Source organism: Pseudacidovorax sp. RU35E (assembly GCF_900156165.1).
Taxonomy (GTDB): Bacteria; Pseudomonadota; Gammaproteobacteria; order Burkholderiales; family Burkholderiaceae_C; genus Xenophilus.
Genome location: NZ_FTMY01000001.1, coordinates 114,365 through 225,888 on the forward strand (window position 1 = coordinate 114,365; position 111,524 = coordinate 225,888).

102 protein-coding genes and 2 tRNA genes (2 of these 104 running past the window's edge) are annotated in these 111,524 nt (G+C 69.9%); 65 read left to right on the plus strand and 39 right to left on the minus strand.

Annotated elements, in window-relative coordinates; translation table 11 throughout:
• Positions 1-1,097, minus strand: the 5' portion of a protein-coding gene (locus BXA03_RS00345; RefSeq protein ID WP_076503215.1) for a helicase HerA-like domain-containing protein. Its footprint begins 493 nt before the window's first position; 1,097 of the gene's 1,590 nt are visible here — the first part of the coding sequence; its start codon is at positions 1,095-1,097; the stop codon falls past the left edge of the window.
• A 178-nt stretch (positions 1,098-1,275) separates the two neighbouring features.
• Here BXA03_RS00345 and BXA03_RS00350 point away from each other — a divergent pair, with 178 nt between their 5' ends.
• From BXA03_RS00350 to fabG, 10 genes are all read left to right on the plus strand, one after another.
• Positions 1,276-1,557 (plus strand): phosphopantetheine-binding protein, encoded by a 282-nt coding sequence (locus BXA03_RS00350; RefSeq protein ID WP_076503216.1) that lies wholly within the window; start codon positions 1,276-1,278, stop codon positions 1,555-1,557.
• Positions 1,558-1,562: 5 nt separating this feature from the next.
• Positions 1,563-2,186, plus strand: coding sequence for a COG4648 family protein (locus BXA03_RS00355; RefSeq protein WP_076503217.1), 624 nt, complete (start codon positions 1,563-1,565; stop codon positions 2,184-2,186).
• Positions 2,183-3,907: an ApeI family dehydratase gene (locus BXA03_RS00360; protein ID WP_076503218.1), complete on the plus strand. Its 1,725-nt coding sequence runs from the start codon at positions 2,183-2,185 to the stop codon at positions 3,905-3,907. The genes BXA03_RS00355 and BXA03_RS00360 overlap by 4 nt, the downstream gene beginning before the upstream one ends.
• Before the next feature lie 58 nt (positions 3,908-3,965).
• Positions 3,966-4,994 carry an acyl-CoA synthetase gene (locus BXA03_RS00365; RefSeq protein WP_076503219.1) on the plus strand — a complete coding sequence of 343 codons (1,029 nt, stop codon included), beginning with the start codon at positions 3,966-3,968 and terminating at the stop codon, positions 4,992-4,994.
• Positions 4,960-5,583 (plus strand): LolA-related protein, encoded by a 624-nt coding sequence (locus BXA03_RS00370; protein ID WP_076503220.1) that lies wholly within the window; start codon positions 4,960-4,962, stop codon positions 5,581-5,583. The genes BXA03_RS00365 and BXA03_RS00370 overlap by 35 nt, the downstream gene beginning before the upstream one ends.
• Entirely contained in the window at positions 5,580-7,982 is a 2,403-nt protein-coding gene (locus BXA03_RS00375) for an MMPL family transporter (RefSeq protein WP_076503221.1), read from the plus strand. The genes BXA03_RS00370 and BXA03_RS00375 overlap by 4 nt, the downstream gene beginning before the upstream one ends.
• Complete coding sequence (locus BXA03_RS00380) at positions 7,979-8,794, plus strand: polysaccharide deacetylase family protein (RefSeq protein ID WP_076503222.1); 816 nt, start codon at positions 7,979-7,981, stop codon at positions 8,792-8,794. Before BXA03_RS00375 ends, BXA03_RS00380 begins: the two co-directional genes overlap by 4 nt.
• Before the next feature lie 78 nt (positions 8,795-8,872).
• Positions 8,873-9,637 (plus strand): class I SAM-dependent methyltransferase, encoded by a 765-nt coding sequence (locus BXA03_RS00385; RefSeq protein WP_076503223.1) that lies wholly within the window; start codon positions 8,873-8,875, stop codon positions 9,635-9,637.
• Positions 9,634-10,098, plus strand: a complete 465-nt coding sequence (locus BXA03_RS00390) for a hotdog family protein (RefSeq protein ID WP_076503224.1) — start codon at positions 9,634-9,636, stop codon at positions 10,096-10,098. The genes BXA03_RS00385 and BXA03_RS00390 overlap by 4 nt, the downstream gene beginning before the upstream one ends.
• A gap of 61 nt (positions 10,099-10,159) precedes the next feature.
• The gene (gene fabG / locus BXA03_RS00395; RefSeq protein ID WP_076503225.1) at positions 10,160-10,891 is read left to right on the plus strand and encodes a 3-oxoacyl-ACP reductase FabG; all 732 of its coding nucleotides are present in this window, start codon (positions 10,160-10,162) and stop codon (positions 10,889-10,891) included.
• 44 nt (positions 10,892-10,935) lie between these two features.
• Here the strand turns inward: fabG and BXA03_RS00400 are convergent, their stop codons facing one another.
• The 11 genes from BXA03_RS00400 to BXA03_RS00450 form a co-directional block, all read right to left on the minus strand.
• A complete protein-coding gene (locus tag BXA03_RS00400) occupies positions 10,936-11,277 on the minus strand; it encodes a type II toxin-antitoxin system RelE/ParE family toxin (protein ID WP_076503226.1) in 342 nt (113 codons plus the stop codon).
• The gene (locus BXA03_RS00405) at positions 11,274-11,552 is read right to left on the minus strand and encodes a type II toxin-antitoxin system Phd/YefM family antitoxin (RefSeq protein ID WP_076503227.1); all 279 of its coding nucleotides are present in this window, start codon (positions 11,550-11,552) and stop codon (positions 11,274-11,276) included. The genes BXA03_RS00400 and BXA03_RS00405 overlap by 4 nt, the downstream gene beginning before the upstream one ends.
• Before the next feature lie 61 nt (positions 11,553-11,613).
• A complete protein-coding gene (locus BXA03_RS00410; protein WP_076503228.1) occupies positions 11,614-11,928 on the minus strand; it encodes a copper-binding protein in 315 nt (104 codons plus the stop codon).
• 57 nt (positions 11,929-11,985) lie between these two features.
• Positions 11,986-12,474: a DUF411 domain-containing protein gene (locus BXA03_RS00415; protein ID WP_083715775.1), complete on the minus strand. Its 489-nt coding sequence runs from the start codon at positions 12,472-12,474 to the stop codon at positions 11,986-11,988.
• A gap of 52 nt (positions 12,475-12,526) precedes the next feature.
• Entirely contained in the window at positions 12,527-13,924 is a 1,398-nt protein-coding gene (locus BXA03_RS00420; protein WP_076503229.1) for a multicopper oxidase family protein, read from the minus strand.
• The gene (locus BXA03_RS00425) at positions 13,924-15,480 is read right to left on the minus strand and encodes a TolC family protein (RefSeq protein ID WP_234983549.1); all 1,557 of its coding nucleotides are present in this window, start codon (positions 15,478-15,480) and stop codon (positions 13,924-13,926) included. The genes BXA03_RS00420 and BXA03_RS00425 overlap by 1 nt, the downstream gene beginning before the upstream one ends.
• A 79-nt stretch (positions 15,481-15,559) precedes the next feature.
• Positions 15,560-16,030 carry a hypothetical protein gene (locus BXA03_RS00430; RefSeq protein WP_143476175.1) on the minus strand — a complete coding sequence of 157 codons (471 nt, stop codon included), beginning with the start codon at positions 16,028-16,030 and terminating at the stop codon, positions 15,560-15,562.
• A gap of 95 nt (positions 16,031-16,125) precedes the next feature.
• Positions 16,126-16,911, minus strand: a complete 786-nt coding sequence (locus BXA03_RS00435) for an enoyl-CoA hydratase/isomerase family protein (RefSeq protein ID WP_076503231.1) — start codon at positions 16,909-16,911, stop codon at positions 16,126-16,128.
• 34 nt (positions 16,912-16,945) lie between these two features.
• Positions 16,946-17,902 carry a Bug family tripartite tricarboxylate transporter substrate binding protein gene (locus tag BXA03_RS00440; RefSeq protein ID WP_076503232.1) on the minus strand — a complete coding sequence of 319 codons (957 nt, stop codon included), beginning with the start codon at positions 17,900-17,902 and terminating at the stop codon, positions 16,946-16,948.
• Between the two features lie 40 nt (positions 17,903-17,942).
• A complete protein-coding gene (locus BXA03_RS00445; protein WP_076503233.1) occupies positions 17,943-19,112 on the minus strand; it encodes a CaiB/BaiF CoA transferase family protein in 1,170 nt (389 codons plus the stop codon).
• Between the two features lie 13 nt (positions 19,113-19,125).
• The gene (locus tag BXA03_RS00450; RefSeq protein WP_076503234.1) at positions 19,126-19,950 is read right to left on the minus strand and encodes an enoyl-CoA hydratase-related protein; all 825 of its coding nucleotides are present in this window, start codon (positions 19,948-19,950) and stop codon (positions 19,126-19,128) included.
• A 91-nt stretch (positions 19,951-20,041) separates the two neighbouring features.
• Here BXA03_RS00450 and BXA03_RS00455 point away from each other — a divergent pair, with 91 nt between their 5' ends.
• A complete protein-coding gene (locus tag BXA03_RS00455) occupies positions 20,042-20,860 on the plus strand; it encodes an IclR family transcriptional regulator (protein ID WP_083715778.1) in 819 nt (272 codons plus the stop codon).
• Between the two features lie 153 nt (positions 20,861-21,013).
• A complete protein-coding gene (locus tag BXA03_RS00460) occupies positions 21,014-21,343 on the plus strand; it encodes a four-helix bundle copper-binding protein (RefSeq protein ID WP_076503236.1) in 330 nt (109 codons plus the stop codon).
• Between the two features lie 11 nt (positions 21,344-21,354).
• On the opposite strand, the gene BXA03_RS00465 is transcribed toward BXA03_RS00460, so the two are convergent.
• Complete coding sequence (locus BXA03_RS00465) at positions 21,355-23,523, minus strand: heavy metal translocating P-type ATPase (protein WP_083715831.1); 2,169 nt, start codon at positions 23,521-23,523, stop codon at positions 21,355-21,357.
• Positions 23,524-23,579: 56 nt separating this feature from the next.
• On the opposite strand from BXA03_RS00465, the gene BXA03_RS00470 reads away from it, so the two are divergent.
• Positions 23,580-24,044 carry a MerR family transcriptional regulator gene (locus BXA03_RS00470; RefSeq protein ID WP_076503238.1) on the plus strand — a complete coding sequence of 155 codons (465 nt, stop codon included), beginning with the start codon at positions 23,580-23,582 and terminating at the stop codon, positions 24,042-24,044.
• Between the two features lie 73 nt (positions 24,045-24,117).
• Here BXA03_RS00470 and BXA03_RS00475 read toward each other — a convergent pair whose 3' ends face one another.
• The 4 genes from BXA03_RS00475 to BXA03_RS00490 form a co-directional block, all read right to left on the minus strand.
• Positions 24,118-24,408 (minus strand): hypothetical protein, encoded by a 291-nt coding sequence (locus tag BXA03_RS00475; RefSeq protein ID WP_143476176.1) that lies wholly within the window; start codon positions 24,406-24,408, stop codon positions 24,118-24,120.
• A gap of 194 nt (positions 24,409-24,602) precedes the next feature.
• Positions 24,603-24,854, minus strand: a complete 252-nt coding sequence (locus tag BXA03_RS00480) for an SWIB/MDM2 domain-containing protein (protein ID WP_076503240.1) — start codon at positions 24,852-24,854, stop codon at positions 24,603-24,605.
• A gap of 74 nt (positions 24,855-24,928) precedes the next feature.
• A complete protein-coding gene (locus BXA03_RS00485; RefSeq protein ID WP_076503241.1) occupies positions 24,929-25,507 on the minus strand; it encodes a DoxX family protein in 579 nt (192 codons plus the stop codon).
• Positions 25,508-25,677: 170 nt separating this feature from the next.
• Positions 25,678-26,601, minus strand: a complete 924-nt coding sequence (locus BXA03_RS00490) for a LysR family transcriptional regulator (RefSeq protein WP_076503242.1) — start codon at positions 26,599-26,601, stop codon at positions 25,678-25,680.
• Between the two features lie 134 nt (positions 26,602-26,735).
• Here BXA03_RS00490 and BXA03_RS00495 point away from each other — a divergent pair, with 134 nt between their 5' ends.
• The 4 genes from BXA03_RS00495 (at position 26,736) to BXA03_RS00510 (ending at position 32,090) form a co-directional block, all read left to right on the plus strand.
• Positions 26,736-28,253 (plus strand): MBL fold metallo-hydrolase, encoded by a 1,518-nt coding sequence (locus tag BXA03_RS00495; RefSeq protein ID WP_159444687.1) that lies wholly within the window; start codon positions 26,736-26,738, stop codon positions 28,251-28,253.
• Between the two features lie 89 nt (positions 28,254-28,342).
• A complete protein-coding gene (locus tag BXA03_RS00500) occupies positions 28,343-29,776 on the plus strand; it encodes an FAD-binding oxidoreductase (protein ID WP_076503244.1) in 1,434 nt (477 codons plus the stop codon).
• Positions 29,764-30,846, plus strand: a complete 1,083-nt coding sequence (locus BXA03_RS26435) for a hypothetical protein (RefSeq protein ID WP_143476177.1) — start codon at positions 29,764-29,766, stop codon at positions 30,844-30,846. Before BXA03_RS00500 ends, BXA03_RS26435 begins: the two co-directional genes overlap by 13 nt.
• Before the next feature lie 122 nt (positions 30,847-30,968).
• Entirely contained in the window at positions 30,969-32,090 is a 1,122-nt protein-coding gene (locus BXA03_RS00510) for an ABC transporter substrate-binding protein (RefSeq protein ID WP_143476178.1), read from the plus strand.
• A 28-nt stretch (positions 32,091-32,118) separates the two neighbouring features.
• Here BXA03_RS00510 and BXA03_RS00515 read toward each other — a convergent pair whose 3' ends face one another.
• Both BXA03_RS00515 and BXA03_RS00520 read right to left on the minus strand, forming a co-directional pair.
• Positions 32,119-34,047, minus strand: a complete 1,929-nt coding sequence (locus tag BXA03_RS00515) for an arylsulfatase (RefSeq protein ID WP_083715781.1) — start codon at positions 34,045-34,047, stop codon at positions 32,119-32,121.
• 77 nt (positions 34,048-34,124) lie between these two features.
• Positions 34,125-35,156: a formylglycine-generating enzyme family protein gene (locus tag BXA03_RS00520; RefSeq protein WP_076503246.1), complete on the minus strand. Its 1,032-nt coding sequence runs from the start codon at positions 35,154-35,156 to the stop codon at positions 34,125-34,127.
• Positions 35,157-35,427: 271 nt separating this feature from the next.
• Here BXA03_RS00520 and BXA03_RS00525 point away from each other — a divergent pair, with 271 nt between their 5' ends.
• The 3 genes from BXA03_RS00525 (at position 35,428) to BXA03_RS00535 (ending at position 39,169) form a co-directional block, all read left to right on the plus strand.
• Positions 35,428-35,886, plus strand: coding sequence for a MarR family transcriptional regulator (locus BXA03_RS00525; protein ID WP_159444688.1), 459 nt, complete (start codon positions 35,428-35,430; stop codon positions 35,884-35,886).
• A 98-nt stretch (positions 35,887-35,984) separates the two neighbouring features.
• The gene (locus BXA03_RS00530; protein WP_159444689.1) at positions 35,985-38,171 is read left to right on the plus strand and encodes a tannase/feruloyl esterase family alpha/beta hydrolase; all 2,187 of its coding nucleotides are present in this window, start codon (positions 35,985-35,987) and stop codon (positions 38,169-38,171) included.
• A 20-nt stretch (positions 38,172-38,191) separates the two neighbouring features.
• Positions 38,192-39,169, plus strand: coding sequence for a Bug family tripartite tricarboxylate transporter substrate binding protein (locus BXA03_RS00535; RefSeq protein ID WP_083715783.1), 978 nt, complete (start codon positions 38,192-38,194; stop codon positions 39,167-39,169).
• 130 nt (positions 39,170-39,299) lie between these two features.
• Here BXA03_RS00535 and BXA03_RS00540 read toward each other — a convergent pair whose 3' ends face one another.
• Complete coding sequence (locus tag BXA03_RS00540) at positions 39,300-40,202, minus strand: MBL fold metallo-hydrolase (RefSeq protein WP_076503250.1); 903 nt, start codon at positions 40,200-40,202, stop codon at positions 39,300-39,302.
• Between the two features lie 34 nt (positions 40,203-40,236).
• On the minus strand, positions 40,237-40,878 hold the full coding sequence (locus BXA03_RS00545; protein ID WP_076503251.1) for a DsbA family protein: 642 nt from the start codon (positions 40,876-40,878) through the stop codon (positions 40,237-40,239).
• Between the two features lie 79 nt (positions 40,879-40,957).
• On the opposite strand from BXA03_RS00545, the gene BXA03_RS00550 reads away from it, so the two are divergent.
• Both BXA03_RS00550 and BXA03_RS00555 read left to right on the plus strand, forming a co-directional pair.
• On the plus strand, positions 40,958-41,911 hold the full coding sequence (locus BXA03_RS00550) for a LysR family transcriptional regulator (protein WP_076503252.1): 954 nt from the start codon (positions 40,958-40,960) through the stop codon (positions 41,909-41,911).
• Positions 41,912-42,054: 143 nt separating this feature from the next.
• On the plus strand, positions 42,055-42,315 hold the full coding sequence (locus tag BXA03_RS00555) for a hypothetical protein (protein ID WP_076503253.1): 261 nt from the start codon (positions 42,055-42,057) through the stop codon (positions 42,313-42,315).
• 66 nt (positions 42,316-42,381) lie between these two features.
• On the opposite strand, the gene BXA03_RS00560 is transcribed toward BXA03_RS00555, so the two are convergent.
• From BXA03_RS00560 to BXA03_RS00570, 3 genes are all read right to left on the minus strand, one after another.
• A complete protein-coding gene (locus tag BXA03_RS00560) occupies positions 42,382-43,365 on the minus strand; it encodes a Bug family tripartite tricarboxylate transporter substrate binding protein (protein WP_076503254.1) in 984 nt (327 codons plus the stop codon).
• Positions 43,366-43,409: 44 nt separating this feature from the next.
• Complete coding sequence (locus tag BXA03_RS00565) at positions 43,410-44,819, minus strand: FAD-dependent oxidoreductase (protein WP_076503255.1); 1,410 nt, start codon at positions 44,817-44,819, stop codon at positions 43,410-43,412.
• Positions 44,820-44,934: 115 nt separating this feature from the next.
• Entirely contained in the window at positions 44,935-45,957 is a 1,023-nt protein-coding gene (locus tag BXA03_RS00570) for a tripartite tricarboxylate transporter substrate-binding protein (protein WP_076503256.1), read from the minus strand.
• A gap of 89 nt (positions 45,958-46,046) precedes the next feature.
• Between BXA03_RS00570 and BXA03_RS00575 the strand changes: the two genes are divergently transcribed.
• Entirely contained in the window at positions 46,047-46,898 is an 852-nt protein-coding gene (locus tag BXA03_RS00575) for a helix-turn-helix domain-containing protein (protein WP_076503257.1), read from the plus strand.
• Between the two features lie 38 nt (positions 46,899-46,936).
• Here the strand turns inward: BXA03_RS00575 and BXA03_RS00580 are convergent, their stop codons facing one another.
• Complete coding sequence (locus BXA03_RS00580) at positions 46,937-47,878, minus strand: LysR family transcriptional regulator (RefSeq protein ID WP_076503258.1); 942 nt, start codon at positions 47,876-47,878, stop codon at positions 46,937-46,939.
• Between the two features lie 108 nt (positions 47,879-47,986).
• Between BXA03_RS00580 and BXA03_RS00585 the strand changes: the two genes are divergently transcribed.
• The 15 genes from BXA03_RS00585 (at position 47,987) to BXA03_RS00655 (ending at position 63,886) form a co-directional block, all read left to right on the plus strand.
• Positions 47,987-48,991, plus strand: a complete 1,005-nt coding sequence (locus BXA03_RS00585; RefSeq protein ID WP_076503259.1) for a Bug family tripartite tricarboxylate transporter substrate binding protein — start codon at positions 47,987-47,989, stop codon at positions 48,989-48,991.
• A gap of 16 nt (positions 48,992-49,007) precedes the next feature.
• Positions 49,008-49,694, plus strand: a complete 687-nt coding sequence (locus tag BXA03_RS00590) for a nuclear transport factor 2 family protein (protein WP_076503260.1) — start codon at positions 49,008-49,010, stop codon at positions 49,692-49,694.
• Between the two features lie 300 nt (positions 49,695-49,994).
• On the plus strand, positions 49,995-50,774 hold the full coding sequence (locus tag BXA03_RS00595) for a GntR family transcriptional regulator (RefSeq protein ID WP_076503261.1): 780 nt from the start codon (positions 49,995-49,997) through the stop codon (positions 50,772-50,774).
• Between the two features lie 24 nt (positions 50,775-50,798).
• Positions 50,799-52,013 carry an ABC transporter substrate-binding protein gene (locus BXA03_RS00600; RefSeq protein ID WP_076503262.1) on the plus strand — a complete coding sequence of 405 codons (1,215 nt, stop codon included), beginning with the start codon at positions 50,799-50,801 and terminating at the stop codon, positions 52,011-52,013.
• A gap of 27 nt (positions 52,014-52,040) precedes the next feature.
• Entirely contained in the window at positions 52,041-52,913 is an 873-nt protein-coding gene (locus tag BXA03_RS00605) for a branched-chain amino acid ABC transporter permease (protein WP_076503263.1), read from the plus strand.
• The gene (locus BXA03_RS00610; protein ID WP_076503264.1) at positions 52,910-53,872 is read left to right on the plus strand and encodes a branched-chain amino acid ABC transporter permease; all 963 of its coding nucleotides are present in this window, start codon (positions 52,910-52,912) and stop codon (positions 53,870-53,872) included. The genes BXA03_RS00605 and BXA03_RS00610 overlap by 4 nt, the downstream gene beginning before the upstream one ends.
• Positions 53,865-54,635, plus strand: coding sequence for an ABC transporter ATP-binding protein (locus BXA03_RS00615; protein ID WP_076503265.1), 771 nt, complete (start codon positions 53,865-53,867; stop codon positions 54,633-54,635). The genes BXA03_RS00610 and BXA03_RS00615 overlap by 8 nt, the downstream gene beginning before the upstream one ends.
• Positions 54,632-55,396, plus strand: a complete 765-nt coding sequence (locus BXA03_RS00620; RefSeq protein ID WP_083715786.1) for an ABC transporter ATP-binding protein — start codon at positions 54,632-54,634, stop codon at positions 55,394-55,396. The genes BXA03_RS00615 and BXA03_RS00620 overlap by 4 nt, the downstream gene beginning before the upstream one ends.
• A 1-nt stretch (position 55,397) precedes the next feature.
• Positions 55,398-56,717 (plus strand): 3-isopropylmalate dehydratase large subunit, encoded by a 1,320-nt coding sequence (locus tag BXA03_RS00625; protein ID WP_076503266.1) that lies wholly within the window; start codon positions 55,398-55,400, stop codon positions 56,715-56,717.
• Positions 56,714-57,253, plus strand: coding sequence for a LeuD/DmdB family oxidoreductase small subunit (locus tag BXA03_RS00630; RefSeq protein WP_076503267.1), 540 nt, complete (start codon positions 56,714-56,716; stop codon positions 57,251-57,253). Before BXA03_RS00625 ends, BXA03_RS00630 begins: the two co-directional genes overlap by 4 nt.
• Positions 57,246-58,931 (plus strand): hydantoinase B/oxoprolinase family protein, encoded by a 1,686-nt coding sequence (locus BXA03_RS00635; protein ID WP_076503268.1) that lies wholly within the window; start codon positions 57,246-57,248, stop codon positions 58,929-58,931. Before BXA03_RS00630 ends, BXA03_RS00635 begins: the two co-directional genes overlap by 8 nt.
• Complete coding sequence (locus BXA03_RS00640) at positions 58,928-60,973, plus strand: hydantoinase/oxoprolinase family protein (protein ID WP_076503269.1); 2,046 nt, start codon at positions 58,928-58,930, stop codon at positions 60,971-60,973. The genes BXA03_RS00635 and BXA03_RS00640 overlap by 4 nt, the downstream gene beginning before the upstream one ends.
• A complete protein-coding gene (locus BXA03_RS00645; protein WP_076503270.1) occupies positions 60,970-61,560 on the plus strand; it encodes a cysteine hydrolase family protein in 591 nt (196 codons plus the stop codon). The genes BXA03_RS00640 and BXA03_RS00645 overlap by 4 nt, the downstream gene beginning before the upstream one ends.
• Positions 61,557-62,993, plus strand: a complete 1,437-nt coding sequence (locus BXA03_RS00650) for an FAD-dependent oxidoreductase (protein ID WP_083715787.1) — start codon at positions 61,557-61,559, stop codon at positions 62,991-62,993. Before BXA03_RS00645 ends, BXA03_RS00650 begins: the two co-directional genes overlap by 4 nt.
• On the plus strand, positions 62,990-63,886 hold the full coding sequence (locus BXA03_RS00655) for an isocitrate lyase/PEP mutase family protein (protein WP_076503271.1): 897 nt from the start codon (positions 62,990-62,992) through the stop codon (positions 63,884-63,886). The genes BXA03_RS00650 and BXA03_RS00655 overlap by 4 nt, the downstream gene beginning before the upstream one ends.
• Positions 63,887-63,970: 84 nt before the next feature.
• On the opposite strand, the gene BXA03_RS00660 is transcribed toward BXA03_RS00655, so the two are convergent.
• Positions 63,971-64,047: transfer RNA gene (locus BXA03_RS00660), tRNA-Arg, on the minus strand.
• Between the two features lie 480 nt (positions 64,048-64,527).
• Entirely contained in the window at positions 64,528-65,520 is a 993-nt protein-coding gene (locus BXA03_RS00665; protein WP_076503272.1) for a LysR substrate-binding domain-containing protein, read from the minus strand.
• Between the two features lie 58 nt (positions 65,521-65,578).
• On the opposite strand from BXA03_RS00665, the gene BXA03_RS00670 reads away from it, so the two are divergent.
• Genes BXA03_RS00670 through BXA03_RS00685 form a run of 4 tightly spaced genes read left to right on the plus strand, consistent with a single transcriptional unit; the run spans position 65,579 to position 70,916 of the window.
• Positions 65,579-66,814 (plus strand): CaiB/BaiF CoA transferase family protein, encoded by a 1,236-nt coding sequence (locus BXA03_RS00670; protein WP_234983550.1) that lies wholly within the window; start codon positions 65,579-65,581, stop codon positions 66,812-66,814.
• 35 nt (positions 66,815-66,849) lie between these two features.
• Positions 66,850-68,118 carry a DUF1254 domain-containing protein gene (locus BXA03_RS00675; protein WP_076503273.1) on the plus strand — a complete coding sequence of 423 codons (1,269 nt, stop codon included), beginning with the start codon at positions 66,850-66,852 and terminating at the stop codon, positions 68,116-68,118.
• Positions 68,119-68,154: 36 nt separating this feature from the next.
• Positions 68,155-69,144: a Bug family tripartite tricarboxylate transporter substrate binding protein gene (locus BXA03_RS00680; protein WP_076503274.1), complete on the plus strand. Its 990-nt coding sequence runs from the start codon at positions 68,155-68,157 to the stop codon at positions 69,142-69,144.
• Entirely contained in the window at positions 69,141-70,916 is a 1,776-nt protein-coding gene (locus BXA03_RS00685) for a carboxylesterase/lipase family protein (RefSeq protein WP_076503275.1), read from the plus strand. Before BXA03_RS00680 ends, BXA03_RS00685 begins: the two co-directional genes overlap by 4 nt.
• 34 nt (positions 70,917-70,950) lie before the next feature.
• Here BXA03_RS00685 and BXA03_RS00690 read toward each other — a convergent pair whose 3' ends face one another.
• Positions 70,951-72,090: a CoA transferase gene (locus BXA03_RS00690; RefSeq protein WP_234983551.1), complete on the minus strand. Its 1,140-nt coding sequence runs from the start codon at positions 72,088-72,090 to the stop codon at positions 70,951-70,953.
• Positions 72,087-73,091 carry a tripartite tricarboxylate transporter substrate-binding protein gene (locus tag BXA03_RS00695; protein ID WP_076503276.1) on the minus strand — a complete coding sequence of 335 codons (1,005 nt, stop codon included), beginning with the start codon at positions 73,089-73,091 and terminating at the stop codon, positions 72,087-72,089. The genes BXA03_RS00690 and BXA03_RS00695 overlap by 4 nt, the downstream gene beginning before the upstream one ends.
• 94 nt (positions 73,092-73,185) lie before the next feature.
• On the opposite strand from BXA03_RS00695, the gene BXA03_RS00700 reads away from it, so the two are divergent.
• Together BXA03_RS00700 and BXA03_RS00705 are read left to right on the plus strand one after the other, a co-directional pair.
• Positions 73,186-74,169, plus strand: coding sequence for a LysR substrate-binding domain-containing protein (locus BXA03_RS00700; protein ID WP_076503277.1), 984 nt, complete (start codon positions 73,186-73,188; stop codon positions 74,167-74,169).
• Positions 74,170-74,215: 46 nt separating this feature from the next.
• Positions 74,216-75,223 (plus strand): metal-dependent hydrolase, encoded by a 1,008-nt coding sequence (locus BXA03_RS00705; RefSeq protein WP_076503278.1) that lies wholly within the window; start codon positions 74,216-74,218, stop codon positions 75,221-75,223.
• Between the two features lie 47 nt (positions 75,224-75,270).
• Here the strand turns inward: BXA03_RS00705 and BXA03_RS00710 are convergent, their stop codons facing one another.
• The gene (locus BXA03_RS00710) at positions 75,271-76,221 is read right to left on the minus strand and encodes a LysR family transcriptional regulator (protein ID WP_076503279.1); all 951 of its coding nucleotides are present in this window, start codon (positions 76,219-76,221) and stop codon (positions 75,271-75,273) included.
• 133 nt (positions 76,222-76,354) lie between these two features.
• On the opposite strand from BXA03_RS00710, the gene BXA03_RS00715 reads away from it, so the two are divergent.
• The 3 genes from BXA03_RS00715 to BXA03_RS00725 are packed head-to-tail and all read left to right on the plus strand — an operon-like array spanning position 76,355 to position 78,891.
• Positions 76,355-77,320, plus strand: a complete 966-nt coding sequence (locus BXA03_RS00715) for a Bug family tripartite tricarboxylate transporter substrate binding protein (RefSeq protein ID WP_076503280.1) — start codon at positions 76,355-76,357, stop codon at positions 77,318-77,320.
• A 3-nt stretch (positions 77,321-77,323) separates the two neighbouring features.
• A complete protein-coding gene (locus tag BXA03_RS00720) occupies positions 77,324-78,514 on the plus strand; it encodes an FAD-dependent monooxygenase (protein ID WP_076503281.1) in 1,191 nt (396 codons plus the stop codon).
• Between the two features lie 38 nt (positions 78,515-78,552).
• Complete coding sequence (locus tag BXA03_RS00725; RefSeq protein ID WP_076503282.1) at positions 78,553-78,891, plus strand: YnfA family protein; 339 nt, start codon at positions 78,553-78,555, stop codon at positions 78,889-78,891.
• On the opposite strand, the gene BXA03_RS00730 is transcribed toward BXA03_RS00725, so the two are convergent.
• Positions 78,869-80,692 (minus strand): acyclic terpene utilization AtuA family protein, encoded by a 1,824-nt coding sequence (locus BXA03_RS00730; protein WP_076503283.1) that lies wholly within the window; start codon positions 80,690-80,692, stop codon positions 78,869-78,871. The two genes, BXA03_RS00725 and BXA03_RS00730, sit on opposite strands and share 23 nt — an antisense overlap.
• Before the next feature lie 170 nt (positions 80,693-80,862).
• Here BXA03_RS00730 and BXA03_RS00735 point away from each other — a divergent pair, with 170 nt between their 5' ends.
• The 11 genes from BXA03_RS00735 (at position 80,863) to BXA03_RS00785 (ending at position 95,369) form a co-directional block, all read left to right on the plus strand.
• Positions 80,863-82,038 carry an acyl-CoA dehydrogenase family protein gene (locus BXA03_RS00735; protein ID WP_076503284.1) on the plus strand — a complete coding sequence of 392 codons (1,176 nt, stop codon included), beginning with the start codon at positions 80,863-80,865 and terminating at the stop codon, positions 82,036-82,038.
• A 26-nt stretch (positions 82,039-82,064) separates the two neighbouring features.
• Entirely contained in the window at positions 82,065-82,895 is an 831-nt protein-coding gene (locus tag BXA03_RS00740) for a TIGR03084 family metal-binding protein (protein WP_076503285.1), read from the plus strand.
• The gene (locus tag BXA03_RS00745; protein WP_076503286.1) at positions 82,892-83,761 is read left to right on the plus strand and encodes a DUF2156 domain-containing protein; all 870 of its coding nucleotides are present in this window, start codon (positions 82,892-82,894) and stop codon (positions 83,759-83,761) included. Before BXA03_RS00740 ends, BXA03_RS00745 begins: the two co-directional genes overlap by 4 nt.
• Before the next feature lie 707 nt (positions 83,762-84,468).
• On the plus strand, positions 84,469-86,091 hold the full coding sequence (locus BXA03_RS00750) for an acyl-CoA carboxylase subunit beta (RefSeq protein WP_076503652.1): 1,623 nt from the start codon (positions 84,469-84,471) through the stop codon (positions 86,089-86,091).
• 29 nt (positions 86,092-86,120) lie between these two features.
• Entirely contained in the window at positions 86,121-88,118 is a 1,998-nt protein-coding gene (locus tag BXA03_RS00755) for an acetyl/propionyl/methylcrotonyl-CoA carboxylase subunit alpha (RefSeq protein ID WP_083715792.1), read from the plus strand.
• 108 nt (positions 88,119-88,226) lie between these two features.
• Positions 88,227-89,789 (plus strand): long-chain-fatty-acid--CoA ligase, encoded by a 1,563-nt coding sequence (locus tag BXA03_RS00760; RefSeq protein WP_076503288.1) that lies wholly within the window; start codon positions 88,227-88,229, stop codon positions 89,787-89,789.
• Positions 89,790-90,028: 239 nt separating this feature from the next.
• Entirely contained in the window at positions 90,029-91,108 is a 1,080-nt protein-coding gene (locus tag BXA03_RS00765) for a GGDEF domain-containing protein (RefSeq protein WP_076503289.1), read from the plus strand.
• Between the two features lie 343 nt (positions 91,109-91,451).
• Positions 91,452-93,779, plus strand: coding sequence for a TonB-dependent receptor (locus BXA03_RS00770; RefSeq protein ID WP_076503290.1), 2,328 nt, complete (start codon positions 91,452-91,454; stop codon positions 93,777-93,779).
• 18 nt (positions 93,780-93,797) lie between these two features.
• The gene (locus BXA03_RS00775) at positions 93,798-94,484 is read left to right on the plus strand and encodes a Fe2+-dependent dioxygenase (RefSeq protein ID WP_076503291.1); all 687 of its coding nucleotides are present in this window, start codon (positions 93,798-93,800) and stop codon (positions 94,482-94,484) included.
• Positions 94,485-94,509: 25 nt separating this feature from the next.
• Positions 94,510-94,815, plus strand: a complete 306-nt coding sequence (locus tag BXA03_RS00780) for a PepSY domain-containing protein (protein WP_076503292.1) — start codon at positions 94,510-94,512, stop codon at positions 94,813-94,815.
• 8 nt (positions 94,816-94,823) lie between these two features.
• Entirely contained in the window at positions 94,824-95,369 is a 546-nt protein-coding gene (locus BXA03_RS00785) for a cytochrome b/b6 domain-containing protein (RefSeq protein ID WP_076503293.1), read from the plus strand.
• A 241-nt stretch (positions 95,370-95,610) separates the two neighbouring features.
• Here BXA03_RS00785 and BXA03_RS00790 read toward each other — a convergent pair whose 3' ends face one another.
• Entirely contained in the window at positions 95,611-95,970 is a 360-nt protein-coding gene (locus BXA03_RS00790; RefSeq protein ID WP_076503294.1) for a response regulator, read from the minus strand.
• Positions 95,971-95,997: 27 nt separating this feature from the next.
• Here BXA03_RS00790 and BXA03_RS00795 point away from each other — a divergent pair, with 27 nt between their 5' ends.
• A complete protein-coding gene (locus BXA03_RS00795; protein ID WP_076503295.1) occupies positions 95,998-97,101 on the plus strand; it encodes a sensor histidine kinase in 1,104 nt (367 codons plus the stop codon).
• Between the two features lie 77 nt (positions 97,102-97,178).
• Here the strand turns inward: BXA03_RS00795 and BXA03_RS00800 are convergent.
• From BXA03_RS00800 to BXA03_RS00810, 3 genes are all read right to left on the minus strand, one after another.
• A tRNA-Ala gene (locus tag BXA03_RS00800) sits at positions 97,179-97,254 on the minus strand.
• A 34-nt stretch (positions 97,255-97,288) separates the two neighbouring features.
• Positions 97,289-98,266 (minus strand): GMP reductase, encoded by a 978-nt coding sequence (locus BXA03_RS00805; protein ID WP_058641074.1) that lies wholly within the window; start codon positions 98,264-98,266, stop codon positions 97,289-97,291.
• Between the two features lie 223 nt (positions 98,267-98,489).
• Entirely contained in the window at positions 98,490-99,152 is a 663-nt protein-coding gene (locus BXA03_RS00810) for an OmpW/AlkL family protein (protein ID WP_076503296.1), read from the minus strand.
• A gap of 212 nt (positions 99,153-99,364) precedes the next feature.
• Here BXA03_RS00810 and azu point away from each other — a divergent pair, with 212 nt between their 5' ends.
• On the plus strand, positions 99,365-99,817 hold the full coding sequence (gene azu / locus BXA03_RS00815) for an azurin (protein WP_076503297.1): 453 nt from the start codon (positions 99,365-99,367) through the stop codon (positions 99,815-99,817).
• A 48-nt stretch (positions 99,818-99,865) separates the two neighbouring features.
• The gene (locus BXA03_RS00820) at positions 99,866-102,283 is read left to right on the plus strand and encodes a UvrD-helicase domain-containing protein (RefSeq protein WP_076503298.1); all 2,418 of its coding nucleotides are present in this window, start codon (positions 99,866-99,868) and stop codon (positions 102,281-102,283) included.
• Positions 102,284-102,307: 24 nt separating this feature from the next.
• On the opposite strand, the gene BXA03_RS00825 is transcribed toward BXA03_RS00820, so the two are convergent.
• From BXA03_RS00825 to BXA03_RS00835, 3 genes are read right to left on the minus strand one after another with little or no spacing between them, the layout of a single operon-like run.
• Complete coding sequence (locus BXA03_RS00825; protein WP_076503299.1) at positions 102,308-103,108, minus strand: BPSS1780 family membrane protein; 801 nt, start codon at positions 103,106-103,108, stop codon at positions 102,308-102,310.
• A 41-nt stretch (positions 103,109-103,149) separates the two neighbouring features.
• Positions 103,150-104,202, minus strand: coding sequence for a homoserine kinase (locus tag BXA03_RS00830; RefSeq protein ID WP_076503300.1), 1,053 nt, complete (start codon positions 104,200-104,202; stop codon positions 103,150-103,152).
• A gap of 7 nt (positions 104,203-104,209) precedes the next feature.
• A complete protein-coding gene (locus BXA03_RS00835) occupies positions 104,210-104,578 on the minus strand; it encodes a hypothetical protein (protein WP_234983552.1) in 369 nt (122 codons plus the stop codon).
• 122 nt (positions 104,579-104,700) lie between these two features.
• On the opposite strand from BXA03_RS00835, the gene polA reads away from it, so the two are divergent.
• The 4 genes from polA to BXA03_RS00855 all read left to right on the plus strand — a co-directional run bounded on the left by polA (position 104,701) and on the right by BXA03_RS00855 (position 110,961).
• Positions 104,701-107,490 (plus strand): DNA polymerase I, encoded by a 2,790-nt coding sequence (gene polA / locus BXA03_RS00840; RefSeq protein ID WP_076503301.1) that lies wholly within the window; start codon positions 104,701-104,703, stop codon positions 107,488-107,490.
• Between the two features lie 61 nt (positions 107,491-107,551).
• On the plus strand, positions 107,552-108,856 hold the full coding sequence (locus BXA03_RS00845; protein ID WP_076503302.1) for a M20/M25/M40 family metallo-hydrolase: 1,305 nt from the start codon (positions 107,552-107,554) through the stop codon (positions 108,854-108,856).
• A 166-nt stretch (positions 108,857-109,022) separates the two neighbouring features.
• Positions 109,023-109,919, plus strand: a complete 897-nt coding sequence (locus BXA03_RS00850; protein WP_076503303.1) for a dienelactone hydrolase family protein — start codon at positions 109,023-109,025, stop codon at positions 109,917-109,919.
• A 115-nt stretch (positions 109,920-110,034) separates the two neighbouring features.
• The gene (locus BXA03_RS00855; RefSeq protein ID WP_076503304.1) at positions 110,035-110,961 is read left to right on the plus strand and encodes a ZIP family metal transporter; all 927 of its coding nucleotides are present in this window, start codon (positions 110,035-110,037) and stop codon (positions 110,959-110,961) included.
• Between the two features lie 45 nt (positions 110,962-111,006).
• On the opposite strand, the gene BXA03_RS00860 is transcribed toward BXA03_RS00855, so the two are convergent.
• Positions 111,007-111,524, minus strand: partial view of a DUF3300 domain-containing protein gene (locus tag BXA03_RS00860; protein ID WP_076503305.1) — the 3' end only. The gene runs 1,549 nt beyond the window's last position; the window shows 518 of its 2,067 coding nt (coding positions 1,550-2,067); its start codon lies off the right edge, out of view; the stop codon is at positions 111,007-111,009.

Here is a 111,524-nt window from a genome sequence, read left to right on the forward strand (position 1 = left end):
TCGAGCAGGCTCACCAGCGCCTCGCCCACGGCGAGTTCGGTGATGGCCTGACCGATGTCCAGGCCGGGCTTGGGGCGCATGGTGCTGGCCGCCGACTGCACCGCCTTCTGGTCGCGCGGCGTGAACGCGCGCAGGGCATGCTGGACCCGGTTGCCCAACTGGGCGAGCACCGAGTCGGGAATGTCCAGTGGGTTCTGCGTCACGAAGTACACGCCCACGCCCTTGGAACGCACCAGGCGCACCACCAGCTCGATGCGTTCGACGAGCGCCTTGGGTGCATCCTTGAACAGCAGGTGCGCCTCGTCGAAGAAGAAGGCCAGCTTGGGCTTGTCCAGGTCGCCCACCTCGGGCAGTTGCTCGAACAGCTCCGACAGCATCCACAGCAGGAAGGTGGCGTACAGGCGCGGCGAGTTCATCAGCTTGTCGGCCGCCAGGATGTTGACCACGCCCCGGCCGTCCACCGTCTGCATGAAGTCCTGGATGTCCAGCATCGGCTCGCCGAAGAAACGGTCGCCGCCCTGCGACTCGACCGTCAGCAGTCCGCGCTGGATCGCCCCCACGCTGGCCGCGCTGACGTTGCCGTAGCTCGTGGTGTATTGCTTGGCGTTCTCGCCCACGTGGGCCAGCATGGCCCGAAGGTCCTTCAGGTCCAGCAGCAGCAGGCCGCTGTCGTCGGCGATCTTGAACACCAGGTTGAGCACGCCGGCCTGGGTGTCGTTGAGGTCGAGCATGCGGCCCAGCAGCAGGGGGCCCATGTCGGAGATGGTGGCGCGCACCGGATGGCCCTGCTCGCCGAACACGTCCCACAGCGTCACCGGGCAGGCCTGCGGCGCAGGCAACTCGATGCCGCGCTCCTTGAGCGTCGCGGCCATGCGCTCGCCGATGCGGCCGGGCTGGCTGATGCCACCCAGGTCCCCCTTCACGTCGGCCATGAAGACCGGCACACCGATGCCGGACAGGCGCTCGGCCAGGGTCTGCAGCGTGACGGTCTTGCCGGTGCCGGTGGCCCCGGTGATCAGCCCGTGCCGGTTGGCCAGGGCAGGCAGCAGAAAGCATTCGGTGGCGCCTTGGCGGGCCAGCAGCAGAGGATCGGCCATGGGACTCCCAGTCGAGGGCGAAAAAGACGGCGGCAGTCTACCGAAGGGCCGCCCCGGGGCAGGGCCGTGCGGCTCGGGCGACAGGAGGCCGTGGCCGCGGGGGCGACTCCTATAATTTTTCCCTTTGCCGCGGGGTCATCGACCCGCGGTTCATTTCCTTTACCCCCGGGAGCCCTTCTTGCCTTCGACCGCCTCCTTTGAACGCACTCCGCTCGAGAACGAACTGGCCGAACTGCTGGTGAGCGCCCTCAACCTCGAGGTGGCGCCCGATTCCATCGACCCGGAGGCGCCGCTCTATGGCGACGGACTGGGCCTGGATTCCATCGACATCCTCGAAGTGGCCCTCGAGATCTCGCGCCGCTACGGCTTCCAGCTGCGCTCGGACGATGAGCGCAACCAGCAGATCTTCGCCTCGCTGCGCGCGCTGGCGGCCCACGTCGACGCCCACAAGGCTGGGTAAGGCGCATGCCCGCCTGGCGCATTGCGCTGATGCTGCTGGCGGGCGTGGCCTATGCCGGCGCTTCGCACTGGATGATGCTCTACCACGCCGCCGAGCCCTGGGCCGTGGTGGTGCTGCTGGTGCCGCTGTGGCTCACCGGTCTGGGGCTGGCGGGCCAGCACCTCGGCCGTGCCGGGCTGGCGCTGGTGGCGGTGCTGGGCGTGGCCGGCCTGGGCCTGGTGATGAGCGGCCACGCCGGTGATCCCAATCCGCTCTATGTGCTGCAGCACGTGGGCATCAATGCGCTGCTGGCCGGCTGGTTCGGTGGCACGTTGCGTGCGGGGCAGCTCTCGCTGATCGGGCAGTTCGCGCAGCGCATCCACACGCTCACGCCCGACATGCGGCGCTACACGGCCCGAGTGACCGCGGTGTGGACCGTCTACTTCTGCGTGGTCTGCGCGCTGTCGCTGGGCGTGTACCTGCTGCGCCCCTTCGAGGACTGGTCGCTGTTCTCCAACGTGGTCACGCCGGTGGGTGTCGGCGCCCTGTTCGTGGGCGAATACCTGCTGCGTTACCGCCTGCATCCCGAATTCGAGCGCGTGCGGCTGATCGATGCCGTGCGCGCCTTCTACGCGCCTGCCAAGCAATGAGCGTGTCCTTTCTGCTCGGCCCGCGCGACCTGCGCGCGCCGCTGGCCTGGCGTCATGGCCGGCCGATCAGTGCCCTGGCCTGGCTCGCCGATGTCGAGGCCGTCGCCGCAACGCTTCCGGCCGAGGGGCCGGCCGTCAACCTCTGCGGTGATCGCTACCGCTTCAGCGTGGGCCTGGCGGCGGCGCTGCTGCGCGGCCACGCCAGCCTGCTGCCGCCCGATGCGCGTGAGGACACACTGGCCCGCGTCTGCGCCGAGCATCCCGCAGCCTTCGCGCTGATCGATCCGGGCGAGCCGCACGGCGCCCATCTGGCGCAGCGCGTCGCCGTCGACGCCCAGGGCGAGCGCACGCCCCTCGACGCCATGCCCGACTGGGCCGCCATTGCCCTGGACCGCCATGCCGCGAGCCTGCTCACCTCGGGCTCCACCGGTGTGCCGCAGCCGCATGCCAAGCGCTGGGGCACGCTGGTCGGCGACGTGGCCGCCGCCGTGCCGCGGCTGTGCGCGCTGCTCGGCCTGTCCACGTTGGACGGTCTGACGCTGGTGGCCACGGTGCCGGTGCAGCACAGCTATGGCCTCGAGTCCTCGGCGCTGCTGGCCATGCTGGGCGGGCCGGCCTTCGAGGCCGGGCGTCCGTTCTATCCGGCCGACATCGTGCAGGCGCTGGAATCTGTGCCGCGGCCGCGCGCGCTGGTCACCACACCCTTCCACCTCAAGACGCTGCTGCAGTCCGGGCTGACCGTGCCGCCGGTGGACATGGTGCTCTCGGCCACCGCGCCGCTGTCGCCGCAACTGGCCGCCCAGGCCGAGCGCGCCACGGGCGGTGTGATGGTCGAGATCTACGGCAGCACCGAGACCGGCCAGGTCGCCACCCGCTGCCCCGTGCGCAGCGAGGTGTGGGAGGTGATGGGCGACATCCGCGTGCAGGCCGAGACAGGGCCCGATGGGGGCGAGCGCTTCGTCTTCTCGGGCGACTTCATTCCCGCGCCCACGCCCATGGCGGACCTGCTGGAACTGCTGGGCGATGGCCGCTTCCGCCTTCTCGGCCGGGCCAACGACCTGGTGCACGTGGCGGGCCGGCGGACGTCGCTGGGCCACCTCGACTTCCACCTCAACAGCATCCCCGGCGTGGAGGACGGCGCCTTCTGGCTGCCCGACGACGTCGCCGATGGCGTGGTGCGGCCGGTGGCCTTCGTGGTGGCGCCCTCGGTGGATGCCGCGACGGTCATCGCCGGCCTGCGCGAGCGCATCGAGCCGGTGTTCGTGCCGCGCCGCGTGGTGCATGTGCAGGCGCTGCCGCGGGTGGGCACCGGCAAGTTGACGCGGCGCGAACTGCGCGAGTTCGCGCTCTCCCAGTTGGCGGCGGACGGCAGCCCGGTGCGGCTGTCGCACCGCGTGCCCGAGGACCATCCCGCCTTCGCCGGCCATTTCCCCGGCCAGCCACTGTTGCCGGGCGCCTTGTTGCTGGCCGAGTTGCTGGAGGCGATGCGCGCCGTGCCCTCGCTGCGCGCGCGCCTGGGCGACGCGCCGATGCTGGCGGCGGCCAAGTTCCTGGCGCCGGTGCGTCCGGGCGCCGACCTCGTCTTCGACCTTCAGCCCGAGGCGGGGGCCGCGGCCGGCGTGCGCTTCGAGGTGCGAATGGGCGACACCGTGGCCGCCAGCGGACGCTGGCTGCCGGGCGATGGCGCCCGCACCGCAGGCGGAGCCGGAGGTCGCCCGTGAGCGCCCGCCCGGCCGTTCCGAAGGGCGCTCGCACCGCAGGCGAAGCCGGAGGTTCTCAATGAGCGCCCTGGGCGACGACCTGCGCCCCGGCACCGACTGGGCCCGCGCGCCCGAGCGCAGCAACATCCTGGCGCTGCGCTTCATCTGCTGGATGGCGCTGCGCTGCGGCCGGCCGCTCACGCGGCTGATCCTGCATCCGATCACGCTGTACTTCCTGCTCTTCTCGCCCACGCCGCGCCGCCATGTCCGCCGCTACCTGACGCGGTCCATCGGCCCGAAGGCGGGGTGGCGCGACGGCTACCGGCTGCTGCACAACTTTGCCTCGACGGTGCTCGACCGCGTGTATTTCCTGCGCGGGCACATGTCGCTCTTCGACGTGCAGGTGCAGGGCGGCCTGGCCGTGGAGGCCGACGTGCGCGCGGGCCGGGGCGCCTTCCTCGTCGGCGCCCACATCGGCAGCTTCGAGGCGCTGTCGGCCTGCCGCCAGCAGGCCGAGGAGCCGGTCGACCTGCGACTCGCCATGCTGATGTACCCCGACAACGCGCGGCGCATCAACGCCGTGCTCGAGGCCATCAGCCTGCCCGAATACCGTCCGCACATCATCGCCCTGGGCCGGCCCGCCGCCATGCTGGAGCTGCGCGACTGGCTGAACAGCGGCCGCATGGCCGGCATGCTCGGCGACCGCACCCTGGCCGTGGGAGAGGACGACGGCGGCCAGCGCGGCAACCGCGTGCAGATCGACTTCCTGGGCCAGCCGGCCTGGTTCAACGACGGGCCCTTCCGGCTCGCCGAGCTGCTGCGCCGGCCGGCCGTGTTCATGGCGGGCCTGTACCTGGGCGGAAACCGCTACCGCGTGGTGTTCGAGCCTCTGGCCGATTTCTCGGCACCGGCAGTGGAAAGCGGCGCCACCGTGCCCGGCGCACCGCCGCCGCGGCGTGCCCGCGGGCTCGATCCCGCCGAGCGGGAACGCCGAATCCGCGAAGCCCTCGAAGCCTATGTGCGGCGCCTGGAAGACCTGTGCCGCGCCAATCCCCACAACTGGTTCAATTTCCATGACTTCTGGCTCGAAGATTCGCCGCGTGCGTGAGGCCCTGGCCGGCGTGCGCCGCCTGCGCGCCGCGCTGCTGCTGGCCCTGGCCGGGCTGCTCGCGGCGCCCGCATGGGCGCTCGACCTCAACGAGCTGATGGCCCTGCTGGCCCAGCGCCGCAGCGGCGAGGCGCGCTTCACCGAGCAGCGCTACGTGCGCGGCCTGGACGGCCCGCTCGACTCGGCCGGCGTGCTCAGCTTCACCGCGCCCGACAAGCTGGTGCGCCGCACGCTCACGCCGCGGCCGGAGTCGATGGAGGTGCAGGGCAACGTTCTGATCCTCTCGCGCGGCGGCCGCACCCGCACCCTGAGCCTGGACGCCATGCCCGAGCTGCAGGGCATGATGGAAGCCATGCGCGGCACCCTGAGCGGCAACGCGCCTGCGCTGCTGCGCTACTTCAAGGCCGACGTGAAGGGCGATGCCAAGGCCTGGACGCTCGACCTGGTGCCCACACTGCCCGCACTGGCCGCCCAGGTGCGCAGCCTGCGCCTGTCCGGCATCGGCAGCGACGTGCGCGGCATCGAGATGGAGTTCATCGGCGGCGACCGCTCGGTGATGAACATCGTGCCCGGGCCCGCCGGTTCATGAGCCGCCGTCCTCCTGTCGCGCCGGCCCATGACGCCGGCCTCTCGCCCGCGCGCCGGCTGGCCGTGGTGCTGGTGTGGCTGCTGGTCCTCGCGGCCGGTGTGGGCGTGATCGCCCGCTCCCGGGTCGACGCCGACCTCTCGGCCTTCCTGCCTGCCCACCCCGACGCACGCCAGCGCATGCTGATCGAGCAGATCCAGACCGGCGTGGCCTCGCGCACGCTGTTCATCGGCATCGAGGGCGGGCGCGACGAGGCGCAGCGCGCGGCCGTCTCGCGCGAGCTGGGCCAGCGCCTGCGCAAGAGCGGCCTGTTCGACCAGGTGCAGAACGGCGACCAGAGCGAGTGGCGCGATGCTGGCACCTGGGTCTTCGACCGACGCTACCAGCTCTCGCCCGCGGTCACGCCCGAGCACTTCACGGTCGAGGGGCTGCGCAACGCCATCCTCGACACCCTCTCGTTGCTGGGCACGCCGGGCGGCAATGCCTTCAAGCCGCTGCTGGAGCGCGACCCCACCGGCGAATCCGCCCGCATGGCCGAGACGCTGATCCCGGCCACCGCGCCGCGCAGCGTCGAAGGCGTGTGGGCCGCGCGCGAGGCGCCGCGCGCGCTGCTGCTGGCCAGCACCCGCGCTGCCGGCGGCGACCTGGACGCCCAGGCCCAGGCCATCGCCACCATCCAGGCCGACTTCGCCCAGGCGGCCGCGCAGGTCGGCGCCAGCGACACCCGCCTGCTGATGAGCGGCACGGCCGTTTTCTCGGTGCAGAGCCGCGACAGCATCAAGCGCGAGGCCGTCCACCTGGCGGTGGTGGGTGCCATCGTGGTCAGCGGTTTGCTGCTGCTGGCGTTCGGCGCGCTGCGGGCGCTGGCGATCGCCATGCTGCCCGTCGCCACGGGCGTGGTGGTGGGCACGGCCGCGGTGAGCCTGGTCTTCGGCGGCGTGCATGGCCTGACGCTGGGCTTCGGCAGCACGCTGATCGGCGAGACGGTGGACTACGCCATCTACTACCTGATCCAGGCCCGCCAGGTGGCGGGCGAGGGCCCCGCGCAGGCCGGCTGGCAGCGCTGGCGCGACCTGCACTGGCCCACGGTGCGGCTGGGCCTGCTGACCTCGGTGGCGGGCTTCGCGGCGCTGGTGTTCTCGGGCTTTCCGGGTCTGGCGCAGCTGGGCGTGTTCTCCATCGCCGGCCTGGTGGCCGCGGCCGTGGCCACGCGCTTCCTGCTGCCGGTGCTGGCGCCGCAGGGTGCCTCGGGCCGCGGCCTGCGCCGCTACATGGCGCACGCGGCCGGCGCACTCGTGCGCGGGCTGCCGCGCCTGCGGCTGCCGCTGATGGCCCTGGCCATCGCCGGCTTCGTGCTCGTGCTGTGGCAGGGCGACCAGCTCTGGCGCGCCGGCCTCAGCTCGATGAGCCCGGTCTCGCGCGAATCGCAGGCGCTGGACGAGCAACTGCGCGGCGACATCGGCGCCAGCGACGGCGCCACGCTGGTGGTGGCCTATGGCGACACCGTCGAGGCGGCCCTGCGCCAGGCCGAGGTGGCCGGCGCGCGGCTCGACCCGCTGGTCGATCGCGGCGTGCTGCTGGGCTACGACAGCGTGGCCCGCATCCTGCCCAGCCAGGCCCTGCAGATGCAGCGGCGCGAAGCCTTGCCCGACGCCACCACGCTGCGCGCCCGGCTGGAGGAGGCCACGGCGGGCCTGCCGATCGCGGCAGACCGCCTGACACCTTTCGTGACCCAGGTCGAGGCGGCGCGCGCCGCGTCGCTGATCGGACGCGAAGACGCGCGCCAGGGCCCGCTCGGCGCCGTGGTCGACGCGCTGCTCTTCGAGCGGCCGGGTGGCGGCTGGGCCGCCATGGTCTCGCTGCACCCCGGCCCCCAGTTCAAGCATGCGGACGTCGTCGCCGCCCTGCAGGGTCTGCCGGGCGTGTCGGTGGCCGAGGTCGGGGAGGAGCTGAGTGCGCTCTACAAGCGCTACCTGCACGAGGCCTTCGTGCAGGTGGGCCTGGGCGCGCTGGCCGTGGTGCTGCTGCTGGGCGCCTGGCTGCGCTCGGGGCGGCGCCTGCTGGCCGTGTGCCAGCCGCTCGCTGCCGCCGTGGCGCTGACGCTGGGGGCGATGGCGGCCATGGGCATGGCGCTGTCCATCCTGCATCTGGTGGGCCTGCTGCTGGTGGTGGCCGTGGGCTCCAACTACGCGCTCTTCTTCGACCAACTGCGCGAGACCGGCCATGCCGACGAGGACACGCTGGCCTCGCTGATGCTGGCCAACCTGACCACGGTGATCTCATTCACGCTCATCGCCATCTCCGACATTCCGTCATTGGCCTCCATCGGCCAGGTGGTGGCACCCGGTGCGTTGCTGGCGCTGCTGCTGTCGGCGGCCTTTGCAAGGACGGCACGGGCATGAGTGGCGCGGCCGGCCGCTGGCAGCCCACGCCCTTCCTCAAGGGCAGTGCGGTGCTGCATGCCGGCGCAGTGGGCGTCAGCATGGCCGTGCCAGGCGCCTGGCCCTTTGCATTGGGCGCGGTCGTGCTCAACCATGCCGCGATCACCGCCATCGGCCTCACGCCGCGCAGCCACTGGCTGGGCCAGAACACGCTGCGCCTGCCCGCCGCCGCCGAAGCGCGGAACGAAGTGGCGCTGACCATCGACGACGGGCCGGAGCCCGCGGTGACCCCGGCTGTGCTCGACCTCCTCGACGCCCAAGGCCAGAAGGCCACCTTCTTCTGCATTGCTGAGCGGGTGCAGGCGCATCCGGCCCTGGCGCGCGAGATCGTGGGCCGTGGCCACAGCATCCAGAACCATACGGCGCAGCACCGGCACAACTTCTCGGTGCTCGGCCCGCGCGGTTTCCATGCCGAGATCGAACGCGCGCAACAGATGATCGAGGCCGTCGTCGGCCAGCGGCCAAGCTGCTTCCGCGCGCCCGCCGGCCTGCGCAATCCCTTCCTCGCCCCGGTGCTGCATCGCCTGGGGCTGGAGCTGGTGAGCTGGACCCGCCGTGGCTTCGACACCCGCGAGCGCGACCCCGCCCGCGTGCTGGCACGCCTGACCCGCGGCCTGCGCGCCGGCGACATCCTGCTGCTGCACGATGGCCACGCGGCGCTGGCATCCAGCGGCCGGCCGGTGATCCTGGACGTGCTGCCGCCGCTGCTCGACCAGTTCTCGCGCCAGGGCCTGCGCGCCGTGACCTTGCCCCATGCGCTCGGCCATGCGTGAACCGCTCGGCGCACCAGACCTTCTCCGCCTGTGCACCTCTCCAGCAAACGGAGAGGGCGCCATGACCCCAACGCATCCGTGACCTCGACCCCGCCTTCCTCCGACGCCGCGTGGCGCGAACTCCACGCCCGCGCCACCGAGCCCTACCGCCAGGGCGGCAACTTCGCCTGGCATTTCGCACGCGGCAAGCTCGGCCATGACCCGGTGTTCCGCGGCATCGTCGAGCGTGGCCTGATCGGCGAGGGCCGGCCCCGCATGCTCGACATCGGCTCGGGCCAGAGCCTGTTCGCCAACGTGCTGCACACAGCCCAGGCGATGCGCGCCGAAGGCCGCTGGCCCGCCGCCTGGGCGCGGCTGCCGGCCGATGCCCGCTACACCGGCATCGAGCTGATGCCCCGCGATGTGGAGCGCGCGCAGCGCTCGGTCGGCCACATCCGGCCCATGCCCACCATCATCTGCGGCAACATGTGCGAGGCCGACTTTCCGGCCTGCGACGTGGTCGTGATCCTCGACGTGCTGCACTACGTGGACCATGCCGCACAGGAAGGCGTGCTCGTGCGGGTGCGCGATGCGCTGGCCGGCGGCGCCGCGGAGCGTGACGGCGTGCCCGGCCGCCTGCTGCTGCGCGTGGGCGATGCCGCCAGCCGCCGCGGCTTCGCCATCAGCCAGTGGGTCGACCGCACGGTGACGCGCATCCGCGGCCACAAGGTCTCGCCCACCTGGGGCCGCACGCTCGACGAGTGGATCGCCCTGCTGCAGCGCCTGGGCTTCGCGGTGCAGCCCATGCCCATGAGCCAGGGCACGCCCTTTGCCAATGTGCTGCTGATCTCGGACCTGCCATGACCGCGCCCGCCACCCTCGACCGAAGCGGCATCGCCGCGCGCATTCCCCACGCGGGCAGCATGTGCCTGCTCGACCGGCTCGAAGCCTGGGATGCGCAGTCCATCCACTGCACGACCGCCACGCATGCCGACCCCGCCAACCCGATGCGCACCTCCTCGGGCCTGCTCGCCCCCTGCGCCATCGAGTTCGCGGCGCAGGCCATGGCGCTGCATGGTGGCCTGCTGAGCACAGTTGACGGCCCGCCTGCGGCCGGCTACCTGGCCAGCACGCGCAACGTGCGGCTGCACCGTGCCCGCTTCGACGACGCCCCTGCGCCGCTGCACCTGCATGCCGAGCGCCTGTCGGGCGACGCGCAGCAGGTGCTCTATGCCTTCCGCGTGCTCGATGCCGACGGCCAGCCTGTCGCGGACGGGCGGGCGGTGGTGGTTCTCAACACGCCCTTGCCGGATTCCGCGCCCTGAGCGCCTGCCCGGCCATCACGACCGGTGTCCGTGACACCGGCAACGACGGAGGTACTTTTCCATGACCCTTCAGAACAAGCGCGCCCTCGTCACCGGGGCCAGCGGCGCACTGGGCAGTGCCATCGCCGAGCGCCTGGCGCGCGACGGCGCCACCGTGCTGTTGCATGCCAACGGTCGGCGCGAGGCCATCGAGGCGCTGGCCGCGCGCATCGCCGCGGCCGGCGGCCAAGCCGAGTGCCATGTCTTCGACCTGACCGACGACGAAGCCACGGCGGCCGCTTGCGCCCGCATGCTGGAGGGCGGGCCGGTGCAGGTGCTGGTCAACAACGCGGGCATCCATGACGACGCCGTGATGCCCGGCATGCGGCCCGATCAGTGGCACCGCGTCATCGATGTGTCGCTCAACGGTTTCTTCCGCGTCACCCAGCCGCTGCTGCTGCCCATGCTGCGCACGCGCTGGGGCCGCATCCTGAACATCTCGTCGGTGGCCGCCATCATGGGCAACCGCGGCCAGGTCAACTATGCCGCGGCCAAGGGCGCGCTCAATAGCGCGACCAAGGCGCTGTCGATGGAAGTCGCCTCGCGCGGCGTGACCGTCAACGCCATCGCGCCGGGCATCATCGCCTCGCCCATGGCCGATGCCGCCTTCGACCCGTCCATGGTCAAGCAGATGGTGCCCGTCCAGCGCGCCGGCACACCCGAAGAGGTTGCCGCCTTGGCCGGCTTCCTGGCCAGCGCGGAGGCGGGGTACATCACGGGGCAGGTGATCTCGGTGAATGGCGGGATGGCCTGAGAGCCATTCGGCTCGGCGGAAAACAAAGCCGATCAGTCGCGCTATCACCGACCCAGCAGCCGGCGTGCGAGCAGGGTCTGCATGTCCCGCCGCCCGTCGGCGATCAGGTGGACCACGACCCGGTGGTCCAGCACTTGGTACACGATGCGATAGGGCTTGAACAGGGCCTGCCGGTGGGCCTTGATGCCCAGGCTCAGCAGTTCTCTGGGGTGACTTCCTCGCTCCGGCATATGGGCCAGGCCATCGAGGGTCGCTGTGATGCGGTCGAGCAGGCGACGGGCGTTGGCGACGCTGTCGGCTTCGGCAAGGTAGTCGTAGAGCGATTCCAGGTCCTGCTCCGCACCGCGGGTCAGCAGGACCTGAAAGTCTTTCGGCTTGCGCGTCATTCGGTGCCGGAATGCTTGCTGTGAAGCCGCTGCACCACATCGGCCAGCGGCTTGAGGTGCCCGGCCTCCACATCCTGCTGGCCCAGGGCCAGCAGCTTGAGCAGGGCCAGGGTCTCCTGGGTCTCTTCGAAGGAAGCCACGTCCTGGATCACGGCGCGGGCCTCGCCGTTCTGAGTGATGACCAGAGGCTCGCGCCGTTGCGCGAGCGTGTCCAGCACTTCAGCCGCGTTGGCCTTGAGGTAGCTGATCGGTTTGACTTGCGTCGAATAGCGCATTCGCGGCTCCCGGGAAAGAGGACTGAATATAGACTTTTTCCAGTCCTTTCCAATCGGCCGCTCAGTGCGCAACCGTGAGCGACATCACGGTCAGTTGCCCGTCGACCATCTGCGCCGTGAAGCGCACCTTGTCGCCCGCCTTCACATCCTTCAGCAGCGCCGGGTCGCGGACGCGAAAGACCATGGTCATCGCGCCCATGTCGAGGTTGGGGATGTCGCCGTGGCGCAAGGTGATGCGGCCCTGGGCGGCATCGACCCGGCGGATTTCGGCGTCCACCTCGGGCAGGGGCTGCCTGGCCTGTGCGAGTGCGGCCGGGGCGAGGACTGCAGCGGCGGCGGCCTGAAGCAGGCGGGCGAGGAAATTTCTCTTGTTCATGGTTCGGATGTCGGTCGAGGAAAGGCGAAGGATCGGAAGTCCGCAAACGGCACGCTTTCAGCGGTACCGCGCGAACACCCGCGTGCCGCCCGCGGCCAGCACCAGCAGCACGTCGTAGGGATCGCGCCGGTCGCCGTAGGCGGGGCCGTCCATGCCGGGCGAGCCGATGGGCATGCCCGGCACAGCCAGGCCGATGGCGCCGGCGGGCTTCTCGTGCAGCAGGCGGTGGATGTCTCGGGCAGGCACATGGCCTTCGATGGCGTAGCCGCCGACGCGTGCCGTGTGGCAGGAGCCCAGCGTCGGCGGAATACCCGCCTCCTGGCGCACGCGGGCGTTGCCCTCTTCATGTACACGGGTGGCAAAGCCGTTCGCGTTCAGGTGCTTCACCCAGTCCACGCAGCAGCCGCAGTTCGGGTCTTTCCAGACATCCACCCAGGGCGCGGCCGCGAACGCCGGGCCGGCGATGGGGAAAGCCGTGAGGGGCAAGACTGCCAGGAGCAGACGGCGACGGGGAGACGCGATGGCGGAGAAGCAAGCAGTTTGCATGGTCGTGACTTTCGATGGCTGGGTGGTTTGCGGTTCAGGGCCGCCAGCTGCTTCAGTGGTGGTCATGGCCGGCGGGCTTGCGCACAGAGGCGGGGGCGGCATCGCTCGTGCCGGAGGCTGAAGCGCCCGCCTCAACGCTTCGGCTCACCGCCGCAGGCGCCTGACCCGCATCGACCTCATGCGCCACGCTGCCGGCCGGATGCCTGAACCAGCCCGGGTCACGGAAGTCCCCCGGCGCCTGGTCGCGCCGCACCTTCAGCAGCGTGAACATGCCGCCCATCTCGGCCGGGCCGAAGGGGCCGCGGCCGGTCATCATGGGCAGGGTGTTGTCGGGCAGGGGCATCTCCATCGATCCCATCTCGGCCATGCCCTTGTCGCCCATCACCATGTAGTCGGGCACCAGCCGGCGGATGGTGTCGGCGACGCCGCGGTGGTCCACGCCGATCATGGTGGGCACGTCGTGGCCCATCGGGCCCATGGTGTGGTGGCTCTTGTGGCAGTGCAGGGCCCAGTCGCCTTCCTCGTCGGCGATGAACTCGATCTGGCGCATCTGACCGACGGCGACATCGGTGGTCACCTCGGGCCAGCGTGCGCTGCGTGGCACGGCGCCGCCATCGGTGCCGGTGACCTCGAATTCGTGGCCATGCACATGGATCGGATGGTTGGTCATGGTGAGGTTGCCCACGCGGATGCGCACCCGGTCGCCGCGCCGCACGCACAGCGGGTCGATGCCCGGGAAGACCCGGCTGTTGAAGGCCCAGGTGTTGAAGTCGGTCATGGTGTTGACCTTGGGCGTGGCGCCGCCGGGCTCGACGTCGAAGCTGCCGAGCAGAAAGCAGAAGTCGCGCTGCACGCGCGCGATCTGCGGATGGTTGCGCACCTTGGGATGCGTCACCCAGAGGCCCATCATGCCCATGGCCATCTGCACCATCTCGTCCGCATGCGGGTGGTACATGAAGGTGCCAGGCCGGCGCGCGGTGAATTCGTAGACGAAGGTCTTGCCCGGTGGGATGTGTGGCTGCGTGATGCCGCCGACGCCATCCATGCCATTGGGTACCCGCTGTCCATGCCAATGGACCGTGGTGTGTTCGGGCAGCCGGTTGGTGACGAAGATGCGCACCCGGTCGCCCTCGACCACCTCGATGGTGGGCCCGGGCGACTGGCCGTTGTAGCCCCACATGTTGACCTTGAAGCCCGGCGCCATCTCGCGCACCACGGGCTCGGCGATGAGGTGGAATTCCTTGACGCCGTCCTTCATTCGCCAGGGCAAGCTCCAGCCGTTGAGCGTGACGACCGGGTCGTAGGGCCGGCCGTCGGGCGGCAGGAGCGGTGGCGCAGTGGCGGGGCCGGTCTGTTGCGCGGCCTCGGGCACGGCGGCCAGGGCCACCCGACTGACGGCACCGGCGGCGGCGCCGGCCAGCATGCCGGAGAAGAAATGTCGGCGGTCCATCAGTGGCCTCCTTCGTTGGTCGTGCTGGCGAGGGCTGCGCCGGATCCTCCGGCGCGTAGAGCCGAAAGGCCGGCGGGCGAGCTGCCGGTCAGCGCCATCTGCAGGTCCACCTCCGCGAGCCAGAAGTCGCGCTGGGCCTGCATGGCCGCATCCACCGTTCGCGCACTGACGCGGGCTTCGGCCAGCAACTGCCAGACGCTGGCGCCCATGGCGTTGTAGCGCAGCACCATCTCGTCGTTGATCTGGCGCTGCAGCGGCAGCACCTCGGCCTGGTAGCGATGCGCGATCTGCCAGGCGTGCCGGCGGGCGGCCTCGGCTTCGCGCACTTCGCTCACGGCGGTCAGCGCCACGCCACGCACGCGGGCAGCCGCCTGCAGGTAACGCGCCTCGGCCTGCGCGCTGCGGGCCTGGCCGAAGTCGAAGAGCGGGATCGGCAGGCCGATCTCCCAGCCGCGCTGCGTGCTGCGGCTGCGGTCGGCGTCGTTGGCGAACGTGGTGTTGCGGGCCACGCCAAGTTCCATCGCGTCGACGAAACGGGTGGCGCGCGTCAGGCCCTGGGCCTCGGCGGTGGCCGCGGCGTCGGCGCGCGCGGCGCGCAGGTCCAGGCGGTCGCGCAGGGCCTGGGCCTGCAGGTCGGCCTCGGCGGGCAGCGAGGTGGGCAGCTCGGGCAGGCGGTCAGGCAGCGTGAGCCGCGCAGCTTGTGCGCCATCGAGCCCGAGCAGGCGGACCAGGGCCTCGCGGCTGGCGGTGGCAGCCTGCTCGGCGCGGCTCAGCTGCGCCTGCGCCTCGGCCTGCTGCAACTGTTCACGCCCCGCCTGCAGCACGGACCAGTTGCCCGCCTTCTGCATGCGCTGGGCCAGCGTCGCGCCGGCTTCGGCGGCATCGCGCACGTCGCGCAGGTAGACGGCGCTCTGCCGGTCGGCGACGGCGCGCAGCCAGGCGCGACGCGTGTCGGCTGCCAGCTGCAGCACCGCCTGCGCCGCATCCAGCCGGGCGGCTTCCTGCCGCTGGTCGGCCCAGCGGGCGCGCCAGGGCAGGCTGAGCAGTCCCACCACGTTGAAGCTGATCAGGCGGTCGAGCTCCAGCTCGCGGCCCTCGCGCAGGCGGCTGAAGGAGAACACAGGGTTGGGCAGCGAGGCCGCTTCCGCCCGCTCGGCATCGGACAGTTGCAGGGTCGCGAAAGCGGCCTGCATGCGCGGCCCCTGCGCCAGGGCGATGCGCACGGCTGCTTCCTGGTCGAGCGGGCCATGCAGCAGCGCATCGGCCTGTGCCGCAGCGTCGGCATCGGGCTGGCGCCGGGGCTGGGCCTCGCCCACGAGTGGCCGCCCCTGCACCAGTGAAAGAACCTGGGGTGCATCGCCGTCGGGCGACAGGCTGGCGCAGCCGGCCAGCAGCAGGGCGATGCCGGCCAGCGCGGCGCGCGATCCCGCGCGCGATCCCGCGCGCGACGAGGGCGGCAGCATGGACGCGGGTCGATGAGAAAGAGGCCGGGCTGCATCGTCGTGATGCAGCGGCGGCAGCCGGCGCGCGCCGCGCCGGACCAGAAGGATGGACAAGAGAACTCTCCTCGGAAGCAATGCATCGGCGCCGCGGCGCGTCAGGACGGCTGCGGCGGACGGACTACGGGCAGGGAGTTCAGGAAATGGGCGGCTTGTCGGCCTGGGCGAGCAGGGCGCTCGCGAAGTGCGGGGCGTGGCCCTGTGGCTGGACGCGCGCGGGCGGCGCCGGCAGGGCCGCCTGCATGGCGTCGGTCATGGCGACGGAATGACAGATCTGACAGAGGCCGCAGTAGCCATGGTCGTGCGCGGTGCCGCTGTCGTCGCCGTGATGCCCTGGGGCTGGGGACTCGACGTCGTGGGCATGCGCGCCATGGGCATCGCCGCCCACCGATGCGGCCTGCGACTCATGGCAGTGCGCCGACGCTTCAGCGGCTTCGGTGGTCATTGCAACCGCCGGCTGGACTGGCAAGGAAAAAGCGTCTGCCTCGTGGGCATGCCCCGGTGCGGACATGGCCGCCGCCGTCGTCACCTCGACCGCCATCGCACCTTCGAGCCAGCCGCGCAAAGGCAGCAGGACGAGGGCGAGGACGAGGATGAACAGGCGCACGGGCGGCATTCTAGGAGTCGCCCGGGCGGGCATTGCCTCCCAACCCCCCCTTGCCTTGATGGGCGTCAAGGGCGGCCGGTGGCGCTTTTTCCGCCTCAGCGCCCGCTGAACCGCGGCGTGCGACGGTCGGCCATGGCCGCCACGCCTTCGCGGAAGTCGTCCATGGCGAAATGCCCACGCTGCAGTTCGCGCTCATGCCGGTTGAGGGCGCGCACCGCGTCGGCCAGCCCGCGCCGCACGGTGGCGCGGGTGGACTGCACGGCCGCAGGCGCCGACTCGGCGATCTCGGCCGCCAGGTCCAGCGCCTGCTGTCGTACCTGCTCGGCCGGGGCCAGCACGTCGGCCAGGCCGATGCGTACCGCCTCGTCGCCGCCGATGCGCCGGCCGGTATAGAAGAGCAGGGCGGCCGCCTGCTCGCCGACGAGGCGCGGCAGCGTCGCGCTCAGGCCGAAGCCCGGGTGGAAGCCGAGCCGGTTGAAGTTGGCACTGAAGCGCGCCTCGGCGCGGGTGACGCGGAAGTCGGCCGCCACCGCCAGCCCCAGCCCCGCGCCCACCGCCGCGCCGTGGACGGCCGCGACTACCGGCTTGCGGGTGTCGAAGAGGCGCATGGCATGGGTGTAGAGCTCGCCGGGGTCGCGTGTGCTGTCGGCATCGGCCGCGCTGTGGAAGTCGGCCCCGGCGCAGAAGGCGCGGCCCTCGGCGGCCAGCACCACTGCGCGGCAATCGGGATCGTCGTCCAGGCGCTCCAGCGTGTCCGCCAGGGTGCGCATCAACGGCACGTCCACATGGTTGTAGGGCGGGCGCTGCAGCACCAGCAGGGCGACGTGCGGGTGGCCGGAGTCGCGCTGGGCGAGTCCGTGGGGCGTGTCGGTCGGCGTCATGGCTGAGGTGGTTTCCAGGGGGTCGCGGGCGCGGTCATTGCACTTCGATCTGGGCGATCTCGACGTAGCCCTTCCATTTCTCGCGCTCCTCGCGCTCGAAGTCGGCCAGCTGCTTCAGGCTCACGCGGGCGGGTGCGAAGGCGAAACCCTCCAGCCGACTGCGGATCGGGTCGGTGGTCACGGCCTCGTTGATCAGCGCGTTGAGCCGCTGCTGCACGTCCACCGGCGTGGCGGCTGGCACCGCGATGCCGAGGAAGCCGCCGCGGATGGTGAAGTTGGGGTAGGTCTCGGCAATCAGTGGCACATCGGGATAGCGCTTGAGCCGCGTGTCCGAATGCGCAGCCAGCGCACGCAGCTGGTTGGCCGCCACGAAGGAGTCGCCCGCGACCGTATCCGTGAACACCACCTGCGTCTGCCCGGCGATGAGTTCGGTCATGGCCTGGCTGACCTGCTTGTAGGGAATGGCGGCCAGCTCGATGCCGGCTTCGTGCGCGAACAGCGCCGCCGTGACCTTGGACGTGGCGTTGAAGTGGCCGTAGTTGATGCGACCGGGCGCGGCCTTGGCCGCGGCCACGAAGTCCTTCAGCGTCTTCCAGGGCGCGTCGGGCCGCACCAGCATGTAGGTGGAGCCGGGCCCGAAGGAACCGACGAGCCGGAAGTCGCGCGCCGGGTCGTAGGGCAGCTTGCGGAACAGGCTGGGGTTCGCCAGGTGCGTCGACGTGGTGGCCAGCAGCAGCACCGAACCGTCGGCCGGCGCAATGCGCGCCGCTTCCACGCCGATGATGCCGTTGCCGCCGGCGCGGTTGTCCACCACCACGTTCCGGCCGGTCTTCCTGGTGATGAATTCGGCCAGCATGCGGGCCGAGATGTCGCCCGAGCCGCCGGGGCCGAAGGGCACGATGATCTGGATCGGCTTGCTGTCCTGCGCCCAGGCTGGCACGGCGGCAAAGGGCAGGGCGGCCGCCGCACTGAGAAGGCTGCGTCGTTTCATGGCTGTGTTGTCTCCGGTTGTTGTCGTGGAAGCTGGCCGTTCAGGGCGCAAGCCCTGGGCAGTAGTCATGGGTGTGCTCGCCGATGGCCGGCGCGCGGTGGCGCACAGCGGGCCGTTCGCCGTCGAAGGACAGCGGCAGGCCGACGATGCGCAGCTCTTCCTGCGGCACCGTCTGCAGGATGCCCAGGGCCTCCGTGTGCGGATCGGCCAGCACCTGGGCAAAGTCCTGGATCGGCGCGCAGGGAATGCCCGCGGCTTCCAGGGCGTCGATCCAGTGCTGGCTGGGCTGGCCGCGGAAGACGGTCTCCAGTTCGGGCAACAACTCGGCCTTGTGCTGCACGCGCAGCGCGTTGCTGGCGTAGCGTGCGTCGGTGGCCCATTCCGGATGGCCCGCCACGCGGGCCAGCTTGGCGAAGAGCCGGTCGTTGGCCGCCGCCACCACCACCTCGCCGTCGGCGGTGGGCAGCGCCTGGAACACCACCACATTGGGGTTGCCGCTGCGATGGCGCGCCGGCTGCCGGCCCGTGGCGTGGTAGCCGGCCATCATCACCTGCAGCCAGCCGAGGGCCGTCTCGAACAGCGAGGCGTCCACGGTGCAGCCTTCGCCCGTCGACTGGCGCCGCATCAGGGCGGCGAGGCAACCCAGGGCTGCCCACAGTCCGGTGCCCAGGTCCAGCACCTGCATGCCCACCCGCGAGGGTGGCGCCGACTCGGGCCCATTGATGCTGAAGATGCCGGAGAAGGCCTGCACCATGGGCTCGTAGCCGGGCGCCAAGCTGCGCGGACCCTTGTGGCCGAAGGCCCAGAGCGAGCAATAGACGAGGCGCGGGTTGAGCGCCCGCATGGCTTCGGCACCGAGGCCCAGGGCCTCCAGTGCGCCGGGGCGCATGTTCTGCACCAGCACATCGGCCTCGCGCACCAGCCCTTCGAGCACGGCGACGTGCTCGGGGTCCTTGAGGTCCAGGGCCAGGCTCTTCTTGCCGTGGTTCATGGCCTGGAAGGTGGTCGCGGTGCCGCGCCAGAAGGGCGGGCCCCAGCCGCGGGCATCGTCGCCGGTGCCGGGGCGCTCGATCTTGAGCACCTCGGCGCCGAGGGTCGAAAGGATCTCGCTGGCGTAGGGGCCGGCGATGTTCTGGCCGATCTCGATCACCTTGATGCCGGCCAGCGGCGCGGTGGCGGAAAGGCTGTGCAATGCAGCGTTGGATGTCATGGGCTGGTCGGGCCTAGCGGCCGGTGAATCGGGGGGCGCGCTTCTCGACGAAGTGCCGCACGCCCTCCTGGAAATCCTCGGTGCCGCGGCAGGCGGCGATCTCGCGGTCGGCGATGCGCGTGGCTTCGCCCAGCGTCTGGTAGCGCGCCTCGCGCAGCTGCTGCTTGATGAGGCGCACTGCGCGCGGTGAGGTGGCGGCCGCGATCTCGCGGGCCCGCGTAAGCACGTCGGACATGAAGTCCTCGGCCGGCAGGCATTGCGCCAGGCCCATGCGCTCGGCCTCATCGCCGGTGAACGTGCGACCCGTGATCAGCAGCTCGGCCGCCTGCATGGGTCCGATGAGCCGGGGCAGCAGCCATGCGGTGCCGTGTTCGGCCACCAGGCCGCGGCGCGCATAGGGAAAGCTCAGCTTGGCGCCAGGCACCACATAGCGCAGGTCGCAGTGCAGCGTGAGGCACAGCCCCACGCCTGACGCGGCACCGTTGATGGCGGCGATAAGGGGCTTGTCCACGTAGCCGAGGTAGCCGTAGCGTTGTGCGGCATCGGCATCGGCATCGCTCGGGTCGCCGGCATCGGCCCCGACCGCAGCGCCTTGGGCGTCTGCGCTGCGCGCCTGCAGGACGGCCATGTCCATGCCGGCGCAGAAGGCGCGGCCGGCGCCGGTCAGGACGATGCAGCGCACCTGGACATCCGCCTCGGCCTGCGCGATGCGCTGGCGCAGCTGCGTCTCCAGCTGCGGTGTCCACGCATTCATGCGGTCCGGGCGGTGGATCGTGAGCACGGCGACGCCGTCGGCCACCGCATAGCCCAGCTCGTCGCTGTCGGGTTCTGTCTGCAAGGGATCTGTCTCCTGCCCGTCGCATCGGGCTGCCGCCAGTATTCAGCCGATACGCTGTGCTGCCCAGCCTAAAATTTCGGTCACCGAAATCATGACCAAGGCCGACCCTTCTCGCCCATCCTCCACCCGCGCGTTGACGCAGGCGCGTCAGACCTTCGTGCGCAGCACGGCAGGCAGTCAGTCGCTGGAGAGGGGATTGGCGTTGCTGCGTGCTTTCCGCCACGGCACCGCCTTGCTGACCAATGCCGAACTGGCCGACCGCGCCGGACTGCCGCGGCCGACGGTCAGCCGTCTCACACGTTCGCTGGTGGATGCAGGCTTCCTGCACTACGACGTGGCCCTCAAGGGCTACCGGCTGGCGCCCGCCTGCCTGAGCCTGGCGCTCGCCTACCGCAGCAGCGAGCCGGTGCTCGAGCGTGCGCTGCCGCTCATGCGCGAGCTGGCCGAAGGGCGCCGCGTCAACGTAGGGCTGGCCGTGGCGGACCAATCGGAGATGGTCTACCTCGACTCGGTGCGCTTCAGCCGGCTCGGCATCTTCCGGCGGTTGATGCCTGGCTCCCGCATCCCCATCGCGCCGACCTCCCTCGGCTGCGCCTGGCTGGCGGGGCTGCCGGCGCAGCCGCAGCGGGCATTGTTGGCGCGTCTGAAGACGGAGCATGGCAAGGCCTGGCCTGCGCTGCAGCGTCAGGTGATGCAGTGTCTGCAGGACGTTCGATCGCTCGGCTTCTGCCATGCACAGTGGGCGGCTGGAATGGCCGCCGTGGCCGCGCCGTTACGGCCTCACGGCGGGGCACTCTATGCATTGAATGTGAGCTTCCCGGTCACGGGAAATGAGGACGCACAGGCAGTGACGGTACACGCCGAGCTGCTGCTGTCGCTGCGCCGGGCCCTGCTCTTGGCACTCGACTGAGAGTTGACGCGAACGGGCGCCCGGGCCGAGCGAGGAGCGGACTTCCAAGGCCATGGGCGCCCGTCCGACAACGGCCTGCTCGCACAGGCGCAGCCTTGGAAGGCCCCGCCTGCCAACGTCTGGCAGGTGCTTCAGCCCAGAAGGAAAGCTTCCATGACCGATCTTCAATACAGGGATTGCATCGACGCGTGCAACGCGTGTGCCGTGGCCTGCAGCCACTGCGCCGCCGCCTGTCTGCAGGAGTCCGATCCCGGCGCCATGGCTGGCTGCATCCGTCTTGACATGGATTGCGCGGCCGTGTGTCAACTGGCAGCGGCAGCGCTCGCCCGCGGCAGCGACCATGCCGGTGCCATCTGCGACCTGTGCGCACGCATCTGCGAGGCCTGTGCGGCCGAGTGCGCGCAGCACGACATGGCCCACTGCCAAGCCTGCGCGAAGGCCTGCCGCGACTGTGCCCAGGCCTGCCAGTCCATGGCGGCCTGAGGCATCACGCGTCAGCGGCGCGGCAGACCGCGAAGCATGCGCAGCCCGTTGGCCACCACCAGCAGGCTTGCGCCCATGTCGGCGAACACGGCCATCCACATGGTGGCCTGGCCTGTGATGGCCAGGGCGAAGAACACCGCCTTGATGCCCAGCGCCAGCGTGATGTTCTGCCACAGCAGCGCGTGAGTGCGGCGCGACAGCGCCACGGTGTCGGCGATGCGGCCCAGGTCGTCGTTCATGATGACGACGTCGGCCGTCTCCATGGCGACGTCCGTACCGGCGGCGCCCATGGCGAAGCCGATGTCGGACTGGGCCATCGCGGGCGCGTCGTTGATGCCGTCGCCCGCCATGGCCGTGGCGCCATGGCGCTGCTGCAGGTCGCGGATGGCGGCCAGCTTGTCCTGCGGCAGCAGTCCGCCGCGCGCGTCCGTGATGCCGACCTGATCGGCCACGGCCCGGGCAGTGCTGGGGTTGTCGCCGGTCAGCATGACGGGGGTCACGCCCAGCCGCTGCAGGCGTGCGACGGCCTCTTGCGAGCCGGTCTTGAGCGTGTCGGCCACTGCAAAGATGCCGAGCACCGCATGTGCGTCGGCCAGCAGCGTCAGCGTGCGGCCCTGGGCCTCATGCTCGGCCAACAGCGATTCCAGTGCGGGACTGCACAGCCCCTGCTCCTCGATCAGGCGATGGTTCGCCAGCACCAGGGCCTGTCCTTCGACCGTGCCACGGACACCGCGGCCTGCGAGGGCTTCGAAGTCCCGTACATCCGGCGCCTCCGTGTGCGCCACCAAGCCCTTCGCGATGGCCAGCGAGACCGGGTGGTCTGATCGGCCCGCGAGCGCGGCGGCAGCGCGCTCGACGCGGTCCGGCTCCGCATCGCCCCAGGCCTGCCAGTGCACCAGCACGGGCTTGCCCTGGGTGAGGGTGCCGGTCTTGTCCAGCGCAATGGCCTTGAGCCGCCGCGCGCCTTCGAGGTGCGTGCCGCCCTTGATGAGGATGCCGCGGCGCGCGGCCGCCGTCAGGCCGCTGACCACCGTCACCGGCGTGGAGATGACCAGTGCGCACGGGCAGGCGATGACCAGCAGCACCAGTGCCTTGTAGATCGCATCCAACCAGGCCCAGTCCAGCAGCAGCGGCGGCAGCATGGCCACGGCCACGGCGGCGATGAACACTGCGGGCGTGTAGATGGTCGCGAAGCGTTCGACGAAGCGCTGCGTGGGTGCGCGCGACTCCTGCGCCTTTTCCACCGCGTCGATGATCCGGTCCAGCGTGGTCTGCCCTGCCACCGCGGTCACACGCACCTGCAACTCGCCACCCTGGTTGACGGTGGCGGCGTACACCGGGTCGCCCACGGTCTTGTCGACCGGGATGCTTTCACCGGTCACGCTTGCCTGGTCGACGGTGCTGCGGCCGGCGCTCACCCTGCCGTCCAGCGGCACCCGTTCGCCGGGGCGGATACGCACGATGGCGTCCAGGGCCACGCTCGAGGCGGGCACCCGCTGCCAGCTGCCATCGGCAGCCTGTACCTCGGCCTCGTCGGGCGCCAGGGCCATGAGGCCCGAGATGGCGTTGCGCGCGCGGTCCGCCGCCTTGTGCTCGATCAGCTCAGCCAGTGCATACAGGGCCATCACCATGGCCGCCTCGGGCCACTGGCCGATGAGGAAGGCGCCCGTCACGGCCACGGCCATGAGCGTGTCGATGCCCAGACGCCCCCGCATCAGGGCGCGCATGCCGCTCAGGTAGATGCCGGTTCCGGCCAGTGCGATGGCCACCGCTGCCAGCGCCATGCCGACTGCCCGCCAGGCCAGGGCGTCGGGCAGCAGCAGGTGGCTCAGTTCGGCCGCGATGGCGACGCCCAGGGCGGCGGCGATGCGGGCAGGACCGGGCAGCGGGCCGTGGTCATGCCCGTCGGCGGCTTCGTGCGCGTGCGCGTGCCCGCCCTCACCGCCGTTGTCGTGCGCATGGCCATCGCCGTGCCCGTGATCGGCGTGGCCGTGGGCCGGGGATGCTGTGGCAACCGCAGGCGTGGAGGTGCTGCAGCCGCAGCCGGTACCGCAGCCCGTGGCGACGCGCAGTGTGCGCGGCGCCAAAGCGTGGGCGGCCGGCTTGCTGGCGTGGCTGTGGGGCGTGTCGTGGCGGTGTGCCTGCTCGGCGGCGACGGAGGGGGAAGGGCGGCTCGTCATCAGGTTTTCGCTTTCGTGCCAGCATTGAAAACCTTCAAGCCACTTCAAGGTCAAGCATGCCTTCCGCAAGCCCCCACCTGCGCATCGGCGAAGCTGCCGGCCGTTCGGGCGTCAGTGCCGCCAACATCCGCTACTACGAGAAGGAAGGCCTGCTCGGCACGGAGCAGCGGGCCGAGAACGGCTACCGCCTGTACAGCGCGGACGATGTGCACCGACTGCGCTTCATCCGCATGTGCCGGGCCATGGACATGTCACTGGACGAGGTACGGGGCCTGCTGTCGCTCGACCTGCGCAGCAAGGCCGACTGCAGTGCGGCCTGCGACGTGCTCAACGCGCACTTGGGCCATGTGCGTGAACGCATCGCGGAGCTTCGCGTGCTGGAGCGGGACCTGCAGACGCTGCGTGACCGCTGCGACGGGCAGGACAGTTACTGCCACACCATCGAGGCCCTGCATGCGCGGGCGGACGAACAAGCCGCCGACGCGGTCAGTCCGGGTGGCGCGCCGCGTCGCCATGTGTGACGAGCAGGCCCGTAAGGCGGCCGGGACCGAAGCGCCGTCAGGGCCGGCGCCGCGCGGCCGGCCGAATCGCTGCTCAGTGCTTGTAGCCCACGCTCGACACGCTGGAAGCGGCCCGGGCGAAGGGCAGTCGCGTCAGTTCCGGTTCGACCCGCGCATCGACACGGGCGATGGTCGGCTCCGTGCGGCACAGTTCCGCCAGGCGACGGTCGGCCTCACGGCGGAGCGCCGAGATGCGGGCCATCGCCTCGGCCTTGGCCACCCGTCGCCCGCCCTGCGTGCTCTGCTGAAGCTGATGGATCGCCTCGTACGAGTCGCGCTCCGCCTTCATCCAGGCAGCAAATCGGGGATCGGGGGTGTCGTTCATGGTGGCTCGGGTTCCTCGGCGGCGCACGTCGTCGTGCAACATCGGCGCGCAGTCTGAGGGCGGGCTGCGCCGGGCCACGTAGGACAAGCCTTGGGGCGGGGGTAGGCCGACGCAGGGCGATGCGGCGCACTGCGCTTCGCCCGTGGGAGCGGGGGGCCAAGGGCCGAGCACCTCGGCGCATCCCCCGCGGGGGTTCAGCTGAGGTGCTTGCCCACCAGGCCGGTCATCTCGAACATGGTGACCTCGTCCTTGCCCATGACCGCCTTCAGCTTGGCATCGCACAGGATGTTTCGCTTGTTGGCGGGGTTCTGCAGGTTGTGGGCCTTGATGTAGTCCCAGACCAATTTGGTCACCTGGGTGCGCGGCTGCGGCGTCGAGCCGATGATCGCGGCCAGTTCGGCGCTGGGGGTCATGGGACGTGCAAAGCCGCTCTTCGTTTCTGCCATTGGATTCCTTTGGAAAAGCGCAGAGTCTACGCAAGCCGGCTTGGGCAGCCCCTTGTGGGGCCGACCCGTGCGCTTCAGAAGGCCTTGCCGAGGCGGCGGTCGACCGACCAGGCCCCCCCGCCGAAAGCCGCGAAGAACAGGCAGCCGAAGGCCCAGATGCTGGACAGCTGCACGGCCTTGCCTTGCAGCAGGTCGGTGAAGCCGACCCCAGCGTCCATGAGCCGCTTCGCGCCGTTGGGCGTGAGGAATTCGGGGTGGGCCTGGATCGCCTCGAGGCCGGCAGCGCTGAGCAGCGGCTGGGCGTTGTACGGAAAGTGGAAGTGGAACCACACGGTCACGAAGAGCATCACCGCATTGGCCAGGGCGAAGGGCCGCGTGAGGAAGCCCAGCATGAGGGCCGCGCCGCCAATCACCTGCATGACAGCCAGCAGTGGCGAGAACAGCCAGCCCGGATGAAAGCCGATCATCTCGACGAACTTCACCTGGCCCATGGGGTCGAGGATCTTGGGCCAGCCCTCGTGCAGCAGCCAGCCGCCCACGGCCAGCCGCAGCAGCAGCCATCCCAGGGGCTGCGCAAACTTCTCGTAGACGGGAGCGAGTGACGGCACGAACAGACTGTCGCGGGGAACGTTGAAATCGAAGGGGGAACGCATGGGAGCCTTGCAAGGTGCGTGGTGGAATGCCGCCGCGTGCGACGCGCGTCACGCGGAGTGCAGACGATCTTCCCAGCCGGACGCCGAAGGTTTTTGATGCAGGTCATGGGCAGCCCACCGGACTGTCGAGAGCGTGTCGACCTGGACGGGCACCGGGGTCACCCCGGCTTTCAATCGGCGCGCTGGTGGCTGGATTCCGGCCGCGCCGTGACCAGCTTTTTCTGCAGGTAGTCTGCGAAGGCCACGGCCGCTGGCGACGGATGTCGATCGGCCGGCAGATAGAGTGACATCTCGCGGGTCGGCATCGGGTCTTCGATGTCTCTGCGCACCAGCCCCAGGGGCCGGGCCAGCGATTCGACATAGGCCGGCGACAGCGTGAAGCACAGGCCGGCTGCCGCCATGCCCAGGGCGGTCGAGATGTTGTCGACCACATGCTGGGGCATCACGCGGCTGCCTTCGAGCATCTGCTGGCGCATGCTCGCCAGGTGGATCTCGTGATCGCGGCCCGCCGTCACCAACTCGAACTTCGCCAGGTCGGACCACCGGATGCGCTTCATCCGGGCCAGTCGATGGCCGGGTGCACACCAGACCACCCACGGGCTGGGAAAGAGCGCGATGCGCAGGACTTCGGGGCCCACGGGCCGGTCGGGGCCCAGCGACAGGTCGGCCTGGCGCGAGGCGACCTTTTCGACCAAGTCTTCCACCGCGCAATCGAGCGGCCGCACGATCGACTTCGGGTGACGCCTTCTGAAGCCCGCCAGCAGGCGGGGCAGCACGGTGCTGGCGATGACCAGCGGCGCGGCGATCCGCACCAGACCGGCTGCCTGGTCCCGGATGTCGGTGGCCACCATGCGTGTGGTGTCCATCTGGCGCAGCAGATCGCGTACCGAGGGCAGGAAGGTCCGGCCCGCTGCAGACAGGGCGACCTTGCGCGTGCTGCGATCGAACAGCCGGTAACCGAGCAGCGACTCCAGTTCGATGATGAGCTGGCTCACGGCAGACGGTGACAGGCTGAGGTACTCGGCTGCCTGCGTGAAGCTGCCGGTGCTGGCCACGGCCAGGAAGGCCTGGAGTTGTCGAAGCGTGAAGTGCATGGCGCGGAGGGTGCCGGGATTATGAAGATCGGCTCATGAATCATGAAGAAAAAGTCGAAGCTCGATCGACCCTGGCTCGCCAGAATCGGTGCGCAGGCTCTCAGAAGCCAAGCAAGAGACAACACGGAGACACCATGACGCACAGCGACAGAACGGCACCCGGCCGTATTCCCCACTTTCCCCTCCTGGCCGCATCGGCTGCCGCCCTGACCCTTCTGGGTTGCGGCGGCGGTGGCAATGGAACCAGTTTCGTGCCCGTGCCTGCCGCCACCAACGCGCCAGCGCCAGCCCCTGCGCCGAGCAGCGGCGGGACGACGACCGTCGACACCACGCCGCAGCCCACCATCGCCAAGCCCGCCGGCCCCCTGGCGCTCGTCCCCGACTCGTCCGCTGCCTTCAGCCCGCCCGATGCCTCGGCCACCCAGTACCAGAAGCACCTGAGCATTGCCACGGCGAACGCGGGCGCAGGCACCTTCGCCACGCCTGCGGCACCGGGCAGTGCGGCCTACTACAACGCGGCGGCCTTGCGGCGGCAGTGGTGCTACACGGCCGAGAACGCCAGCAGCCCCCCCGAGCTGCAGGACCGGGCGGTCCTGCCGCCGATCCAGATGTTCGACAACGTCTGGGCATTCGGTCCGCGCTGGGTGCTGCAGTACGGCTTCCTCACGGGCACCGGCAAATCCTTCCTGCTGGATGCACTGAACAACACCGCCGAGGCACAGGCCATCACCGAGCCGGGCCTCGTGGCGATGGGCACCACTGGCGCGCAGCTGGCCGCCATCATGCCCACGCACGGGCACGGCGATCACTACGGCGGCGCCGGTTACCTGCAGCAGAAGTACGGCACCCCCGTCTACCTGGGCAGTGCCGATGCGGCGGTGGGCGCGCGCGGCGTGCCTCCGTTCACGGTCACGCAGTTCGATTCCGCCAACCTGCAGCCGGTAGACGTGGACTTCGGCGGCCTGAAGGCGACCGTGCTGTCGACGCCCGGTCACACGGCCGGCACCATGTCGGGCGTCCTGCCGGTCAAGCTGGCCGGCAAGGATTACAAGCTGGTGTTCTGGGGTGGCACCGGCATGCCCAACACGCTGGCGCTGGCGCAGCAGTACCTGGATGGGGCGGAGCGGCTCTATCGCCTGGCTGCGGCGCAGAAGGTGGATGGCACGCTGCACACGCACCCCTTCGTCGACGGCTCCCTGTCCAAGCTCGATGCCTTGCTCGCCACGCCCGCCCTGCGCAGCAATTCGAATCCTTTCCTGGTCGGCACCAGCCTGGCTCTGCGCTCGCTGTCCATCCTGCGCGAATGCTCGGCCGCGAAGGTCGCGCAGCTCGATGCCACGGCCGTGATCCCTGCATGGCACACCACCACGACCGACCTGAGCGTGACGGCAGCGGGGCAGGACCAGAAGGGCCTGCGACTGACCGCCACGGTGCGCAACCCCTACGGCGCGTTGCGTGATGCCGTGGTCAAGTTCAGTGTGGCGCCGCAGGGTGCCACCTGCACCGCCGCAACGGATGCGAAGGGCCAGGCGTCCTGCCTGCTGCCCGCGGTGAGCGGCGTGGTCGCGTCGGTCAATGCCAGCTTCGACGACGCCGCACTGGCGGACGGGAGCCTGCAACTGGGCAGCACTGCTGCGCTCGCGCTGCGCTGAACCTCGGCGTCGTCGGCCTTTGCGCGTTGCTGGCCGCGGTATGGGGCCGCGGCGCGCGAGGCCGGGTGTCGACGCCTTCTCTTCATTTCATGACCATCACAGACACCACCTGCGCGCAGCGCGTGCTCTCACCGGCCCTGATCCAGGACCTTGAAACTGCCGTCGGCCCCGACAACCTCTGGTCGGGCGTACGACTCGCCGAACGCCCATGGCACGACTGGAGCGGCGCCCCGAGCGTCATGCCGCTGGCCGTGCTGCTGCCGCGCACGCCTCAGGCGGTGGCCCGGGCCCTGCGGGTCTGCCATCTGCACGCCACGCCCATCGCGGTGCAAGGGGGCCTGACGGGACTCGCGGGCGGTGCCAACCCCCAGGGCGGCGAAGTGGTGCTCTCGCTGGGTCGGCTCGACGCGATCGAGCTGCTGGACGCGCAGGGCGCCACGGCGGTGGTGCAGGCGGGCGTCACGCTCCAGGCCCTGCAGGAGGCCGCGCAGGTGCATGGCTTGTCCTTTCCTCTGGACCTGGGCGCACGGGGCAGCTGCCAACTTGGCGGCAACGCCGCCACCAACGCGGGCGGCAACCGCGTGCTGCGCTTCGGGATGATGCGCAACCTGGTGCTGGGGCTGGAGGTAGCGTTGCCCGATGGCCGTCTTCTGACCATGCTCGACCGCGTCATCAAGAACAACGCGGGCTATGACCTCAAGCACCTGTTCATCGGCAGCGAGGGAACGCTGGGTGTCATCACCCGCCTGTCGCTCGGCCTGGTGCCGCAGCCCAGCTGGACGGGCACGGCGATGTGTGCCGTACCGGACTTTCCCGCCGCGTTGTCGTTGCTGCGCATGGCCAGGGCGACGATGCCCGGCCTCACCGCCTTCGAGCTCATGTGGCGCGGCTTCTTCGATGCCGGCGCCAAGGCCATCGGGGCCGCGTCGCCCTTTGCCGGGCCGGCACCGCTCTACGTGCTGTTGGAGTCCGTGGCCGGCTCCGAGGAGCAGGGCCAGGCCGCCTTCGAGCATGCGCTGGAGCGGGCGATGGACGAGGGCCTGGTGCAGGACGCCGTGATTGCGCAGTCGCAGGCCCAGGCGGCGCAGCTGTGGGCCTTCCGCGAAGGCGTGAGCGAGCTGCTTTCCGCACACAAGCCGTGCGCAGCCTTCGACGTGAGCGTGCCCATCGAGCGCATGGATGCGCTGGTGCAGGAACTGAGCACCCGGCTCGAATCGGCGTATCCGGCCCAATCGCACCTGTTCTTCGGCCACCTGGGCGATGGCAATCTGCATCTGATCAGCGGTCCCTTCACCTCGCACGAGGAACTGGCGCAGGCGGAAGCCGTCGTCTATGCCTGTGTGGGCCGTTTCGAAGGCAGCATTTCCGCCGAGCACGGCATCGGCATGGTCAAGCGCGACTTCCTGGGCCACAGCCGCGACGACGCGCAGGTCGGGCTGATGCGACAGCTCAAGGGCCTGCTCGACCCGCACGGCATCCTGAACCCTGGGCGCATCTTCGAGGCGGCGGCGTGCGTTCGATGAGCGTCCGGGGCTTTGGTGCAGCCTTCGTCCTGCTCGGGCTGGTCGCATCGATGCCGCCGGCCTGGGCACAGGCGGCGCGTGCGCCTTCCGCGGTGGCCTGCGCGCTCGGCGAGGCGAGGGCGCAGAAGGACACGGCCCTGCTGCATGTCGGCGGCGCCCGCGCGGTGCTGGCGCTGCTCGATGCGGCGGCGGATCCGGCTGCGCTGGTCGGCGCGGCCAATGCTGCGGGTGCGAACCTGGTCCTGGCCTTCGACTGGCCCGAACCTGCGCTGAAGCAGGCCCGCGAGGCCCTTGCCATGCCGCTGGGCGCACTGCGCACCCGGCCCGCTGTGCCTTCGCGCCTGCTGAGCGCGGGGCCCGAAGGCCTGCGCACCAGCAGCTTCCAGGTAGGCGAACGCGACGTCGTCGTACTGCTGCAGCAGGGTGCCCATGGCCTGGTGCGCGTATCCGCCTCGGTGGTGGCCGACGATGTCGCCGGCCATCGCCGCACGGTGCGGTGGCACGCGGGTGGCGATGACAGTGCTGCAGGGGCGCGGGCCGACCTGGCCACGCTCGAACAGTTGTATCGCCTGGTGCTCGAACAGTCGCCCGAAGACCGCTTCGTGCTGCACCTGGGCAGCATGCGGGCACGTCCCGCCATGGGCTATGCCGATGCGCTCGCGGCACTGGCGCAGGCGCGTGAATGCGCGGCGGGGCGTGTGCGCGCCGCCGCGTCCGGCCCGCAGCCCCTGGCCTGGCAAAGCGTTCGCGTCACGTTGGCGAAGGCCTCGGCCGCCCAGCCGCTCGCCGTGGCCGCGCGTGCGCTCGACACCGCCGGACGTCCGGTCGCCGACGCGCAGATCTCGTTCGCCCGGGGCGAGCACTTCGTGTGTTCGGCACCGACCGATGCGCAGGGCTGGGCCCGCTGCACGCTGTGGGACCCACATGGCCATGTGCTCGAGGACGACGGCCGCGACTCCACCCTGGTGACCTTCGGCGGCCAGTGGCAGGAGGCGCGCCTGCTGCTGCCAACTACCGCTGTGTTCAGGGCCCGCTTCGTCGGCAGTCGGTCGGCGCGACACGTCCACTGAGCAGCCCGCGAGTGCGGCATGCGCCGCCGTGGCGCGAAAACCTGCGGCGGGATGTGCGCCAGCGCACATCCTTTGGGGAAGGGGAAGCCTACGCTGCAGGCCTCTCTCCACCCGAGCCGATCATGAAGCTGCTTCCCTCCTTCCGAATGACCTTCCTGGCTGCTGCCCTGGCTGTCAGCACCCTGGGCCTTGCCGCCCATGCCCAGCAGGCGCCTGCGGCGTCGCCGGCCACGACCGCAGCAGTGGAGCGCGATGGCAGCGGCCAGAGCCTGAACGACCTGTACCAGGCAGCGCTGAAGGAAGGCGGCGCACTCACCGTCTACGCCGGCGGCGACGAGGTCACCCAGGGCTTCGGCATCAAGGCCGGTTTCGAGCGCCAGTTCCCTGGCATGAAGCTCAACCTGATCGTCGACCTGAGCAAGTACCACGACGCCCGCATCGAGGAAGAGCTGCTGCGCAAGGACCTTCAGGTGGACCTGGCGCACCTGCAGACACTGCACGACTTCGACAACTGGGCGGCCCGCGGCCTGCTGCTGCCCTACAAGCCGATCGGCTGGGATCAGATCCCCACGGCCTACAAGGACCCGGCGGGCCGCTTCACCGGCCTGTTCATGCTGACCTTCGCCAACAGCTACAACAAGAACTACGTCTCGGCCGACAACGCGCCGCGCGACTATGCCGACTTCCTGAAGCCGGAGTTCAAGAACCGCATCGTCATCGCCTATCCCAACGACGACGACGCCGTGCTGTACGTGTTCGACAAGATCATCCACAAGTACGGCATCGGCTTCATCGACCAGCTCAAGGCCAATGGCGTGCAGTGGGTGCGCGGCACGCAGACGCCCCGCGATGCGGTCGAGGCGGGCAAGTACGCCATCTCCACGGGCACCTCGGGCGCCTTCGTGCCGGTGGAGTCGTCGTCGCTGCGCTTCGTGCTGCCCAAAAACGACCCCTTCCTGACCTGGGCACAGACCGGCGCGATCTTCAAGGATGCGAAACACCCGGCAGCCGCCCGGCTGTACATGAGCTGGATGCTGTCGCTGCCGGTGGCGTCCAACCCGCGCCAGTTCCCGATCCGGCAGGACGTGCAGCCGCTTCCCGGCTTCAAGACCATCGACCAGTACAACACGAGCCCGGAGGACTTCCATGCCTTCATGAGTGACCGCGCCCGGGTCGAGCGTCTCAAGAGCCTGATGGAGCGGCTGATCGGACCGGTGCAGGGCATCTCCCCGCTCAAGGACTGAGCACGTCCGGTCCGCCGCGCAATGGTCCTCAGAGCGCGGCTGGGTCGCGCTTCGGTGCGGGGGGCGTGGCCGGGACCAGCACCTGGCTGTCCAGCACGTAGCGATCCCAGTCCTTCTTGAGCGCGTCCACGAGGTCCGGCCGCTCGGCGGCGCGGTCCTTCGTCTCGCCCCGGTCCTCGAGCGTGTTGAAGAGCTTCCAGGGCAGGTCGGCGTAGGTGCGGGCCGGCATGCCGGGCACCGCGGTGCGGCTGAGCTTCCAGCCGTCCGGCCCGTTCACGTAGCCCTGTCCCAGGTATTCGAAGGCGACGGACTCGGTGGGCGGCCGCACGGTGGGCACGGCCGAGGCCGACTGCAGCGCAGTGCGCAGCGAGACGCCTGTGACCGGCACGATCGCCTTGCCCGCGTACTGCTGGGTGGGCACGGCGATGCCGGCCATGTCCAGGAAGGTAGGCAGCAGGTCCTTGACCAGCGCGGGCGAGACCATCGCGACGCGGCCCTGGTCCTTGCCCTGCAGCTTGATCATGGCGGGCACGCTGACCGAGCCTTCCGCACCCGTGAAGGTCTTCCACAGGCGGAAGGGCGCGGCGCTCACCTCGGCCCAGCGCTCGCCATAGGCTACGGCGGAGCCTTGCTTGCCGATCGAGTCGAGGTCGGTGGCGGCTGTGATGGCGGCACCCGCGGCGGGGTTGCTGTCGGCGCCGTTGTCGGACATGAAGAAGATCACCGTGTCCTCGTACTGACCGGTCTCGCGCAGGTAGCTGACGAGCCTGCCGATCTGGGTGTCGAGGTTGCTCACCATGGCGGCGTAGACCTCCATGGCCCGCGCCTGGCGCGCCCGCTCGTCGGCACTCAGTTCGGTCCAGCGCTTCTTGCCCGTTCCGCCTTCGGACACGCTCGCCAGGCCGGCGTTTTCGACGAAGTTCTGCGGCAGCACGCCGAGCTGCTTCATCTTCGCGATGCGCCGCGCGCGGATCACGTCGTAGCCTTCGTCATAGCGGCCTTTCTGGGCCGCGATGTCCGCATCGGGCGCCTGCAGTGGCCAATGCGGTGCGGTGTACGCCGCATAGGCGAAGAAGGGCTTGCCGCTGCTGCGGTTGCTCTCCAGATACGAGAGCAGCTTGTCGGTGTAGCTGCGGGTGGAATAGAAGTCCGCGGGCAACTGGGTGGCCGGGAAGGCCACGTCGTCTTCCGTGTAGGTCGTAGTGTCGTAGCGCGTGGGAGGCACGCCGCTGCGCGGCGCGAAGTGCGCGCCGGCGCCGTCGAGCAACGCGAAAGACCGTTCGAAGCCCTTCTTGTTCGGATAGGCCGCGGGCAGGAAGCGGGAGCCGCCGGTCGCATCGGAGAACTCGTAGGCCAGGTGCCACTTGCCGGCCATGTAGGTGTGGTAGCCCGCATCCTTGAACAGTTGTGGCATCGACAGCGCGCCATCGACCAGGTGGCCGCCGTAGCCGGGCGGGATGTTGTCGTAGGTGAAGTCGACGCCGAAGGGCGCGTTGCGGGTGCTCACCAGGCTGGTCACGTTGTTCTCCATCGCACCCATCCCGACGCGGTGGCTGTCCGCGCCGGTCATCAGCATGCCGCGTGTGGGGGAGCAGGCCGGAGAGGCATAGAAGCGGGTGAGCATGCGGCCGTCGCGCATCAGCGCATCGATGTTCGGCGTTGCGATCTCGCTGCCGAATGCACCGATGTCCGAGTAGCCCATGTCGTCGGCCAGGATCACCAGGAAGTTGGGGCGCTTGGCCACCGGAGTCTCCGGCTGGCTGCCTCCGTTGCCTGGGGGCGGGCTTGCCGTCACTGGAGCTTTGCTGCCGCCACTGCTGTCGTTGCCCGTTGCCGGAATGAAGCCGGTCAGGCGCGATCCGCTGTCGCCACCGCAGCCTGCCAGCGTCAGCGCAAGCAATCCGCCCAGCAGCGTGAAGGCCGCGCGCGGTGCGGCGCGGCGAGAGGTCGTTTTCATGGATGTCTCCTTTTCTTTTCCGATAGGGCAGTGAATCGATGCCGGCAACGGCCGGCGAGGCGACTGGGCTGCGGCCACTACGACCCGGCAGTCCCGCGCAGGACGGTGCGGAAGCCCACATGCGAGGTCGACATGTCCGCTTCCTGTGGTTGGCGCGCGGTGGTCCGGTAGCGCAGGCAGTAGCTGCGGGCGCAGAGGAAGGATCCCCCCTTGATGACCCGCTGTTCGCCGCGGCGCGGGGTGCCGCCAGCCTCCCGGATGGACAGGGTGGGGTCGCCATTGCCATGGGGCTGGTGCGCCCCGGAATAGCGGTCCCGCGTGAGCTCCCACACATTGCCGATCACGTCGAACAGGCCATAGCCATTGGCGTCGAAGCAGCCCACCGGGGAGAGGGCGGCGTAGCCGTCTTCCGTGGTGTTCAGGTCGGGGAACATCCCTTGCCAGTAATTTGCCGTCGGATGCCCCTGGGCGTCGCGGGGCTCGCGGTCGATCTGCTCGGCCGAGCCGCCGCCCTGGGCGGCGTATTCCCATTCGGCTTCCGACGGCAGGTCGCGTCCCAGCCAACGTGCATAGGCCAGGGCGTCCGCATAGGTGACGAGCACGACCGGCTCGTTGGGCTGGGCCGTGGCCTTGCTCGAGCTGCCCTGGGGCCGGCGCCAGTTGGCACCCTGCCGCCATTCCCACCATTCGCCTTCGCGCAGCACGCCGTGGCCGGCGCGCGGGACCTGGAACACGGCGGCGGCGCCTTCACGTTCCGCCTCGGTCACGTAGCCGGTCGCGCGAGTGAAGGCCGAGAACTGGGCGTTGGTCACCTCGGTGCGGTCGATCCAGAAGGCATCGATGCGCAAGGATTCGCCGGTCGGCTTTTCCTCCGCATAGCCCTGGGCACTGCCGAGGCGGACGGTGCCCGCGGGGACGCGCACCATGCCCGCCCGGGCCTGCACGCCGAAGCCGTCGGGCAGGCCCGAATAGTTGGTGCACAGGCGCGGCAATGTCGCCGCAGTGGCGGCGCCCATGCTCGCGCCGCGGCCCAGCAAGCCCGCCACGCAAAGGCCTGCGGCCAGCGTCGCGAAGGCAGCGCCCAGCCATGTTCGCGACGCCTTGTTCATCGCTCGCGTCCTCGGGACTGAACACGTCGTCCGCGGGCAGCAAGGGTGTGGTTGAAAATCGATCGGCCTGCGCAGCCGCCATTGCACGGAAGGGGCTGGTCGAATGAATGGGTCACGGTGCTTGCTTGTCTCGTCGTCTGCCCACGGTGGGTCGCCGGCACTCTAGGGCGCGGCATGTCTCTTGTTCTAATCAATCAATCACAGGGATCACCCGCAACACGGCGCACACGGATGGTGGAGACGAGCTTTGGAGAGAACGGCTGACCTCTTTTTGTTTCGCCTGGCCAAGCTGGCCTCGGTGAGTGGCCAGCCTCTGGTGCGGCTGTGCGAGGGCAAGTACGGCATCACCCGACGCGAGTGGCGGCTGATCGTCGTGCTCAGCCAGGAGGGGCCCTTGCTGTCCACGGCGCTGGCCAGGCGCGCCAGCATCGAGCCCGCCCGCACCTCGCGCACCGTGACGCAACTGGTGACGCGTGGCCTGGCCGAACGGATTCCGCGCTCGAACGATCGGCGGTGCATCGAGATCCACCTGACTCAGCGGGCGCGGGACATCTACGCGGATCTCTATCCGGTGGTGCGTGATCTTGAAAGCGCGCTGCTCGCGGGCTTTTCGGCCGAAGACCGCGCCGAACTGGGGCGCCTGATGGCCATGCTGGAGTCCTCAGCGGGCACGCTGGTCTCGCAGGAGGACCTGCCGAAGGCGGACCGCCGCAAGTTGCATCGGAAGTAGGCGAGGGCGCGCAAACCCTAGGAATAGTTCATTTTTGCAATCATCTTGTCGTGACCTAGATTCGCCGGGCGCCCCCCAAGAGTCCAGGAGACAAGATCATGAAGAACCCCCCCGGCCGATACCTCGGCCTCGTTGCCGCGGCCTGTTGCACGGTCGTCGGCCTCGCTGCATGCGGCGGAGGAAGCGGCGGCAACGGTGCCAACGTCGCCGCGTTGGCCGCACTGGGCGGTCAGACCACCGGCACGGGAACCCAGAACCCGCCCGCCAACCCCTCCAGCCCCTCCAATCCCTCGACCCCGGCGGTCGCAGCCGGCGTGACGCTGCTGGCCAAGGTGAGTTCGACGAGCGCGCCCGGCGGAATGACCGACACGGTGTACCGCGTCCGGGTGGTCAACGGTGCAACGGCACTGCAGAGCGCCATCGCGACGGCCACCTCGACCGGCGCCGACGTCACGGTGCTGGACGGCATCGTGCGGGTGGGCGGCCTGGGCGCCAACGCCAGCGCCGATCCCCAGGACACCATCACCTTGCGCCATGCCGCCAACGTGGTGCCCAACACCCGCCTGGCCTGGGCGGTGCGCGAGCATGCGGCGCCCGGTGCCGCGTCCTGCGCGGCGCTGGTGGACGCCGCGGCGAACCGCGACCTCTTCCCGCCCAACGTCAAGGTCACGACAGCGGAACTGGTCGCGGCCACGGCGCAACTGCCGGAGCATTGCAACCTGCTCGGCACGATGAACGAGCGCCAGGGCGCGAACAGCTCGCCGGGCAAGACGCAGACCTATGCCATCAAGTGGCAGGTGCGCATCCCCACGCAGTGGAACGGCCGCTTCTACATGCCGGGCGGCGGCGGGCTGGACGGCAGCATTCCCAGCACCACGGGCCAGCTGGCCAACGGCTACGCCATCGCGGCCAATGACTCCGGCCACGACAACAACACCAACTCCGACGACCTGGCGGCCTCGGCCGGTGCCTTCGGGACGGACTTCGACGCCCGCGTGGACTTCGCCTACCGCGCCATCCAGCTCACCACGCAGCTGGCCAAGGGCTTCATCGTGACCTATCAGGACAAGGACCCGCAGTACTCCTACTTCGAAGGCTGCTCCATGGGCGGCCGCGAGGCGCTGATGGTCACGCAGCGCCTGCCGGAGCAGTTCGACGGCGTGGTGGCGGGCGACCCGGCCCTGAAGTTCGCGTCGGTGAGCGCCAAGTCCGTGTACATCGCGCAGCTCTTCGGCAACCTCGCGAAGAAGCAGGGCGAGTTCTCGGCCAACGGCGTGCCACTGGCCAGCAACACCTACACCAACCAGGACCTGCAGCTGGTCTCCAAGGCGGTGCTCGACGCCTGCGATGCGCTCGACGGCCTGACCGACGGCATGGTCAACCAGCCGCTGCTGTGCACGACGCCGCGCGTCAAGCCCAAGCTGGATGCCTTGCGCTGCACCGGCGCCAAGACGGCCAGCTGCCTGACGGGCGACCAGATCGACACCATGGTCGCCTACTACGACGGGCCGGTCACGCCATCGGGCAACCGCCCGTACTACGGCTGGATGTGGGACGCAGGCATCGCCGGCTGCACCAGCGCCGCCGACTGCAACGTGCCCGGCGCGACCAACATCGCCACGGGCTGGCGCACGTGGAATCTGGGCACGTACCAGACCAACCGGGCCACCGCCGTCAACACCGCCAGCGCGTACACCGCGGCCCGGGGTGGTGCGGCATCCACCGTCGTCGTGCCGACGCCGCCTGTCATGCCGTCCCCAGTGGCCAACGAGGCGTTGACCAACTACGTCATGAACCTGGACCTGGACCTGTACGTGAGCAGCCTGTCCCGGACGACGCCGGAATTCCCGGTGTCCGGCTACGACCTGTACGAGACGTCCTCGACCGATCTGTCGAAGTTCAAGGCCAAGGGTGGCAAGCTGCTGATCTACCAACCGCAGACCGGTGGCCCGTTCTCGCCGCTGGCCATGGTGGACTACTACCAGAAGCTCAATGCGGCCAACGGCGGCAGCGCCTTCAACTACGCGCAGACCCAGACCTTCGCCCGCCTGTTCATGGCGCCCGGCATGCAACACTGCAGCGGCGGCCCGTCGACCAACGTCAGTCCCTTCCAGTCGGTGGTGGACTGGGTCGAGGCCGGCAAGGCGCCCGACCGCGTGGTCGGCACCGCTGCCGCCAGCACGCCCTGGCCGGGCCGCACGCGCCCGCTGTGCCCCTTCCCGAAGACGGCCGTGTACACGGGCCAGGGCAGCATCGAAAACGCCGAAAACTTTGCCTGTCAGTAAGGACAGGTGTGGAGACTCTGATGAATCGACGAACGACGACGCGGGCACTTGCTGCCCTGATGACGGGCCTGTGCATGACGGGCGGTACTGCGATGGCGCAGACCTGGCCCACCAAGCCCGTGACGATCATGGTCGGCGTGCCCGCCGGGGGCGCACTCGACCCCTTCGCCCGGGCCCTGGCCGACCAGCTCAACAAGACCACCGGCGGCACCTTCATCGTCGACAACCGGCCCGGCGCCAACGGCAACCTCAGCGCCGAGATGGCCCTGAAGGCCACGGATGGCAACACCCTGTGGATCGGCACGCAGTCCATGATGACGATCAACCCGGCGGCCTTCGCGCAGCTGCGGTGGAAGCCGTCCGATTTCGTCCCGGTGCTCAAGGCCGTCGAGGCACCGCTGGTGCTGGTGACGAATCCCTCGGTCAAGGCGAAGAACTTCGCGGAGCTGGAGACCTGGGTCAAGGACCCGGCCAACAAGGCGGCCTATGCCTCCTTCAGCCCGGGCACGCCCTCGCACTTCCTGGGCTACCAGCTGAACGAGAAGCTGAAGGCCAAGATGGTCCACATCCCGTACAAGGGATCGGCACCGCAGATCACCGACATCCTGGGCGGGCAGGTGCCGTTCGGCTTCACGCAGCTGGCGGCCGCGACGCCGCAGATCAAGGAAGGCAAGCTGACGGCCATCGCCGTGACCGGGCCGAAGCGCTCGCGCTACCTGCCCGACGTGCCCACGCTGGCCGAGGTCGGCCAGGGTGATCTGACGACGACGATCTGGTTCGGCGTCTTCGTGCCGCGCAGCACCGATCCGAAGCTCGTGGAACAGATCCGCAGCGCGGTGCTGAAGGCCCACAAGGAGCCCGCCTACCGCGCCCGGCTCGAGATGCTGAACTTCGACGTGCCCGATGGCTCGATCCCGGAATTCGAGAGCGAGATCGCCAGTGACACCGCCCGCTGGGCTGCGCTGGTCAAGGCCACCGGGTTCAAGGCGACCGACTGAGGCAAGTTTTTTCCGTGGTTTGGCGCCCAGCGGGGCGCCTTTTTTTTGGCCCTGCGCACGGCGCTTCGACCGTCTTTGCACGGACGGGTGGGTCAGCCGTGCGGAGCCAGCCGGCCGCGCGCCAGGCGCCTCAACCCCACTTCATCTCGCCCTTGGCCACCTTGGCGCCGATCTGCAGCGCGGTGGGCAGCCCGGCATCGGGATAGCGGCGGGTCATGGCCGCGATCAGGGCGTCGCCATTCGGTGCGCGAGCCAGTTCCTGCTCGAAGGCCAGCAGGTAGTCCCGCGTGTAGTTCACCGCGGAGACATCCAGCGGGCCATTGGCGGACAGGTGGCCCGGCACCACGACGGCCGGGCGCCGCGCGGCGATGGCCTCCAGGGTCTTCACCCAGGCGGCGCGTGAGGCCGGCGTGGGCGTGTCGGCGGTCCACACATGCAGGCCCGAGAAGACGAGCACCCCGCCGAAGGCGGCGTTGAGCGACGGCACCCACAGATAGCGCCGCGCGCCCAGGTCGGTGGCCTTCACGATCTCGATCGTGTGGCCTTCCAGGCTCAGCGACGGGCCGTCGAAGGCCTCGGGGAACACGATGTCCGACAGCTTGCGCGGGCCGCTGTCCTTGAGCATCGGCGCCCAGGTGTCGATCTTCTTCTGCGCGGTGGCACGGATGGCAGCCAGCGTGTCGGCGGCGGCGATCACGCGGGCTTCGGGGAAGGCCGCCTTGATCGGGCCCAGGCTGAAGTAGTAGTCGGGATCGCTCTGGCTGATGTAGATGGTGGTCAGCCGCTTGCCCGAAGCCTTGATCGCCCCGGCCACGGCGCGGCCGTCGGGCAGCGAGAAGCCGCCGTCGATCAAGAGGGCGTCGCGGCTGCCGGAGAGCAGCACCGGCGCGCGGAAGAAGCCGGCTTCGCCCGTCGGGAAGTGCTTCCATTGCAGCGGTGCCGGGGCGGGCAAGGGGGTGGCGCAACCCGCCAGTGCGGCGGCGGCGCCGGCGGCTGCGGCGGCGGTCTGGATGAAGTGTCTGCGGGTGGTCATGTGGATGCTGGTCTCGGGCGATGGACGAGGGGTTTCAGCCGCCGGACGCGATCTGGGCGACCAGGGCCTGTGGATTGGCGAACACCGCACTCGAATGCAGCATCTGGCGCTGGCCGTCGCGCTCAAGGATGAAGGTCGGCACGCCGCCGGCACCGGCCTGCCGCATCATGGCCTGCGCCTGGGTCAGGCGCTGCTGATTGGCGGTGAGCAGGGCGATGTCGGGCTGCCTCAGGTGCGCGACCGCGTCGTCGGGGCCGAGGGACGCAAGGATGGCGGCCAGCGTGTCGATGTCGGTGATGTCGCGGCCTTCGACGTAGCGCGCCTGCTGGATGGCCTTGAGGGCGTCGGCCTCGCGCTGCGGTGCCGTGAGCGCCACGGCGGTGAGTGCGAGCGTGGCCGGTCCGCTGTCGAAGCGCTGCTGGCGATTGGCCAGCACCTGGTCGCGGTAGCGTTCGGAAAAGGGCTGGCCGGTCAGGTGCGCAATGCGCTGGTCGTTGCTCCAGGCATAGGCCGCGAAGTCGTCGTCCATCGGGCGGGCGCCGCCTTCGGAGAACAGGCCGCTGGGCTGCAGCCGCACCGTGAGTCCGGGCGCGGCGGCCAGGGCCGCGAGCGCGGGACCGGCGCCATAGCACCAGCCGCAGAGCGGATCGAAGATGTAGTGCAGGGTGGGTGTCATGGCGGGGTTCCGTGAGAGAAGGACGCGATCGTAGGCAGCCAGAATGGTTGGATAAATCCAGCACAGGCAGATGACGCGTATGGCAAAAGCAAACAATCTCGGCGAGGCCGGCAGCGGGCACCTGGCCAACCTGAAGCGCCTGGCCTACTTTGCCGCCGTGGTCGAGACCGGCAGCTTCACGGCTGCCGCCGAGCGGCTGGGCATCACCAAGGCGGTGGTGAGCCAGCAGGTGGCGCGGCTGGAGCAGGAGTTCCACACCGCGCTGCTGACCCGCACCACGCGGCGCGTGGCGGCCACGGCGGCGGGCCAGGCCTTCTACGAGCGCTGCGCGCTGATCCTTGCGCAGGCGCACGATGCCTTCGACGAATTGAACGAGGCGGCGGCCATGCCCTCCGGCACGCTGCGGCTCACCGCGCCGCTCGACTACGGCATCGCAGCCGTGGTGCCTGCCATTGCCGAATTCACCCGCCGCCATCCGCGCTGCAAGGTGGATGCGATGCTGAGCGACCAATGGCTGGATGTGATGGCCGGCGATGTGGAACTGGCGATCCGCGTCGGCTGGCTGACGGAGCCGAGCGTGCAGGCCCGGCAGATCGGCACCTTCCGGCAGGTGCTGGTGGCGGCGCCCTCGTGGCAGCCCCGCCTGGCCGGACTGGCGCACCCCGAGGACCTGGGCGCGCTGCCCTTCGTCGCCAATGCGGCGCTGCGCGAGCCGGGCCGCTGGCGCTTCTCACGCGGCGACGACCAGCAAAGCAGCGTGAGCGTGACCTCGGTGATCTCGCTGGACGCGACGCTGGCCGTGCGCGAGGCGGTACGCCAGGGCGCCGGCCTGTCGGTGCTGCCCGACTATGTGGTGGCCGACGACCTCGCCGCCGGGCACCTGGTGCCGGTGATGCCGGCATGGACGCTGCCCTCGGGCGGTATCCATGCCGTCTTTCCGGCCACGCGCTTCCGGCCGGCCAAGGTGCGGGCCTTCGTGGAGGTGCTGCAGGAAAGGATCGCCGCCTCGGCTGGCCGGCACGGCACGATTTAGGGCGGCAGACGCCGCCGAGTCGTCAGGGCGGTCCTCGCTGCCATTGCTGGCGCCCATGGCCTTCGCCAGAATCGGCCCACGGCGCCGGTCACGAGGATCCGGCCGAACTGCATCCGGGCGCCGGTGGAGATGGACGACCTCGCATGCCCCAAGAACTCCTGGACATCCTGGCCGACCTGCGCGCCGGTCGCTGGAATGCCGCGCACGACCGGGTGCAGCGGCAGGATTCGCTGCTCGCCGCATGGCTGCACGGCATCGTGCACCTGCAGGAGGGCGATCTGGAGGATGCGGAGAACTGGTACGAGCGCGGTGCCCGGCGCTTCCGCAGCCGCGGCTTGCTGGAGGAAGAGATGGCGGCCTTCGAGGCCGCGGTGCGCGAAGCGCAGCAGCACCCGCCGGTCTGAGCCTTTGCAGGCTGCACCCGCCAGACCCGCGGCGCCGCGTTCACGCCCTGCCGGGGCCGGGGCTGCCTACTCGATGCGGATGTTGGCGGCCCGCGCCACCGGTTCCCAGCGCGCCCGCTCCGTACGCGCGAGTTGGCGGAAGGCCTGCGCCGAGCCGCCCTTGGGTTCCGCGCCCATCGCCAGCAGGCGCTCGCGCGTCTCGGGCGCGGCCAGCACCGTGTTGATCGCACCCGACATGGCCTGCACCAGCGGTGCCGGCGTGCCGCCGCGCATGAAGAAGCCGATGGACGAGGCGCCGTACAGGTCCGGGAAGCCCGACTCCGCCAGCGTCGGGATGTCCGGCGCCAGGGCCGTGCGCTCGCGGCTGCCGGCAGCCAGAATGCGCACCCGGCCGGCCTGGTGCTGCGTCAGGTAGTCGGAGATGACCGAGACGCCCGCCGGCACCTGGTTGCCCATCAGGTCGGTGAGCAGGGGCTGGCCGCCCTTGTAGGCGACGAGCTGCAAGTCCACCTTGGCGAGCTGGCTCAGCCGCAGCATCAGCAGCGCGCCCACGCTGCCCATGCTGGAGGTGCCGACGCTGGCGCGCAGCGGATCGGCGCGCGCCTGGTCCAGGAAGGCGGCCAGCGTGCGCGGCCCGGCGGTCGGCACGACCAGCGCATGCGGAATGTGCACGCCGTCGCATACCGGCACCAGGTCGGTCTCGGGGTCGTAGGGCAGCCGGCTGTACAGGAAGGGAAAGAAGGCCGCCACCGCGATGGGCGCGAACATCACCGTCCCGCCGTCGGGCTCGGTGGTCTTGAGGTACTGGCTGGCGACCAGGCCGGTGGCGCCGGGCTTGTAGTCGACCAGCACCTGGCGGTTCAGCACGGGCTTGAGCCGCTCGGCGACCAGCCGCGCCACGTTGTCCATGCTCGCGCCCGGCGGCACGACCACGATGATGCGGACGGTGTCGGGCAATGGCGCGGCCGCACGCCCGGGCCGCGGTGCCCCCAGGGTGGCGGTGGTGGCGGCGGCCGTGGCGGCCTGCAGGACCTGTCGTCGTGTGGGCATGGGTCAGTCTCCTTTGTTCTTCGGCGGTGGCGCGGTGGATGGGTTCAGAACAGCGGCTCGGTCCACGCCAGTTGCTTCGGGCCCACGCCTTCGCGGATGCAGCGCGCCGCCGCCAGGCCGGCGACCTCGCCCGTCTGCGTGCACCAGGGAAAGTTGCGCATCACCATGAAGATGGTCTCGAAGGTGAAGGACAGCGAAGCGCCGGTGAGCAGCAGGTTGTTCACCTCGCGCGGCAGGAAGCAGCGGTAGGGCACCTCGAAGCTGTACTTGGCGTACGCATCCCAGAAGAAGGTCTTGGTCATCGGCCGCGTGACGGCGTCGGCGAAGCGGCGCTCCTCGCGTGCGTCGTCCATCGAGAACACGTACTCGCCCAGCGGATGGCGCCCATCGCGCACGCCCACGTAGCGGCCCACATGGGCGATGAAGGCGTTCTCGAAACCGGGCACGTACTTGCGCAGGAACTGGGCCTCGGCATCGATCAGCCGGCGCAGCTCGCGCTTGGCGCGCGAGGCATGCTCGGCATCGTCGTCCATGTGCAGCGCCCATTCGTATGGCACGTTCTGCCACAGGATGAAGGTGCCCGGCCCCTGGATCGGGCTCATGTCCACCGTCGGATGGCCGATGTAGTGGTCGCCATACACGCCCTTGTCGGCGAGCCGGGGCCGGTAAAGCTCGGGCGGGATGTCGCCGGCCGCACGGGCACGGGCGATGAGGCGCTCCAGCCGCGGGTCGTCCGCGGTCTTCTGGTAGGCGGCGGTGCGGGCGAAGTCGATGCCGCCCATGATCCACAGCAGGCCGCCGGGCACGGGCCGCGACTGGCCGTCGTGGGCCACCGTCTCGGGCTGGCGGCCGCCGCCGCGCACGAATGGCGCACCGGCGCGTGCGACCACCTCGGACGTGCCGGTGCCTTCGACGAAGAGCCGGCCGGCGATGGCGCGGCGGCCCTCGACCGTCTCCACGATGGCATGGGTGATGCGCCGGCCGTCGCCCTCGGCCGCCATGACGACATCGACGAAGGCCGCGCCGTAGAGGGCCTGCACGCCAGCCTCGTCGAGCATGCGCAGCATGACGTTGCCGGCCCCGTCCGGATTGAAGGAGGTGCGCTGGAAGGCGCTGCCGGGCGGCAGGTAGTAGTCGTAGTGCGCGAGCGGGTTGCCGGCCCAGTCGGGCAGGCTCTTCTCGTCGGCGGTGTAGAGGCAGCCTTCGCGGTCTAAGCGCGCCATCAGCTCGCTGTGGATGCCGCCCACGCCCGCATTCGCTGCGCCTTGCAGTCCGCTGGTGTGCACGCCGCCGGGCATGTCGAACTTCTCGACGATGACCACGCTGCAGCCTTCACGGCGTGCGCGAAGCGCCGCGGCAAAACCGCCGGGGCCGGCGCCGATCACGACCACGTCGGCATCGGCGATGACGGGGATGCCGTCGATCGTGGGGCAGGAAATGTTCTGGGGGCTCATGGCAGCAATCATTCGAAGGAAAAGGAAGAAGGGCTCCGGCCGCCGATGCCGCGGCCCGGCAGCGGCGCTTGCGTGCGCCGAGCCGTGCGAGAGCGCTGGGCGAAAAGGCGGGGGCTCAGTCGGTCGGCGTGAAGCCGGAGGTGCGCACGATCTCGCCCCAGCGGGTATGCAGGGCCTGAAGGTCGGCGCGGAAGCGCGCGGGGCTCTGGGGCGCCACCTCCAGCCCCATCTGCGCGAAACGCGCCTGGGTCTGCGGCAGGGCCAGCATCTGGTGGGTGGACTGCGCCAGCGACGCCACCATCTCGGCCGGCACGCCGGCCGGCGCATAGAGCGAATACGACTCCTCGATGACGATGTCGGGGAAGCCCGACTCGGCATAGGTCGGCACCGCGGGCAGGAAGCGGAAGCGCTGCGTGCCCGTGGTGGCGATCAGGCGCAGCCGGCCCGAGGACATCAGCGGCAACGCGTCGGCCGGCGTCAGCACGCCCGCGGCGATCTGGCCGCCCATCAGGTCCTGCACCAGCGGCGCCATGCCGCGATACGCTGCGTGGGTGAAGTCCATGCCGGCCAGCCGGCCCAGCAGGATGCCGGAGAAGTGCGCACTGGTGCCCGCGCCAGGCGAGCCGAAGGAGGCCTCCTTGGGGTTGGCCTTGCACCAGGCAATGAACTGCGCCAGGGTGCGGACATCGGCCGGGACCCGCTCGCTGATGGCCAGCACGAAGGGAAAGCGCGCCAGCGGCGTCACCGGCACCACGTCCTTCATCGGGTCGTAGCGCAGGTTGCGGTAGATGTGGGGGAACAGCACCATCATCCCGCTGGGGCTGACCAGCAGGCTGCTGCCGTCGGGCGGTGCCGACTTCACATGCTCGACCGCCAGCCGGCCGCTTGCGCCCACGCGGTTGTCGACGATCACCGTCTCGGCATGGCGGCCACGCATGTGGTCTGCGAGCAGCCGGGCGGTCACGTCCGCGGAGCCGCCGGTCGCGAAGCCGGTGGTGATGGTGGCCAGCTTCAGCCGCGGCGCGGCGCCTGCCGGGGCCTCCTGGGCCATGGCGGCAGCGAGGCCGGTGGGCAGAAGGGCGAGGGCGCCGAGGCGCAGCAAAGCGCGCCGATGGAACGCGGCAGTGGAATGGGTCATGGGCGGGTCTTGTCTCCTGGGCTGCGACGTTAAGGGCGCCTGCCCCGGTGCCCTAGCGAAATGCGCGCTTCTTACACTGGGTGTAATTCATGGACAGCATCAAGACCATCCGCGCAGTGGAGCGCGCCTTTGAGGTGCTGCGCGCCATCCAGCGCTTTCCCGAGGGTGCCACGCTGGTCGAGCTGCAGCGGGCGACCGGCCTGTCCGGCCCGACCCTGCTGCGCCTGCTCAAGACGCTGATGGGCCTCAATGCCGTCAGCCGCAGCATGGCCGATCAGCGCTACCGCAACAGCGTGCAGTTGCACGCGCTCGGCGCGAGCATCCAGCCGCTGGACCGGCTGGCCGACGTGGCCGCGCCCTGGCTGGACCGGCTCTGTCAGCAGATCGAGTGGCCGTCGGACCTGCTCGTGCACCGCGGCGAAGACGACTTCATGACCGTGCTGGAATCGAGCCTGCGCCAGAGCCCCTTCTATGTGCCCCGCCGGAGGGGCCGCGTGCGTGTGAACCTGCTGGGCTCGGCCTCGGGCATCGCCTTTCTGTGTGCGTTGCCTTCGGCTCAGCAGCAGGCGCTGATCCGTCGGGCCCGGGGCGGTGCGGACCTGCACAACACCATGGTGGCGGCGCTGAACGACCTTGCGCAGCATCTGCGCCTGTCCTGGCAGCGCGGATGGGCGCTGCGGCACCCGCTGTACCGGGGCGGCGGCCATGCGCTGCCGGCGCGCGACGATGGCCTGCAGGCCCTGGCCCTGCCCATCGTGGCGCAGGGGTGCGTGCTGGGGGCGCTCAACGTCAACTGGAACCGCAAGGCGGCGACGGCCGAGCAGATGGTCGAACGCCACATGCCCGCCCTGCAGGCGGCAGCGTCGGGCATCGCCGCCGAGGCGGGGCAGATCGGGCTGCTTCAGGACCTGCCAGCACTGCGGGCCGTGCGCAAGGACTAGCCGCGCAACAGGCCTGCGACCTGCACCGACCGGCAGCCTCAGCGCGACAGGCGCAGCGCCTCGGCCAGCCGGTCGAGCACATCCACGTACAGCGTCGCCACCTTGCGGACCATGAGCACGAGCTGCGTGGCGGGCAGCGGCTGGCGCGTGCGCACGATGCGCAGCCGACCCGCCGCGATCTCGGCCTCGGCCGCCTGTGCAGGCACCACGGCCAGGCCCAGGCCCGCCACGGCGAACTGCACGTTGGCTTCCAGCGAGTTCGATTCGATGGTCGGCACAGGCGCCGCCTGACCGCCGGCCTTGAACATCTGGTCCACCGAGGTGCGCAGGTGCGTGCCCGTGTGGGGCAGGATCCACGGCAGGGTGCCCAGCGCCTCCCAGTCGTAGGGCCTGCGCCCCGGCAGCCGAAGCCCGCGGGCGGCGACGACCACCATCTGCACCTCGCCGCAGGCCTGCAGCGAGAGCATGCCCAGGTCCAGGCCCGCGACTGCCTGCGGCGCATAGAGCGCGAGCACGGCATCGATGTCGCCGCGCAGCAGCAGCTCGATCAGCGCATGGAGGCGCCCCTCATGCACCTGAACCAGCGGCCCCGGCGGCGGCGCCGCGGCGCGCAGTCGCGCGAGTACGTCGGGCGCCACATGGGCGGCGATGAAGGGCGGCATGCCCAGACGCAGCAGCGGCGTCTGTGCGGGCGAGGTGTCGGCCATGTCGCGCCGCAATGAATCCAGCTCGCCCAGCAGCAGGCGCGCATGGCGGGCCATCTTCAGGCCCGCCGCGGTCGGCGTCATGCCAGCCGACGAGCGATCGAACAGCTGGATGCCGAGCGCCGACTCCAGCTCGCGCAGCGACTTGCTGAGCGCAGCCCGGGTCACATGCAGCTGCTGCGCGGCCACGCCCAGATTGCCCGACTGCACGAGCGCCACAACGAGTTCGAGTTGATGGAAGCGAAGGCGCCGTGCCAGCGAGATCGGCAAGGTCATCGGAGGATGTTAACCAGCGGTTGATGGCGGGGCCGATTTGTCGATGGCAAGCGGGAGATGGGCTGCCTACGATCCCGGCACCAAGAAAAGAACACGGAGACATCGTGCATGCCTGACCCCACCGCTGCTGCGCCGCATCGGCGCGCCTTCCTCGCCGGCGGCCTCGCGCTGGCCGCCTGCTCGCCCCGCTGGGCCTTCGCGCAGGGCTTCCCCATTGCGGGGCGCCCGATCCGCATCGTCATTCCAGCGCCACCGGGCGGGCCGGCCGACATCCTGGGTCGCGCACTCGGCGCCCACCTGAGTGCGCAACTGGACAACGTGCCCGTCATCGTGGAGAGCAAGCCGGGCGGCGCGAGCGTGCCCGCCGCACTGGCCGTGGCGCGTGCGCCCGCGGACGGCCACACGCTCTTCCTGGGCCTGAACACGACGCACACGCAGGTGCCGCACATGTTCGCCAAGCCGCCCTACGACCCGTTCAAGGACTTCACGCCCATCACGCAGATCTACCGCAATGGCGGCGTGCTGGTGGCCCATCCCTCGGTGCCGGCGAACGACCTCAAGTCGCTGATCCAGCTCAGTCGCGACGCGGCCCAGCCGGTGCCGGCCGGCTCGCCCGGGCCGGGCACCAACGGGCACCTCTACATCGAGATGCTCAACCAGCAGTACGGTGCGCGGCTGAACCATGTGCCCTACAAGGGCTCGGCCGATGCGATGCGCGATCTGCTGGGCGGCTTCATCCAGGTGCAGTTCGATTCGCCGACGACCTCGCTGCCGCACCTGCGCAGCGGCCGGCTCAAGGTGCTGGCGGTGACAGGGCCGACGCGCATCCGCGAACTGCCGGACGTGCAGACGGGCCGCGAGCAGGGCTTTCCGGCGCTGGACGTGGCCGGCTGGATGGGCTTCTTCGGGCCTGCGGGCCTGCCGCCCGACGTGCTCGCCAGGCTCAATGCGGCGCTGGTGGCGGCGATCCGCGCGCCGGAGATCAAGGCGCAGTTCGAGCCGCTCGGCCTGGAGCTGACGGGCACCAGCGTCGAGGAATTCCGCCGCATCGTCAGCGACGACTACCAGGCCTGGGGCCGCATCATCCGGCAGACGGGTGTGCGGCTGGATTGACTTTCAAACTGACCCCATGACGCATTCCGTGAACCAAGACCTCGAAGCCCTGCAACGTCGCATCGACCTGCTGGAGCGGCGCATTGCCCGCGCCGAAGACACCGAGGCCATCGAGCGCCTCACCCGCATGTACGGCTACTACCTCGACAAGGCGCTCTGGTCCGAGATCATCGACCTGTTCACCGAGGACTGCAGCGTGGAGATCTCGGCCCTTGGCGTGTACGTCGGCCGCGACCGTGCCGCGCAGCTGTTCCGCGACATCCTGGGCAAGGGCCCGGCCATGAGCGACGAGAACGGGCTGGTGTGGGGGCGCCTCTACAACCACCTGATCGTGCAGGGCATCGTGCACCTGGACGAGGACGGCCTTGGCGCCAGCGGCCGGTGGCGCTGCTTCATGCAGATCGCCGAGTTCGGCGCCAAGGCGACGTGGGGCGAGGGCCCCTACGAGATCCGCTACCGCAAGGAAGGCGGCGTGTGGAAGCTGCACCGCCTGCACTTCTACCGCACCTACCACACGCCCTTCGACGAGGGCTGGGCGAAGGCACGCTCACCCCAGGGCGACCTGCGCCTGCGGCACCAGCCCGACCTGCCGCCCACGGTGGACTACGAGCCCTATCCCGCGGCCTTCGTGCCCCGCTTCCACTACCCGAATCCGGTGTCGGGCAGCCGGGCCCACACGCGCGACGACATCGAGGCGGTCTGAGGCTTCGGCCGCGGTTCCCAGCAGCCCTGACGTACCGCACATCGATCCTCTCGCCCATCCGCGCAATGCGCCCCAAGCGCGTGCGCGATGCCCCGGCATGGGGAGCCGCAAGGTTCATCGCACGGGCCAGGGGTGGACGGATGCACGGATCCCGCCCCGCCGCTGCCTGGATTGCGGGCATGACTCCTGCATGCCGGCCGGGCCTCCACGTCGCCCATCGTCGGCCGCGCCAAAGCCCGAAGCCTCGCCTTGAAATGTCTTATTGACAGAACAATAAAACGGATCCTACGATCATTTCCCATGTCCTCGGCGCTGCCGCTTCCCAAGTACCACCGCATCTACCTCGTGCTCCGGCAGCAGCTGGAGGAGGGCGCTTTCGAAGCGGGACTGCCGGGCGAACATGCCCTGATGGAGCAGTTCGAGGTGTCGCGGGTCACGGTGCGCAAGGCGCTGGAGCGGCTGTCCGACGAGGGCCTGATCAAGCGCGAACCCGGCCGCGGCACCCGGCCCACGACGGCCAATGCCTCCGTCGCCGCACCCGACCGCACGCCGCTCACCGGCCTGCTCGAGAACCTCGTCACCATGGGCCTGAAGACCTCGGTGAAGGTGCTCGATGTGGCGGGCATCACCGCCTCCGAGGCGGTGGCGCAGGCACTGGGCATTCCGATCGGGGCCGAGGTGCAGAAGGCGGTGCGGGTGCGCAGCACGCGCGAAGGGCCGCTGTCGCTCATCACCACCTACGTGCCCCAGGCGCTGGCGCAGGGCTTCGGCCGCCGCGAGCTGGCGCGCAAGCCCATCCTGCTGCTGCTGGAGGAGTCGGGCGTGCGCGTGGGTCGGGCCCACCAGAGCATCTCGGCCCGGCTGGCCGACGCCCACACGGCCGAGCACCTCGACGTGTCGGTCGGCACGGCGCTGCTGGCCGTGCGCCGCCTCATCTACGACGTGGACGACCGGCCCGTGCAGTGGCTGCACGGCCTGTACCGGCCTGACCGCTACGAGTACCAGATGGAGCTGTCCCGCGTTGGCGACATCGACGCCAAGGTGTGGGTCAGCAAGGACGCTTCCGCCCGCTTTTCCTGACATCGACCCACGAAGGAGTTCGCCGTGACCCAGACCACCCGCAACCGTCGCCAGTTCATCGCCCAGTCGGCGGCCGCCGCATCCGCCCTGGCCCTGCCGACCATCGGTGGCGCCCAGCCGCGCAGCATCAAGGTCGGCGTGCTGCACCCGGTCACCGGGGCGCTCGCCTATTCGGGCCAGCAATGCCGGGCCGGCGCGCTCATGGCCATCGAGGACATCAACAAGGCCGGCGGCATCAAGTCGCTCGGCGGTGCGCGCCTTGAAGCCCTGCTGGGCGACGCCCAGTCGCAGCCGCAGGCCGGCGCGGCCGAGGTCGAGAAGATGAACGAGGCTGGCGTGTCCGCCGTGGTCGGCGCCTTCGCCTCGGCCATCTGCCTGGCCACCACGCAGGCCGCCGCCAAGTACAACCTGCCGCACATCGTGGACGTGGGCGTGGCCGACCAGATCGTCGAGCGCGGCCTGAAGAACACCTTCCGCTTCGGCCCGGGCTACAAGGCCGTGACCGACCTGGCCATGGCCAACCTGCACGTGCTCAACAGCGTGGCGGGCAAGCCGGCCAAGACCGTGATGATCATCCACGAGGAGTCGCTCTTCGGCACCGGCACGGCCAACCTGCTGTCGCGCGAGCTGCCGGGCTTCGGCTTCGAGGTGAAGGAAGTCATCAAGCACGCCAACCCCACGCGCGACTTCAACAACATCGTGCTGCGCATCAAGTCCGTCAACCCGGACATCGTGATCCCGGCCAACTACTACAACGAATACGCACTGCTGGTGCGCACCATGCAGCAGCAGCGCGTGGTGCCCAAGGCCATCTACTCGGTGCTGGGGGGCGCGGCGTCGAGCTACAAGTTCGTGCAGGAGTTCCCCGATGCCTCGCACGGCATCATCGACTGCAACCACTGGTTCAACCCCAAGGACGCACGCGCCCAGGCGCTGAAGAAGCGGGCCGAGGCCCAGAAGCTGTACTTCAGCTATGAGCTGTTCATGACCTACACCAGCATGATGCTGCTGGCCGATGCGCTGGAGCGGGCCAAGTCCAGCGAGCGCGCAGCGCTGATCGACGCGCTGGAGAAGAGCACCTTCTCCGACCACTTCATGCCCTATGGCCCCACCAAGTTCGTCAACGGGCAGAACCAGGGCGGCCGCCCGCTGATGACGCAGGTCATCAACAAGGACATCAAGGTCATCATCCCGCGCGAATACCGCGAGGTCGAGCCCCTGTTCCCGCTCAAGGCCTGAACGGCACCGCCACGGGTCCTCTTCCACATGTTCGATCTGTCGATCGTGGTGCCGTCCGTGCTGAACGGACTCACCACCGGGGCGGTGTACGCCCTCATCGCCCTGGGGCTCACGCTGATCTATGGCGTGCTGCACATCATCAACTTCGCGCACGGGGCCTCGCTGATGCTGGCGCTCTATGCCGTGTACTGGCTGCGCGCGCAGTTCGGCATCGACCCCTACCTGGCACTGCCGCTGGTGGTGGCAGGCATGTTCGCGCTGGGCTACGCATTGCAGCGCGGCATCATCAACCGCGCCAGCCACGGCAAGGACGAGAACATCCTGCTGGTCACGCTGGGCCTGTCGATCGTGATGGAGAACCTGGCGCTGCTGTTCTTCCGCTCCGACACGCGCACCATCGACACGCCCTACACGCTGACCACGCTGCAGATCGGCCCGGCCTTCATCGCGCTGCCCAAGCTCATCGCCTTCGGCGGTGCGCTGGCCGGGGCGGCCGTGCTGCTGTGGATCGTCAAGGCCACCGACCTGGGCCGCGCGATCCGCGCCGTGGCCAAGGAGAAGCAGGGCGCGCGCCTCATGGGCATCGACGTCGACCATGTCTACGCCATGAGCTTCGGCATCGGTCTGGCCTGCCTGGGCGCGGCGGCCTGCTTCCTGCTGCCGGCCTACTACGTCAACCCGCAGGTGGGCGGCGGCTTCGTGCTCGTGGCCTTCACCATCGTCGTGCTGGGCGGCATGGGCAGCTTCACGGGGGCACTCGTGGGCGGGCTGCTGATCGGCGTGGTCGAGTCGCTGGGTGGCCTCTTCCTGGGCGAGTCGCTGGGGCAGATCGGCATCTTCCTCATCTTCATCGCGGTGCTGCTGTTCCGTCCCCAGGGCCTCTTCGGAAGCAAGGCATGAAATCGGTTCTTCTCATCGTGGTGTTCGCCCTCGTGGTGGGCGCCATCCCGCTCGTGACCACCTCAGGGGTCTGGCTCAACTTCGTCATGATGGCGCTGTATGCCGGGCTGCTGGCGCAGGCCTGGAACATCCTGGGCGGCTTCGGCGGACAGTTCTCCTTCGGCCATGCACTGTTCTTCGGCTTCGGTGCCTACGTGCAGGCCATCGCGCAGCTGCAGTGGGGCTTCAACCCCTGGGTGGCGCTGGTGGCGGCGGCCGGTGTCTCGGCGCTGGTGGGCCTGGTCGTGGGGGCGCTGAGCTTCCGCTACGGCCTCAAGGGCTCGTACTTCGCGCTGGTCACGCTGGCCTTCGCCGAGGTGTGCCGCATCCTGGCGCTGTCGCTGCCCTTCACCGGGGCCGGGGTCGGCCTGATGGTGCCGCTGCGCGAGTCGGTGGCCAACATGCAGTTCGGCTCGCGGGTGGGCTACCTGTACGTGATCCTCGCCATGGTGGTGGTGGCCCTGCTGGTCAGCGCCTGGCTGCGGCACTCGCGCTTCGGCGCCTACCTGCAGGCGGTGCGCGACAACGAGGACGCGGCCCGCGCGGCCGGGGTCGACCCGCTGCGCGTCAAGCTAGGCGCCATCGTGCTGTCGGGTGGTTTCATGGGGATGGCGGGCGCTTTCTACGTCCAGGTGTTCCAGTACATCGACCCGGGCATCGCCTTCGGCTCCACGTCGTCGGTGGAGGCCCTGGTGGCGGCCATCGTGGGCGGCATGGGCACGGTGTGGGGTCCGCTGCTGGGCGCCTTCGCGCTGCATGTGCTGGCGGACCTGACCCGCAACCTGTTCGGCGAACTGCCGGGCATCAACATGGTCATCTATGGCTGCGTGCTGGTGCTGATCGTGATGTTCCTGCCGCGCGGCATCGCCGGCGTGGGGCAGAACGTGCGCCGGCTCTGGAAGGGAGGCCGCGGTGGCTGATCATCTGCTCGAAGTCGAGGGCGTCTCCAAGACCTTCGGCGGCCTGCGCGCCGTGCGCGAGGTCTCGCTGGCGGTGCCGGCAGGCTCGCTCACCGCGCTGATCGGCCCCAACGGCGCCGGCAAGACCACACTGTTCTCGCTGATGTCGGGCTTCCAGCGCCCGGACACCGGCCGCGTGCGCCTCGGTGGGCGCGACATCACCGGCCAGGCGCCGCACCTCAATGCCCGCATGGGCATGGGCCGCACCTTCCAGATCGTGCAGCCCTTCGCCGCGCAGACCGTGCGCGAGAACATCGCGGTCGGCGCCCACCTGCACCATGCCAACCGGCGCGAGGCCCTGGCCAGCGCCGAGGCCGTAGCCCAGCGTGTGGGCCTGGGGCCGCAGCTGGACAAGCCGGCCTCCGACCTGACCGTGGCCGGCCGCAAGCGGCTGGAGCTGGCGCGGGCCCTGGCCACGCGGCCGCGCCTGCTGCTGCTCGACGAGGTGCTGGCCGGCCTCAATCCGCAGGAGATCGCCGAGATGCTGCCCGTGGTGCGCGCCATCCGCGAGGAGGGCGTCACCGTCCTCATGATCGAGCATGTGATGCAGGCCGTGATGAACCTGGCCGAGCATGTGTGGGTGCTGGCCCAGGGCGAGCTGATCGCCGAGGGGCCGCCGCAGGTCGTCACGCGCGACCCCAAGGTCGTCGAGGCCTACCTGGGCCATGGCACGGCCGCCCGCCTGCAGCGCGGCATGGCGGCGCAGGCGGAGGTGCAGGCATGAGTGCACAGGCAATCGAGACGCAGGTCGTGCGTGACGCGGGAACGACCGCCGCAGAGACCCTGCTCGACGTGCGCGGCCTGCGCGGCGGCTATGGCCGCATCGAGGTGCTGCGCGGCGTGGACCTGCAGGTCGCCCGCGGCGAAATGGTGGCCCTGCTGGGCAGCAACGGCGCCGGCAAGACCACCTTCAACCACACGCTGTGCGGGCTGGTGAAGCCCTGGTCGGGCTCGGTGCGCTTCAACGGCGTGGAGCTGGGCGGTGCGCACTACCGCGAGGTGGTGCGTGCGGGCCTGATCCAGGTGCCCGAGGGCCGCAAGATCTTTCCCAACCTGAGCGTGATGGAGAACCTGGAGCTGGGCTCCTTCACCCGCGCCCGGGCGCGCCGCGCGCAGAACCTGGAGAAGGTGTTCGGCATCTTCCCGCGGCTCAAGGAGCGCACCGCGCAGCTGGCCGGCACCATGAGCGGCGGCGAGCAGCAGATGCTGGCCATCGGCCGTGGCCTGATGGCCGAGCCCGAGCTCTTGATCCTGGACGAGCCTTCGCTCGGCCTGTCGCCGCTGCTGGTGGAGGAGATGTTCTCGCTCATCGGCCGCCTGCGCGGCGAGGGCCTGGCCATCTTGCTGGTGGAGCAGAACGTGGGCCAGGCGCTGGAGATGGCCGACCGCGCCTACGTGATCGAGAACGGCAGCATGCGCTTCTCCGGTCGGCCGGAAGAGTTGCTCAATTCCGACGCCCTGCGCCGCGCCTACCTGGGGGTCTGACATGAGTACCCCCCAGACCTTGGCGCAGAAGCTCATCGCGCACGCCGCCGGCGTGCCCGCGGTGCGCGAAGGCGAGATAGTCAATTGCCGCGTGGACCTGGCCATGTTCCATGACTCCTCCGGCCCGCGCCGGCTCAAGCCGATGCTGGAGGAGCTGGGCGCGCGCATCTGGGATCCGTCCCGTGTGGTGCTGGTCATGGACCACTTCGTGCCCGAAGCCGACGACGATGCGCGGCGCATCGTGCGCATCGCGCGCGATTGGGCGGCCGAGCAGGGCCTGCCCCATGTGCACGACAGCCAGGGCATCTGCCATGTGGTGCTGCCGCAGAAGGGGCACCTGCGCCCGGGCCTGTTCTGCGTCGGCGGCGATTCGCACTCGCCCACCGGCGGTGCCTTCGGCAGCTACATGTTCGGCATCGGCAGCACCGAGATGCTGGGCGTGGTGGTCACCGGCGAGATCTGGGTCAAGGTGCCGCGCACCCTGCGCATGCGCTGGCAGGGCCGCCTGGCCGACGGCGTGTGCGCCAAGGACATGATGCTGCACATGATCGGCCGCCTGGGCATGAACGGCGGCGACTACCAGGCGGTGGAGTTCGCGGGCGACACGGTGCGCGGCCTGTCGATGGCCGAGCGCATGACGCTGTCCAACCTGAGCGCCGAGCTGGGCGCGCAGGCAGGCCTGGTGGCGCCCGATGCCACCACCGCCGCCTGGCTGCGCGACGTGGGCGTGACGGTGAGCGACGAAGACCTCGCCCGCTGGCAGACCGACGAGGGCGCCGCCTGCATCGACCACGACTTCGACGCGCGCGAGCTGGTGCCCATGGTGGCGTTGCCCCACAGCCCGCAGAACGGCCGCACGGTCGAAGCCGTGGCGGACGAGCCGGTGCAGCTGGCCTACATCGGCGCCTGCACCGGCGCCAAGCTGGAGGACCTGCAGGCCGCCGCCCGCGTGCTGGCCGGCCGTCGCATCGCCTCCGGCATGCGGCTGCTGGTGGCACCGGCCAGCGTGCACGACTGGCAGCGCGCCGAGGCCATGGGCGTGGCCCGGGTCCTGCGCGATGCGGGCGCCGAACTGCTGCCCAGCGCCTGCGGCGCCTGCGCCGGCTACGGCCAGGCCATCCAGGGCGCGACGCGGGTCATCTCCAGCACGGCGCGCAACTTCAAGGGCCGCATGGGCTCGGCGCAGGCCGAGGTGTTCCTGGCCTCGCCCTACACCGTGGCGGCCTCGGCGCTGCGCGGGCGCATCACCGATCCGCGCGATGTGCTGGTGCAGGCGCCGGGCTCCGAAGCCGCATCGACATCGCCGGGCACCCCGTCATGACCCAGCTTCCTCTGCCTGACAACAACGAAGCGCCGGCCGGCCACCGCGTGTGGCGCCTGGGCGCCAACGTCGACACCGACGCCCTGGCCCCCGGCCATGCCATGAAGTTCGGCATGGACGTCATCGCACGCCATTGCCTCGAATCGATGCGGCCCGAGTTCGCCGCCCAGGTGCGCCCCGGCGACGTGGTGGTGGCCGGGCCGGGCTTCGGCATCGGCTCCTCGCGCGAGCAGGCCGCGTCCGTGCTCGTGGCCCTGGGCGTGCGCGCCGTCATCGCGCCCAGCTACAGCGGCCTGTACTTCCGCAATGCCTTCAACGTCGGCCTGCTGCTGCTCACCTGTGCCGACGTGGACGCGCTGCAGGAGGGCGAGCGCATCGGCCTGACCGTGGACGACCCCGACCGGCCCCGGGTGCGCGCCGCCGACGGCCGCGTGCTCGCCTGCGACCCCGTGCCCGCCTTCCTGATGGCGCGGGTGCGCGCGGGCGGCCTGCTCAACGAACTCAAGCAACGCTTCTCCAAGGAATCCCATGTCTGAAGCCACACTCGATCCCGTCACGCTGGCGGTGCTCAAGGGGCGACTCGAGCAGATCGCCGACGAGATGGACGCGACGCTCTACCGCAGCGCGTTCAATCCCATCATTGCCGAGGCGCACGACGCCTGCCATGGCCTGTACGACGGCGACAGCGGCGACACGCTGGTGCAGGGCAAGTCGGGCCTGCCGGTGTTCGTGGGCGCGATGGCTTTCGCCGTGCGCGCCGCCAAGCGCGCGGCCGACGCCCTGGGCGGCATGCGCGAAGGCGAGGTCTGGCTGTTCAACGACCCCTACGAGGGCGGCACCCATGCCAACGACTTCAAGCTGGTGCGCCCGGTGTTCCGCGACGGCCGGCTGCTGTGCTTCCTGGCCTCGGCCGCGCACTGGCACGATGTGGGCGGCGCGGTGCCGGGCAACTACAACCCGGCCGCCACCGAATGCTGGCAGGAGGCGGTGCAGATCCCGCCGGTGCGCATCGTGCAGGGCGGACAGATCAACCCCGACGTGCTGGCCATCCTGCGCGCCAACACCCGGCTGCCCGACAGCCTGTGGGGCGACCTCAACGGCCAGCTGGCCGCGCTGGAGCTGGGCGCGCGCCGCCTGGCCGAACTGCTCGACGCCTATGGCGACGCCGTGGTGCTGCAGGCCCTGCAGGCGCTGCGCGAGCGGGCCCGCCGGCTGATGCGGGCGCAGATCGCCTCGCTGCCCGACGGCGTCTATCGCTTCTCGGACGTGCTCGACAACGATGGCGTGGTCGACGAACCCCTCACCATCGCGCTGGACATGACGGTGCAGGGCGAACGGCTGGTGCTCGATTTCTCGCGCAGCTCGCCGCAGTGCCAGGGCCCCGTCAACATCTCGCGCGCCACCGCGGTGGCGGCCTGCTACGTGGCACTCAAGCACCTGTTCCCCGAGGTGCCGGCCAATGCCGGCGTGCTCGACGCGGTGGAGTTCGTCATGCCCGAAGGCCTGGTCATCACGGCGCAGCGTCCGCGGCCGGTGGGCGGCTACACCGAGACCATCCTGCGCATGATCGACGTCATCTTCAGCGCCGCGGCGCAGGCCGATCCGCGCCGCGCCGTGGCGCAGGCCTACGGCACCATCAATGCGCTGTCCATCGCCGGCCACCGCAGCGAGGGCGCGCGCAGCGGCCAGCGCTGGGTGATGTTCAGCTTCTTCGGCGGCGGTCACGGCGCCCATGCGGGCGGCGACGGCCTCAACCACGGCAACGCGCCGATCTCCACGGCCACCATTCCGCCGCTGGAGATCCTGGAGGCCGCCTACCCGGTGCGCTTCACCGAATGGGCGCTGCGCCCCGGTTCGGGTGGCGACGGCACGCACCGCGGCGGCCTGGGCGCCATCTATGAAATCGAACTGCTGGAGCGCCAGGCCCAGGCCTTCATCTTCGGCGAGCGCGGCAAGTCCGCGCCCAAGGGCATCGCCGGTGGCGGCGACGCGCAGGCCAACCGCTTCAGCTGGCATTCGCAGGGCGCGTGGCACACGCCGCCCATGGTGTCGAAGATGCTGGGCATCACCCTGGAGCGCGGCGACCGCGTGCGGCTCGAAACCCCCGGTGGTGGCGGCTGGGGCCCGCCCGAGGCGCGCGGCGCCGACGAACGCGCGGTGGACGCCCGCCGCGGCTACCTGGCCGACGCGGCCAACCCGGGAGAACAGCAATGAGCGACGCGCGCACCCGTGTCGTCGGCGTGGACGTCGGCGGCACCTTCACCGACCTCTTCGTGCTCGACGAGGCCGCCGGCACCGCCGAGATCGTCAAGGTGCCCTCCACCCGCGGCGAAGAGTCGGTGGGCTTCATGAACGGCATCGCGCGGGTGGACGACCGCGGCGCACAGAGCCTGGCCACCATCATCCACGGCACCACCGTGGGCACCAATGCGCTGCTGGAGCGCAAGGTGGCCCGCACCGGCCTGATCACCACCCGCGGCTTCCGCGACGTGCTGGAGATGCGCCGGCGCGACCGGCCCCAGACCTGGGGCCTGCGCGGCGGCTTCGAGCCGGTGATCGAGCGCGCCCTGCGCCTGGAGGTGGACGAACGCGTGCTGGCTGACGGCCGCGTGCACACGCCGGTGGACCTGGACCAGGTGCGCGCCGCCGCCCGCCAGCTGCTGGAGCAGGGCTGCGAGGCCGTGTGCGTGTTCTTCATCAACACCTATGCCAACCCGAGCAACGAGCAGGCCGCCGCGGCGGCGGTGCGCGAGCTGTGGCCCAACGACCATGTGACGGCGGCGGCCGAGGTGCTGCCCGAGATCCGCGAGTTCGAGCGCGCCTCCACCGCCAGCCTCAACGCGGCGCTGCAGCCGGTGGTCGGCCGCTACCTGGAGCGGCTGGACGGCGACCTGCGTGCGCGCGGCTTCGGCGGCGAGCTGCTGATCGTGCAGAGCAACGGCGGCGTGATGTCGCGCCGCACGGCGGGCGAACTGCCGGTGCGCACGGCGCTCTCCGGCCCGGCGGCGGGCGTCATCGCCTGCGCGGCCATCGCCACGGCCGCGGGCCATCCGGACGTGATCACCGGCGACATCGGCGGCACCTCCTTCGACGTGTCGCTCATCGCGGGCGGGCAGGCGGCCCTGGCCTCGCAGACCAGCATCGACTTCGGCCTGGTGGTGCGCTCGCCCATGATCCAGATCGAGACCATCGGCGCCGGCGGCGGCTCCATTGCCAGTGTGGATGCGGGCGGCATGCTGCAGGTCGGGCCCGAGTCCGCCGGCAGCGTGCCCGGCCCGGCCTGCTACGGCCGCGGCAACGAACGGCCCACCGTGACCGACGCCAACGTGCTGCTGGGCCGCATCGCGGCGCAGCGCCCGCTCGGCGGCGGCCTGCTGGGCGCGCTCGACGTCGAGAAGGCCCGCGAGGCCATCCGCCGCCACGTGGCCGAGCCGCTGGGCCTGGACGTGCTGGCCGCGGCCGAGGCCATCCTCACCGTGGCCAATGCCAAGATGGCCGGCGCGATGCGGCTGGTTTCCATCGAGCGTGGCCACGATCCGCGACGCTTCGCCTACATGCCCTTCGGCGGTGGTGGCGGCCTGCATGTGTGCGCCATGATGCGCGAGGTGGGCGTGGTCACCGGTATCGTGCCGCGCTATCCGGGCGTCACCTCGGCCCTGGGCTGTGTGATGGCCGACATGCGGCACGACGCGGTGCAGACCCTCAACCAGGACCTGGCCGCCATCGACTTCGCCGCGCTGCGCGAACTGCGCGCCGGCTTCGAGTCGCGCTGCCGCGCGCGGCTCGACAGCGCCGGCGTGGCCTTCGAATCGGTGCGCGAGGAACTGGTGCTGGACATGCTCTACCAGGGCCAGACCCACACGGTGGCGGTGCCGGTGCGCGCCAACGCGCTCGATGCCGACGCCGCCCGCGCCGCCTTCGAGACCGCCTACCGCGCCGAGTTCGGCCGCGTGCTCGACGGCATCGGCCTGCGCGTGATGAACCTGCGCTACGCCCTCATCGGCGTGCGGCCCAAGTTCGACCTGTCGGTGCTGGCACCGCGCGGCGAAGGCCGCACCGAGCCGCTGGGCGAGCAACCGGTCTACTTCGGCGGCGACTGGGTGCAGGCACGCCGCTATGCGCGGCTGGAGCTGCCGGTGCGCGCGCGCATCGCCGGCCCGGCCATCCTCGAACAGGCCGACACCACCGTGTGGCTCGAACCCGGCTTCGAGGCCGTGGTCGACGCCCTGGGCAACCTCATCCTTCGCCAGCCATGAAAACCGCCCTGGTCATCATCGACCTGCAGAACGACTTCCTCGACGCCCGCGGCGCCTACGCCCGCGGCGGATGTGCCAACCCGGCCGCGCAGGCCCTGCCCGAACGCGTGCTGCCGCTGGCGCAGGCGGTGCGCGCGGCCGGCGGCCTGGTGGTGGCCAGCCAGTTCACGCTGTGGCCGGGCGTGGGCGGCGCGCCCATGATCTCGCCGCACCTTCTGGCGCTGCGGCCCTTTCTACGGCAGGGCGACTTCGCGCCCGGCAGCTGGGGCCAGGCCAATGTGGAGCTGCTGCAGCCGGCCATCGACGCCACGGTGCACAAGGTGGCGTACTCGGCCTTCTTCAACACCCAGCTCGACTGGCTGCTGCGCAAGAACGGCATCGAGCGCGTGGCGGTGTGCGGCATCGTGACCAATGGCGGCGTGGCCAGCACGGTGCGCGATGCGCACATGCGCGACTACGACACCTGGGTGGTGGCCGATGGCTGCGCCGCCTTCAAGCCCGAGACCCATGCCACGGCCCTGGCCGACATGGCCACCGTGGCCCATGTGGTGGACAGCGCCGACTTCGGCGCCCGGGTGCTGGCATGACGGTCGGTGCCGCAGGCGCTGCTGCTGCGCCGGACAGCACGGCCCGCGTGGTCGTCGAGCCCGCCTTCGAGGCCCCGGTGCAGACCGACGTGCTCATCGTCGGTGCCGGCGCCTGCGGCCTCACGGCCGCGCTGCTGCTGGCCGACCTGGGCGTGGACGCCGTGGTGCTGGAACGCGATGCGCAGCCCAGCGGCTCCACCAGCCTGTCTTCCGGCTTCATCCCGGCGGCCGGCACGCGCGTGCAGCAGGCACTGGGCATCGACGACAGTCCCGAGCGCTTTGCCGAGGACATCCAGGGCAAGGCCCACGGCACGGCGGCCCCGGCCCTGGTGGCCGCCTACACCCAGGCCATAGCGCCCGCGCTGGACCATCTCGAATCGCGGCATGGGCTTCGGTGGGAGGTGCTCACCGGCTTCCTCTATCCGGGCCACAGCCGCCACCGCATGCACACGCTGTCCGCCCGCACGGGGGTGGCACTGGAGCAGGCACTGGAGGCCGCGTTGGCGGCCGCCGGCGTGCCGGTGCTGACCGAGGCGCAGGCGACCGAGCTGGTGGTCGACGGCGAGCAGCGCGTGCTGGGCGTGCGCGCTCGCCGGCCGGATGGCAGCACCGAGGGCGTGGGCTGCCGCGCGCTGCTGCTGGCCTGCAACGGCTATGGTGGCGCGCCCGCGCTGGTGCGCCGCTTCATCCCCGAGATGGCCGAGGCGACCTTCGGCGGCCACACCGGCAACGACGGCACGGCGCTGCATTGGGGCGAGGCGCTGGGCGCGCGCCTGGCCGACATGCGGGCCTACCAGGGCCACGGCTCCTGGGCCGTGCCGCACGGCGTGCTCATGACCTGGGCGCTGATGGTCGAGGGCGGCGTGCAGATCAACCGCGAGGGCCGGCGCTTCCACGACGAGTCGCAGGGCTACTCCGAGGCTGCGCTGCACGTGGTGGCGCAGCCCGGCGGCATCGCCTGGGCCGTGTTCGACACGCCGGTGCATGCGCTGGCGCAGGGCTTTCCGGACTTCGTCGAGGCCGAGGCGGCGGGGGCCGTGCGGCGTGCCGATTCGGTGGCCGCACTGGCGCAGGTCATCGGTTGCGACGCCGACGTGCTGGCCGCCACCCTGGACGCCTGGACACCGGGCGAGCCAGACGCCTTCGGCCGCCGGCTGCCGCGCCGTCTTGCCGCGCCCTTCTTCGCGGTCAAGGTGACCGGCGCGCTCTTCCACACACAGGGCGGGCTGGACATCGATGCCCGCACCCGCGTGCTCGACGCCGGCGGCGCGCCGCTGCCCAATCTGTGGGCGGCAGGCGGCGCGGCCCGCGGCGTCTCCGGCAACCACGTCAGCGGCTACCTGTCGGGCAACGGCCTGCTCAGCGCCGTGGCGGGCGGCTACATCGCCGCGCACGACATGGCGGCCTTCCTGCGCACTTCCACACCTGCATGACCGAGACAAGCTCTTCCACTTCCTCCTCCGGGCGCATCGGCCTGGCCGCGCGCCTGGCCCGGCCCGAACCGCTGCTGTGCCCCGGCGTTTACGACGCCTTCAGCGCCCTGCTGGCCGAGCAGGCCGGCTTCGAGGCGCTGTACCTGTCGGGCGCCTCCATCGCCTACACGCGGCTCGGCCGATCGGACATCGGGCTCACCACCTTCACCGAGGTCTGCGACACGCTGGCCCACATCACCGAGCGGGTGCGCACGCCGGTCATCGTCGATGCCGACACCGGCTTCGGCAATGCGCTGAATACGCAGCGCACCGTGGCCGGCCTGGAGCGCGCCGGCGCCGCCATGATCCAGCTGGAGGACCAGGGCTTTCCCAAGCGCTGCGGCCACCTGGACGGCAAGACCGTGGTGCCCGTCGCCGAGATGCAGGGCAAGCTGCGCGCCGCGCTGGACGCGCGCCGCAGCGCCGACACGCTCGTCCTCGCCCGCACCGACGCGCTGGCCGTCGAGGGCTGGGACGCCGCCATGGACCGGGCCGAGGCCTACCTCGAATGCGGCGTCGACGCGCTCTTCATCGAGGCGCTGCGCACGCCCGAGCAACTGGCGAAGGCCGCGCAGCGCTTCGCCGGCCGCGTGCCGCTGCTGGCCAACATGGTCGAAGGCGGCAAGACGCCGATCACGCCGGCCGACGAGCTGGGCCGGCTGGGCTTTCGCATCGTCATCTTCCCGGGCGGCACGGTGCGCGCGCTGGCGCATGCGATGCAGGGCTACTTCGCCAGCCTGCGGGCGCACCAGACCACCGAGCCATGGCGCGCGTCGATGCTGGACTTCGATGGCCTCAATGCGGTGATCGGCACGTCCGAGCTGCTGGCACTGGGCAAGCGTTACGAGGGCTGAGGTCGAGACCGACCGGCCGTCGCTCCTGTTTCCGCGGCCGATTCCCAGCGCCTGGGCAGATTGCCCATGTTCAGAGGGAGTGGATGGCCTGCCCGGAGGGGCTCGAACCCCCGACCTGCTGCTTAGAAGGCAGCTGCTCTATCCAGTTGAGCTACGGGCAGTGAAGGAAGACGTTGAGCCGCCACAGGTGCCGCGCTGTCGTCAAGCGCGGATCGCCGGTGTTGCACCGGCGGTGTGGACGGCGGCAAGCGCGGGATTCTAATGGCAGGGGCGCTCGGCGCGTTGCCGGCGTTGGCAGGCCGGGAGTAGAGGTGCGCCGGGTCGACCGACCGGCTCAGACCATGCGTGCGGCCAGCACGACCACCACGAAGACCATGACGGCCGCCAGGATGGTCTTGCCGATCCGGTCTGCCTTTCGCTTGGCCGCGTACTGCTTGTGGTCCATGACGCAAGTGTCCTCTCATGGTATGACCAGTGGCTGACCCGGACGCGCAGGCGCCTGGCCCCATCCTCCTGCCTGCCCGGTCGCCGCCGAAGCGCGCCATGTGCCGGGCCCTCGCCGCGCCGTCCCTGATCGGCGTGTGCCGTGTGCAACGGCTGGCGGGCACAAATTCTAGTGACGGGGCGCTCCGCCCGGCGGGCTATTTCGCATCGGCCGGCCTCGCCCGGCGCGCGCCGCGGCGGGCGGGTGGTGGCGTGCCGGACACGCGGCGCAGGGCCTGCGCGAACGCGCCCAGAACCCGGGGCCGCTGCAGGTCTTCCCGTCGCTGGAACAGGCCAAAGGAAGGCAACGGCACCCGTGGCAGCACCTCCAGCCGGCGCACGCCGCCACGGGCCAGCTCGTCGCTCGCATGCTCCCGACGCACCGCGCACAGCAGCTGCGGGTCGGCCCGCAGCAGGGCGCCGATGGTCACGGAGGACATGACCTCGATCACCGGCGCGGGCGGCGGCACGGCGTCGTTGAGGAAGGCCGTCATGAAGGCCTGCCGCACCAATGTGTCGCGCGGCGGCACCATCCAGGGGCTGTCGCTCAGATCGGCCCAGCGCAGGCCGCCTGTTGCGGCGCGGGGCGGCGGGCCGGCCGTGAGTACGCACAGCTCGTCCTCCAGCATCAGCACCGGCTCCAGTCGCGGCGTGAGGTCGCTGGCGAGCAGCTCGGGCGTGACCGCGCCGAACACGCAGTCCAGCTCGCCGGCGAGCAGGCGTTGGATGAGCTCGTGGACCCGGCCCTCGCGGATCTGCACCACGGCCCCGGGCATCTGCCTGCGCAGCTCGGCCACGGCGGCCGGCACGGCGGCGGTGACCGACGGCGCACCGAGCCGCAGCAGGGCCACGGCGCCGCGCTGCAGGGCAGACACCTCCTCGGTCGCCCGCTCCAGCTCGTGCAGCGCCGCCCGCGCCCGGTACGCAGCGCTCGCGCCCAGCGCATTGGGCTGCATGCCCTGATGGCTGCGCTCGAACAGCCGCGCGCCGAAGCAGGCCTCGACCTCGCCCAGCATCTTGCTGAGGGCCGGCTGGCTCAGGTGCAGGCGGGCGGCCGCGCCGCGCATCGTGGCGGTCTCGCTCAGCGCGACGAGCAGTTCCAGATGGCGCAGGCGCAGCTTGCGCACCAGGTGGTCGGTCCGGCTGTCCATGGGGTGGGCGGCGATAGCGCCGAGTGATCACGACCTCACGATTATTGAATTTTCAAGAATGGCCGGCGCCGATAACGTGGCGCCCATGAGCTTCAGCCAATCCGACACGGCCCCCCCCGCGGCGCCCCTGCAGGGCGTGCGCGTGATCGACATGGGCCAGTACATCGCCGGTCCCGGCGCCGCCATGGTGCTGGCGGAGCTGGGCGCCCAGGTCATCAAGATCGAGCCGCCGGCCGGCGATCAGGCGCGCCACATCGGCCGCTATGGCGAATCGATGCTGCGCGCCTACAGCCGCGGCAAGCAGTCCATCGCGCTGGACCTCAAGCACGAGGAGGGCCGCGCCGTCGCCTGGCGGCTGATCGGCGCCAGCGACGTGCTGGTGCAGAACCTGCGCCCGGGCGCCGTGGAGGCGCTGGGCTTCGGCCCCGATGCGGTGCGCGCACGCCATCCGCAGCTGGTGTATCTGTCGATCTCCGGCTTCGGCATGCAGGGGCCCTCGCGCGGGCGGCCCGGCTACGACATCGCGGCCCAGGCCGAAAGCGGGCTGATGTCCGTCACCGGCGAGCCCGACCGCCTGCCGCAGAAGGTGGGCGTGCCCATCGTCGATGCGGCGGCGGCGCACCTGGGCGCACAGGCCGTGCTGGCCGCGCTCTACGGACGGGAGCGAAGCGGGCAGGGCGCCACGGTGCGCACCTCGCTGCTGGAAGTCGCGCTGCACCTGCAGGCCACCACCTGGAGCGACTACCTGGGCGGCGCGCCCGAGCCAACCCGCATCGGCGACGGCCAGCCCCACAACGCGCCGGCCGCCGAGGTGGTGCCCACGCGCGACGGCCACATCGTGCTCTCTGCCTATGCCGACGAGCACTGGGCGCGCTTCTGCCGCGTGGTGGGCCGCGAGGCGCTCGTCGACGACCCGCGCTTCTGCAGCAATGCCCAGCGGGTGCGCCATCGCGCCGAACTGCGCACCGTGCTGCGCGAGTGCCTGTCCGCCTTCAGCAGCGAGGAATGTGTGGCCCTGCTCAGCCGCAACCAGATCGTGGTGGGCGCCGTGCGCAGCTACAGCCAGGTGCTGCAGAGCGCCGACGTGCAGGCCAGCGGCATGCTGGTCGAGGCCGTCGCCGCCGATGGCAGCCGCTACACCACGCTGGCCTTGCCCTACACGCTGGACGACGCCCCGCGCGCCGCGCCGCCCGCAGCGCCGGCCGTGGGCGCCGACACCGATGCGGTGCTGGCAGACCTGGGCTTCTCGCCGGAGCAAACCGACGCCCTGCGTCGGGACGGCGTCGTCGGTTGATGCCGCCGCAGGAACAAGAAGACGGAGACCGCCCCATGAATCCAGCCATGCCCCTTGCCGATGTGGACGCCGCCGAGCAGGCGGTGATCCAGACCCTGCCGCTGTTCGAGATGATGCGCATGCGTGCCGCCACCACCGCCCGGCGCCATCCGCAACAGGGGTTCGCGGCGCCCGAGCGCGACTCGCACTGGCGCTGGGTCAACCAGTTCACCCATACCCATCGCCGGCTCGGCCCGCAGGACAAGGAGGTGGTCAGCCCCAACAACGACACGGTCTACAGCAATGCCTGGCTGGACCTGTCCGAGGGGCCTGTACTCATCGAGTCGCCCGACATGGGGGAGCGCTACTGGACGCTGGGCCTGCTCGATGCCTGGACCAACCCCTTCGCCTACGTGGGTCGCCGCACCACCGGCAACCGCCCGCAGCGCACGCTGGTGCACGGCCCGGGCTGGCAGGGCAGGGTCCCGCCGGAGGTGACGCAGGTCATCGCGGCGCCGGGCCACGACGTCTGGCTCATCGGCCGCATCCTGGTCGAGGACGACGGCGCGGACGCGCAGCAGGTGCGGCGCCTGCAGGCCGCGCTGCGCATGCAGCGGCTGGACGGCAGCGACGCCGCCATGCGTGTCGACACGGGCATCGACGGCCGCGACACCCGCGTACCCGACGCCGCCACCTACCGGCGCGTGGTGGATGCCGCGCTGGCCGGCAACCCGCCGCCGAAGAGCGAGGCGCTGGCCTGGCCGCTCGAGCCCGGGGCCCTGGCCGCGGCGCTGCCGGTGGTGTACGAGCGGCTGCGCAGCGCCGGCCAGCCGCACGACCTGGGCGGCGGCTGGGCCATTCCGGTGCTGGTGCGCACGCACTGGGGCGACGACCTGCTCACCCGCGCCCGCATCGCGCGCAACTTCATCGGTGCGCTGGGCATGGACGAGGCGATGTACCCCACCGCCGAGGTGGACGCCGAAGGCGCCGTGCTCGACGGCGCCCAGCGCTACGAACTGCGCTTCGCCCCTGGCCGCGGGCCGCAGGTGGGCGCGTTCTGGTCGCTCACGGTGTACCGCCGCAGCGACTGCCTCTTCGTGGCCAATCCCATCGACCGCTATTCCATCGGCGACCGCACGCCGGGCCTGGTGCACGACCCCGACGGCAGCCTGGCGATCCGCCTGCAGGCCGAGGACCCGGGGCCGGGCATCAACTGGCTGCCGGCGCCGGCCGGCGAGCCCTTCTACGTGGTGCTGCGCCTCTACCAGCCGCAGGAGGCGCACCTGGCGCTGCGCTTCAACTACCCGCCGATCCGGCGGCTCTGAGCGACCCGACGACAAAGCAAGAACGGAGACAACGACATGAGCAAGACCCTTCCCCGCCGCCACTTCCTGGCCACGGCCGCTGCCGGCCTGGCGCTGCCCTGGCAGCTCGATGCCGCCGCGGCCGACGCCTGGCCCGCACGGGCCATCCGGCTCGTCTCGCCCTACGGGGCGGGCGGCTCCAACGACATCCTCACGCGGGTGCTGGGCGACTTCCTCGGCCGCCGCCTCGGCCAGAGCGTGGTGGTGGAGAACAAGGCGGGCGCCGGCACGCGCATCGCCAACGACTACGTGGCCAAGGCCGCGCCCGACGGCTACACGCTGCTGCATGCCGCCGCGCCCATCGCCATCGGCGAGGCGCTCTACAAGGACCTGCCCTACGACGTGCACAAGAGCTTCGCCGCCATCGGGAGCACGGCCATCGCGCCGCTCTTCCTGGTGGTGAATGCGCAGGCGCCGTACAAGACGCTGGCGGAGTTCGTGCAGTACGCCAAGTCCAACCCCAAGGGCGCGACCTTCGGTTCGCCCGGCGCGGGTTCTGCGCCGCACCTCACGGCCGAACTGCTGCTGCGCGCGGCCGGCGCCAAGGGCATCGTGGTGCAGTACCGCGGCGACGCCCCGGCCTACACCGAGCTGCTGGCCGGGCGCATCGATGCGACGCTCACCGCCATCTCCACGGCGGTGCCGCACATCCAGGCCGGCAAGCTGCGCGTGCTGGGCGTGGCCAACGAGACGCGCACGCCGCTCTATCCCGACGCGCCCACGCTGCGCGAGCAGGGCCTGGCGCAGGTGGTGGGCTATGGCTGGTACGGCCTGCTGGCACCGGCCGGCACGCCGGCACCCGTGGTCGAGCGGCTCAATGCCGAGATCAATGCCGCCATCGCCGACGCCGAGGTGCGGCGCAAGGCCGAGGCCGCGGGGCTGGAACTGCGCGGCGGCACGGCCGAGGCCTTCAGCACCTTCATCGGCACCGAGACGCGCAAGTGGGCGCAGATCATCAAGGCTGCCAACATCACGGCCGAATCATGAGCCGCGTCATCCACGGGTTCGGGCCGCTGGCCCGCGTGCTGCGCCTGGCGAGTGTCGTGGCGACCATCATCGGCCTGGCCGCGTGTGCCGGAACGGACGCGGGCCCCGGCGCCAACCCCCTGCGGCGCGACACCACCTTCGGTCCGGTAGCCGGGCGCGATGACGCCACACGGAACGGCACCTGGCGCTGGACGGGCGTGCCCTATGCACAGCCGCCCATCGGCCCGCTGCGCTGGCGCGCGCCGCAGGCGCCGCAGCCGTGGACCGCGGTGCGCGACGCCACCCGCTTCGCCCCGGCCTGCGTCCAGACGCAGCGGCTGTACGGGCCCGGCCTGAACAACCGCTACGACGAGACCGTGGGCACCGCGCTAGGCCGCACCGTGGGCTCGGAGGACTGCCTCTACCTCAACATCTGGACGCCCGCATCCCGTCCGACGGCGCTGCGCCCGGTGATCGTCTTCGTCCACGGCGGCAGCAACATCAGCGGCTACACCGCCGACCCGGTGTACGACGGCGCGGCGCTGGCGCGCTCGCAGGACGCGGTGGTCGTCAGCGTCAACTACCGCCTCGGCATCTTCGGCTTCCTGGACGCGGCGCCGCTCAAGACCGGCCAGCGCGAGGAGGACTCGGGCAACTTCGCGCTGCTGGACATCGTGCAGGCGCTGGGCTTCGTGGCCGGCAACGTCGCGGCCTTCGGCGGCGATCCGGAACGGGTGACGCTGATGGGCCAGTCCGCGGGCGCCGTCAATGTCGATGCGCTGATGGTCTCGCCGATGCTGGTGGCGCGCACGCGGCCGCTGTTCCATCGCGTGGCGGCGCTGAGCGGCGGCCTATCCACCGCGGCGACGCTGCCGCGGGGTGCCATCGCCGGTGTGCTTCCGAAGTCCGTCTGGGCCACGCGCGGAGAAGCTTTGCTGGTCGAAAGCCTGATTGCAGGCGGTCATGCGGCGAACGAAGGGCAGGCCCGTCAGCTTGCACGCGACGCCGCGCCGGCGCAGCTGGCCGCCTGGCTGCGCGCCATGCCGGCCGACACGCTGCTCGAACTGGTTCGCACCCGCTTGGCCGCCCGCGGCATGGCGGCGTCCAACCCCATTCCCGATGGCTGGGTGCTGCCGCCGGACCCGATCGCCGCGGTGCGCGCCGGCCGCTATGTGAAGGTGCCCGTGCTGGCCGGCCATGCGCGGGACGAGACCAAGCTCTTTCCCCAGCTCTTCGCGCTGCGGCCCGACCTGGGCGGCACCAGTGGCCGGTTGCTGGACGATGCGGCCGTGTTCGCCCTGGCCCATCGCTATGACCCGGACGCGCCGCCGCGGACCCGCATCGAGCAATGGATCCCGCCTGCCTACCTGCCCACGGACGCACCGCGCACCGGCTTCGATGCCCGCGCGGCCGAGCTCGACCGCCTGTGGTTCACGGCCATCCGCGACGACCTGATGAACGCGCTGCAGAGTCAGCAGCGCGAGCTCTGGGCCTACGAATTCGAATGGGACGGGCTGCCTGCGCCCTTCGACCGGATCTTCGGCGCCGCCCATGCCTTCGACCTGCCTTTCGTCTTCGGCAACTTCGGCCCCTCGCTGTTCGCCAACATCTCGTTCAGCCGGGCCAATGCGCCGGGACGGCTGGCGCTGTCGCAGGCCATGATGGCCAGCCTGGGCGCCTTCGCGCGCAACGGCGATCCCAACGACCCGAGGCTGGGCAAGGCGTGGCCGCAGTGGCCGGGGCGGTTGGTCTTCGATGCCACGGCGACGGAGAAGGCCATCGGCGTGCGCTGAGGGCGGGCGGCGCAGGCAGCGCCGCGCCCGGTACTCAGTCCCGCGGCCGATAGACCTGGAAGCCCAGGCCTGTCGAGCGCACCATGGTCTCGCCCTCGGTCAGGCCCACCGTGCCGATGCAGCCGTTGTCGGCCGCCTCGCGGCTGAACTCGGCGATGGTGCGCAGCCGCGCCGCCGGAGCGCCCGCCGCGCTGATCGCTGCTTCGAGCTCGGCGGCACCGCGCGACGCAATGACGCCGGCCAGCGCCGTCTTGAGCGCAGCGGGATCCAGCGCCCGCACGAAGCTCACGGGCCCGGCCGCGTCCAGCGGCTGCGCGAACACGGCCGGATCGCTGGCCAGATGCCCCAGCCCCAACACCCGCAGCACGGCCAGCAGCTGGCGAGGCGTGTTCGCGCCGATGGCCAGCCATCCGTCCTCGGCCTGGAAGAAGTTGGCCGCCGGGCTGCCCGAGTAGCCCTGGTTGCCCACGCGCGGCGGCACGCTGCCGGTGGTGAGCGCGTCACAGGCCAGCGGATACATGAGCTGCAGCGCCGCGCCGGCCATGGAGACGTCGACCAGCGCACCGCGACCACTGCGCTCGCGCTCGCGCAAGGCACTCAGGATGGCCAGGGCCGCCAGCAGGCCGGTGGCCGAGTCGACGACGGGAAAGCCGGTCTTGACGGGCGGGTCGCCCTCGGCGCCGGCCATCCAGGCCATGCCGCTCGCGGCCTGGATCACATGGTCGTAGGCGGGGCGGTTGCGCCATTCCTCCGCACCCCGGCCATAGCCGGAGATGGTGCAGTACAGCAGGCCCGGATGCTGGGCCTGCAGGGCCGCGTAGCCCAGGCCGAAGCCTTCGAGTACGCCGGGCCGCAGGTTGTCGACCACCACGTCGCTGGCCAGGGCCAGCGCCTCGGCCTGGCGCCGGCCGTCCTCGCTGCGCAGGTCCAGCCGGATGTGCTGCTTGCCGGCGTTGAGGGCCAGGAACTTGTCGCCGCCCTGGCCGGCCCGGCGCATCACGTCGCCGTCCAGGCTCTCGACCTTGGTGACCTGCGCCCCCAGCCGCGCCAGCAGGAAGGTGGCGAAGGGCCCGGCGATGACATGCGAGAAGTCCAGGATGCGCACGCCGGCGAGCGGGGCGAAGTCGGTCACGGGCGCGAGCGGAGCGGTGGCGGGCATGGCGGCGGTGCTCATGAAAGGCTGATGCGGTTGCGGGTGATGAGCGTGCGGTAGCGCCCGGTCTCCTGCTCTATGAAGCGGCTGAACTCCGCGGGCGACTCGGACACGCTGGGCACCGTGCCGTCGCGCGCATAGGCGGCGCGCAGGCCCGGGTCCTGCATGGCCGTGCGCACGGCGCCGAACAGGCGCTGCACCAGAGGATCCGGAAGACCGGGCGGCCCCCAGATGCCGGACCACGACACCAGGTTCAGGTCCTGGCGCCGCAGGGCCTCGTTGAGCGTGGGCACCTCCGGCAGGGCCGGGTCGCGTTCGCCGGCCGTGACGGCCAGGGCGCGCAGCTTGCCGTCGCGCACCTGGGGCAGGGCGGTGGAGATGACAGGAAGGGCGAACTGCGCATCGCCGCGGATCAGCGCCAGCCCGATCTCCACCGAGCCGCGGTAGGGCACATGGGTGGCCTGCACGTCGGCCGCCGAGAGGAAGGCGGCCGCGAACAGATGGGCCGCGCTGCCGATGCCGCCCGAGGCGTAGTTCAGCCGGCCAGGCGCACGCCGTGCGGCCTCCAGCAGGTCTTCCACGCTGCGCAGCGGCGAATCGGCGCCCACCACCAGCAGGCAGCCGCTCGTCCCGGTGCAGCAGATGTGGCTGAAGGCCTGCGGGTCGAACTTGACCGAAGGCTGCAGCAGCTTCTGCGTGACGTGGGTGGAGCTGCCTAGCAGCAGGGTGTAGCCATCGGGCGGCTGCTGGTTGACGTATTCCGCCGCGAGGATGCCGCCCGCGCCCACCTTGTTCTCCAGAACCATGGCCTGGCCGAGCTGCCTGCCCAGCACGGGGCCGAGCAGTCGGGCCTGGATGTCCGGGCCGCCACCCGCGGCGTAGGGGACGATCAGCCGCACGGGCCGTTCGGGGTAGCGTGTCGCGGCCTCGGGCGCGGCCGCGGCCGCCAGGGCGCGGCGGCCGGCGGCCAGGCCCAGGGCGCCGAGCAGCAGCCCGCGCCGACGCAGGGGGGTCTTGTTCATTGCCGGTTGTCTCCGTCGTTCGAATGCACGGATTCTGGGAGCGCGGGCCATGTCCCACAATTATTGGTTTCGAAAGAAGCCATCACTGATCGATATGGCCAAGACCGACCTCCAGCCGGAGCCGACTTCCACCGCCCGCGACGACGAGCGCCGCGCCCGGCGCATGGACCGCCTGCGCGTGCGGCACCTCCGGCTGCTGCACTGGGTGGCCGAGACCGGCTCGCTGAGCGCCGCGGCCGAGCGCCTCCAGGTGAGCCAGCCGGGGGCCACCAAGATGCTGCAGGAGATCGAGGCCGCGCTGGGCGTGGGCCTGATCGAACGCAGCGCCCGCGGCGCGCGGCTGAGCCCGGCCGGCCGCGTGGCGCTGGACCGGCTGCGCGTGGCGCTCGGCGCGCTCGATGCCGCAGCGGGCGCGGACGCGGCCCTGGCGACGCCGGTGCTGCGCATGGGCATCCTGCCGCTGGTCGCCGTGGCCGTGCTGCCCGCCGTCACTGCCGCCATCGACGCCGCCGGACAACTGCCCCGGCTGGAGCTGCGCGAGGCCAACGTGGACCAGCTCATGCGTCTGCTGCGCGATGGCGAGGTGGACTGCGTGATCGGCCGCCTCGAAGCCGGCGAGCACGCCGTGGGCGACCTGCAGATCGAACAGCTGTGGGAAGAGCGCATGGCCATCGCGGCCGCGCCCGACCATCCGCTGGTCGGCCGCCGGCGGCACACCCTGGCGGCGCTGCAGGCCGAGCGCTGGATCCTGCCGCCGCCGGCCACCAACACGCGGCGCAACGTCGAGCGCTGGTTCCTGGAGAGTGGGCTGCAGCCGCCAGCGGCGGCGGTGGAATCGACCTCCTTCCATACCAGCCTGGCGCTGGCCGGCGCCGGCCGGTTGCTGGCCGTGGCGCCGCAGACGGCCGTCGAGCACTACGAGGCACGCGGCGTGGTGAAGGCGCTGCTGCTGCAGCGGCCCATGGCGTCGGGCCCCATGTTCTTCATCACGCGCACCGAGCTGGCGTCGCTGCCGCAGGTCGTCCAATGGCGCGCCGCGTTGGTCGGCCATGTCCGGCAAGCCGCGGGGCCGGCATAGGCGACGATCAGCGCTCTCTTCTCCACCTTCTCCGAGGCGACATCGCTTGGACTCCCTCACCCAGATCGTTCTTGGCGCCTCGGTCGCCGCCGTGGCCGTGCCGGCCCGCGACCGGCGCGTGGCCCTCGTCGCCGGTGCCGTGCTGGGCACGCTGCCCGACCTCGACGGCCTTCCGCTGGCCTGGATGGGCGTCGACGCCGTGACCAACGTCACCTGGCATCGCGGCCCTTCGCATTCGCTGCCGGTGCTGCTGGTGGCGGGCTGGCTGATCTGGCTGCTGGCGCGGCGCTGGAGCGCGCGCGTCCGGGCAGCGCCACGCGGCTGGCTTGTCGCCATCTGGCTGGCGCTGGTCACGCATCCGTTGCTGGACGCCTTCACCGTCTACGGCACGCAACTGTGGTGGCCCGCGCCGACGCCACCGGTGATGGGCGGCAGCATGTTCATCATCGATCCGCTCTACACCTTGCCACTGCTGGTCGCCGTGATCGTGGCTGCGGTGGCCGGTCCGCGGCCACGCGGGCAGCGCTGGCTGTCGGGCGCCTTGATGCTCAGCAGCCTGTACCTGGGCTGGAGCCTGGTCGCCCAGCAGTGGGTGGACCGCATCGCGTCGCGCTCGCTGGCCGCGCAGGGGCTGCAGGACGCGCCGCGGCTGGTGGTGGCGTCGCCGCTCAACACGGTGTTGTGGCGCGTGGTGGTGATGACGCCGGATGGTTTCCTGGAAGGCGAGCGGTCGCTGGTGGCCGACACCGGTCCCATGCGCTTCACGCGGCACGCCAGCGATGTGCAGGCGCTGCAGGCCTTGTCGCAGGATGCCGCCGTGGCGCGGCTGCGCTGGTTCACGCATGGCTTCCTGAAGGCTACGCGGGAGGGCGACGCGCTCGTCGTGTCGGACCTGCGCATGGGGGCCGAGCCCGACTACAGCTTCAACTACCGCGTGGCGCGCTGGCAGGAGGACGCCTGGCAGCCGGCGCCCCCGGTGTTGCGGGGCGGCGTCCGCGATCCGCGCGGAATGCTGGTCCGCACCTGGCAGCGCATTTGGGCGCAGCCAGGCTGACGCACGTGGGGGCGCGCCCGCGCCGTCGAAACGAGCGTCGGCCCCGCTCAGCTCAGGCGCGGCCGGGTGGACCGGCCGCGAGCCTGTGGTGCGCCGACAGCGGAGGTCCAGGGTGACAGCACCGCCGTTATGCATTCGGCGAATGCCGTGAGCAGGGCGCTTTCCTCCCGGCCCGCCTTGGTGATCTCGAAGAAGTCGACGGGCACCACCGGTTGCCGCAGTGCATGCAGCGCGACGCGGTAGCGCGCCGCGGCGCCAGCCACGAAGGAGGGCAGCACGGCCGCTCCACGGCCGGCCTCGACCATCGCCAGCAGCGTGTGCAGGTGATTGAAGCTCTGCACGAATTGGCCGGGATCGCCGCTGTCGCGCAGAGAGGCCTCCACCTGCTGCTGGATGGGGTTGGTGGGCGGCAAGCCCAGCAGCCCGTGACGAGGAACTTCCTTCCAGCGCAATGGGGCAGCTTCCGCCGGTGACTCGTCCGCCGGCAGGATCAGCAGCAGCTGCGCATCGAGCAGCTTGCGTCGGCGCACCGCCCGCGAGGTGGTGAGGAAGGCGCCAAAGCCGGCATCGAGCACGCCGCTCTGCACCCGTTCGTAGATCAGCGCGCGGTCCAGGTCCTGCACCTCCACCTCGACGTTCGAATGCGCCTGCGCGAAGACCGCGCAGGCCTGGGGCAGGACCGACGAGGCAATGACCGGCGTGGCACCCACCGACAGCCGACGCTTCTGCGTGGCCGTGATACGGCCCAGCGATGCAGCGGCATCGTCCAGCTCCCTGAGCACACGCGTGGCCGTGGGCAGGAAGGCCATACCCTGGGCCGTGAGGGCCACGCTGCGCGTGGTGCGCTCGAAGAGGCGGCAGTCCAGCTGGGCCTCCAGCTCTCGGAGCATCGCGCTCAGGCCCGGCTGTGTGACGTGCAACTGCTCGGCCGCGCGGGTGAAGCTCTGCACCCGCGCAGCGGCCACGAAGGCCCGCAACTGCCGAGCCGAAAGGTTCATGGTCCGACCTTTCTTTGATAAAGATCAGTCATCAATTGATTCTATTTCTGACTTTTACTTGGCTGGTGATGCCGCTTCCAATCGGGCATCGGACCGGCGGGATGTGCCGGTCGCCCCTTCAGGAGACAGAACCATGACTTCCCTTGTGCGCCGCGCCCTCGCGGCCTCTCTGCTGGCACTGCCGGTTGTGCCGGCGCTGGCCCAGGCTCCCTATCCCTCCCGTGCCATCACCATCGTCGTGCCTTTCCCGGCGGGCGGTCCCACCGACGCCAGTGCGCGGGTGTACGGCAAGGCGCTGGGTGAGACGCTGGGCCAGCCCGTGGTCATCGACAACCGTGCGGGCGCCGCCGGCACCGTCGGCAGCGCCTTCGTCGCGCGTGCGCCTGCCGACGGCTACACGCTGCTGTGGGGCGGCACCAGCACGCTTGCCGTGGCGCCGGGCCTCTACAAGAGCCTGCGCTACGACGCCCAGTCCTTCGTGCCCATCGGCATGGCCCTGCGCGGCCCGATGATGCTGGCGGCTTCGCCGGCCAGCGGAATCGCCTCGTTGGCCGACCTGCCTCGCAAGGCGCGCGACGGGCGCCTGACCGTGGGCACTGCCGGCACGGGGTCCATTGGTCACCTCTCGACCGAGCTGTATGCCGACGTCGCCGGCATCAAGCTGACCCACGTGCCTTATCGCGGTGGCAGCCCGGCGATCACCGATGCCATCGGTGGACAGGTGGACCTGGTGTTCGACACCGCGGCTGCATTGCAGCCCTTCGTCAAGACGGGAAAGCTGCGCGCCCTTGGTGTGGGCGGCAGCCAGCCTTACGCGCCGCTGCCGCAGACGCCGACGCTGCAGTCCGCCCTCGGCAAGCCGTATGAGGCCTACTCCTGGTTCGGCCTGGTGGCGCCCAAGGAAACGCCGCCTGCCGTTCTGGAGACGCTGCGCAAGGCCATGGCGCAGGTATCGCGCTCGGCCGAGATCCGGCAGGTATTGAGCGATCAGGGCGTGGAGCCCGGCGTGGATGGGCCCGAGGCCTTCGGCCAGGTCATCGCCACCGATGCAGCGAAATGGGCCCGCATCATCCAGCAGGCCGGTGTCACGGGAGAGTGAGCGATGCGTGACCCGATCCTCATCGCAGGCGCCGGTCTTGGCGGCCTGACCGCCGCGCTGGCGCTTCTGCGTCGCGGCCATGCCGTGCGCGTCTTCGAGCAGGCCGCGCAGCTTGGCGAGGTGGGCGCGGGCCTGCAGCTGAGCGCCAACGCCACCCGCGCGCTGCATCTGCTGGGCTTGGCCGAGCCGCTGGCCCGCGTCGCGGCCGAGCCGGTGGGCAAGGAGATCCGACTTTGGAGCACCGGCCAGACCTGGAAGCTCTTCGACCTCGGCGATGCGTCGGTGGCGGAATACGGCCATCCCTACTACACGCTCTACCGGCCCGACCTGCATGGCGTGCTGGTGGACGCGATCCGCGCCCTCGCGCCCGACGCGCTATGCCTGGGCGCGCGTTGCGAGCGCTTTTCCCAGACTGCCGACGGCGTGACGCTCACGCTGGCCGATGGCTCGGAGCACCGCGGGCGTGTGTTGATCGGCGCCGATGGCGTGCACTCGGCCGTGCGCCGCCAGCTCTTTGGCGATGGGCCCGCCGTCTATTCGGGCTGCATGGCCTGGCGCGGCGTGATCCCGATCGGCCGCCTGCCGGTCGAACTGGTGCGCCCGGTCGGCACCAACTGGGTCGGGCCCGGGCGCCACGTCATCCACTACCCCCTGCGCGGCGGCCAGCTGATGAACTTCGTCGGCATCGTCGAGACCGACCGCTGGGTGGCCGAATCGTGGACACAGCGCGGCACGCATGCCGAATGCCATGCCGATTTCGGGGGCTGGCATGACGATGTGCACGCGCTGATCCGCCACATCGACGTACCGTACCGCTGGGCGCTGATGGCGCGGCCCGCCCTTGCGTGCTGGACGCAGGACAGGGTGACGCTGCTGGGCGATGCCGCGCATCCCACGCTGCCCTTTCTGGCGCAGGGCGCCGCCATGGCCATCGAGGACGGCTTCGTGCTGAGCCGTGCGCTGGCCGAGATCGACGACGCGCCTGAGGCGCTGCGTCGCTACGAAACCGCACGCCTGGACCGGACGACCCGCATCGTGGAGAAGTCGACCGAGAACGGACGCCGCTTCCACAACCCCGAACTGGTCAGTGCTTCGGGCGCGGCCGCCTATGTGGACCGCGAGTGGCGGCCGGAGCGTGTGCACGAGCGCTACCACTGGCTGTTCGAGTACCGGGTGGACGAGGTCGTGCTCTAGCCGCGGGCGGCGGAGTTGGCGAGGCACCGCCATGCAGAATGCCCACCGTGTACCTGCTCAAGACCTTCGCACTCTTCGTGCTTACGGCCCTGGCCGAGATCGTGGGCTGCTATCTGCCCTGGCTGTGGTTGCGGCAGGGTCGCTCGGCCTGGCTGCTGCTGCCGGCCGCGGCCAGCCTGGCGCTTTTCGCCTGGTTGCTGACCCTGCATCCCACCGGCAGTGGCCGCGTGTATGCGGCCTATGGCGGCGTGTATGTGGGCGTGGCGATCCTGTGGCTGTGGCGGGTGGATGGCGTCGCGCCCACCGCCTATGACCTGGCCGGCGTCGCGCTGTGCCTGATGGGAATGGCGGTGATCATGCTCGGCCCGCGCGCCTGAGGGCTTCGGCCGCCACGCTCGGCGGCACGGCGATGGGCATGTCCAGCAGCATCTGGGCCATGCCCTTGCCCAGCGGGTCCATGCGCATGGACGAAGGACCGCCGCCGTCGAGGGCATCGTGGATCAGCAGGTTCATCGCATCCGTGCCGGGCAGGTGGTAGCGCGTGACGTGCCCGGCGGGCAGGTGCCTGAACCAGGCCTCCACCACCGCCGGCTGCAGCGCCTGCCACAGCAGCGGCAGCCACTGCGGCCGGCGCGCCACCACGCCGATGTTCGACAGGTTGCCCTTGTCGCCGCTGCGTGCCCAGGCCAGGTCGATCAGGCGCACCGTCTCGGTGGCGGGCTCGTCGCTGGCCCAGGCAGGGGGGTCGGGCAGGGCGGGCGGGGGTGAGGACGCCGCGCCAGCGGGAATGGCCACGGCATGCCGCACGCCGTCCAGCACGAAGCCCGGCTGCAACTCGGTCTTCTCCAGCAGGAAGGCGAGGGGCTTGACCAGCGGCGACACCGCCGGCCGGCCGCCGCCGGGGCTGGTGGTGCCCGGCGACCAGGAGGTGCCGGAAGGCGCGATCTCGCGCGCGAACATGGCCAGCGCCGCCTTCTGCGGATGGTTGGCCACCACGCGCATCATCACCTCGCGTACCTGGCGGGTGCGCGACTGCGGGCCGTAGAGCGTCTCGGCGCCGATGACCTCGATGTAGGTGGCGGTGAAGGGCGGCAGGCCCTGGGCCTGCAGGATCTCGCCGGTGCGCTCGAGGATGGCCTCGGCCGTGCGCCGCGCTTTCTTCTCGGCGTCGATGCCGATGATGACCATGCTGCCCGCGCAGCGGAAGCCGTCGAGCTGCGTGGCCGACACCTTGTAATGGGGCGTCGGCGCGCGGCCCTTGGCCGGGCTCACGTGCACGCGGTTCTCGCCCTGCTGGGTGACGCGCACTTCGCGGAAGTCGCAGCTCACCTCCGGCAGCAGGTAGGCGCCCGGGTCGCCAATCTCGTAGAGCAGCTGTTCCACCACGCCCGCGCGGATCACCTTGCCGCCGGTGCCCTCCGGCTTGGTGACGACGAAGCTGCCGTCGGCCTGGCATTCCACGATGGGGTAGCCGATGTGCGCCCAGTCCGGGATGTCCTCCCAATCGGTGTGCAGGCCACCGGTCGCCTGGCAGCCGCACTCGATGATGTGGCCGGCCAGGCTGCCCGATGCGAGCAGGTCGTGCTGCGCGGCCCTCCAGCCGAACTCGTGCATCAGCGGGCCCAGCGTGACGGCGCTGTCCACGCAGCGGCCGGTGATGACCACCTCGGCGCCTGCCGCGAGCGCAGCCGCGATGGGCGCGGCGCCCAGGTAGGCGTTGGCGCTCAACACCTTCTCGGGCAGGGCCTCGCCGGTGAACATGTCGCGCACGCCCTCGGCGCGCAGGCCGGGCATCAGGCTGCTCACGTCGTCGCCCTCGATCACGGCGATGCGCAGTGCGATGCCCTGCGCATCGGCCACGGCCTTGAGCGCCGCGGCGCAGCCGTGCGGGTTGATGCCGCCCGCATTGCTCACCACCTTGATGCCCTGGCGCTTGACCTCGGCCAGCACGGGCTTCATGGCGATGTCGACGAAGTCGGTGGCGTAGCCCAGTTCGGGGTTCTTGGCCCGGGCCGCGGCCAGGATGGCCATGGTCGTCTCGGCCAGGTAGTCGAAGACCAGGTAGTCGAGCCGGCCGCCCTTCACGAGCTGCGGTGCGGCCACCATGCTGTCGCCCCAGAAGCCCGAGGCACCGCCGATGCGGACGGTGCGGGCGGCGGGATGTGGCGTGTCTGTCATGCGCATGTCCTTTTGGGATGCAGCGTAGCGGCGCCGCCGGGCGTCGGCTTGTGCCAAGTCGCTGTGCCGTGGCAACGACGCCCAGGCGGCGCGGGCCGTTCGGGGCAGCCAGTTTGCGCAAGACCCGCACGAATGTCACCGCTAGGCTTGGGCCGCCTCCGGAGACCCGCATGGACCTGCTCGAAGCGCCGCCGCTTCCCTTCCATTTCACGCCCGAACACGAACAGTTCCGTGCCAGCCTGCGCGACTTCATCGCCTGTGAGATCACCCCCTATGTGCACGCGTGGGACGAGGCGGAGACCTTTCCGCGCTCGCTCTATGCCCGCATGGCCGAGCTTGGCGTGCAGGGCCTGGGCTACCCTGAGGCCTACGGCGGCACGCCGGCCGACCTGTTCTACCAACTGGTCGTGGCCGAGGAATTCGCGCGCTGCGGCAGCGGCGGCGTGCAGGCTTCGCTCCTGTCGCACAGCATCGCGCTGCCGCCGGTGCTCAAGGCCGGCAGCGAGGCGCTGCGCCAGCGGGTGATTCCGCCGGTGCTGGCGGGGCAGAAGGTCGCGGCCCTGGCCATCACCGAACCCTCGGGCGGCTCCGACGTGGCCAGCCTGCGCACGACGGCCGTGCGCGATGGCGACCACTACATCGTGAGTGGCGAGAAGACCTTCATCACCTCCGGCGTGCGCGCGGACTTCATCACCACGGCCGTGCGCACCGATCCGACGGCCAAGGGCGCGGGCGGCATCTCGCTGCTGGTGATCGACGGCGACACGCCCGGCCTGACGCGCACGCCGCTCAAGAAGATGGGCTGGTGGAGCTCCGACACCGCGCACCTGCGCTTCGACCAGTGCCGGGTGCCCGTCGCGCATCTCGTGGGCGAGGAGAACCACGGCTTCAAGCTGGTGATGAACAACTTCAACAGCGAGCGCCTGCTGATGGCCGCGCTGGCCTGCGGCTATGCCCAGGTGTGCCTGAACGAGGCGCTGGACTGGACGCGCCAGCGCAGCGTGGGCGGCAGCCTGCTGTCCGACCGGCAAGTGGTGCGTCACAAGCTGATGGACATGGTCATGCGCATCGACGCGACCCGCGCCCTGCTGCATGACCTGGCCTACCGCATCGAGCACCAGCTGGCGCAGCCGGCGCAGCTGGTGGCGCGCGTGTGCCTGGCCAAGGTGCAGGCCACGCAGACCATGCAGTTCTGTGCCGACCAGGCCGTGCAGTTGCTGGGCGGCATGGGCTTCATGCGCGGCACGAAAAGCGAGCGCATCTACCGCGAGGTCAAGGTCATGATGATCGGCGGTGGTGCCGAGGAAGTGATGAAGGACCTGGCTGCGCGGCAGTTGGGCATCTGAATGCGACGAACAAGACGACGAAAACGATGAACGACACCACCGACGACCTGCGCGCCGAGTACGCCGAACTGGCCGGGCTGGCGCGCGGCCTCAGCCCAGAACAGTGGCGCCTGCGCAGCGACTTCTACGGCTGGACGCCGTGGGATGAGATCGCACACCTGCTGTTCTTCGACGAGACCGCGCTGCTGGCCTCCACCGACGCCGAGGCCTTCGCGCGCGACACCGCGACCCTCACGGCACAGCTGACGGCCGGTCGCGAGATCAGTGCCATCGCGCGCGAGAAATACGGCCATCTCGATGGCGCGGCCTTGCTGGCCCAGTGGGAGCCGGTGTCCGCGCAACTGACCGACGCCCTGGCTGCGCTGGACCCGAAGGCGCGGCTGCCCTGGTACGGCCCCAGCATGAGCGCGCGCTCTTTCGCCAGCGCGCGGCTGATGGAGACCTGGGCCCATGGCCAGGACGTGTGGGACGTGGTGCGGCGTCGACGCCCGGTCGGTCCGCGGCTTCGGCACATCGCGCACATCGGTGTGACCACCTTCGGCTGGAGCTTCGTCAATCGCGGCCTGCCGGTGCCGGCGGTGGTGCCGTACGTGGAACTGCAGCCACCATCCGGCGGCGCAGAAGGCGAGGGCGCCTGGACCTGGGGCGACCCGGCCTCGCCCGAGTGGGTGCGCGGCACGGCCGAGGACTTCTGCCTGCTCGTGACGCAGCGGCGCAACCTGGCCGACACGGCGCTGCGCCACAGCGACGGCGCCGCGCGTGAATGGCTGCAGATCGCCCAATGCTTTGCCGGCGAACCGGCGAGCGCGCCGCCGCCCGGTGTGCGCCGCGTGGACTACCTCGACCCTGTCGCTTGAACGGCCTGCCGATCACGCTGGACCTTCAGCCGCGCATCGACGCCGCGCTGGCGGCCTTGCGGGCGGGGCAGGGCGCGCAGGCGCTGTCGGACCATGCCTTCTCCAACCTGTACCTGTTCCGCGAGGCCCATGCGTACCGCTTCCTGCCCGGCGACTGGCCGGGCGTGGCGGGCCGCACCTACGACGGTGCCACGCACTTCATGCCGCTCTTCGACATCGGCACTGCGCCGTTGCCGGTGCTGGATGCCTTGATCGAGACGCACGGCTGTCTCTATCCGGTGGCCGAGCGTCAGCTCCAGACCTTGCCGGCCGGACGCTTCGTATGGAGTGCCAACGACGACGACGCGGACTACCTCTATGCGGCCGAGTCCTTCCGTGACTACGCAGGGCGGGCCCTGGCCAAGAAGCGCAACCTGGTGCGCCAGTTCCTGGCCCACCATGCGCCCGAGGCCGTGCCCTTCGGCCCATCGTTGGCGGCAGCGGCGCGCGAGGTGCTGGCGGGCTGGATGACCCAGAAGGGCAAGGGCGCGGGCGAGGCCGACGAGCACGCGTGCCTGGAGGCCCTCACGCACGCCGATCGCTTCGGGTTCGAGGGCTTCGTGTACTTCGTGCAAGCGAAGCCGGTCGCTTTCGTGCTCGCACAGGCGCTGGCGCCGGGTGTGTTCGCCATCCGTTTCGCCAAGGGGCTGGACAGCCATGTGGGCATCTACCCGTTCATGTTCCAGCACTTCTGCCGGTCGTTCGCGCGTCCGGTGCTTTGGTTGAACTTCGAGCAGGACATGGGCAATCCGGGGTTCCGGCAGAGCAAGCGGTCGTATGCGCCGCAGGCCTTGCTGGCGAAGTGGCGGGTGGCGCTCGTCGGGTGATCCCATGCGTTCGCCGAAGCGCGGGCGGTGCGGTGGCCCAACGTGGTGTCGATGGTCCGGCCGCGGCGCCGATGAGGGCTCGGTCGTTGACGATGGTCCGGCCCTGGTGCCGGTGAGGGCGTGTCGGCGCTTCGAGTGGGGCGGTCGGCGCTGCGCGCCGACGTCCCTGCGGTGCTCGGTCGAACGGGCCGCGGCATAACTCGCGACGTTCACTGCGTTCACTCTGCTCGGACAAATGCCGCGAGTCAGATCACGAAGCAGGCCTGTCCTCCGGCAGGCCTGCAGCCCGTCCGCCCTGCGCTCCTCGGCGCCCCACAGGCGCGCCGCCACGCCCTCACCGGCACCAGGGCCTGCGGATGGTTGATCGGCCGGCATGAGTGCTGAGCCGACGGTCGAGACCTTTGCTTCGTCGGTGCGTTCAATCCAGCACTGGCCTCCCCAGTGCACCACCACTGTGTCCCGCGCGTCGGGGCCGGGGCCTGGGGGCCGCGGGCGATTTCTGAAAAAGTATGAGCCCGCGGCCCCCAGGCCCCGGCCCCGACGCGCGCACCCCGGACCGAAGTGCGCCGTGCACCCCCGACCGAAGTGCCCCGCTCACGCCAGACAGCCACTTCGCGCAAGACCCGCAACGCCTCGCTGCCTAAGCTGACCCCATCCCACATGGCAGGCGTCCGCAGCACCGCAGACGCATGCACCAGAAGCAGCCCATGGCCATCATCGAGTCGACCATCTCCCCCGGCAGCGATGCCTTCGAAGCCAACCGCGCCGGCATGCTCGCGCTGATCGAGCGCGTGCGCACCTACCAGCAACGCAGCATCACCACCTCTGCCAAGTCCAGAGAGCGCTTCGAGAAGCGCGGCCAGTTGCTCCCACGCGAGCGGCTGGCCCTGCTGCTCGACCCCGGCACGCCCTTCCTCGAGATCGGTGCCCTCGCCGGCCTGGGCCTCGACAACCCGGATCTCGAGAAGAGCGTCCCCGGCGGCGGCGTCATCGGCGGCATCGGCTGGGTCAGCGGGGTGCGGGTCATGGTCAATGCCTCGGACTCCGGCATCGACGCCGGCGCCCTGCAGCCCATGGGCATCCCCAAGCAGCTTCGCATGCAGGAGCTGGCGCTGGAGAACAAGCTGCCCTACGTGCAACTGGTGGAGTCGGCCGGCGCCAACCTCATGACCTACAAGGTCGAGGAATTCGTCACCGGCGGCACCCTGTTCCGCAACCTTGCGCGCATCTCCGCGGCCGGCCTGCCGGTGGTCACCGTCACGCATGGCTCGTCCACCGCGGGCGGGGCCTACCAGACGGGCCTGTCGGACTACATCATCATGGTGCGCGGCCGCTCGCGGGCCTTCCTGGCCGGGCCGCCGCTGCTCAAGGCCGCCACCGGCGAGATCGCGACCGAGGAGGAACTGGGCGGCGCCCTCATGCACACCAGCATCTCCGGCCTCGGCGACTACCTGGCCGAGGACGACCGCGACGCCATCCGCCTGGCCCGCGAGATCCTGGCCAACATCGACTGGCAGCGCAGCATGCCGGCCGAGCCGGTGCGGCCCTTCAAGCCGCCGCGCCATGACGCGGGGGAACTGCTGGGCATCATGCCCATGGACCACAAGCGGCCCGTGGACATGAAGCAGGTCATCGCCCGCATCGCCGACGACTCCGACTTCCTCGAATTCGGCGCCGGCTACGGCGGCGCAACGGTCGTCGGCCACATCAGGATCGAAGGCATGCCGCTGGGCATCGTCACCAACAACGGGCCCATCGACCCGGCCGGAGCGGCCAAGGCCACGCACTTCATCCAGGCCTGCTGCCAGTCGCGCACGCCCATCCTCTACCTCAACAACACGACCGGCTTCATGGTGGGCCGCGCCTACGAAGAGGCCGGCATCATCAAGCACGGCTCCAAGATGATCCAGGCCGTGACCAATGCGACGGTGCCGCAGATCACGATCTACTGCGGTGCCTCCTTCGGCGCCGGCAACTACGGCATGTGCGGCCGTGGCTTCCACCCGCGCTTCTGCTTCAGCTGGCCCAATGCAAAGACGGCGGTGATGGGCGGCGAGCAGGCGGCGCAGACCATGGTCAACGTGACCGAGGCCGCCATGAAGCGCAAGGGCGGCGAGGTGGACCACGCCAGGCTGGTCGAGCTGGAACGCCGCATCGTCGAGCGCTTCGACAGCCAGATGAGCGTGTTCACCACCAGCGCGCACCTGCTGGACGACGGCGTGATCGACCCGCGCGACACCCGCGCCGTGCTGGGCAACGTGCTGGCCATCTGCCGCGATGCCGAGCGCCGGCAGCCGCAAGCCATGCAGTTCTCCGTGGCACGGCCATGACCTCCCGCGACCGATCGAGCACCCACGCCATGACCGTCGACACCCCCGCGCGCACGCCCTTCCGAAAGATCCTGATCGCCAACCGCGGCGAGATCGCGCTGCGCATCATCCGCACCGCCCGGGCCCTGGGCTACCGCACCGTGGCCGTCCATTCCACCGCCGATGCCGGCGCACGCCATGTGCGCGAGGCCGACCAGGCGGTGTGCATCGGCGAGCCGCTGCCCGCGCAGAGCTACCTGCACATTCCCGCGCTCATCGACGCCGCGCGCCGCAGCGGCGCCGATGCGGTGCACCCGGGCTACGGCTTCCTGGCCGAGAACGAGGACTTCGCCCAGGCCTGCCACGACGCCGGGCTGGTCTTCATCGGCCCCTCGGCCGAGGCGATCCGCGCCATGGGCAACAAGGCCGGCGCCAAGGTGCTGATGCAGGCCGCGGGCGTGCCGTGCATTCCGGGCTATCAGGGCGAGGACCAGAGCGAGGCGCGCCTGGCCGACGAGGCGGGGCGCATCGGCTTCCCGGTCATGATCAAGGCCACGGCAGGCGGCGGCGGCCGGGGCATGCGGCTGGTGAACAGCGCGGCCGAGTTTCCCGAGCTGCTGCGCAGCGCCCGCTCCGAAGCGCAGAGCGCCTTCGGCGACCCCGAGGTGATCCTGGAGCGCGCCATCGTGCGGCCGCGGCACATCGAGATGCAGGTGTTCGCCGACCGCCACGGCCACGCCATCCACCTGGGCGAGCGCGACTGCTCGGTGCAGCGCCGGCATCAGAAGCTGATCGAGGAGGCGCCATCGCCCGCCGTCGACGCCGACCTGCGCGCGCGCATGGGCGCCACCGCCGTGGCCGCCGTGAAGGCCATCCGCTACGAAGGCGCGGGCACGCTCGAGTTCCTGCTCGACGCCGAGGGCCGCTACTACTTCATGGAAATGAACACGCGGCTGCAGGTGGAGCATCCGGTCACCGAGGCGATCACGGGCCTGGACCTGGTGGCACTGCAGTTGCGTGTGGCCGCGGGCGAGCCGCTCGCCATCGCGCAGGAGGATGTGCAGTTCAGCGGCCATGCCATCGAGGTGCGCCTGTGCGCCGAGGACGCCGACCAGGGCTTCATGCCCCAGAGCGGCACCATGGCCCTGTGGCAGATGCCGCCGCAGCTGCGGGTGGAGCATGCGCTGCAGTCCGGCGCCGAGATCCCGCCCTACTACGACTCGATGATCGCCAAGCTCATCGCCCGCGGCGACAGCCGCGAGGACGCGCGCCGCCTGCTGATGGCCGGCCTGGAGGACGCGGTGGCGCTGGGCGTGACCACCAACCAGGCCTTCCTGCACCGCTGCCTGGGCCACGAGGTCTTTGCCGCCGGTGGCGCGACCACCGCCTTCATCGCCGAGCACCTGGCCGCGCTGCTGGCGCCCGATGCGGCCCTGCGCGCGCGGGCCGCGGCCATCGCCGCCGTGCTGCTGTACGAGACCACCGCGGCACCGCAGGCGCCCGGCCAGCGCCGGCTGGCGCCGAGCCTGCCCATCGGCATGCGGCTGCAGGTGGGCGGCGAGACCGTGGTCGCCAGCGTGGTGCTGACGGCAGAGGGCGCCTTCGCGGTCGGCTTGGGCGATACCCACCACCGCATCGCGCTGCGGACCATGGAGGGGCACCGCGCACGCTTCACCTGCGATGGTCTTGAGGAGAGCGTCGTCTTCCACCGTGACGGCGCCAACCTGCTGATGCAGTACGCCGGCCTGCCGATCCGCATCGAGGACCGCACCCGCGCCGCTGCGGCCCGCCAGGGCGATCCGGGCGGCGACGGCAAGGTGCGCGCCTCCATGAACGGCCGCGTGGTGGCCGTGCAGGCCGCTATCGGCGACACGGTGCAGGCCGGCCAGCCGGTCCTGACGCTGGAGGCGATGAAGATGGAACACGTGCATGCCGCACCGGTGACCGGCCGGCTGATCGCACTGCACGTGAAGCCCGGCGACCAGGTGGCGGCGAGCCGTGTGGTGGCCGAGATCGAGGCCCAGGCCCCCGCTGCTACGCCGGCCTGAGGCGATTGCCGCGCGCGCCGCCGCACCGGCGGCCCGACACGACAGGGCAGTGCCCGCGACACGGCGCGCTGCATGTGCACCCCGACACCACCGACAACGGAGACACCCATGGAAGACCTCACCCTTCTCGATGGCCTGCGCCGGCAGCTGGCCGAGCGGCCGGACGCCATCGCCTACCGCCAGGGCGAGCGCCGACTCAGCTACCGCGATGTCGACGCCTCCACCAACCGGATCGCCCATGCGCTGGTCGCTGGCGGCATGGGCCGCGGCACGCGCGTGGCGGTGCTCACCAAGCAGCATCTGGACTGCATGCTCGTGACGCTGGCGGCCTGCAAGGTCGGCGCCGTGTGCATGCCGGTGAACTGGCGGCTGGCCGCGAAGGAGGTGGAGTACATCGTCAACCACGGCAAGGCGCCATTCCTCATGGTCGATGCCGAGTTCCTGCCGGTGGTGGAGAAGGCCGAGCTGCCGGGCGTGCGCGTCCTGGTGGGCACCGCGGGCGACTCGGCGCTGCCCTCCCTGGCCCAGTGGTGCTCGGGCCAGCCGGACACCTTCGTGGCGGTCGCCGCGGACACGCACGATGCGGCGCTCCAGCTCTATTCCTCGGGCACCACGGGCCTGCCCAAGGGCATCGTGCTGACGCACGCGGGCCTTCTGTCCACCTCGCGCACGGTGTCGCATGATTGGAAGTTCGACCATCGGCATGTGATGGGCAATCCGCTGCCGGTCTTCCATGTGGCGGGCATGACGATGCTGCTGCTCACGCTCTACACCGGCGGCCAGACCTCGTCCTACCCGGACTTCGATCCGCGCAGCTATCTTGCCGCCTTCGCCCAGCACGGCATCACCCACACCTTCGTGGTGCCGGCCATGATGCTGTTCATGCTGCAGGTGCCCGAGGCGAAGTCCTTCGACTTCAGCGGTCTGCAGCTCATGGCCTATGGTGGCTCGCCGGTGAGCGAGTCGGTTCTGCAGCGCGCCTTCGAGGTCTTCGGCTGCGACTTCCTGCAGGTCTATGGGCTGACCGAGGTGTCCGGTCCGGCCACCTTCCTCTTCCCCGATGACCACCGCGCCGGCAATGCCGAACTGCTGCGCTCGGCGGGCCGGCCCATCGGGGGTGGGCGTATCCGCATCGTCGATCCCATCGATTTCAAGGACCTGCCCGATGGGGAAGTGGGCGAGGTCTGGATCGAGTCCGATCGCAACCTCAAGGAATACTGGCGCAACCCCGAGGCCACGGCCGCGGCCTACCCAGAGGGTCGCAATGCGAATGGCGGCTGGTTCCGCTCGGGCGACGCTGGCTATGTGAAGGACGGCTATCTCTACATCAACGACCGCATCAAGGACATGATCGTCTCGGGTGGCGAGAACATCTATCCGGCGGAGGTGGAGAACGTGCTGATGCGCCACCCGGCCGTGGCCGACGGCGCCGTCATCGGCGTGCCCGATGCGACCTGGGGCGAATCGGTCAAGGCCTGCGTGGTGCTGCGGCCGGGCACCGCGGCGGATGCGCGCGCCATCATCGACTTCATGCGCGAGCACCTGGCGCACTACAAGTGCCCGAAGACCATCGACATCGTGGAGACGCTGCCACGCAACCCGAGCGGCAAGGTTCTCAAGCGGGTGCTGCGGGAGCCCTACTGGAAGGGCCAGTCGCGCGCCGTGGGTTAGGCGGCACGGCTGCACCAGGCCGGGCAACGCGATCTCGGCGGTATGGCCTAGGTTGTAGGGACGAGGCGCGCGCGTGCGCGTCGTGCAATATGTCGCAGAATGGCCGCCGAGATGGAGCCCCTCAAACGTATTCGCCGCGGCAGGACGCGCGTTCGCCCCCCGATCCGGCCGTGAAGACATTGCCCTTTCGCGCGCCGCCCCGTTCTGCCCACAGGCGGCGCGTCTACTGGGTGGTCCGGATGAACCGACGCAACAGAAGCATCTTCTATGTGCTTCTGTTGCTGACCGTGGCTTCGTACCTGCTGCAGGTCGGCGCGTCGCCGATGACCTGGGTGCTGCTCGTGCTGCAGTTCGCCGTCTATCCGCAGGTGGCTTACTTCGTGGCCTTGCATGCCGACGACCAGCGCAAGGCCGAGCATCGCAACCAGCTGCTGGACGGGTTCTGGGCCGGCTGCTGGATGGCAGGCCTGGGGTTCCCGTTGTGGATCGCCTTCGCCATGTTTGCAGGCGCCTGTCTGCACATGGTCGTGTTCTACGGCCTGCGCGGCCTGCCCATGGTGCTGGCCGCCATGGGCCTGGGCGCCGGTCTGGTCGCGTTGGCTGGCTCCGGCAGGGCGCTGCACTTCGATACCGATCTGCGCACCACCGCGCTGTCGATGCTGTCGCTCACCCTGTTCTTCGTGACGTACGCGCTCGACGGCTACCGACGCGCCATGTACCAGCATGCGAGCGAAATGAAGCTCCGGGCCCAGGTCAAGGAAATCGAGGCGCTGCAGGCCCAGCTTTATCAGCAGACGATGTGCGATCCGCTGACCGGCCTGCTCAACCGACGCCATCTCGAAAAGGCCTTGCCCTCCGCGGTGGACCTGGCACGTGCCCAGGGCCGTCCGCTGGCGCTGCTGGTCGTCGACATCGATCACTTCAAGCACGTCAATGACGAGCATGGCCACGCGGTGGGCGACGAGGTGCTGCAGGCGCTGGCGCTCCTCATGAAGGACGTCGCGGTGGGCCAGGACGACCTGGTCTACCGCTACGGTGGCGAGGAATTCGTGCTGGTGTTGCCAGGCCGGGACGCCGACGCGGCGCGGAACACCGCCGAGCAGCTGCGGTTGGCATTCGTCGGCAAGCCCATCCGCCGCGGCGACGGATGGATCGGCGCCACGCTGTCCTGCGGCATCGCCGAATTCCCGACCCATGGGCTTCATGCGCGGGAGCTGCTGCGATCGGCGGATGCCGCCCTGTACCGGGCCAAGGCGAACGGACGCAACCGCACCGAGACATCCAGCGCGGCCCTGGCCGAATTCGGCCGACACGTCTGAGGGGCGCGCCGCCCGCGAGTGGCAGCAGGGCCGATCGCTGCAGGCGGCCCGGGCCCAACCGACCGGTCGTCCGGCACGCGCACCGGCTTTCGAGCGTCCTGGGGAATCGTCGGTCAGGGTGCGTTGCGCAAATGAAACAATAGTCATTCTCAGCAACATCGGTGAAGACATCGCGGATATATTCCGCCGCTTCCCGGCAAGCCAGATCCCCGCGGACAGCCAGCCTCTTCCCTTCCTGGTCATCTTGGAGGCCGACTTGGCTCGTCATCCGCACCCGGCGCAACAGGCCGTTGCCCCTTCTTCCGCGTTCGTCGAACGTTCTGCTTTTCCCCTCGGGGCACTCATGCTCGCCGCGTCGGTGACGAGCTGGGCCCAGCAACCCGAGCCCGCTGGCGGCACCCTGAGCACGGTGACCGTCACCGGCGAGCGGGAGCGACAGGGCAAGGAAGACCTGCAGACCAAGAAGACCAGCATCGGCAAGGGCACGCAGGACATCCGCGACATCCCACAGTCGATCAACGTCATCACCGAAAAGCTGATCGACGACGTGAAGCTCGACACGCTGAAGGACGCACTGCACTACTCGGCGGGCATCACCTTCGCGGCCACCGAGAACGGCACCGACCAGGACATCCGCCTGCGTGGCTTCCCGGTGGCGAGCACGGGTGACCTGCTGATCGACGGCATGCGCGATCCCTCGCAGTACGACCGCGACACCTTCAACCTGGAGCGCATCGAAGTGATGCGCGGTGCGGCTTCGATGATCTTCGGCCGGGGGTCGACGGGCGGGGTGATCAACCAGGTGACCAAGAAGCCGCTGCTCGCGGACCAGACCGACGTGGTTGGCACCGTGGGCTCCGGCAGCTATTACCGGACGACGGTGGATTTCAACAAGCGCACGGGCGAGGACAGCGCGTTCCGGCTGAACGCCATGTGGAACAAGGCGTACAACGACGGCGCCAAGATCGACAAGAACGGGATCGCGCCGTCGTACAGCTGGGGCATCGGCTCCGACAACGAATTCAACGTCGGGTTGTTCCACCTCGATGTCGACAACCGGCCGCTGTCGGCCGTGCGCTGGATCCAGGATGGCCGCCAAGGATTGACGGGCTACAACGCCCGCGGCGTGCCCACCTTCGGCGCGCTGAGCACGCTTGCGCAGACGCGGCCTGGCAACTTCTACGGCACCACCGCGGACAAGCTGCTTGGCAAGGCGGACTATGGCAATGCTTCGTGGCTGCACCGCTTCGCCGACGGCAGCGAGTTGAAGACGCAGATCCGCTCGGGCACGTTCGACCGCCAGCAGGAGGCCTCGGTGGCCGGCTTCGGCACCACCTTCGGCCAGCCGACGACGGCCGCCAACCTGAACGATGCGACCGTGCTCACACGGGCCGCGCTGACGCCGCGCAAGGACCAGTACAAGGGCACCTACCTGCAGAGCGACTACAGCAAGGAGTTCGAGCTCGGCAGCACGCGGCACTCGCTGCTGGCCGGCGTCGACGCCTCGAAAGAGTCGGCCGACCGGTTCCAGAACAACGGCTATCTCTTCAACGCCAGCGGGCGCGGCCTCACACTGGGAACGCGGCCCAGCACCTTCGTCGGCACGTCGGGCGACGGCGCGGTCTTGGGCGGATCGGGATTGACGCCGTCGTACCGGCCTTCCAGTGCCTATTCGGCCAAGGCCTTCGGCGTCTATCTGCAGGACCTGGTGCAGGTGGCGCCGGAGTGGAAGATCCTGGGCGGGGTCCGCTACGACAGGCTCTCGGGCGATTTCGACCAGTACAGCTACACCAACCCCAGCTGCGTGAACCGCACCACCGGCGCGACGATCGCCTCGCCGACGAACTTCTGCCAGGGCGGTGTGCAGACCTACCGCCCGGGTTCGCCGATCCCGGTGACGACCACCACCCACCTGTCCCAGGGCGCCTGGAGTTACCGCACCGGTGTGCTGTATCAACCGTCGCCGACGCAGTCGTACCACATCTCGTACGGCACCTCGTTCAACGCGTCGGCGGACACCTACCAGTACGTCACGCCGCAGACGGCGAACACGCCGCCCGAGAAGAGCCGCAACATCGAGATCGGTGCCAAGCTCGATTGGCTGGACGGCAAGCTGTCCACGCGTGCAGCGCTGTTCAAGACCGAGAAGACCAACGAGCGGACGAGCGACTCCGACTTCGCCGGCGACTCGTACCTGCTGTCGGGCAAGCGCCATTCGCAGGGGCTCGAACTGGACGTCATCGGCCGGCTCAACGCGCAGTGGGAGGTGTACTTCTCGTACTCGTTCATCCCCCGCGCAACGATCGACAAGGTGGGCAGCACCGCCACGCCCGGCACCGTGGGCGCCCGTGTCGGTTTGACGCCCAAGCACAGTGGCGCCGCCTGGATCAGCTACCAGGCCACCCCCAAGTTCCGGATCGCGGGCGGCATTCGCGGCGCTTCGGAGAACCGACCGCTCCAGGGCACCAGCGGCGCGGCCAGCTACACCGCCCGTACGCCCGGTTACGTGGTCGGCGACCTGATGGCCGAGTACAAGTTCACGCCTGACGTCTATGCGCAGATCAACGTCACCAACGTGACCAACAAGCTCTACGGCGATCAGCTGTATCCCGGCTTCGCCATCGCGGGCCAGGCCCGCACGGTGCTCTTCACGCTGGGCACGCGGTTCTGACATCGGTACGCTTGCGAGATGCTGGTCCACATCCAAGGTCTGCTCGACGCGGCTGAACTCCGCGAGGCGCAATCGATCCTGGCCGATGCGCCCTGGGAGGATGGTCGGCTCACTGCCGGCGAGCAGTCGGCCCATGCGAAGAACAACCAGCAGCTTCGCGAGGACTGCGACGCCACCGTGGCAGTGCAGCAGCTGCTGCTCCGGGGTCTCGAGCGGCACGCGGTCTTCTTCTCAGCTGCATTGCCCAAGCACATCTCGCCGCCGCTGTTCAACCGGTACGGCGGCGCGTCCAACAGCTTCGGAAATCATGTGGACAGCGCGGTGCGCTTTCTCCGCAATGGAGCGGGCCGCGTGCGCACCGACGTGTCGTGCACCGTTTTCCTTGCCGATCCGGCGGACTACGACGGCGGCGAACTGGTGGTCGAGGACACCTTCGGTGAACAGCGCGTCAAGCTCGCGGCGGGCGACATGGTGCTCTATCCGGGCACCAGCGTGCACCGTGTCCTGCCCGTTACGCGCGGCCATCGCCTGGCCAGCTATTTCTGGATCCAGAGCATGGTGCGCAGCGACGAGCAGCGACGGCTTCTCTTCGAGATGGACAACCACCTGCGGCACGTGCGCAGCCGCTTCGGTGAAACCGACCCGGGGGTGGTGGGCCTCACCAGCACTTATCACAACCTGCTTCGCATGTGGCTCGACGTGTGAAGCCTTCAAGCATCACCACCTGATCATGAACAGACGCAACGACTTCCGGTTTCCCGCCCTCGCGCTCCTGCTTGCGGCCCCGTGCGCCGTGCTCCACGCCCAGACTGTCGACCATGCAGCCGTGCGCTGCGAAGCGATGCCCAAAGAGGAGATGCGGCCGCAGATGGAGCTGCAACGCAAGCTGAGCGGAGAAGGCTGGAAAGTGCGGCAGATCAAGAATTTCAACGGTTGCTACGAGGTCTACGGCTTCGATGCTGCCGGCCGCCGGGTCGAGGTCTTCTTCAACCCCAAGACCTTTGAGAAGGTCGGCGAAGTCGCGCAACCGTCGTAGTGCCACCGATGGCGAGCGCAGGTTCGAAGGACGCGGCCACGGTCGCCGTGTGGAGCGTGCCGCAGCGCGTCTGCCACCTGGCTTTCATCGTGGGAGTCACGACGGCATGGTTCGCCGGCGAGGCGTACCAGCATGTCCATGATCTCGCCGGGTACCTGGCCCTCGCGGCCGCTGTCGCACGCATACTGATCGGCGTCTGGGGCGGGCCGCATGCCCGGTTCACGGCGTTCGTGCGCAGGCCGCGGGCGGTCCGCCAGTATGCGCGGACGTTGCTGGCCGGCCGCGAGCAGCGTTACCTTGGCCACAACCCGCTTGGCGGTTGGATGGTGATCGCGCTGCTCGTCGCGCTGGTGGTGACTTGCACGACCGGGGCGCTTTTCACGACCGACGCCTTCTGGGGTCTTGCCTGGCTGGAGCAACTGCACAGGGCCTCCGCCTGGACGGTCGTGGGGCTGGTCGGTGTCCATGTGACCGCCGCCGTTTGGATGAGTCTGCGGCACCGGGAGAACCTGGTGGGCGCAATGGTGAGCGGAAAGAAGCGGCCGGAGCGCTGAGCCGCGATGATCGATGACGACTTGCCTCGAATGGCAACAAGAAATGGGCAAAGAAGCTCAGTTGCGGGGAAGTCCCTAAAGCAGGGTTAGGGCCAAAGGTATGGCGCACAAACCAAGCGTCATGACACCGATATCGCAAACGCGGACGTTTACGGGCCAAATATTGCGCCACCGTATGTCAGACAACGCCTATTTCCGTGTGGGTCTTCACTCAAATATGGGGTGGCCCCAGAATTGCGCGTCAACGCAGGATGGCCAGCAGCCCGTCCATGTCCACCGGCTTGCTCAGCAGATGATGAAACGGGTCACCGATCTTCATTGCGGCCAGGCGGTGAACGTTTCCGGACAGGGCAATCAAAAGGGGCTGCGCGTCTCGTGAGTGCTTGGCGATGAGGCGCGCCGCTCGCTCGCCGTCCAGCTTGGGCATCTCCAGATCCATGACGACGGCATGAGGAGCAGAGCGGTCCGCGGTGTCCACCGCCTCCAGTCCGTCGTGGGCCACAAGGACGGAACAGCCCTCGATCTCCGACTCTAGGATAAGCTTCAACAACGCAGTTGCCTGCGTCTCATCGTCCACCACCAGTAGGCGCTTCCCATTCATTTCGTTTCCCACAATTTGGAATCACCTATGAGGCTCGCAGATTTTCTAGAACAGAACGAAGAAGAAATCCTGCGCGAGGCGGCCGCGTTCGCGAAAACACTTCCCGCATTGAAGACCGCGTCAGAAAAAACCCTCCGCGATCATTTTGCGCAGTGCCTTGGCGACATCTCGTCGGACTTGCGAACGGCGCAGAGTAGGACGCAGGCCTACGACAAGAGCCAGGGACTGGCACCAAGATCCTCCACGGTGACGGCGGCCGAAGAGCATGGGGAGGCTCGGGCCCAGAGTGGCCTGACGGTCAGCCAGCTGATTTCAGAGTATCGCGCGCTGCGGGCGACGATTATTCGGCTTTGGCTGGAAAGCAATAGCAGTGAAGCCGATGTGGTCGACGATCTCGTTCGTTTCAATGAAGCGATCGATCAGGCCGTGGCTGAATCCACAGAGGCATTTGAGGCGAAGGTCGAACACTGGAGGCATATTTTCCTCGGCGTCATCGGTCACGACCTCCGTGCCCCTCTCAATGCCATTTCGTTGACGGCAAAATATCTGCAAAGCGCTTTCCCCTCTGAAGCAAGAAGTCACCTGTTGACGATCTCCAACAGCTCAAAGCGCATAGGCACCATGCTGGATTCGTTGCTTGACTACAGCAGCAGTCGCGGTGGTTCTGCAATGACGCTGAAGAAAAGCAGATCCAATATGAGCAAGGAATTGCTCGAGGAGTTGGAAATTCTTCGAGCAGCTTTCCCTCACCAGGAAATTTCCTTTGACGTCATCCAGACCATTGAAGGCAGCTTTGATGTATCTCGCGTGCGCGAGGCCTTCGCCAACTTGCTGTCCAATGCGGCAGAGCACGGCACTGCAGGGGTGGTCAAGGCAAAACTGAAAAAGGCTGGTGACGTGGCGGAAATTCAGGTCTGCAATGCAGGAAAGATTGCGGACGACAAATTGGAAGGAATCTTCGAACCCTTGAAGCGCGGACAAGGGTTTGAGACAGGTCACAGAACCAACCTTGGCTTGGGACTCTTCATCTGCAAGCAGATTGCACTGGCGCATGGCGGCGACATCACCGTCAAGTCCGATGACGGCATTGTGCGCTTCACCCTGACGATTCCGCTGCACGACGCCAGTTGACGTGGAGCAGCCTCGTGGCACACCCGGAGTGCGTACAAAAGAAAAAACCCGTTGAAACTTCAACGGGTCAGATCTGTTGGTGGAGAGGAGGAGGATCGAACTCCCGACCTCCGCATTGCGAACGCGGCGCTCTCCCAGCTGAGCTACCCCCCCAACAATCGCGCGATTATAGGCGCGCGAATGGCGTTCACATCAAGAGGTGCTCGCCGGCGTTGTCGCCGCCGAGGATCACATAGTTGACCTTGCGGATGTCCATCAGCTGCTTGCCGCCGGCGTAGCTCACTGCGCTCTGCAGGTCTTCCTGCATCTCGCGCAGGGTGCCTTCCCAGGTGCCGCGCACCGGCTCCAGGATGCGCTTGCCTTCGACGTGCTTGTATTCGCCCTTGTTGAAGTCCGAGGCCGAGCCGAAGTATTCCTTGTAGCGCTTGCCGTCCACCTCGACGGTCTCGCCGGGGCTTTCCTCGAGCCCGGCCAGCAGCGAGCCGATCATCACCATGGTGGCGCCGAACCGGATGCTCTTGGCGATGTCGCCGTGCTCACGAATGCCGCCGTCGGCAATGATGGGCTTGGAGGCCACGCGGGCGCACCACTTGAGCGCCGACAGTTGCCAGCCCCCCGTGCCGAACCCGGTCTTGAGCTTGGTGATGCACACCTTGCCCGGGCCGATGCCGACCTTGGTGGCGTCCGCGCCCCAGTTTTCGAGGTCGATGACGGCCTCGGGGGTCCCGACGTTGCCCGCGATCACGAAGGTCTGCGGCAACTTCTGCTTGAGGTAGCCGATCATCCGCTGCACGCTGTCGGCATGCCCGTGGGCGATGTCGATGGTCACGTAGTCGGGCACCAGACCTTCCGCGGCCATGGCGTCCACGGTGCGGTAGTCCGCGTCCTTCACGCCCAGCGAGATCGAGGCAAACGCACCCTGTGACTTCATTCGGCGCGTGAAGGCCAGGTTGTCGAGGTCGAAGCGATGCATCACGTAGAAGTAGCCGTTCTGTGCGAGCCACAGGCAGCGTGCCTCGTCGATGACCGTCTTCATGTTGGCGGGGACCACCGGCAGCTTGAACCGGCGGCTGCCGAGTTGCACGGTGGTGTCGCATTCCGCACGGCTCTCCACGCGGCATTTGCGCGGCAAGAGCAGAACGTTGTCGTAGTCGAAGATTTGCATGGCAGTCCAGGCTCCGGGAATCGTGGTTGAACGAAAAAATGAGCGCTTGGCCTGGCCGGTCGTCTTGTGCCGTCATTGCAGGAAAGACAGGGCACAAAAAAACCGGGCGCAAGAATCTTGGGCCCGGTGATTGAGTGTAGGCGCGCTTGGCAGCGCGGGACTTACGGGTTCGCGTATAGCCTCTATGGACGCAAGGTTGTGAGGCTTTCGCTGCGGGGTGAGGTCAGAAGCGGTAGCCGATGCCCACGCCCACCAGCCAGGGGTCGATCTTGACCTTCGAGACGGTCTGCCAGCCCAGACGGACGTCGGAGTCGATCTTCACCTTCTTTACGTCGAAGTTCAGGAACCACTGCGGGGCGATCTTGATGTCCACCCCTGCGCCCAGTGCGAGGCCCACGCTGCTCTTGTCGAGCGACAGGGCACCCACCGTCGGCACCGCCAGGTGTGTCGAGCTGATGCGCGTGTAGTTGAGGCCCACGCCCGCGTACGGGCGGAAGGTGCCCTCGGGCAGGAAGTGGTACTGCAGCATCAGCGTGGGCGGCAGGTGCTTGAAGCTGCCGATGTCCACCGGGCCGCCCAGGGCGCTCTGTTGGACGGTCACGCGCTGCTTCTGGGGCACGGTGAGCACCAGCTCGGCGGCGATGTTGGGCGTGAAGAAGTAGGTCACGTCCAGCTCGGGGATGGTCTTGTCGTTGACGTGGATGGCGTCGGCCGGGACGAGCAGCGAGGGGATGGCGCTGGACTTGTTGGCCGGATCGAGCCGCACGGCACGTGCACGCACGAGCCAGTTGCCTTCGGGCGTCGAAGTGCTCTGGGCAAAGGCGCCGCCGCTCAGCAGCGCGGCAAGGAGGAGGGTGGTGCCCCGGAGGGCGAACAGTCTGGACATACGCTGTGCTCTGGTTGTGAATGCCAGGTCAGTGTCTGCAAGGGACTTGCGGCCGGTGTTGACGCGGCGCAAGTCCGCGGGGCCGTGCGAAGGCCACTGCCGGTTGCTTGATCCATGTCATGCGGATGCTGTGGTGCGCTTCGCACAATGCCCCTGCGGCTCGCGCTGGCGCGGCCGCATCCCGACTTCAACCGCATCCCGAAAGACTCTCCATGTCGTCTCGTTTCATCGTTGCCGCAGCCCTGCTGGCCGCTGTCTCCACGCCCCTCTACGCCGCCGACTGCAGCGTGCAGATCGAAGGCAACGACGCCATGCAGTTCAACAAGACCGCCATCGAAGTGCCCAAGGCCTGCAAGAGCTTCACCGTGCAGCTCAAGCATGCGGGCAAGATGCCCAAGGCGGCCATGGGCCACAACTGGGTGCTGGCCAAGACGGCCGACGTGCAGGCCGTGGCCAACGATGGCATCGCAGCCGGCCTGGACAAGCAGTACATCAAGCCCGGCGACACCCGCGTGATCGCCCACACCAAGGTCGTGGGCGGCGGCGAAAGCGATTCGGTGGCCGTGGACGTGAGCAAGCTCAAGGCGGGTGAGAGCTACACCTTCTTCTGCTCCTTCCCAGGCCATTCCGGCATCATGAAGGGCAGCTTCGCGCTGGCCAAGTAAGCAGCCCTGCGCGGGGCCGGCGCAGGCCCCGCTTCCTACAATCGGGGGATGTCTTTTCCTGGCCCCCACGCCGAGCCGACGGCGGCCGACTCCCCCCTTCTTGCCAACCTCAACGACGAGCAGCGCGCGGCCGTCACGCTGCCCGAGGGGCATTCGCTCATCCTGGCGGGCGCCGGTTCCGGCAAGACCCGTGTGCTCACCACGCGCATCGCCTGGCTGATCTCCACCGGCCAGGTCTCGCCCGGCGGCGTGCTGGCCGTCACCTTCACCAACAAGGCCGCCAAGGAAATGATGACGCGCCTGACGGCGCTGCTGCCCGTCAACGTGCGCGGCATGTGGATCGGCACCTTCCACGGCCTGTGCAACCGCTTTCTGCGCGCGCACTGGAAGCTGGCCAACCTGCCGCAGAGCTTCCAGATCCTGGACACGCAGGACCAGCTCTCGGCCATCAAGCGGCTGATGAAGCAGTTCAACGTCGACGACGAGCGCTTTCCGGCCAAGCAGACGCAATGGTTCATCGCCGGTGCCAAGGAGGACGGCCTGCGCCCCGGCGACATGCAGGCACGCGGCGAGGACGACCGCAAGAAGATCGAGCTCTATGCGCTGTACGAAGAACAGTGCCAGCGCGAAGGCGTGGTCGACTTCGGCGAGCTGATGCTGCGCAGCTACGAGTTGCTGCGCGACAACGATGCCGTGCGCGAGCACTACCAGCGGCGCTTTCGCCACATCCTGATCGACGAGTTCCAGGACACCAACCGCCTGCAGTACGCCTGGATCAAGATGCTTGCGGGCCATACCGATGCGCTGGGCCATTTCACGTCCGGCGGCAACAGCGTGCTGGCCGTGGGCGACGACGATCAGAGCATCTATGCCTTCCGCGGCGCACGCGTGGGCAACATGAGCGACTTCGTGCGCGAGTTCGACGTGCAGCACCAGATCAAGCTGGAGCGTAACTACCGCAGCTTCAGCAACATCCTGGACTCGGCCAACGCGCTCATCAGCCACAACAAGAAGCGCCTGGGCAAGAACCTGCGCACCGACCAGGGCCCGGGCGAGCCGGTGCGCGTCTACGAGTCGCCCAGCGACTTCGCTGAAGCCCAGTGGATGGTCGAGGAGATGCGGCAGCTGGTGCGCGACGACGTCGAGCGCAAGGAGATCGCCGTCCTCTACCGCAGCAATGCGCAGAGCCGGGTGATCGAGACGGCGTTGTTCAACGCCGGCATGCCCTACCGCGTGTACGGCGGCCTGCGCTTCTTCGAGCGGGCCGAGATCAAGCATGTGCTGGCCTACCTGCGCCTGCTGGAGAACGCGGACGACGACACCAGCTTCCTGCGCGTCGTGAACTTTCCGCCGCGCGGCATCGGCGCGCGCAGCATCGAGCAATTGCAGGACGCGGCGCGCAGCCGCGGCGTGTCGCTGGCCAAGGGCGTGGAAGGGCTGCCGGGCAAGGCCGGCGCCAACCTGGGCGCCTTCGTTGCCAAGGTCGACGTCATGCGCGAGCAGACACAGGGCCTGTCGCTCAAGGAGATCGTCGAGCTGGTGCTGGACGCCAGCGGCCTGGTCGAGCACTACAAGGCCGACCGCGAGGGCGAGGACCGGCTGGAGAACCTGGAGGAACTGGTCAACGCCGCCGAGGCCTTCGTCACGCAGGAAGGCTTCGGCCGCGATGCCGTGGCCCTGCCGGTGGACGAACTGCGCCAGAGCGCCGTCAGCCAGGGCCTGGACCCGAACCTGCCCGTGCTGGACGACCCGCTGGCGCCCGATGCCGACACCGGCGAGACGCTGAGCCCGCTCGCGGCCTTCCTCACGCACGCCGCGCTGGAGTCGGGCGACAACCAGGCCCAGGCCGGCCAGGACGCCGTGCAGCTGATGACGGTGCATGCGGCCAAGGGCCTGGAGTTCGACTGCGTGTTCATCACCGGCATGGAAGAGGGCCTGTTCCCGCACGAGAACTCGCTGAGCGACTTCGAGGGCCTCGAAGAGGAGCGCCGCCTGATGTACGTGGCCATCACGCGCGCGCGGCGCCGGCTGTACCTCAGCCATTCGCAGACCCGGCTGCTGCACGGCCAGACCCGCTACAACCTGCGCAGCCGCTTCTTCGACGAACTGCCGGAAGAGGCGCTCAAATGGCTCACGCCCAAGCAGTCCGGCTTCGGGCAGTTCGGCGGCAGCGGCGCAGGCGCTGGCTCGCGCGGCAACAATGGTGGCTTCGGCGGCTTCTCGTCGTCCGGCTACAGCGGTGGCTACGCCAGCGGCAGCCCGGCGCCGGCCCCAGTGCCGCAGCAGCGCGCGGCGCCCGCGCATGGCCTGCGCACCGGCATGCAGGTCTTCCACAACAAGTTCGGTGAAGGCACGGTGACAGCCCTGGAAGGCAGCGGTGACGACGCCCGCGCCCAGGTCAAGTTCAACCGCCACGGCATCAAGTGGCTGGCCCTGAGCGTGGCCAAGCTGACGCCGGTGGAGTGATGAAGTGCAGGGCGCGACGCGCCCTCACTCCACGCTGAAGCTGTCCCGGAAGGTGAACCAGGCGGAGGCGAGGAAGGCGGCCGAGAGCAGGAAGGAGCCGCCCACCATCACCGCCATGCCCAGCGCGGTTGCGCCGCTCACCGCGATGAGCAGCGAGGCGACCAGGCTCATCAGCAGGCTCAGCGCCAGAACCACGCCGGCCCAGGCCAGGCCGTAGAGGGTCAGGGCACCCATGTTGCGCCAGCAGGCCACCAGGCTGAAGAAGATGCTCTTGACCGGCGCCACGCCATGCCAGTGCACCAGCGCCGGTGCATGCCAGAAAGCCAACGCCACCGGCACATAGAACAGCAGTCGGGCCAGCACGGCGATCTGGAAGCCGGTGCTCTGCACCACCTCGGCCTGCGGGGCGCCATCGTTGCCGAAGGCGCCTTCGAACGGATCGCCGAAGATGAGCGTGGCCAACCCGCCTGCGGCCAGTGCGCTCAGTGCGTACAGCAGCCCCAGCACTGCCAACGGCTTCGCCTGGGCCCGCACGGCCTGGAGGGCCTGCAGGAAGATGCCGGCCGAGGCAGCCCGACCGCCGGCGGGAGCGGTGGCGCGGTCGTTCACCGCGAGCTCACTGGCCACCATCAGGGCCAGCGTGGTGGCCGGGCCGAGGGCCACGGCCAGCGGACCGCCGACGAGCGGCACCACCGACAGCATCGCGATCGCCGACATGAACAGCATGAACAGCGAGAAGAACGCCATCGGCTGACGGCGGAAGGCGCGCAGGCCCTCGCGCATCCATTGGACGCCGGTGCGGGGCGAGACGATTTGGAGTTTCATTGACGGAAGAGTTGGATCGGCCGGGGCCGGCGCGACGGCGCTCAGGCGCCCAGCGCTTCGGCGGCAGGTTCGGCCTGCAAGGCCGGCACCTGCGGCGACCGTACCCGCTCGCGCAGAACGCGTTCGAAGTGCGTCGGGTCGTGCGGCTTGAGCATGCTCGCCTCACGCGGGAGGTGGAAGTCCCACAGACGCGAGATCCAGAAGCGCAAGGCGCCAGCGCGCAGCATGGCGGGCAGCAACTCACGTTCAGCAGCGCCGAGCGGCCGGCGAGCCTGGTAGGCATCGAGCAGGGCGCGGGTGCGTGCGGGGTCGGCACGTCCGGTGGACAGATCGATGGCCCAGTCGTTCAGGCAGACGGCCAGATCGAACAGCCACGTGTCGGCGCCGGCGAAGTAGAAGTCGAACACGCCGGTCACCACCGGCAGCGTGCCACCCTTGCCGTCGTCGGCGAACATGGCGTTGTCGCGGAACAGGTCGGCATGCACGGGCCCGCGGGGCAGGGCGGCATAGGCCGAGGACCCCGCCACATGGTTCTGGTAGGCCAGTTCGCTGCGCAGCAGGGCGGCCTGGGCATCATCCACATGCGGCAACACCACCGGAACGGTCTCGTTCCACCAGGGCAGGCCGCGCAGGTTGGGCTGGACCTGTTCGTAGTCCCGGCCCGCCAGGTGCAACTGGGCCAGCAGGTCGCCCAGGGCGCTGCAGTGGTCGGCGGTGGGCGCCAGCTCGCTGCGACCCTGCAGTTTGCGCACGACGGCCGCAGGCTTGCCGGCGACGGTATGGAGCAGGGGGCAGGTCATGCCCGGGGCGCCAGTGTCGAAAAGGGGACCGGCCTCGGCGCCGAGCGCCGCCGGCTCGGGCACCGGCATGCCGCGCTGCGCCAGATGCTTCATCAGCCCCAGGTAATAGGGCAACTGCTCAGGGGTCAGGCGCTCGAAGAGCGTCAGGACATACTCGCCGCGGTCGGTTGTGGCGAAGTAATTGGTGTTCTCGATGCCACCCTCGATGCCGCGCAGTGCGGTGAGTTCGCCCAGCCCAAGGCGGCGCATCAGTTCGGCCGCTTCGTCGGCCTGGACTTCGGTGAAGACCGCCACGGGCGGCTCAGAACTTCATGACGTTCCAGACGCGCTTGCCGGCGTTGGAACTGGTGCCATCGGTCGCCCCGCTGCGTTGGCGCGTGCCGTCGCCGGGCTGGATGTCGTAGGACGGGAGGGCGGAGTCCTTGGGTTGCACCGTGATGCTCTGTGTCACGCCGCCGTAGCGCACCTCGTCGACCTTGGCGCCCCGGTCCTCGACCGTGATGTGCTCGATCTTCTGATTGCGGCGGCCGTCCAGCGGCTGCGATTCCGCCGTCGGGGCTGCCGAGGTTGTTTCGGGCGCCGGGGTCTGGGCATGGCCGAGGGCCGGAAGGATCGACAGTCCTGCCGCCAGCAAGGCGGCGCGCAGGGACGGGGAAGAATGGGCAGGCATGGTCGGACGATTGTAGGTGCGCACCCCCTCGGTCCGGGGTGGGGGCCCCTGTCGTCGAAGGGCACCGCGGGCCGTAGTCGGCGGCGCACATCCGCGTTCCGGCGGCAGGGGAGAATGGCTGGATGACCGAGAAGAAAACGCTGCTGCTGGTCGATGGCTCCAGCTACCTGTACCGCGCCTTCCATGCCATGCCCGACCTGCGCGCGGTGCCTGGCGACCCCAACAGCCCCGCCACCGGCGCCATCCGGGGCATGATCAACATGATGCAGGCCCTGCGGCGCGAGGTACGCGCCGACTACGCGGCCTGCGTGTTCGACGCGCCGGGCAAGACCTTCCGCGACGACTGGTACCCGGAGTACAAGGCCCACCGCGCGCCCATGCCCGACGACCTGCGCACGCAGATCCCGCCGATCCACCAGGTGGTGCGGCTCCTGGGCTGGCCGGTGCTGTGCGTGCCCGACGTGGAGGCCGACGACGTGATCGGCACGCTGGCGCGCACGGCCGCGGGCCAGGGCATCGAGGTGATCGTGAGCAGCGGCGACAAGGACCTGTCGCAACTGGTCGACGAGCATGTCACCATCATCGACACCATGAGCGGCAAGCGCCGCGACGTCGCCGGCGTCACCACCGAATTCGGCGTGCCGCCTTCGCTGATGGTGGACTACCAGACGCTGGTGGGCGACTCGGTGGACAACGTGCCGGGCGTGGACAAGGTGGGCCCCAAGACGGCCGCCAAGTGGCTCACGCAGTACGGTTCGCTCGACGAACTGATCGCCCACGCGGCCGAGATCAAGGGCCAGGCCGGCGAGAACCTGCGCCGCGCGCTCGACTGGCTGCCGCAGGGCCGGCGCCTGGTCACCATCCGCACCGACTGCGACTTGGCCGGCCATGTGGAGGGCCTGCCGGATTTGGAAGGCATCGCAATCCAGCCGCTGCAGACCGATGCGCTGAAGGACTTCTACGAGCAGTATGGTTTCAAGAGCCTGGCCAAGAGCCTGGAGGCCCACGCCGCCGCGCCCGAGCTGCTGGGCCATGGCGGCGCGCAGACGGGCGAGGGCGGCACCGGCCTGCTCGAGGGCACCCTGGCCGCGGCGGCCGAACGGGCGAGCAACCTGGTCTACGACACGGTGCTCGACTGGTCGGCCTTCGACGCCTGGATGGCCAAGCTGCAGGCGGCAGAGCTGGTCGCCATCGACACCGAGACCAGCTCGCTCGACGAGATGAAGGCCGAGATCGTCGGCATCAGCTTCAGCGTGACGCCCGGCGAGGCCGCCTACGTGCCACTGGCGCACGACTACCCCGACGCGCCCGAGCAGCTGCCGCGCGACGAGGTGCTGGCGCGCATGAAACCCTGGCTGGAGGACTCCAGCCGCCACAAGCTGGGCCAGCACATCAAGTACGACCGCCACGTCTTCGCCAACCACGGCATCGAGGTGCAGGGTTATGTGCACGACACCATGCTGCAGAGCTACGTGCTCGAAGTGCACAAGCCCCATGGCCTGGCCAGCCTGGCCGAGCGCCACACCGGCCGCAGCGGCATCGACTACGAAGACCTCTGCGGCAAGGGCGCGCACCAGATCCCCTTCAGCCAGGTGGCCATCGACAAGGCGGCCGAGTATTCGTGCGAGGACAGCGATCAGACGCTGGACGTGCACCGCGTGCTGTGGCCGCAGCTTGAGGCCGACGAGCGGCTGAAGTTCGTCTATGAGCTGGAGATCGCCAGCAGCGAGACGCTCTACCGCATCGAGCGCAACGGCGTGCTGATCGATGCCGGCGCGCTGGCATCGCAGAGCCACGAACTCGGCCAGCGCATCGTCGCGCTGGAACAGCAGGCCTACGAGATTGCTGGCCAGCCCTTCAACCTGGGCAGCCCCAAGCAGATCGGCGACATCTTCTTCAACAAGCTGGGCCTGCCGGTGATCAAGAAGACGCCCAGCGGCGCGCCCAGCACCGACGAAGAGGTGCTGGAGAAGCTGGCCGAGGACTATCCGCTGCCGGCCAAGATCCTGGAGCACCGCGGCCTGTCCAAGCTCAAGGGCACCTACGCCGACAAGCTGGCGCAGATGGCGCTGCCGCGCACGGGTCGCGTCCATACGCACTACGCGCAGGCGGTGGCGGTGACCGGCCGGCTGTCGAGCAACGACCCCAACCTGCAGAACATTCCGGTGCGCACGGCGGAAGGCCGGCGCATCCGCGAGGCCTTCGTCGCGCCCGAGGGCCGGGTGATCGCCAGCGCCGACTACTCGCAGATCGAGCTGCGCATCATGGCCCACATCAGCGGCGACGAGGCGCTGCTGCGCGCCTTCAACGAAGGCATCGACGTGCACCGTGCGACCGCCGCCGAGGTCTTCGGCAGCACGCCCGACAAAGTCAGCAGCGAGCAGCGCCGCTATGCCAAGGTGATCAACTTCGGGCTGATCTACGGCATGAGCAGCTTCGGCCTGGCGCGCAACCTGGGCATCGACAACACGGCTGCCAAGAGTTACATCGACCGCTACTTCGCCCGCTACCCAGGCGTGAAGAACTACATGGACGAAACCCGTGCCAGCGCCAAGGAGCGCGGCTACGTCGAGACCGTGTTCGGTCGGCGCCTGTACCTGCCCGAGATCCGCTCGCCCAACGGCCCGCGCCGCGGCGCGGCCGAGCGCGCCGCCATCAATGCGCCCATGCAGGGCACCGCGGCCGACCTCATCAAGCTGAGCATGAATGCGGTGCAGCAGGCGCTGGACGCCCAGGGCCTGGGCACGAAGATGGTCATGCAGGTGCACGATGAACTGGTGTTCGAGGTGCCCGAGGCCGAGGTCGAGTGGGTGCGCGCGGAAGTGCCGCGCATCATGGCCGGCGTTGCCGACCTCAAGGTACCGCTGCTCGCCGAGATCGGCTTCGGCCCGAACTGGGAGAAGGCGCACTGATCCCCGTAGCGCCCGTGCCAACATCACACGCCGAGCGCGCATTGACAACGAACACGAACCCATGACACTGAAACTCAACGCCTTCCGCCCTCTCGTTCTCGCCTTGGCATTGGCCGGCGTCGCCGTGCCCGCCTTCGCCCAGCGCGATGCCCGCATCGAGGCCCTTGCCCAGCAGCAGAAGCAGCCGCTGCTCGATACGCTTTCGCAGCTGGTTGCCATCGAATCCGGCAGCCGCGACCTCGACGGCCTGGACCGCATCGCGGCACTGGTGGCCGGACGCCTGCGGGCGTTGGGCGGGCAGGTGTCGGTGATAGAGCCGGGCAGCGCCGAATCGCCCGAGGTCTACCGCATGGGCGACACGCCCGAGCACATCGGCAAGATGGTGCGCGCCACCTTCGAGGGCACCGGCAAGGCGCGCATCATGCTCATCGCGCACATGGACACGGTCTACACCATCGGCATGGGCGCGCGGCAGCCCTTCCGCATCGACGGGGACAAGGCCTACGGCCTGGGCATTGCCGACGACAAGCAGGGGATCGCGGTGATCCTGCACACGCTGGCCCTCCTCAAGGAGATGGGCTTCAAGGACTATGGCCGCATCACCGTGCTGATCAATGGCGACGAAGAGATCAGCTCGCCCGGCTCGCGCGCGCTCATCAGCAAGCTGGGCGCCGAGCACGACGTGGTGCTGTCGCATGAGGGCGCCTATGCCAACGACGACAAGCTGTCGCTGGCCACGGCCGGCATCGGCGCCGTCACGCTCAAGGTCCAGGGCAAGGCCTCGCATGCGGGCTCGGCGCCGGAGCGCGGGGTCAACGCCTTCTATGAGATGGCCCATCAGGTGCTGCAGATGCGGGACCTGTCCGATCCCGCCACCGGCCTCAAGATGAACTGGACGGTGGGGCAGGCCGGCAACAACCGCAACGTGATCCCCGCCGCGGCCCAGGCCATGGCCGATGTGCGCGTAAACAGGGTGGCCGACTACGACCGGCTGGAGCGCGCCATCCAGGAGCGGGTGAAGAAGCAGCTGATTCCCGAGGCCAAGGTCGAGGCGGTGTTCGAGCGTCGCCGTCCGCCGCTGGAGGCCAATGCCGCCGCGCTGGCGCTGGCCCGGCATGCGCAGGGGATCTACGGCGAACTCGGCCGCACGCTCGGTGCCGACGACAAGGTGGCGGGCGGCGGTACCGATGCGGCCTTCGCCGGCCTGTCGGGCAAGGCGGCCGTGGTCGAGCGTTTCGGCCTGCAGGGCTACGGCGCGCATTCCGCCGATGCCGAATACGTGCTGATCGACTCCATCGCGCCGCGGCTGTACCTGACGACGCGGCTGATCATGGACGTGTCGGCAGGCAAGGTGCCGGCGCGCTGACCAGGCCGGGACTGGCGCGTCCACTGATCCAGCGGGCGCTCGTTGCCGTAACGCCGGAATGGGCGCGCGGTTGTGCGCGCCCGGCCCTGCACGGTGCAGGGCTTTGCGTGCGCGGCGGCGCTCGCTCCCTAGACTCCGACACCCCAACAGCCAAGGAAGACCCCGCATGCTGAAAGACGACCTCCAGCGCGACTTCGATTCCCTGCGGCCCGGCCGCGCCGAGGGCGAGGGCGCCAGCCGCCGCACCGCACTGAAGGCGGCGCTCGGCGTGGGCTATGCCGCCGCCACGCTGCCCATTGCCGCACAGACGGCCATCCGCACGCCGGCCGACGGCCTGCGTGCCGGACCGATCAAGTTCAACGTGGCCGGTTTCGACGTGCCGGCCTATGCCGCGGCACCGGAAGGCCGCACGGGCCTGCCGGTGGTACTGGTGGTGCAGGAGATCTTCGGCGTGCACGAATACATCGCCGACACCTGCCGCCGCTTCGCCAAGCTCGGCTACCTGGCCATCGCGCCCGAGTTGTATGCGCGCCAGGGCGACCCGCGCGGCTACACCGACATCCCCAAGCTGATGGCCGAGGTCGTGTCCAAGGTGCCGGACGCGCAGGTCATGGCCGACCTGGACGGCGCGCTGGCCTGGGCCGGCGCCAACGGGGGCGACACCAGCCGGGCCGGCATCACCGGCTTCTGCTGGGGTGGCCGGATCACCTGGCTCTATGCGGCCACCGGCCGGGTCAAGGCCGGCGTCGCCTGGTACGGGCGTCTGGTGGGGCAGGCCTCGCCGCTCACGCCGAAGCACCCTGTGGAGATTGCGGCCGAACTCAAGGCGCCCGTGCTGGGCCTGTATGGCGGCAAGGACCAGGGCATCCCGCTCGACACGGTCGAGCAGATGAAGACCGCGCTCGCCGCCGGCTCGGCCGCCGCCAAGGCCTCGCAGTTCGTCGTCTACCCGGAGGCAGGCCATGCCTTCCATGCCGACTACCGGCCCAGCTACCTGCAGAGCGCCGCAGAGGACGGCTGGAAGCGTGCCACGGCCTGGTTCAAGGCCAACGGAGTCGCCTGAGCGCCCTGCCGGGTGCCGGGCCGCCGACAATGGCGCCCGCCCGCTGTGCTGACTCCTGCACGGGCCGCCTTCGGGCGGCCTTTTTTCGTCACGTTCTCCCGTCGCCTGTCCACCGATGAAGCTGCTCCAGATCCTGCTCGCCACCCTCGTCACCGGCATCGGCAGCGTCTGGATCGCCGGCATGCTGCTGCGCCTGGGCGTGCGCGGACGCCCGCAGGACGCAGGCCATGGCCCGCAGCATCTGCTGAGCCTGGCCGCAGGCGCGTTGCTGGCGACGGCATTCATGCACCTGCTGCCGGAGGCCTTCGAAAGCGGGCTGGAACCCTCCGTGCTGTTTGCGGTGCTGCTGGGTGGCCTGGTGCTCTTCTTTCTGCTCGACAAGGCCGAGCTGTGGCACCACGGGCATGAGCATCACCACGGGCCTGCCCACGCCCACCCTTCGGACGGCTCGGCCCATGGGCACGAGCATGGGGCACATGCCCACGCGCCACCGGGCGTCGACGCCCATCGGCCCCACCTCCATGCGCCGCGCACCGGAGGCTGGGCGGTGCTGGCGGGCGACAGCGTGCATTGCTTCGGCGATGGCGTGCTCCTCGCCTCCGCCTTCATGGCCGACACGCGCCTGGGCCTGCTGGCGGCGCTGTCGGTGCTTGCCCACGAGGTGCCCCACCATGTCGGTGACCTGGTGGTGCTGCGGCAGACCTCGTCGGATGCGCGGGCTGCGCTGGTGAAGGTCTCCCTCGCCGGCACGGTCACCGCACTGGGTGGCTTCGTCGGCTGGTGGCTGGTGGCGCAACTGCACGGCTGGTTGCCGTACTTGCTGGTCCTGGCATCGAGCAGCTTCGCCTACGTGGCGCTGGCCGACCTCATCCCGCAACTGCAGCGCCGGCTTGCCGCCCGACAGACCGTGCTGCAGGTGCTGTGGCTGCTCGCTGGCATCGTGCTGGTGACGGGTGTCAGCCGCCTGGCGCACGGGGACGAGCATCGGCACGGCGAAGATTCCGGGGCGCGCGCCACGTCTTCCACGCCGCATCGTCATTGAGACGGGCAGACGGCGCCCTTTCGCGCCGCTGCGCTCTTCGCCGAATCAGGAAGGCTGCTCGCCAGGACGCGGCGGACGACCCGGTCCGTGGGGGCCTTCGCGCCGGTCACCCGGTCCCGGCTGCGCTTCCCGCGCACGCTGTTGCGCCTGTTGCTGCTGTTGGCGCATTTGCTCCTGCATGCGCTGTTGCACCTCGCGCTGCTGCTGTGCTGCCCGCTCCTGCATCTGTTGCTGCTGCTGCTGCCGCATCTGCTCCTGCGCCGCCTGCTGTTGGCGCCGGCCCTGCTCCTGGGCCTGCTGCTGTTGCTGGCGGACCTGCTCCTGCGCCTGTTGTTGACGGCGTGCCTGTTCCTGCGCCTGCTGCTGCTGGCGGGATTGCTCCTGCAACTGCTCCTGCTGGCGTCGCGCCTGCTCGCGGGCCTGCTGCTGCATCTGCTGTTGCTGCTGCCGCACCTGGTCCTGCATCTGACGTTGCTGTTCACGCGCCAGGTTCTGCTGTCGATCGCGCTCGGCCTGCACTTGCGCCTGCGCCTGCCGGTTGTCCTGCTGCGCGCGGGCCTGCT

What these genes read in the sequence shown, in the direction of transcription:
- BXA03_RS00510 (WP_143476178.1), top strand. Translation starts at nt 30,969, where the DNA reads ATGAAGCTGCTTCCCTCCTTCCGAATGACCTTCCTGGCTGCTGCCCTG.
- BXA03_RS00740 (WP_076503285.1), top strand. Translation starts at nt 82,065, where the DNA reads ATGAACGACACCACCGACGACCTGCGCGCCGAGTACGCCGAACTGGCC.
- BXA03_RS00735 (WP_076503284.1), top strand. Translation starts at nt 80,863, where the DNA reads ATGGACCTGCTCGAAGCGCCGCCGCTTCCCTTCCATTTCACGCCCGAA.
- BXA03_RS00550 (WP_076503252.1), top strand. Translation starts at nt 40,958, where the DNA reads ATGGCAAAAGCAAACAATCTCGGCGAGGCCGGCAGCGGGCACCTGGCC.
- BXA03_RS00845 (WP_076503302.1), top strand. Translation starts at nt 107,552, where the DNA reads ATGACACTGAAACTCAACGCCTTCCGCCCTCTCGTTCTCGCCTTGGCA.
- BXA03_RS00540 (WP_076503250.1), bottom strand. Translation starts at nt 40,202, where the DNA reads ATGACCACCCGCAGACACTTCATCCAGACCGCCGCCGCAGCCGCCGGC.
- BXA03_RS00650 (WP_083715787.1), top strand. Translation starts at nt 61,557, where the DNA reads ATGACGGTCGGTGCCGCAGGCGCTGCTGCTGCGCCGGACAGCACGGCC.
- BXA03_RS00580 (WP_076503258.1), bottom strand. Translation starts at nt 47,878, where the DNA reads ATGACCTTGCCGATCTCGCTGGCACGGCGCCTTCGCTTCCATCAACTC.
- BXA03_RS00465 (WP_083715831.1), bottom strand. Translation starts at nt 23,523, where the DNA reads ATGACGAGCCGCCCTTCCCCCTCCGTCGCCGCCGAGCAGGCACACCGC.
- BXA03_RS00645 (WP_076503270.1), top strand. Translation starts at nt 60,970, where the DNA reads ATGAAAACCGCCCTGGTCATCATCGACCTGCAGAACGACTTCCTCGAC.
- BXA03_RS00715 (WP_076503280.1), top strand. Translation starts at nt 76,355, where the DNA reads ATGACTTCCCTTGTGCGCCGCGCCCTCGCGGCCTCTCTGCTGGCACTG.
- BXA03_RS00605 (WP_076503263.1), top strand. Translation starts at nt 52,041, where the DNA reads ATGTTCGATCTGTCGATCGTGGTGCCGTCCGTGCTGAACGGACTCACC.
- BXA03_RS00755 (WP_083715792.1), top strand. Translation starts at nt 86,121, where the DNA reads ATGACCGTCGACACCCCCGCGCGCACGCCCTTCCGAAAGATCCTGATC.
- BXA03_RS00710 (WP_076503279.1), bottom strand. Translation starts at nt 76,221, where the DNA reads ATGAACCTTTCGGCTCGGCAGTTGCGGGCCTTCGTGGCCGCTGCGCGG.
- BXA03_RS00820 (WP_076503298.1), top strand. Translation starts at nt 99,866, where the DNA reads ATGTCTTTTCCTGGCCCCCACGCCGAGCCGACGGCGGCCGACTCCCCC.
- BXA03_RS00690 (WP_234983551.1), bottom strand. Translation starts at nt 72,090, where the DNA reads ATGAGCACCGCCGCCATGCCCGCCACCGCTCCGCTCGCGCCCGTGACC.
- BXA03_RS00470 (WP_076503238.1), top strand. Translation starts at nt 23,580, where the DNA reads ATGCCTTCCGCAAGCCCCCACCTGCGCATCGGCGAAGCTGCCGGCCGT.
- BXA03_RS00440 (WP_076503232.1), bottom strand. Translation starts at nt 17,902, where the DNA reads ATGAAACGACGCAGCCTTCTCAGTGCGGCGGCCGCCCTGCCCTTTGCC.
- BXA03_RS00765 (WP_076503289.1), top strand. Translation starts at nt 90,029, where the DNA reads ATGAACCGACGCAACAGAAGCATCTTCTATGTGCTTCTGTTGCTGACC.
- BXA03_RS00530 (WP_159444689.1), top strand. Translation starts at nt 35,985, where the DNA reads ATGAAGAACCCCCCCGGCCGATACCTCGGCCTCGTTGCCGCGGCCTGT.
- BXA03_RS00445 (WP_076503233.1), bottom strand. Translation starts at nt 19,112, where the DNA reads ATGACATCCAACGCTGCATTGCACAGCCTTTCCGCCACCGCGCCGCTG.
- BXA03_RS00360 (WP_076503218.1), top strand. Translation starts at nt 2,183, where the DNA reads ATGAGCGTGTCCTTTCTGCTCGGCCCGCGCGACCTGCGCGCGCCGCTG.
- BXA03_RS00500 (WP_076503244.1), top strand. Translation starts at nt 28,343, where the DNA reads ATGACCATCACAGACACCACCTGCGCGCAGCGCGTGCTCTCACCGGCC.
- BXA03_RS00700 (WP_076503277.1), top strand. Translation starts at nt 73,186, where the DNA reads ATGGCCAAGACCGACCTCCAGCCGGAGCCGACTTCCACCGCCCGCGAC.
- BXA03_RS00495 (WP_159444687.1), top strand. Translation starts at nt 26,736, where the DNA reads ATGACGCACAGCGACAGAACGGCACCCGGCCGTATTCCCCACTTTCCC.
- BXA03_RS00750 (WP_076503652.1), top strand. Translation starts at nt 84,469, where the DNA reads ATGGCCATCATCGAGTCGACCATCTCCCCCGGCAGCGATGCCTTCGAA.
- BXA03_RS00655 (WP_076503271.1), top strand. Translation starts at nt 62,990, where the DNA reads ATGACCGAGACAAGCTCTTCCACTTCCTCCTCCGGGCGCATCGGCCTG.
- BXA03_RS00680 (WP_076503274.1), top strand. Translation starts at nt 68,155, where the DNA reads ATGAGCAAGACCCTTCCCCGCCGCCACTTCCTGGCCACGGCCGCTGCC.
- BXA03_RS00780 (WP_076503292.1), top strand. Translation starts at nt 94,510, where the DNA reads ATGAACAGACGCAACGACTTCCGGTTTCCCGCCCTCGCGCTCCTGCTT.
- BXA03_RS00685 (WP_076503275.1), top strand. Translation starts at nt 69,141, where the DNA reads ATGAGCCGCGTCATCCACGGGTTCGGGCCGCTGGCCCGCGTGCTGCGC.
- BXA03_RS00760 (WP_076503288.1), top strand. Translation starts at nt 88,227, where the DNA reads ATGGAAGACCTCACCCTTCTCGATGGCCTGCGCCGGCAGCTGGCCGAG.
- BXA03_RS00720 (WP_076503281.1), top strand. Translation starts at nt 77,324, where the DNA reads ATGCGTGACCCGATCCTCATCGCAGGCGCCGGTCTTGGCGGCCTGACC.
- BXA03_RS00460 (WP_076503236.1), top strand. Translation starts at nt 21,014, where the DNA reads ATGACCGATCTTCAATACAGGGATTGCATCGACGCGTGCAACGCGTGT.
- BXA03_RS00665 (WP_076503272.1), bottom strand. Translation starts at nt 65,520, where the DNA reads ATGGACAGCCGGACCGACCACCTGGTGCGCAAGCTGCGCCTGCGCCAT.
- BXA03_RS00620 (WP_083715786.1), top strand. Translation starts at nt 54,632, where the DNA reads ATGAGTGCACAGGCAATCGAGACGCAGGTCGTGCGTGACGCGGGAACG.
- BXA03_RS00675 (WP_076503273.1), top strand. Translation starts at nt 66,850, where the DNA reads ATGAATCCAGCCATGCCCCTTGCCGATGTGGACGCCGCCGAGCAGGCG.
- BXA03_RS00635 (WP_076503268.1), top strand. Translation starts at nt 57,246, where the DNA reads ATGTCTGAAGCCACACTCGATCCCGTCACGCTGGCGGTGCTCAAGGGG.
- BXA03_RS00355 (WP_076503217.1), top strand. Translation starts at nt 1,563, where the DNA reads ATGCCCGCCTGGCGCATTGCGCTGATGCTGCTGGCGGGCGTGGCCTAT.
- BXA03_RS00585 (WP_076503259.1), top strand. Translation starts at nt 47,987, where the DNA reads ATGCCTGACCCCACCGCTGCTGCGCCGCATCGGCGCGCCTTCCTCGCC.
- BXA03_RS00380 (WP_076503222.1), top strand. Translation starts at nt 7,979, where the DNA reads ATGAGTGGCGCGGCCGGCCGCTGGCAGCCCACGCCCTTCCTCAAGGGC.
- BXA03_RS00730 (WP_076503283.1), bottom strand. Translation starts at nt 80,692, where the DNA reads ATGACAGACACGCCACATCCCGCCGCCCGCACCGTCCGCATCGGCGGT.
- BXA03_RS00610 (WP_076503264.1), top strand. Translation starts at nt 52,910, where the DNA reads ATGAAATCGGTTCTTCTCATCGTGGTGTTCGCCCTCGTGGTGGGCGCC.
- BXA03_RS00625 (WP_076503266.1), top strand. Translation starts at nt 55,398, where the DNA reads ATGAGTACCCCCCAGACCTTGGCGCAGAAGCTCATCGCGCACGCCGCC.
- BXA03_RS00775 (WP_076503291.1), top strand. Translation starts at nt 93,798, where the DNA reads ATGCTGGTCCACATCCAAGGTCTGCTCGACGCGGCTGAACTCCGCGAG.
- BXA03_RS00825 (WP_076503299.1), bottom strand. Translation starts at nt 103,108, where the DNA reads ATGAAACTCCAAATCGTCTCGCCCCGCACCGGCGTCCAATGGATGCGC.
- BXA03_RS00835 (WP_234983552.1), bottom strand. Translation starts at nt 104,578, where the DNA reads ATGCCTGCCCATTCTTCCCCGTCCCTGCGCGCCGCCTTGCTGGCGGCA.
- BXA03_RS00785 (WP_076503293.1), top strand. Translation starts at nt 94,824, where the DNA reads ATGGCGAGCGCAGGTTCGAAGGACGCGGCCACGGTCGCCGTGTGGAGC.
- BXA03_RS00560 (WP_076503254.1), bottom strand. Translation starts at nt 43,365, where the DNA reads ATGCCCACACGACGACAGGTCCTGCAGGCCGCCACGGCCGCCGCCACC.
- BXA03_RS00565 (WP_076503255.1), bottom strand. Translation starts at nt 44,819, where the DNA reads ATGAGCCCCCAGAACATTTCCTGCCCCACGATCGACGGCATCCCCGTC.
- BXA03_RS00420 (WP_076503229.1), bottom strand. Translation starts at nt 13,924, where the DNA reads ATGGACCGCCGACATTTCTTCTCCGGCATGCTGGCCGGCGCCGCCGCC.
- azu (WP_076503297.1), top strand. Translation starts at nt 99,365, where the DNA reads ATGTCGTCTCGTTTCATCGTTGCCGCAGCCCTGCTGGCCGCTGTCTCC.
- BXA03_RS00535 (WP_083715783.1), top strand. Translation starts at nt 38,192, where the DNA reads ATGAATCGACGAACGACGACGCGGGCACTTGCTGCCCTGATGACGGGC.
- BXA03_RS00545 (WP_076503251.1), bottom strand. Translation starts at nt 40,878, where the DNA reads ATGACACCCACCCTGCACTACATCTTCGATCCGCTCTGCGGCTGGTGC.
- BXA03_RS00795 (WP_076503295.1), top strand. Translation starts at nt 95,998, where the DNA reads ATGAGGCTCGCAGATTTTCTAGAACAGAACGAAGAAGAAATCCTGCGC.
- BXA03_RS00485 (WP_076503241.1), bottom strand. Translation starts at nt 25,507, where the DNA reads ATGCGTTCCCCCTTCGATTTCAACGTTCCCCGCGACAGTCTGTTCGTG.
- BXA03_RS00410 (WP_076503228.1), bottom strand. Translation starts at nt 11,928, where the DNA reads ATGAACAAGAGAAATTTCCTCGCCCGCCTGCTTCAGGCCGCCGCCGCT.
- BXA03_RS00475 (WP_143476176.1), bottom strand. Translation starts at nt 24,408, where the DNA reads ATGAACGACACCCCCGATCCCCGATTTGCTGCCTGGATGAAGGCGGAG.
- BXA03_RS00855 (WP_076503304.1), top strand. Translation starts at nt 110,035, where the DNA reads ATGAAGCTGCTCCAGATCCTGCTCGCCACCCTCGTCACCGGCATCGGC.
- BXA03_RS00630 (WP_076503267.1), top strand. Translation starts at nt 56,714, where the DNA reads ATGACCCAGCTTCCTCTGCCTGACAACAACGAAGCGCCGGCCGGCCAC.
- BXA03_RS00555 (WP_076503253.1), top strand. Translation starts at nt 42,055, where the DNA reads ATGCCCCAAGAACTCCTGGACATCCTGGCCGACCTGCGCGCCGGTCGC.
- BXA03_RS00695 (WP_076503276.1), bottom strand. Translation starts at nt 73,091, where the DNA reads ATGAACAAGACCCCCCTGCGTCGGCGCGGGCTGCTGCTCGGCGCCCTG.
- BXA03_RS00405 (WP_076503227.1), bottom strand. Translation starts at nt 11,552, where the DNA reads ATGCGCTATTCGACGCAAGTCAAACCGATCAGCTACCTCAAGGCCAAC.
- BXA03_RS00520 (WP_076503246.1), bottom strand. Translation starts at nt 35,156, where the DNA reads ATGAACAAGGCGTCGCGAACATGGCTGGGCGCTGCCTTCGCGACGCTG.
- BXA03_RS00390 (WP_076503224.1), top strand. Translation starts at nt 9,634, where the DNA reads ATGACCGCGCCCGCCACCCTCGACCGAAGCGGCATCGCCGCGCGCATT.
- BXA03_RS00365 (WP_076503219.1), top strand. Translation starts at nt 3,966, where the DNA reads ATGAGCGCCCTGGGCGACGACCTGCGCCCCGGCACCGACTGGGCCCGC.
- BXA03_RS00805 (WP_058641074.1), bottom strand. Translation starts at nt 98,266, where the DNA reads ATGCAAATCTTCGACTACGACAACGTTCTGCTCTTGCCGCGCAAATGC.
- BXA03_RS00490 (WP_076503242.1), bottom strand. Translation starts at nt 26,601, where the DNA reads ATGCACTTCACGCTTCGACAACTCCAGGCCTTCCTGGCCGTGGCCAGC.
- BXA03_RS00455 (WP_083715778.1), top strand. Translation starts at nt 20,042, where the DNA reads ATGACCAAGGCCGACCCTTCTCGCCCATCCTCCACCCGCGCGTTGACG.
- BXA03_RS00640 (WP_076503269.1), top strand. Translation starts at nt 58,928, where the DNA reads ATGAGCGACGCGCGCACCCGTGTCGTCGGCGTGGACGTCGGCGGCACC.
- BXA03_RS00670 (WP_234983550.1), top strand. Translation starts at nt 65,579, where the DNA reads ATGGCCGGCGCCGATAACGTGGCGCCCATGAGCTTCAGCCAATCCGAC.
- BXA03_RS00590 (WP_076503260.1), top strand. Translation starts at nt 49,008, where the DNA reads ATGACGCATTCCGTGAACCAAGACCTCGAAGCCCTGCAACGTCGCATC.
- BXA03_RS00370 (WP_076503220.1), top strand. Translation starts at nt 4,960, where the DNA reads ATGACTTCTGGCTCGAAGATTCGCCGCGTGCGTGAGGCCCTGGCCGGC.
- BXA03_RS00480 (WP_076503240.1), bottom strand. Translation starts at nt 24,854, where the DNA reads ATGGCAGAAACGAAGAGCGGCTTTGCACGTCCCATGACCCCCAGCGCC.
- BXA03_RS00850 (WP_076503303.1), top strand. Translation starts at nt 109,023, where the DNA reads ATGCTGAAAGACGACCTCCAGCGCGACTTCGATTCCCTGCGGCCCGGC.
- BXA03_RS00810 (WP_076503296.1), bottom strand. Translation starts at nt 99,152, where the DNA reads ATGTCCAGACTGTTCGCCCTCCGGGGCACCACCCTCCTCCTTGCCGCG.
- BXA03_RS00515 (WP_083715781.1), bottom strand. Translation starts at nt 34,047, where the DNA reads ATGAAAACGACCTCTCGCCGCGCCGCACCGCGCGCGGCCTTCACGCTG.
- BXA03_RS00375 (WP_076503221.1), top strand. Translation starts at nt 5,580, where the DNA reads ATGAGCCGCCGTCCTCCTGTCGCGCCGGCCCATGACGCCGGCCTCTCG.
- BXA03_RS00400 (WP_076503226.1), bottom strand. Translation starts at nt 11,277, where the DNA reads ATGACGCGCAAGCCGAAAGACTTTCAGGTCCTGCTGACCCGCGGTGCG.
- BXA03_RS00575 (WP_076503257.1), top strand. Translation starts at nt 46,047, where the DNA reads ATGGACAGCATCAAGACCATCCGCGCAGTGGAGCGCGCCTTTGAGGTG.
- BXA03_RS00570 (WP_076503256.1), bottom strand. Translation starts at nt 45,957, where the DNA reads ATGACCCATTCCACTGCCGCGTTCCATCGGCGCGCTTTGCTGCGCCTC.
- BXA03_RS00790 (WP_076503294.1), bottom strand. Translation starts at nt 95,970, where the DNA reads ATGAATGGGAAGCGCCTACTGGTGGTGGACGATGAGACGCAGGCAACT.
- BXA03_RS00415 (WP_083715775.1), bottom strand. Translation starts at nt 12,474, where the DNA reads ATGCAAACTGCTTGCTTCTCCGCCATCGCGTCTCCCCGTCGCCGTCTG.
- BXA03_RS00435 (WP_076503231.1), bottom strand. Translation starts at nt 16,911, where the DNA reads ATGACGCCGACCGACACGCCCCACGGACTCGCCCAGCGCGACTCCGGC.
- BXA03_RS00725 (WP_076503282.1), top strand. Translation starts at nt 78,553, where the DNA reads ATGCCCACCGTGTACCTGCTCAAGACCTTCGCACTCTTCGTGCTTACG.
- polA (WP_076503301.1), top strand. Translation starts at nt 104,701, where the DNA reads ATGACCGAGAAGAAAACGCTGCTGCTGGTCGATGGCTCCAGCTACCTG.
- BXA03_RS00770 (WP_076503290.1), top strand. Translation starts at nt 91,452, where the DNA reads ATGCTCGCCGCGTCGGTGACGAGCTGGGCCCAGCAACCCGAGCCCGCT.
- BXA03_RS00595 (WP_076503261.1), top strand. Translation starts at nt 49,995, where the DNA reads ATGTCCTCGGCGCTGCCGCTTCCCAAGTACCACCGCATCTACCTCGTG.
- fabG (WP_076503225.1), top strand. Translation starts at nt 10,160, where the DNA reads ATGACCCTTCAGAACAAGCGCGCCCTCGTCACCGGGGCCAGCGGCGCA.